Raw genomic sequence first — 113,150 nt, forward strand, 5'->3', positions numbered from 1 at the left:
TGCGCAGGATGTCGACCACGCCGGTCTCGCCGCTGCGCATGCTGACCGTCCAGCTGCTGATCAACCTGGTGGTCGCGACGGTGGCGACGGTGCTGCTGATCGCCTTCGGACCTGGCGTGCCGAAGAACGTCGCGGGGTTCGTACTGGTGTTCCTGCTCGGCTCGGCGGCGCTGATGGCGATGGGACTGGTGATCGCCGCCCTCGCGCCCAACGGCAAGAGCGCGCCGATCATCGGGTCCGCGGTGATGTTCCCGCTGATGTTCGTGGCCGGGATGTGGGTCCCCAGAGAGTTCCTGCCCGAGATCGTCAGGGTGATCGGCGACTACTCGGTGGCCGGGCCCTTCGCCCAGGCGCTGGGCGCCACCTGGGCCGGGCAGTCGCCGCAGCTGACCCACCTGCTGGTGCTGACGGCGGGGGTGGTGATCTTCGGCGGGATCGCCGTCAGGGTGTTCCGCTGGGAGTGATGCCCCTGACGTTGGTCATCAGCGCGTAGAGCGAGGTGGAGGCGGCGATGAACAGCCAGTTGCCCTTGAGCCCGCCGAAGGTCAGGTTGGCGACCTTCTCCGGGATCCGCAGCCTGCCGATGAGCGTGCCGTCGGGGTCGAAGCAGAGCACGCCGCCCTCCCCTGCGGCCCAGATGCGGCCCGCGTCGTCGAGCCTGATGCCGTCGGAGGTGCCCTCGGCCAGCACCTTCCCGCCCGACAGCGTCCCGTCGTCGTGGACGTCGAAGACGCGCAGATGCTTGCGGCGGGTGTCGACGACGTACAGCAGGCTCTCGTCGGCGGAGAAGGCCAGGCCGTTCGGCCGCTCGAAGCCGTCGGCCACCTTGCTGACCGCACCGGTGGCGGGATCGGCGCGATAGACGTGGCAGCCGTCGATCTCCTGCTCGGCCCGGTGCCCCTCGTAGTCGCTGGTGATGCCGTACGGCGGGTCGGTGAACCAGATCGACCCGTCCGACTTCACGACCACGTCGTTGGGGCTGTTGAGGCGCCTGTCCTCCCAGCGGTCGGCGATCACGGTGACGGAGCCGTCGTGCTCGGTGCGGGTGACCCTGCGGTTGCCCTGCTCGCAGGAGAGCAGGCGGCCCTGGGCGTCGCGGGTGTTGCCGTTGACGTACCCGGACGGCTGGCGGAAGGGGCCGACGTGCCCCGTCAGCTCGTCCCAGCGCAGCATCCTGTCGTTGGGGATGTCACTCCAGACCAGATAGCGGCCGGCGGGGAAGTAGCAGGGACCCTCTGCCCAGCGCGTACCGGTGTGCAGGATCTCGATCCGCTCATCGCCGCCGATACCGTTGAAGCGCTCGTCGAGGATCTCGAACTCGGCCTGAATCGTGTTCACGTGCCGATGCTAGCCCTGCCTTTAAGCTGTGAAAGATGCAGGTATACGCGCACATCAGCGATATCCACATCGGCGGCTCCGACCAGAGCGTCGAACGCACCCGCCTCGTCATGCGCCACCTCCTCTCCTTTCCAGGGCAGCTGGACGCGATCCTGGTCACCGGCGACATCGCCGACCACGCGCTCGTCGAGGAGTACGAAACGGCGCGCGACCTGCTGCGCTCCCCCATCCCGCTGATCATCTGCCCGGGCAACCACGACAGGGTTCCCGAGTTCGAGAAGATCATCGGCCCGGCCAACCAGATGCTGCGGCTCGACGGCGCGACGATCGCGCTGGCCGACTCCAGCATTCCCGGCAGGGACGACGGCCGTCTGTCCGACGAGACCATCGCCTGGCTGGACGAGGTGCTGTCGGAGCGCCCCGAGGTGCCCGCTTTCGTCGGCATGCACCACCCCGCCGTGCCGCTGGGCGTGCCGTACGTCGACGAGATCCGCCTCCAGGAGCCCGAACGGCTCGCCGCGCTGCTCGACCGGCATCCGCATGTCGTCGCCGTCTTCGCGGGCCACGCCCACACCGCCGTCGCCACCACGTTCGCGGGACGACCGCTGATCGTGGCGCCGGGCGTCATCTCCACGCTGGTGACCCCGACGGAGAGCGGCGCGACCGTGATCGTCGACTACGACCTGCCGCCCGCCTTCGCCCTGCACCTCTTCGACGCCGACGCGGGCACGCTGGTGACGCACTTCCGCCCGGTGACGCCATGAGCGCGCCGTGGAACGCGAAGGAGCTGACCGTGGGCCAGCTGTCCGAGCGCAGCGGCGTCGCGGTCTCCGCGCTGCACTTCTACGAGGCCAAGGGCCTGATCACCAGCCGTCGCACCACCGGCAACCAGCGCCGCTACAGCCGCGACACCCTCCGCAGGGTCGCGTTCGTCCGGCTGGCCCAGCGCATCGGCATCCCGCTGAAGACCATCAAGGACGCCCTGGCCGAGCTGCCGGAGGAGCGCACTCCGACGCGCGCCGACTGGGCCCGCCTGTCGGCCACGTGGCGCGCGGAGCTGGACGACCGCATCGAGCAGTTGCTACGGCTGCGCGACGACCTCACCGACTGCATCGGCTGCGGCTGTCTGTCCCTCGACAGGTGCGTGCTGGCCAACCCCCGCGACCAACTCGGCGAGGAGGGGCCGGGGGCACGGCGCATCGACACCCACCTGCGGCCCCCCTCGTGTGTCACTCGCCAGGAGGAACGATCAGCGACGGACGGCGTGCATGGTGCAGCACATGGTTGCTGACACTGCCGAGCAGCACCGAGCGCACCCCGGCGAGCCCGCGCGAACCGGTGATCACTAGTGCCGCGTCAAGCTCGTCGGCCAGGTCGACGATCGCCTGCCAGATCGAGGTCCGGTCGGCCACCGCGCGATAGGTGACGTCGGTCAACCCGGAGGCGAGCGCCAGCTCCGCGCCCTCCTTGGCGGTCGCCTCCGCCTGTGCCCGGTACTCCTCGGGCTCGTTCGGCACGATGGCCGCCGCGCCGTGCCTGGCCAGCTGCACGAGAAGCGGCTCCCATACCGTGACGATCACAGTGGGCTCCGCGGTGAGATGCTTGGCGGCGAACTCGATCGCGTGACGCGAGTCGGCTGAGCCGTCGTAGGCGATGAGGTAGGTCATGGTCCCGAATTCCCTTCGCTTTACCTATCGCGTGTAGCGCTGGGATGATCGATCCGGATTCCTGACCGCGCTGTCTGCTGCGTCACAATCATCGGAAGATCCCATACTTTCCTCGAGATGACGACCTCGCTCGACGGCTACGTCGCCGCGCCCGGCATCTCCCTCGAGCACCAAAGTCATCGAAACGCCGCAGGCCACACACTTCACCTTCCGGGTAATGTGACTGGATGACCGGATCGGTCATGAGGAGGGCCTGTGAAGCGCGCCGATCGGATCCTTGACGCGGCCGCCGAACTCCTGGTGCGGCTCGGCTACCGCAAGGTGACGATCGAGGACATCGCCCAGCGGGCCGGTGTCGGCAAGGGCACCGTCTACCTGCACTGGCGGACCAAGCAGCAACTCTTCGACGCGCTGCTCCTGCGCGAGGCCATCGCCTACCTCGAGAGCCTGCTCGCCGAACTGCGCCGCGACCCCGCCACGGTGCTGCCCCACCGCCTGCTGTCGTTCTCGTTCGTGGACGTCCAGGCCCGGCCGGTGCTGCGGGTGCTGGTCACCGGAGACACCCGGCCGATCCAGGGCATGCCGGCCGACCGGCCGCTGCGCAGCCAGGAGCTGCTGGCCACCAAGCGGATGTTCGACCTGCTGGTCAGCCACGGCCTGCTCCGCGACGACGTGCCGAACCTCCCCTACGCGATGAGCGCGCTCAACAGCGGCTTCTACCTCGTCGAGGGCCTCGACCCGCAGGCCGCCGAGCTGGAGGTGCGGGCCAAGGCCGACTCGCTGGCCTTCGTCGTCAGGCACGCGCTCGAACCCCCGTCACCGCCGGGCCCCGAGGAGCTGGCCCAGGCCGCCGCCGAGATCATCGCCGTCTTCGAGGACCTCATCCCGCCCTATCGCCAGTGGATCTACCAGGGTTGAGCGCGATCACCAGCTCCTCCAGGGAGCCGATCACCGTCACCCCCTCCTCAGGCGCGGCCGGGCCACCGGCCCTGTCGAGCCAGAACGCGCACAACCCCGCGGCCTTCGCGCCGAGCGCGTCGACGTCGTACTTGTCCCCCACGTAGGCGACCTGCTCAGGCGGCAGGCCCAGCAGCTCGCAGCCCGCCAGGAAGATCTCGGGGTGCGGCTTCGCCCTGCCGTACTCGTGGGAGCAGACGATCGCCTCGCCGAAGTGGCCGGCCAGCCCGAGCGCGGTCAGCTTGGCGCGCTGGTGCGCCAGCGAGGAGTTGGACACCACGCCCAGCCTGAAGCGCGGCGCGAGCGCCTCCAGCACGGGCCGTGCGTCGGGAAAGGCCGCCCACTCCTGGGCCACCAGGGCCGAGTAGCGCGCGAACCAGGCGTCATGGTCGGGGACCGCGCGCCCGAGGAAGCGCCTGACCCTGACGACCCGCTGCTCCTCGAAGGACAGCTCGCCCGCCAGGAACCTGGCGTACTCCTCCTCCATGATCGCGTGCCAGAGCGCCACCGCCTCCTCGGGCGAGGCGAAGCTCTCCAGCAGCCCCTCCGCCGCCAGGTGCCCGAGCAGACCGGCCCGCTCCGAGCTGGTGTAGTCGAAGAGGGTGTCGTCGATGTCGAACAGGACACCACAGATCTCGCCGGGCAACGCGCCGTCCCTTCTAGTGCTGGGCCATGTCCACGAACCGGCTGTAGTGGCCCTGGAAGGCCACGGTGACGGTGGCGGTGGGTCCGTTACGGTGCTTGGCCACAATCAGGTCCGCCTCGCCCGCCCTGGGCGACTCGCGCTCGTAGGCGTCTTCGCGGTGGAGCAGGATGACCATGTCGGCGTCCTGCTCGATCGAACCCGACTCACGCAGGTCGCTCACCGCGGGGCGCTTGTCGGTGCGCTGCTCGGGACCTCGGTTGAGCTGGGAGATCGCGATGACGGGGACCTCGAGCTCCTTGGCGAGCAGCTTGATCGAACGCGAGATCTCCGACACCTCGTTCTGCCTGGACTCGGTCTTCTTCGGCGAGCTCATCAGCTGGAGGTAGTCGATGACCACGAACCGCAGATCGTTGCGCTGCTTCAGGCGACGGCACTTGGCGCGGATCTCCATCATCGACATGTTCGGCGAGTCGTCGATGAACAGCGGCGCCTCGGCCACCTCGCTCATCCTGCGGGCCAGCCTCGTCCAGTCGTCGTCGTTCATCATGCCGGAGCGCATGGCGTGCAGCGCCACGCGCGCCTCGGCGGACAGCAGACGCATGGTGATCTCGTTGCGCGACATCTCCAGCGAGAAGATGACCGTCGTCATCCCATGCTTGATAGCCGCCGACCTGGCAAAATCCAGCCCGAGGGTGGAGTTGTGGGTGGGGATCCACGTCCGCCCGGCCAGGTACATGTGATCGGCGTTGTCCACTTCCACGCACCGCACGGGCACCGACTGCACCGGCCGGACGTCGGTGATGTTCCGGTAGGTCGTCTTGGGATGGGCGTTGGTGTTCACGCGGGCGTTCTTGCGGGGCAGCCGGAAGACCTTGTCGGAGGGCGTGAACGTGATCGCGTAGCTGGTCGAGCCGGCCTCGGTGCGTCCCTGCACCTGCTCGGATGTCCAGGTCGCCTTGTATCCCAGGCTCAGGATCAGCTCCCAGGCGCCCTCCGCCAGTCGTCGGTTCGTGACGGCAAACTGGACGGTCCCGAGATTGTTGATGTAGCCGTCGGTGTCCAGCAGCCCAGCAAGCAGTGCCCTACGCTGCGCCTCCGACGCGCGCAGGTACTCCTGGGGAATGTGCTTGTCTCCCAGGACTCCGATCGCCCTCAGGCGACTGTTCAAGCTATCCAGCTTGACCCAATCCCCACCAGAACGCATCGGCTGAGTAGACACGGCCACTCTGAACGCGTCGTTGTTGGGCTTCGGAATGCTGTGAAAGTACCCGGCCAAGGTGACCTGCTCCAGCAGGTGGGGGAGGTCATCGGCACCCACGGTGAGCCGAGCGGTTGCGCTCGCCCCGTCGCCCAGCCAGTACCCCAGGATGTAGGGGTCGATCGGCAGCTCCCTGTTGGGCATCTCCAGCGGCTTGGCGTTGACGACGGTGTGGTTGAGGCGCTTGTCTGCGGTGTTGCACCACAGAGTGGCGGCGATCTCCTCCGTCGTGCGCACCTCGGCGAACGTCCGCTGGTTCTTGGTCCGGTTGTAGCCGACCGCCGCCGCCTGAGCCGAATTGCGGGATGCGCGCGTGTCGGTGAGCCACTGGTGTTGAGCATCGGCCACGATCACTGTGCCGTCGTTGAACTCCACCTCGTAGCAGGGGCGGCCGTGCATGATGTCGGTGGCCGCCACGACACGCGTGGGCTTGCCATCGGCTCCGATCAGGTAGTCGCCGACCTGCACCTGCCCCATGCTGGTCCAGCCGGTGGGTGTGGGCAGGGGAGTGTCGAGGGCGAGGGCCTTGCCGATCGCCGGGCGGGCAGCCACCACGATCATCTGGCCGGGGTGGAGGCCGTTGGTGAGGGAGTCGAGGTCCTGGAAGCCGGTGGGGACGCCGACCATCTGGCCGCCGCGGGAGCCGATCGCCTCCAGCTCGTCAAGGGCGCCGGGCATGATGTCGGACAGCGGCGCGTAGTCTTCGGACGTGCGGCGCTCGGTGACCTTGTAGATCTCGGCCTGGGCGCGGTCGACCAGGTCGTCGACCTCTTCGTTCTGCCCGCCGTAGCCGAAGGAGACGATGCGGGTGCCCGCCTCGATGAGGCGGCGGAGGATGGCCTGCTCACGGACGATCTTGGCGTAGTAGCCGGCGTTGGCCGCGGTGGGGACGACGGCCGTCAGCGTGTGGAGGTAGGCCGCGCCGCCGACCCTGGCCATCTCGCCGCGCTTCTGCAGCTCGTCGAAGACGGTGACGGCGTCGGCAGGCTCGCCCCTGCCGTAGAGGTCGGTGATGACCTCGTAGATCATCTGGTGCGCCGGGCGGTAGAAGTCGTCGGATCTGATGATCTCGACGACGTCGGCGATGGCGTCCTTCGACAGCAGCATGCCGCCCAGAACGGACTGCTCCGCCTCGATGTTGCTGGGTGGGGTGCGCTCGAAACCGGGGCCGCCGCCCGGCTCTTGGTCATCCATGGTTACCGCGCCCCCTCGAACACACCTAGCAGGCGGTCGCACCACCCCCACTTGTAGTCGACCGGGCTGACAGTTTCGCCCGTCGTTAGACGGTACGGCAACGCGGCCTGTGGACAACCCTGGGGGCAAGCTGTGCAGGAACCGGTGGATGGTGTGGGAGTGCTGTGGACGAGCCTGGGGATAACTCGGCGGCTTGTTGTGGAAACAGGCGCTGACCTGCGGAGATATTGTCCACCGTCTGTGGAGGAAAGAAAGTTGGCGCGACACGCCGAAGCAACGGGAGGTAAGGGGCATAATGACTAAATGCCCATTACTGCCCGGGACAGGGAGATTCTCCGGCTGGCGCTCCCGGCCCTCGGCGCGCTGGTCGCCGAGCCGCTGTTCCTGATCGCCGACTACGCGATCGTGGGCCACGGTCTCGGCACCTCGGCGGTGGGCGCGCTCGGCGTGGCGGGGACCGTCCTGTCGACGCTGGTCTATCTCTGCGTGTTCCTCGCCTACGGCACCACCGCCTCGGTCGCCAGGCAGATCGGCGCGGGCAACACCGAACGGGCGATGCGCAGCGGGGTCGACGGCCTCTGGCTGGCGTTCGGGATCGGCGTCGCGTTGATCGTCGTGGGCTGGCCGCTGTCCCCAGGGATCGTCGACCTGTTCGGCGCGACCGCGACGCAGTCCGCCGACGCCGTCACCTACCTGCGGATCAGCCTGCTGGGCACGCCCGGCATGCTCGTCGTGCTGGCCGGCACCGGCGTGCTGCGCGGCATGCAGGACACCAGGACACCGCTCGTCGTCGCGGTCGGCTCCTTCGCGCTGAACGCGCTGCTCAACGCCTGGTTCGTGCTCGGCCTGCACTGGGGCATCGCGGGCTCGGCCTGGGGCACCGTCCTCGCGCAGACCCTCGGCGCGGCCGTCTACCTGTGGGTGGTCGTCGGGGGCGCCCGGCGGGCGGGCGTGCCGCTCGCGCCCGACCTCGCGGGCATCGCGCAGGCGGGTACGGCCAGCGTCGCCCTCCTGGTCAGGACCGTCTGCCTGCGCATCGTGCTGCTCGTCGCGACCGCCGTGGCGACCAGGATGGGCACCGCCGAACTGGCCGCCCACGCGATCGCCACCCAGCTGTGGACCCTGCTCGCCCTCGGCCTCGACGCCATCGCGATCGCCGGCCAGGCCATCACGGGCCGCTCGCTCGGCGCGGGCGACGCGGACGGCACCAGGGACGCCACCAGGCGCATGGTGTGGTGGGGCGTCTGGTCGGGTGTCGTGCTCGGCGTCCTGGTCGTCGCGGGACGCCCGTTCTTCCCCGGCATCTTCGACGCCGATCCCCTGGTGACCGCCGAGCTGCTCGGCGTCCTGTGGGTGGTGGCGCTGTTCCAGCCGATCTCCGGCGTCGTCTTCGTGCTCGACGGCGTGCTGATCGGCGCGGGCGACCAGCGCTACCTCGCGTGGGCGGGGGTGTGGACGACGCTCGCCTACCTGCCCGTGGCCCTCGTGGCGGGAGACCTCGTGGTCCTGTGGCTGGCGCTGGGCGTGTGGATGATCGCCAGGATGCTCACGCTCGGTATCAGGGCGTACGGCACCCGGTGGCTAGTTACCGGAGGGTGACCACTCGTCAACCGGCCCGTGCTTGCCTGGCACGGTCCACACCCTGCACGGTGGAGCCTTCCTAGTCGATTGGTCCATCGACGTGCGCCGACTTCCCCTCGCCGACGCGATCGGCCTCCGCACCGGTGCCAGACACAGCCTCCACCGGCTCTATCGCCCTGCCGACCTCGTGGTGCTCGGCCTGGGGGTGATGATCGGCGCGGGCATCTTCAGCATGGCGGGACGCCAGGCCGCCACCACCGCCGGTCCCGGCGTGATCCTCTCGTTCATGATCGGGGGCATCGCGTGCATGCTGGCGGCCCTCTGCTACGCCGAGCTGGCCTCGGCGATCCCCGCCTCCGGCGCCGCCTACGCCTACGCCTACGTCATCTTCGGCGAGGTGTGGGCGTGGGCCGTCGGCTGGGCGCTGATCCTCGAGACCCAGCTCGCGGCGGCGGTCGTGGCCAGGGTGTGGGCGATCTACGCCACCCAGACCCTCACCGACCTCGGGATCGGCCAGGCGATTCCGCAGGGTGTGCTGGCCGCGTTCGTGCTGGCCGCACTGACGACCACGGTGGCGCTCAGCGCGCGCATCGGCCTGCGGGCGCTGTGGGTGATCGTCGTGGCGAAGCTGCTGGCCATCGGCGCGGTGATCGTGGTCGGCGCGACGCACGTCGACACGGCGAACCTGGGCGACTTCATCGCGCCCGTCCAGCCGTCCACGGGGTCGCCCGACACCGTGCTCGGGCTGCTCCTGGGGCCAACGGGGAGCTTCGGGTGGTTCGGGGTGTTCGCGGCGGCTCCCGCCATCGTCTTCGCGTACGTCGGGTTCGACCTCGTGGCCACGGCTTCGGAGGAGACGGTCGAGGCGCCGCGTGCCGTACCCCTGGGGATGATCAGGAGCCTGGCGATCGCCACCGTGCTGTACATCGCGACGGCGCTGGTGATGGTGGGCATGGTGCCGTACACGCGGATCGCCAGGGAGGCGCCGCTGGCGGCGGCTTTCAAGACGGTCGGCGAGGACGTGATGGTGCACGTCATCAACATCGGCGCGGTTCTCGGGCTGACGACCGTGATCCTGGTGCTGATCGCGGGACAGACCCGGATCATGTTCGCCATGGCCCGCGACGGCCTGCTGCCCCGCCGCCTCGGCACGCTCAGCCGCCGTTTCCACACCCCTTCCACCGTGACGCTGGTGATCGGGGTGGTGGCGATCCTGCTGGCGCAGCTGGCGCCCGTGCTCATGCTGGAACAGCTGGTGGTGCTCGGGACGCTGTTCGCGTTCCTGATGGTGTCCGTCGGGGTGGTCGTGCTGCGCCACACGATGCCCACCACGCCCAGGGGCTTCACCGTGCCACTGTCCCCCTTGGTCCCCGCCCTGTCGGTGCTGGCCACGCTGTGGCTGATGATCAATCTGCGGGTGCAGACGTGGGCCGGGTTCGCGGTGTGGATGGTCGCGGGACTGCTGGTCTACCTGGCGTACGGCAGGCGGCGCAGCCCCTTCGCCGCCGAGCTCACCCGGGGAGCTCCGGGCGGCCGGGGCGGCCGTGGCGGCTTGGGGGGCCGGGGGGGCCGGGGTGGCCGCCATCGCCGCTGAGGCGCGCTCAGAGCCTTCCCGCCTCGATGACGCTGCGCAGGAAGTCGCGCGTCCTCGGGTGCTGGGGATCGGTGAAGATCTGCTCGGGAGTGCCCCGCTCCAGCAGCACGCCGCCGTCGAGGAAGCACACCGTGTCCGCGATGTCGCGGCAGAAGCCCATCTCGTGCGTGGTGAGGATCATCGTCATGCCCGACTGCTTGAGCTCCTTGATGATCCCCAGCACCTCGGTGACCAGCGCGGGGTCCAGCGCCGAGGTGACCTCGTCCAGCAGCATCAGCCTGGGCTGCGTCGCCAGCGCCCTGATGATGGCCACCCGCTGCTGCTGCCCGCCCGACAGCTGGTCGGGGTAGGCCCCGGCCTTCTCCGCCAGCCCGAACCTGGCCAACAGCGCCCTGGCCTGCTCCTCCGCCTCGCCCTTGGCCACCTTGTGCACCTGGCGGGGGGCGAGCGTGATGTTGTCGAGCACGGACATGTGCGGGAAGAGGTTGAACGCCTGGAAGACGATGCCCAGCCGCTTGCGCACGTCGTCCACGTCGACGGCGGGATCGGTGATCTCCTTGCCGTCGAGGAGGATGGCGCCGTCGTCGACGGTCTCCAGCAGGTTCACGCACCGCAGCAGCGTGGACTTCCCCGACCCCGACGCGCCGATGAGGCAGACCACCTCGTGGGTGTCGACCTCGAGGTCGATGCCCCGCAGCACGTGGTGGCCGTGGTAGTTCTTCCAGACCCCGTCAATGGTCAACACACTCACGCCACACCTGCTCTCTTGGCTGCCATCCGGCCTCTTCTCGGTGCCGTACCTTTCGGTGCCGCACGGCCGCCGTTTGGTGCCGTACCTTGCGGTGCCGTACGGCCGTCGTTTGGTGCCGTACGGCAAGCCGTCCCACGCACCTTCGTGGTCACCGCTGACCGTCCGTCCAAGGGACGCTCCTCGTGCGCCCCCGGCTGCCCGCCGCAACGGCGCACCCCCACGCGCCCACCACCGGGGTCTGAGGCAGGGTCCACTCGCCCACCACCGGCGTATGGGGTGCGGTCCGCTCGCCCACCACCGGGGTCTGAGGTGCGGTTCACTCGCCCGTCAGCGGCGCCTGCCTTGCGGTGGTCCGCTCGCACAGCACTGACGCCTGTCCTGCGGTTCGGTCGCCTGCCCTCACGCGCGTCCGTCCTACGGTGCCGACGGCAGGTCCCGTCCGAGCTCTTCTCCGCGGCGTTCACTGACCACGCCGTCTCTGCGACCTGGCCGCCAGATAGTCGGTGAACCGTGCCATCGGGATAGTCAGCAGGATGAACAGCAACGCCGCCACCAGGTAGGGCGTGTAGTTGAAGCTGCCCGCCGCGTGGATCTGCGCCTGCCGCAGCGCCTCCAGCGGCCCGATCGTGGCCACCAGCGCGGTGTCCTTCTGCAACGAGACGAAGTCGTTGAGCAGCGGCGGCACCACCCTGCGCAGCGCCTGAGGGAGCACCACGAACCTCATGGTCTTGCCATGGCTCAACCCCAGCGACCGCGCCGCCGCCACCTGGCTCGGGTGGACCGAGTCGATGCCCGACCTGATCACCTCGGCCACGTACGCGCCGTACGACAGCGTCAGCGCGATGATCCCCAGCGTGGCCAGGTCCGTCGGGACCCCCTGCAACTGCAGCGCGGGCAGTCCGAACCCGATCAGGTAGATCACCAGGATCGTCGGCACGCCGCGGAAGATGTCGGTGTACGCCGTGGCCAGCGCCCGCAGCGGGAAGAAGATCGGCGCCTTCAGCCCTCGCGCCAGCGCCACCAGCAGCCCGACGACCAGGATCAGCGGCTCGGCGATCAGGAAGATCTTGATGTTGAGCAGGAAGCCGGTGAGCACGTCGGGCACTGCGTTGACGAACTCGTCCCAGTTGAAGAACGTCTCCTTCACGCTGGCCCAGCCCGGAGAGTTCGTCACCCCCCAGACGAGGAGGACCAGGAAGACGATCGTCGAGGCCGTCGCGACGGACGCCGAACGGCGGGCCCGCGTCCTGCGGACCCGCTCCCGCTCGACCTGCCGATCGCTCTTGACCCACTCGGTCGCGGTTTGGCTCGTCATCGGCCTACTTCACCTTCGGTGTCCATGCCATCCATGCCCGGCCCCTCAACGACCCGGCCACGCCCCACCGTCGTCCCAACTCCCACACACTCCCCACCGCGCTGGAGCCCGGCCCCCCGGAACCACCAACTCCCCGGAAAACCGGGGGCTCCTCTGAAACCACCAGCTCCCGTGGGAGTACCAGTGCACCCGGAATCCCCGCAGTCCTCGAAACCCAGCCCGTTCCCCAGGGAACCAGCGGTCCGAGAACAGTCAGCCCCCGGAGCCGTCAGCTCTCGGAACCACGCGCTCTCCACCATCACCGAGTCTCGTTGACCACGAGATACCAGCTGTCCGGCGGCAGGGAGCACGCAGCGGCAGTCCCTTACTTGAGCTCAGGAGCGCCGGCCGCCGAGCCGAGCCACTGCTGCTCGATCTTCGCCAGCTCGCCCTTCGACTTCAGCGCCTCGACCGCCTTGTCCACGCACGGCTTGAGCGTGCTGCCCTTGCCCATGACCAGCCCGAACTCCTCGGGAGCGCCGGACGTAGCCGCGAACTGACCCACGATCTTGGACTTCTCCACCTGCGCGGCGGTCACGTAGAACGCCGTCGGCAGGTCCACCACCAGGGCGTCGACCTGCTTGTTCTTCAGCGCGTTCACCGCGTCGATCTGCTCGTTGTACACGTTCGGCTCAGCCGCCGGCTGGACGACCTCCTTCACGGCGGTCAGCGCCGTCGTGCCCACCTGGACGCCGATCTTCGCGTCCTTCAACGCGGCCAGGTCGGTGGCACCGGCGAACTTCGACCCCTCGACCGCCACCACGGCCTGCTTGACCGTGTAGTAGCCCTTGCTGAAGTCCACCGCCTTGGCGCGCGCCGGGGTGATGGAGACCTGGTTGATGTCGAAGTCGAACTGCTTGACGCCGGGCGCGAAGGCGGTGTCGAACTTCACCGTCGACCACTGCACCTCGTCGCGGTCGAAGCCCATCTCCCCCGCCACGGCGAAGGCGACCGCGCTCTCGAACCCCTGGCCGTTGGACGGGTCGTCGTCCTTGAACCACGGCTCGTAGGCGGGCTTGTCGGTGCCGATCGTCAGCTTGCCCGGGGTGACGAGCTTGAGCTGGTCCTTGGTGCAGGCGGTGGAGGGCGCCCCGCTCGGCGCGGAGATGCTCGCGGTGTTGTTGGCGGGCGCACACGCCACGGCGGCCGTCGCCAACGCTCCAAGCGCGAGCAGCATCGAAGGGCGGACCATGGGCGTGCCTCCACGTTTACCTAGATGAACGTGCAAATTGTACGCGCCCCAAATAGGCAACCAACTCCACCCCATATGCCCAAAACCTCCACGTTGCCCAGCCGCCGCACGGGCCACCGTCTCCCGCGTACCGACCCGAGGTCAACGTCATCCGAGATCCCACGCAGACCGAAAACTACGCCACCCGAGATCGATGGGGCTGGAGAGGCCGGTCTAGAAGCTGACGTGGGAGCGGCGGGTCCCTGGTCAGGGAGTTCGCCCCTTGTAGAGATATGGAAAGGCCCCCGCGTCCAGAGGATGCGGGGGCCTGACCGGGAAGTACCGTTAGCCGGCGACGACTTCGACGTCGACCGAGGCGGAGACCTCCGGGTGCAGCTTGACGCTGACCTTGTGGGAGCCGACGCTCTTGATCGCGTTGACGATCTCGATGCGACGACGGTCGAGGACCGGGCCACCGGCCTTCTTGACCGCGTCGGCGATGTCAGCGGTGGTGATGGAGCCGAACAGACGGCCGGACTCGCCGGCGCGGGTGGTCAGCTTCACCTTCAGAGCGCCGAGCTGGCCGGCGACTTCCTTGGCAGTGCCCAGGTCGCGGATCTCGCGGGCGTCGCGCGCCTTCTTGATCGAAGCGATCTGCTTCTCGCCGCCACGCGTCCAGAGGATCGCGTAGCCGCGGGGCACGAGGTAGTTGCGGCCGTAGCCGTCCTTGACCTCGACGATGTCGCCGGGGGCGCCGAGGCCGGAGACCTCGGTGGTGAGGATGAGCTTCATGTCGCAAGTCCTCCTTAGCGCGCGGTGCTCGTGTAGGGCAGCAGAGCCACCTCACGGGCGTTCTTGATCGCGGTCGCCACGTCGCGCTGGTGCTGGGTGCAGTTGCCCGTCACCCGGCGCGCACGGATCTTGCCGCGGTCGGAGATGAACTTCCGAAGCAGCGCCGTGTCCTTGTAGTCGACGTAGGAGATCTTGTCGTGGCAGAACAGGCAAACCTTCTTCTTGGGCTTGCGCAGTGCCGGCTTAGCCATCGTGGTGCTCCTTTCAGAGCCCCGCCGTGAAGCGGGAATGGACTCGGGCTTGTTGACAGGTGGTCAGACCTCGCGGCCTGACCGTGAGGGGCCCGCGAACGGGCCCTTCAGACTAGAAGGGAGGCTCGTCGCTGAAGTCGCCGCCGCCGCCGAAACCGCCGCCGCCCTGGGGCTGGCCGCCGAAGCCGCCACCCTGGTTGCCGCCGCCGTATCCGCCGCCACCGCCGCCGAAACCGCCGCCGCCCTGGGGCGGGGCCGGGGAGGCAGAGGCCCACGGGTCGTCGGCGGGGCCGCCGCCGAAGCCGCCACCGCCGCCACCCTGACGGGAGGTGCGGTTGACCTTGGCCGTGGCGTTGCGCAGGGACGGGCCGATCTCGTCGACCTCGACCTCATAGACCGTGCGCTTCTCGCCTTCCTTGGTCTCGTAGGACCGCTGCTTGAGCCGTCCCTGAACGATGACCCGCATGCCGCGGGTCAGCGACTCGGCGACGTTCTCGGCCGCCTGCCGCCACACGTTGCAGGTCAGGAAGAGGCTTTCGCCGTCTTTCCACTCGTTGGTCTGGCGGTCCATGAACCGCGGAGTGGACGCGACGCGGAACTGGGCCACAGCTTGCCCCGTGGGGGTGAAGCGCAGCTCAGGATCGTTGACAAGATTGCCGACGATGGTGATGACGGTGTCGCCTGCTGCCATGGCTGGGGCCCTTCCTCGACTCTTGGTTACGGCTCAGACTACGGCGCGCCCCCGACAGAAAGCCGGGAGAACGAGCCGCTCAGTGCACGTCCGGGCGGAGAACCTTGGTCCGCATGATGCCCTCGTTGAGGTTCATCTGGCGGTCGAGTTCCTTGACCGTGGCCGGCTCGGCGGACAGGTCGATGACGGCGTAAATGCCTTCCGACTTCTTCTCGATGTCGTAGGCGAGCCTGCGGCGGCCCCACACGTCGACCTTCTCCACGGTGCCACCGTCATTGCGGACGACGGCGAGGAACTGGTCGAGGGACGGCGCCACAGTGCGCTCATCGAGCGAAGGGTCCAGGATCACCATTACTTCGTAACGACGCATGATGGACTCCAACCTCCTCTGGACTTTTGCGGTCACGACACTCTGCCGTGACAGGAGGACGCTGACGTCTTCACCGAGGCGCCCCTTTCGGCGACCCGGCGGCGGGGTTGACCCAGCACAACGCAGCCTGTACAGGTTACCAGCCGCGCACGGATGGGAACTCCTTACGTCAAGAGGGGGTGGTAAGCCATGCCACATGTGCTTCGTCCCACCGAGCGCGAGCGGTTCAGGCTGACGCTCAACAGCGATGGCCGCCCGCATCCGGTCGAGAACCTGCTGTCCATCGGAACGCTGCTGTGCGGATTGATCGCCTTCACATCCACCTTCTTCCCCGGGGCCTACATGGTCTCCTCGTGGTTCGGGGCGCTGGGGTTCGGCGGCGGCCTCTACTCGCAGTACGTCTCGGCGACGACGGCCGAGCGGGCGCTCAACATCGTCGGGATCGTGGCCTCGTTCGTCGGAGTCGCGCTGGGCATCGCACGCGGCGGCTTCGTCCCGTAGCCGGACCAGGCGCAGGAGCCGAGCAAAGGCGCAGGAGCAGGGCAAAGGCGCAGGAGCAGGGCCAGGCAGAGGGGAGGCCGGCGGGGCCTCCCCTGCCAACGTCAGCGGATGGGCTTCACGTCCAGGCGGACGTTGTCGATCGCCCAGTACCAGTTGTTTCCTGCGTCGAACACGCGGAACCTCAGGGAGACCGAGGTGGCGCCGGAGGGAACCGCGATCTCCTTGGTCACCAGCCGGTTCTTGGCGTCGGCGCCCGCGTTGTCGGTGCCCGAGGCGGCGCTGCCGTACAGCAGCAGGCGGCGCTCCTCCCCCGTGCTGAAGACCGCCGTGACGCTGGCCTGCTGAGGGCTCTCCTGCCGGTAGTGCGACTCGAAGCCCAGGTGCAGGGTGGCCGTTCCCGAGGGGATCGGGACGGCGGGCGAGGCCAGCGTGGAATCGAACCTGCCCCTGGACGAGGGCGACCCCTTGTCGTCCCAGTCGTCGGGGTCGGCCACCGCGAGGATGCCGAGGCCGCGCGTGAAGTCGGCGCGTTCCTGCCCGCCCGTCGCCCACATGCGCTTGGTCATGAACGTCCAGCCCTGCAGGTCGCGTGTCCCCTGCGGCATCGCAGGCGCGTTCAGCACGCTCCAGCCGTCGGGCGCGGTCGCCGTCCAGCCGACCAGCCCCGCTGCTGCGGGGCGGTCGAGCGCGGGCCCCAGCTTGGGCTCCAGCGACTCGAAGTCCTCGCCGAGCAGGTAGCCGGTCGGCGAGATGAACACACGGGCCGACACCTCGCCCTCGGCCAGGACGTACCTGGAGGGCGTGCGTCCCCGCACGACCGCCAGCAGGCGGCGCGGGGCGGGGTCCGTCAGCGTCGCGGGGGCGGTCACCTCCCAGGTCGCCTGCACGCTCGCGCCCGCTTCCACGGTCGCGGGTACAGCCTGCGCAGGCATCGCCGTCCACCCTTCCGGCACCCGCAGGCGCACCTCGACACCCGTGACCGTCTCGGCGGCCGTCAGGGTGAGCGTCACGGTCGTCGGCCTGCCGGGCCGTACGCCCGGCTCGTCGATCGTCGCGGACGCGGGCGCGAGCGTGAGCGCGGCGGTCAGCGCGTCCGGCAGCCCCATGGCGGGGTCGGTGACACCCTGGCCCGCGCCCGGCGCCTTGCCCGCGTAGCGGCGCAGGAAGAAGGGGTCGTCCGAGACGCCGACCGCCAGGTCGTACCAGCCGTCGGCGGGCGCCTCCAGCCGGAACTTGCGCTTGGCGTGCCCCTGGACGCGCTCCTCGCGCACGCCGCCGCCGTACGCCAGGTCACCGACGATGACCGTGCGCCGCGCCTTGTCCTGGTTGCGCACCTCGATGTGCCGCGGGTCCACGAAGGTGACGTCGACGCCCTCCGAGTGTCCGCCGCGGAAGTGCCACAGCGATCCGTTGGGCGCGTGAACGCGCAGGTCGTAACCTGCGTCACCGAACTCCCACACGTCGGACAGCGACTTGCCCGGCTCGACGGTGTAGAAGCGCGGCAGCACGCCCGGCTCGGGGTAGACGTGGAAGACCGCGGCGAGCGTCCCCGAGTTGGCGAAGGTCAGCGTGATCTTCCCGTCCGCGACGGCGGGCGTCACGGCCAGCGCGTACGGCAACGGCCGCTGCGTCCGCGTCCCCCGCTGCTGCCGGGGGAAGACCTGGGGCTTGGGCACGGACGGCGAGGGCCGCTTCTCCGAGTCGATGACCTTCTGCCGGTTCCCCGAGGTGTCGGGCACCTGCGGCCACACGGGATCCCGCCCCGAGAAGTCGAACACCGACAACAGGTCTCCCGTGACGGCCCTGCGCCACGGGCTGATGTTCGGCTCGGCGACGCCGAAGCGCCGCTCGAGGAGACGCAGCGTCGAGGTGTGGTCGTAGACGGTCGAGTCGACCACCCCGCCCCTGGTCCACGGCGACACCACGATCATCGGCACCCGCACGCCGAGCCCCATCGTGTGCGGGCCGGAGATCATGCTCTCGCCGTCGGGCAGCGTGTCCGACCAGGCTCCGTTGACCTTGAAGCGGCCCTCGTGGTCGACGACCCTGAAGTAGCTCGCCGACCCCTTCGCGACGCGCATGACCAGCTCGCCGTCCGTGGAGACGGTGCTGGCTCCCCTGCCCCTGCCGGGCGGCGGCACCGGCGGCAGGCAGTGGTCGAAGAAGCCGCCGTGCTCGTCGTAGTTGAGGATGAAGACGGTCTTGGCCCACACCTCGGGGTGCTCGGCGACCGCGTTCATGAGCCTGGCGGTCAGGTGCTCGCCGTCCGGCGGCGCCCAGCTGGCGTGCTCGGACAGCGCCTCTGGGGCGACGATCCACGACACCTGCGGCAGCGCGCCCGATGCGACGTCGGCGGCGAAGGCCTGCACCAGCGCGTTGCCCATCGCGTGGCCGTCACCCGTGGTGCCGACCCTGGCCATGCCCCTGTCGTAGAGCGGCTCGCCCGGCTTGGCCTGCTGGAAGGGCGCGAACCAGGCGAGGGCGTTGTCGTCGTAGTTGTCCTTGGCCTGGTAGGTCTTCCAGCTGACGCCCGCGGCCTGCAGCCGTTCGGCGTAGGTGGTCCACTCGTAGCCGCCCGGGATGTAGCTGTTGTTGGTGACGGGCAGGTCGCGGACGGTGCCGCCGCTGGTGCCCGTCATGAAGTGGTCGCGGTTGGTGTTGGTGTTGCACTGCACCGAGGCGTGGTACTGGTCGCAGATCGTGAACAGCGTGGCGAGCGCGTTGTAGAACGGCATGTCGGCGGGCTCGTAGTAGCCCTGGCCGAGCCAGCCGCCGCTACGCCTCGTCACGTAGCCGTCCCCCAGGCCCTCGTTCCACAGCGGCAGGGTGTCGACGTAGCCGAACGCGGGCGCGCCCGACCGGTAGGCCCTGGTGTGGGCGGCGTTCATCGCGAACGGCAGCGTGTAGCCCTCTGCCTTGGTGGTGTCGGGCTGGTGGAAGATCGAGCGGCCGTTGACGCCTCTGACGGCGGCTCTGTCACCGAAGCCGCGTACGCCTTGGAGCGTTCCGAAGTAGTGGTCGAAGGCGCGGTTCTCCTGCATGAAGATCACCACGTGCTCGATGTCCTGCAACGAGCCTGGCTGGACTGGAGCGGCCAGGGCGGTGCGCATGCTCGGCGGGAGGGCCAGCAGCGCCGCGGCGCCTGCGCTGCCGCCGAGAAGGGCACGCCTGGAGATGGGGGGCGGGGTCATCGGGCTCCTCTGTCGTTCTGGACCACGACATGGATACGGGAGCCCGATGTCCGCTAGCTAGAGAGGAAACGAACGTCTTCTGAAGCTTTTTGTTGATAAGTGAGGATTATGAGCATTTATGAGCGTTTCAGCCAAGGTGGAGGTCTCCGCCGAGGAGGAGGACGAACCACAGGAAGGTGGCCAGCAGCGCCTCGGCCACGTCCTTGAGCAGGGCTGGGGTGATGTAGTCGTAGATCCAGGCGACGTAGAGGCCGACCAGGATGTAGATCAGGAACAGAAAGCTACCTAAGCGATAGCGAGTCATCTCTCGCGCTCCTATCGTCGGGGGGCTGCGCCTCGACTGCCCTTTCGAGCCCCCCGCAAACGAACTCATGGTCGCGCTCGCTACGGGGCTTCGCTGGTTACGCAAGCTGCCGCTCCCAGCCCCAGGCTCGCCGCACGCACTCATGGTCGCGCTCGCTACGGGGCTTCGCTGGTTACGCAAGCTGCCGCTCTCAGCCCCAGGCTCGCCGCACGCACTCATGGTCGCGCTCGCTACGGGGCTTCGCTGGTTACGCAAGCTGCCGCTCTCAGCCCCAGGCTCGCCGCACGCACTCATGGTCGCGCTCGCTACGGGGCTTCGCTGGTTACGCAAGCTGCCGCTCTCAGCCCCAGGCTCGCCGCTCCAAGTAACCTGGAAGGCATGGTGCGCATCGGAGCTCATGTCGACCAGGACGATCCCGCCGCCCACGCGGCCGAACGCGACGCGGAGATCGTGCAGTTCTTCCTCGGCGACCCGCAGGGCTACAAGGCCCCCGTCCTGCCGGACAAGCCCGTCGAGGGCGTCGACATCTACATCCACGCGCCCTACCTGATCAACGTGGCCACCACCAACAACCGCATCAGGATCCCCAGCCGCAAGCTGCTGGAGCAGCACCTGAAGGCGGCCGCGAGCCTCGGCGCCAAGGGCCTGATCGTCCACGGCGGCCATCTCAACAAGGACGAGGACCCGCAGATCGGCTTCGACAACTGGCGCAAGGTGTTCGAGCGGATGGAGTGTCCCATCCCCGTCCTCATCGAGAACACCGCCGGCGGCGGGAACGCCATCGCCCGCAGGCTCGACAAGATCGCCAGGCTGTGGGACGCGCTCGACGGGTTCGACGTGGGCTTCTGCCTCGACACCTGCCACGCCCACGCGGGCGGCGAGGAGCTCGTGGACGTCGTCGACCGGGTGAAGGCCATCACCGGCCGCATCGACCTGGTCCACTGCAACGACTCGCGCGACGCCTTCGACTCGGGCGCCGACCGCCACGCCAACCTGGGCCAGGGGCAGATCGACGCGGAGCTGATCCTCGAGGTGTGCCGCAGGGCGGGCGCGCCGATCATCGTCGAGACGCCATTCGAGGGTCAAGCGGAGGACATCGCCTTCCTGCGCAAGAACCTCTGACGGAAACACACAGGCTGTGGATAACTTCCATGGATTACTCCACGGCCGAAGTGGGTAAAGACTTCAGCCCGCCCAGGCGCCGGTGAGGAAGCGCATGGCGTTCAGCACCATCAGCGGGCCGAGCAGCAGGCCGTACCCGATGCTCCATCGAGCGGGCAGCCTCGCGATCAGAACCCACAGCGGGAACCACAGCAGCAGGGCGCGCGGCACCGACAGGTAGTAGGCCGAGGTGAGCAGCGCGCCCGCCTGCAGCCCGCAGTAGACGAACTCGCTCCACCTGCGCGTGGCCAGCAACCAGACCAGGACGGCCACCGCCACCACGGCCCCGGCGATCTCCATCCTGAAGGGGACCGCGGAGTCGCCCGCGCCCATCGCCGAGTTCCACGTCGTCAGCCACGCCCGCCACGGCCAGACCAGTTCCCTGCCCCAGCCCGCCTCCTGCGCGTGCTTCCACGCCAGCCAGTCGCCGGTGAGGCCGCGCAGGTACCAGGAGTAGGCGATCAGCGGCACGAACGGAATCACCAGCCACGGCAGCTCCCGCCAGCGCGGCCTGCTGAGCGCGAACTCCACGACCAGCGCGACCGCCAGGAACAGCCCGGTGATGCGCACGCTCGACGCCCCCGCCGCCAGCAGGACGGCCAGCGGCCACTGCCGCCTGCGCGCCGCCAGCCACGCGGGGATCGCGAACGCCAGGAAGAGCGACTCGCTGTAGCCGGCGGCCAGGAAGACCGCGGTGGGGAACAGCACCATCGCCAGGACGGCCCGCTCGCCGGACCCGCCCTCGAACTCGGCCAGCCGGGCCAGCGCCACCGCCGCCACCCCGCCCGCCACCAGCGAGACGAGCAGCCCGCACAGCGCCCAGTCGGTCACCACCAGGTGCACGAGCCTGAGCACGGAGGGCAGGCCGGGAAAGAAGGCGGGCAGCCCGGGATCGCGCGCCTGGGCCGGGTTCCCCCGGTAGCCGTACTCGGCGATGGTGACGAACAGGCTGGCGTCCCACTGCTTCCACCGGGAGAGGTAATCGCGCCCGCCCACCAGCCATGGCACGGCCATCACGCTGACGGCCAGGAGCCCCAGGCGGGAGGTGATCCAGACGCCCAGAGCCCTCATCAGGCGAGAGAGAACCTGTCGGGCGCCCGGTCGAACACGCCGCCCGCCTGGTCGTCGACGCCTGCCTGCCGTACGACGTCCTTGTCGGGACGGAGGATGTCGCGCACCACGAAGGCCATCATGATCAGGATCGTGATGACGCGGCCCCAGACGGCGGTGAAGTAGACGTCGTCACCGATGCCCAGATGCCTGGTGGTCTCGTCCTGGTAGAGCAGGTAGAGCCAGATTGCGAAGAAGTACCAGACCTCGGCGGCCTGCCAGAGCGCGAGCGGCTTCCAGTTGGGCCTGGCCAGCACCGCGAACGGCACCAGCCACAGCACGAACTGCGGCGACCACACCTTGTTCGTCATCATGAACGCCGCCAGCGCCAGGAAGCAGATCTGCGCGAGACGCGGCCGGCGCGGCGCGACCATCGTGAGCACCGCGATGCCCAGGCAGAGCAGCGCCAGCGAGATCATGCCGAGCAGGCTCGGGTCCATGGTGCCGAGGATCGGCCAGCCCTTGCGCTCGAAGAACAGCCACGGCGAGCCCCAGTCGATGCCGCGCTCCTGCGAGAAGACGTAGAAGCGGCGCCAGCCGTCCCATGCCAGCAGCATGAACGGCACGTTGACCACGAGCCACGTGGCCACGGCCGCGGCCATCGAGATCAGGAACGGCCGCCACTTCCAGGTGCGGAGCGTGAGCAGGAACAGCGCGCCCACGAACATCAGCGGGTAGAACTTCGTGGCGATGGCCAGGCCGAGCAGCACGCCGGCGGCCACCTGGCGGCCCCGCGCCCACGCCAGCAGAAAGCCCATGGACAGGGCGCCCGCGACGAGATCCCAGTTCACGTATGCGGCGAGGATCACCGCAGGCGCCACCGCGTACCAGAGCGCGTCCCACCGGCGGGTGGGCCCCGCGACCGCGGCCATCAGCAGCACGCCCACCACCAGGCAGATCCCGAGCAGGATCACCGTGATGTCGTAGAAGTGGACGGCCTGCGCCGCCGCGGCCTTCTCCTGCGCGGCGAGCCCCGGCCCGAGGGGAGGCGCCAGCCAGCGCGCCACCCAGGCGATGACCTGCATGACCTCGCCGAGCACGACCGGATACTCCACCTGCTTGTCGAACGGCACGTTGGCGAAGTAGGGGTTCTGGGTGGCCAGCTGCCGGTCGAAGTAGAGCGGGTAGATGTCGGTGTAGCAGAAGTTCGCATACGTCTGGATGGAGTTGTTCCATCCGCCCGTCCTGCAGGGAAGCTTCCAGACGTAGGCGAGGACCGCCCCCAGGGCCGCGAACAACCCCAGGGGCAGGTACGGCACGACCCGCGCCGTCAGTGCGGGCCGTGTCATTCGTTGTCGCGCCTGGCGGGATCGGCCATGGGGTCGGGAACCACGGCGCCGCCACCCATCGTGTCCTCATCCCTGCCGTGGCCGTTGCCGTTCCCATTGCCGTTGCCGTTGCCCACCTCGCCGAGCCGGTCGGCGTCGGTGGTGCCGTCCTCCGGCAGGCCGTCGCTGTCGCTGTCGGCGTCATCGCAGCCGAGCAGGCCGCAGTCGTTACCGCTGTCGTCACCCCATGGGTCCTCGGGGGTGCCGAACGGGTTGCTCGGGGTCGGCGTGGGCTTGGGCGTGGGCTTGGGAACGATGTTCTCGGGCTGGCCGATGCCCACCTTCGGGGGGAACTGCTCGATGGGCAGCTTCTCGTGGGCGGCGAGCATGAACGCACGCCACACGTCGGTGGGCGGACCGGCGCCCTGGAAACCCAGCGGCTTCTCGAAGGCCGTGCTGTAAGGCTTCTCCATGGTGTACTTGGAGTTCTTCTTGCCGTCGGACCACGGGCAACTGGAGTCGACCGGCGGGACCACCTTGCCCGACTTCGTCTGGCACTGCTCGCGGTAGAAACCGACTGCAGTGGAGATCTGCGGGGTGTAACCGACGAACCAGGCTTCCTTCTCGTTGTTGTTCGTGCCGGTCTTGCCGGCGGCGGGGCGGGCGCCGAGGCCCTTGCCTCCCGCGGTGCCGTTCCTGAGCACCGCCTGCATGGCGTAGGTGGCGTCGGCGGCCGCCTCAGGCGAGATGACCTTGCGGGGGGTCTTCTTCTCGTTGAAGACGGTCAGGCCCGACGGGTCGACCACCTTCTGAACCACGTGGTAGTCGACGTGCTGGCCGGCGTTGGCGAAGATCGAGTAGCCGGCCGCCTGCTCGACGGGGCTGACCAGGGCGGAGCCGATCGAGAAGCCGTAGCTGTGCTCCTTGACGTCGTGGTCCATGCGCGCCTTGCCGAGACCCGCCTCCACGGCGACGCGCTTGACGTCCTCGAGCTGGCCGGGAAGCGCGTACGCCATGGAGGCGTAGGCGGTGTTGACGGACTGGGCGGTGGCGTAGACGACGTCGATCGCGGACTTCACCGCGTGGTCGTTTTTGATACCGCCATCGGCCTGACCAGGCAGGACCTTGGGCACGGTCTGGCTGCCGGGCACATAGCTGCTGAGGCTGTAACCGGCGTCGAGCCAGGCTGCCAGCACGTACGGCTTGAACGCCGAGGCTGCCTGCTTGTAGGAGCGGAACGCCTCGTTCCACGGGTCCTTCAAGTAGTTCTTGCCTCCGTAGAAGGCGAGGACCCTACCGGTCTTGTTGTCCACGGAGGCCATGCCGACGTGGAACTCGCTCGACATGTTCTTGGTGACGCCCTCAGCGGCCTTCTTGGCCTCCAGCATCAGGTTCTTGTCGAAGGTGGACACAATCGTGTAGCCACCGCGCTCCACCTCGTTCTTGGGGATGTTGTTGGCCTTCAGCTCCTCGATGACCTGCTCGACCATGTACCCCTTCAGCCCGGCCAGCTCGTTCTTCTCGTTGTCCGGCTTCACCCTGGGGAACTTGGCGGTCTTCGGCAGATCGCCGTACTTCTGCGGGAACTGCGCGGCCATGTAGTCGATGACCGTCTTCCACCGGTGCTCCAGCCTGGGGTCGTCGACCTCCCAGTTCGGCTGCTGGATGCGGGCGGCGAGGTAGGCGGCCTGCGAGGGCGTGACGTTCAGCGCGGTCTTGCCCTTGCCGAAGTAGGCCTCGGCCGCCGCCTCGATGCCGTAGGCGCGGCCGAAGTTGACCGTGTTGAGGTAGGTCTTGAGGATCTCTTCCTTGGAGAGCTCCTTGTCGAGCTTGACCGCGACGAAGATCTCCTTGATCTTCCGCTGGATCGTCTGCTCCTGGCTGAGGCCCTGGTAGTAGTTGCGGGCCATTTGCTGGGTGATGGTGGAGGCGCCCTGGACCTGCTGGCCCGTCGCGGTGTTCCACACCGAGCGGACCATGCCGGAGAGCGAGATGCCGGAGTCCTCGTAGAACGTCTTGTTCTCGATGGCGACCGTGGCGTCCTTGACGGCGTCGCTGATCTTGGCGAAGTCGTCGACGATCCGCCGAGGCGTGCCCCTGCGGGCGATCTCGGTCTTGCCGTCGTTGTAATAGATGATGCTTTCCTGCGCGGTCGCCTCTTCCTGCGTGGCCCTGGGCAGGGGCGTGTTCGCGTAGGCGACCCAGATCATGCCGAACATCCCGGCCGCGAGCACGACCAGGCCCGCCATGACGATCTTCCAGTTCGGAATGAACCGTTTCCAGCCGCGGCTGTCCCTGCCTTCACCGCCGCCGCCACCGCCGCCGCCACCGCCGCCGCCGCCGCCACCGCGGCCCGGGCCCTCGGGACCGCGCGGGCCGCGTCCGCCACGGGAGCGGCGGGCGGCGGTGCCGCCCGCCATGGTCTCGTCCATGGACCTGCTGCGGGTGGGCGGACCGCCGGTGGGGTACTGCGCGGTCTGCTGCGGCATCTGCTGCGGGCCCGACGGCTGCCGCGTGGGCTGCGGGCCAGAAGGGCCCTGCCTGCCCGGGGAGCGCTGCGGGCCGGAGGGCGCGGGCGGCTGCGCGTCCATGGCGCCGGTCTGCTCGTAGGCGGCCTCGGGACGGCGGGCGCCGCCCCAGCCGGTTTGCTGCGGCTGCGAGGTGGGCACAGAACTCGAGCGACGGCGCCTTCCCTGGCGAGCCGTCCCTTCGGGGCGCGCTGCGCGTCCGTTCGGCTCGGAGCCATAGCTGCTGCTGTTACTCAACACGTCCTCGCATCGTCGTCGTCTTGCACGGCGGGCGCCGTCCTCGGTTCAGGTGGTGCCGACGGTGTCGGGTGGCCCGTTGCCGAGGACGGAGGAGACGGTCAGGTGGTTCCAGGAACAACCTTGACAGACCTCGACCACGTAGACCCGGAACTCCTCGTAATCATGGGCCATGTGGAGGAGCTCTGACGCGGGCTTTGCCCGACCGGCATGTCGCCCCAGCGAATCCCCGTAGACATAGGTCACGTTGGTGACGTTCTCCCTCTCGCACACCGGGCAGAGGCGTTCGGTCGGTTCACCGAAGCGCCGCGCGGTGCGAAGGAGATGGGGCTGTGCGTCACAGATCTCCCGGGTGGAGGCACGCCAGGGACGCTGCGAGCGGCGCGACGCGCGCTTCGCCGGTCCGTAGCCCACCACCCTCCTCTGTGACCACATGCGCGCCAGACTACGGCTTTTTACCGATTGCTCCCAACCTCTTGGCAAAACCCTTAATTGCAGCGATATAGCGCGGCGACGTATCCTCATGATGTATCGACTCGATACATCGACGCGAGAGGGGGCGGTTCCATTGGCCAGCGGACAGGGCAGGGTCCTGGAACTGGCCGTGCTCGGGTCGCTGCACGAGACCCCGCTTCACGGCTACGAGCTGCGCAAACGGCTCAACGCCCTGCTGGGGATGTTCCGGGCCTTCTCCTACGGCTCGCTCTACCCTTGCCTGAAGTCGCTGCTCGAACAGGGGCTCATCGCGGAGGAGCACCCCACTGCTGTGACCGGGCGATCGAAGATCGTCTACAAGCTCACAGCGGAGGGCAAGGAGCGGCTGCAGGAGCTGCTGACCCAGGCGGGCCCCTCCGCATGGGAGGACGAGAGCTTCGGCGTCCATTTCGCCTTCTTCCGCCACACAGAGGCAGAGGTACGGCTGCGCATCCTCGAAGGACGCCGCAGCCGGCTCGAAGAACGACTCGACAGCGTCCGCACCGCCCTCGCCCGCACGAGGGAACGACTCGACAGCTACACACTCGAGCTGCAGCGTCACGGTCTGGAGTCAGTCGAACGCGAGGTGCGTTGGCTGAACGAGCTGATCGCCACAGAACGCAGGGCGTCGCAAGAGCCCGCGAAAGATATGTCATCAGATGAGTAAGGAGCGAGTGCGATGGGTTCGGTACGCGTAGCCGTTGTCGGTGTCGGCAACTGCGCGGCGTCGCTGATTCAGGGCGTTCACTACTACAAGGACGCCGACCCGGACACACGAGTGCCGGGTCTGATGCACGTCAAGTTCGGTGAGTACCACGTCGGCGACGTCGAGTTCGTCGCCGCCTTCGACGTGGACGCCAAGAAGGTCGGGCGCGACCTGTCCGAGGCGATCGTGGCCAGCGAGAACAACACGATCAAGATTACGGACGTGCCGCCGACCGGTGTCATCGTCCAGCGCGGGCACACCTTCGACGGCCTCGGCGAGTACTACCGCGAGATCATCGAGGAGTCCGACGAGCAGCCGGTGGACGTGGTCCAGGTGCTGAAGGACGCGAAGGTGGACGTCCTGGTCTCCTACCTGCCGGTGGGGTCCGAGGAGGCCGACCGCTTCTACGCGCAGTGCGCGATCGACGCGAAGGTCGGCTTCGTCAACGCGCTGCCCGTCTTCATCGCCTCCGACCCCGAGTGGGCGGCCAAGTTCGAGGAGGCGGGGGTGCCGATCGTCGGCGACGACATCAAGTCGCAGGTCGGCGCCACGATCACGCACCGCGTCATGGCCAAGCTGTTCGAGGACCGCGGAGTCGAGCTGCTGCGCACCTACCAGCTCAACTTCGGCGGCAACATGGACTTCATGAACATGCTGGAGCGCAAGCGCCTCCAGTCCAAGAAGGTCTCCAAGACGCAGTCGGTCACCTCGCAGATCCCGCACGAGATGGCCAAGGCCGACGTGCACATCGGCCCCTCGGACCACGTGCCGTGGCTGGACGACCGCAAGTGGGCCTACGTCCGCCTCGAGGGCCGCTCCTTCGGCGACACCCCGCTGAACCTGGAGTACAAGCTCGAGGTCTGGGACTCGCCGAACTCGGCCGGCATCATCATCGACGCCGTGCGCGCCGCGAAGATCGCGATGGACCGCGGGATCGCGGGACCGATCCTGTCGGCTTCGTCCTACTTCATGAAGTCGCCGCCGGAGCAGTACTCCGACGACGAGGCGCGCGAGTACGTCGAGAAGTTCATCCGCGGCGAGGTGACTCGATAATTATCTTGTACGGCAAGCCGACGTAAGCGCCGACGTCTCCCGGTGGCCGAGGTCCCTCTCCGTGCGCTACTCCAGCGGCACGGGGTGCTCTCTCCAACGGCGAGACGTCGGCGTTTCTCGTGGTGTGAACCACCCAAGGGGCCCTCGTATCGCCGTGACGGGCCCCGCCACGCCGGCTCGAGGAGCGTTTCCCTGGAGGGACGCCCGCCCCGCGCCTTGGGTGGCGCCTTGGTCGGCCTGCCGTACAGGGGCTCGGAAGGAAGAACGCGCGCCAACGAACCCACAGCCGCCGGAAGAAGCCGGGTCAGCCGCGGGCGGCGGGTGGGAGGTCGGTGGCGGGGGCCGGCGGCCAGGTGAGCGGGTCGGCGCCGAGGTCGTCCAGGAGCGGGACCTGGTCGCGGCACCACGGCGAGATCGCCAGCAGCCCCGACATCACGCCCGAGGTGAACTCCTTCCACGGCATCCACAGCACCTCCCCCACCTCCTCCGGGTTCGGCCTGGCGGGCGCCGTGGTCAGCACCCGGTACACGGGGCACAGCTCGTTCTCCACGATGCCGTTGCCCATCACCGCCCGGTAGGAGAAGCGCGGCAGCACCAGGTCGGCGGACTCGACGTCCAGGCCGAGTTCGTAGGACAGCCGGCGCAGCACCGCGTCGCCGAGCCGCTCGCCCGGCAGCGGGTGGCCGCAGCAGCTGTTGGTCCACACATCGGGCCAGGTGATCTTGTGGGCCGCCCTCCTGGACAGCAGCACCCGGCCGTTCTCGTCGAAGACGTAACTGGAGAAGGCCAGGTGGAGGGGCGTGTCCGGACCGTGCACCGACGTCTTGGGCGCCGTGCCGATCGCGTTGCCCTCGCCGTCGACCAGCACCACGTGTTCCTCAGAGGTCACAGAACGTAGCGTACGTGATCATGACGGGTCCCTGGAACACTTTTAGCTACCTGTCACGCCGGCTATCTCAGGGTTGACCCCGATGTTCGGAGCCGGGGCTCGGGCTAGGCTGACGACGTGTCTTATGCCGCCGATCTCCGCACGATCCTGAAGGGGCGCGACTTCAGACGGTTGTTCTCCACCCGCCTGGTGTCGCAGTTCTCCGACGGGATCTTCCAGTTCGGCGTGGTGGGCTTCGCCTTCTTCAGTCCCGAGAAGCAGACGACCGCGCTCCAGGTGGCGATCGGCCTGGCGGTGCTGCTGCTGCCGTACAGCGTGCTCGGCCCCTTCGTCGGCGTCTTCATCGACAGGTGGTCGCGGCGGCAGATCCTGGTGGTCGCGCCGATCGTGCGCGGCGCACTGCTGCTGGTCGCGGCGACGTTCGTGGCCACCGGCCTGCCCAACGAGTTCTTCTACGCGGCCGCCCTCGGCGTGCTGGGCGTCAACAGGTTCTTCCTGGCCGCGCTCGGCGCCTCGCTCCCCCATGTCGTGCCGCGCGAGCAGCTGATGATGGCCAACGCGGTCACGCCCACCTCCGGCACGGTCGTCACCTTCGTCGGCGTGGGCTTCGGCATGCTGCTGCGCTCGGTGTTCAACGGCGAGGCGTCGGGCACCGCGCTGCTGCTGGCCGTCTCGGGCGTCGTGTTCGGGCTCAGCGCCCTCATCGCCCGCACGATGCACCGCGACCTGCTCGGCCCCACCTACGACCCCGACCGCCCGCAGGCCCGCGAGGCCCTGCGCAACGTGGTCAGCGGGCTCGCCGACGGCGCCAGGCACCTGGTCCACCACCGCGCCGCCGCGGCCGCGATGGGCGCGATGGCGACCCACCGCTTCATGTACGGCATGGCGACGGCGATGGGCCTCATCCTCTACCGCTACTACTTCACCGACGGCGACGCCGAGGCCGCGCTGTCGGGCGTCAGCATCGTGGTGGCGACCTCGGCCGTCGGCTACGGCCTCGCGGTGATCATCACTCCGTGGGCGACCGAGCGCTTCCCCATCGAGCGCTGGGTGCCGATCATGCTGGTCACGGCCGGCGTGCTGACCGCGATCCTGGTCATCCCCTTCCAGCCGTGGGGGCTGTGGATCGCCGGCTTCGTGCTCGGCGTGACCGGCCAGAGCGTCAAGATCTGCGCCGACACCAGCGTCCAGCGCGACGTCGAGGACGCCTACCTCGGCAGGGCCTTCTCCATCTACGACATGCTGTTCAACGGCATGTACGTGCTGGCGGCGGCTCTGTCGGCGGCGATCCTGCCGGCGAACGGCAAGTCGCTGCTGGCCGTCGCGATCATCTCGATCGGCTACCTGCTCGGCGCGGTGGTCTACCGGATGGTCACGCCGAATCGCGCGCCCACTCCAGCAGAGCCTCAGTAGCCGCCTCCTTGCCGATGAGGCCCTTGTCGAGGCGCAGCTCCAGCAGGAACTTGTAGGCCTTGCCGATCACCGGCCCCGGGCCGACGTCGAGGATCCGCTGGATCTCGTTGCCGTCGAGCTCGGGCCTGATCTTGGCCAGCTCCTCCTCGTCGGCGAGCCTGGCGATGCGCTCCTCGAGCTGGTCGTAGGTGCGCGAGAGCACCTGGGCCTTGCGCTTGTTGCGGGTGGTGCAGTCGGCCCTGGTCAGCTTGTGCAGCCGGTCGAGCAGCGGCCCCGCGTCACGCACGTAGCGGCGCACGGCGCTGTCGGTCCACTCGCCCGTGCCGTAGCCGTGGAAGCGCAGGTGCAGCTCGACCAGGCGGGCGACGTCGGAGACGACGTCCTTCGGGAACTTCAGCTCCGACATGCGCTTCTTGGTCATCTGCGCGCCGACCACCTCGTGGTGGTGGAAGGAGACCCTGCCGCCCTCCTCGTGGCGGCGCGTCTTCGGCTTGCCCACGTCGTGCATGAGCGCGGCCCAGCGCAGGATGCGGTCGGGCTTGCCGTCCTCCTCCTGGGCGATGGCCTGCTCCAGGACGATCAGGGTGTGATCGTAGACGTCCTTGTGGCGGTGGTGCTCGTCGATCTCGAGGCGGAGCCTGGGCAACTCGGGCAGGACATGGGCGGCCAGGCCCGTTTCGACGAGCAGGCGCAGGCCCTCGCGGGGGTTGGCGCCGCAGACCAGCTTGTCGAGCTCGTCGCGGATCCGCTCGGCCGAGACGATCTCGATGCGCTCGGCCATCGCGGTCATCGCCGCGAGCGCCTCCGGCGCGACCGTGAACCCGAGCTGCGAGGCGAACCGGGCGGCGCGCAGCATGCGCAGCGGATCGTCGTCGAAGGACTGCTCGGGCGTGCCGGGAGTGCGCAGCACCCCAGCGGCCAGGTCGCGCATGCCGCCGTAGGGGTCGACGAACTCGTGGGTGGGCAGCCGCACCGCCATCGCGTTGACCGCGAAGTCTCGGCGCTCCAGGTCGGCCTCGAGCGTCTCGCCGTACATGACCTCGGGCTTGCGCGACTTGGGGTCGTAGGACTCGCTGCGGTAGGTGGTGATCTCCAGCAGCCAGCCGCCCTTGCGCACGCCGACGGTGCCGAAGTCGATGCCGATCGTCCAGACCGAGTCGGCCCAGTCCCTGACCAGCTCCAGCACCCGCTCGGGCCTGGCGTCGGTGGTCAGGTCGAGGTCGTTGCCGATGCGGCCCAGCAGGATGTCGCGCACCGACCCGCCCACCAGGGCTAGCTCGTGGCCGCGTGCGGCGAACAGCTCGCCGAGCTCGTTCGCCACCGGCGCGATCTTGCGGGAGATCTCAATTGAGTCGGACAAGCTGCGTAGGTCCTTCTGATTGCGGAACATATCCCCCGAGCCACACAGGGTCCGGGTTACCGTCGGTCAGAGACCGTCGGGGGGCCATGGAACGAGGCTAGGAGCTCTTGTATGAAGGACGCCCTCGCGATCCACCGCTGGCTCCTAGCACACCAGGTCCATCATGAGATCGTACGCCTTCCGCGCCCCATGACGTGCGCGGAGGAGTTGCCCTCGACGATCTCGGTGGCGCCCGAGCGGTGCGTGGCCGTGACGGTGTTCGAGACGCGCGGCAGGCTGGGCCGCGAGGTGGTCGCCGTCGTCTCCACCGTGGCTCACCCGCCCACTCCCGGCCAGGTCGGCAGGCTGCTCGGGGTCAGGAGCGTACGCCCAGCGCCCGCCTTCGTGATCAACGCCGCCACCGACTACGCGGCGGGGCTGGTCTCCCCGCTGCTGCTCCCCCACGAACTGCCCCTGCTCGTCGACGACCGGATCCCGAACGACGGCGGCCCCCTTTTCACCCCCACGGGCGAGCGCCGTACCGCATTGCGTCTGCACTCACTCGACCTGCTGCGACTCCTGCCAAGCAGGCCCATCGAACTTCCCAGGGGAGTCCGTGAGGCGGTCGCGCTCCGGCACTGAGCCCGTACCATGGCGGCGTGCGTCGAACTCCTCCACGGGCAGACGCGTGATCCGTAAGGCCACGCTCCTCTCCGTCCTCATCGCCGCGTTGCTCACCCCCTCGGTCGTGACGACGGCGAGCACGGCTGCCGCCGCGCCCGTCACGGCGCAGCAGGCGAAGCTGACCATCGAGTCGATCACGCCGGACGTGCCGCGCCGGCTCACCGACGAGATCAAGGTCTCCGGCAAGGTCACCAACGCCGGCACGACGCCGATGGGCCCTCTGGTCATCAGGCTGTGGCCGTCCAAGCAGCCCTTCACCGACCGCGCAGGCATGGAGGCGTACCTCGCGGGCGGTCCTGTCGTCGAGTACGCCATGCTCAGCTCCACGATCACCATTCCCTCGGTCGCGGCGGGCGCGTCGGCGCCCTTCGATCTGGTCACGACGCCCGCGGCGCTCGCCCTGTCGCGGTTCGGGGTCTACCCGCTGAGCGTGGAGGTGCTGAACAACTGGCAACAGGTCGCCAAGGTGCGGACGTCCCTGACCTACGCGCCGCCGACCGTCCCCCCGACCCCGAAGGTCAAGCTGGCGTTCGCGCTGCCGATCATCGACCAGCCGCATCGCAGCGACGACTCCATCTTCATCGACGAGACCCTGCGCACCTCGCTGCTCGGCAACGGACGCCTCGCCGATCTGCTGCGCATCGCCAAGTCCCAGCCCAAGAACGTCACCTGGTTCGTGGATCCCGCGCTCCTCGACGACGTGAAGGCGATGACCTGGCCGTACACAGTGCATCCCAAGTCGGGCGAGAAGACCAGCCGTCCGGCCGACGCCAGCGCCGGTCAGTGGCTCGACTCCCTGCGCACCGCGCTGGCCGGTCAGAAGGTGGTCGCCACGCCGTACGCCGACCCCGACGTGACGGCGCTCGCCCACCAAGGGCTCGACCAGGCGACCGCCAAGGCGGTCTCGATCGGCGGCTCCAAGGCCAGGAGCCTGCTCAAGCAGGACGTGTCCACCACGATCGCCTGGCCCGTCTCGGGTAAGGTCGACGACGACGCGCTTGACCTGCTGACGGTCAGCGGCGTGTCCACCGTGCTGCTCAACGCCGACAGCCTGCCGCCCAACCCGCCCGTGACGTTCACGCCCGACGCCGCCGCGACGATCGACAGCGTCTCGGGGCCGGTCACCGCGCTGCTGGCCGACCCGGGGCTCAGCCGTACGCTCGAGCTCGAGCAGGGGGTGGCGGGCTCGACCACGCTGCAGAAGCAGCGGTTCGTGGCGGAGACCGCCCTGATCGCCGGCGAGCCGGGCGCGCCCCCGTCCCGGTCGCTCGTGGTGGCGCCCGCGCGGCGATGGAACCCCAACCCCACGCACGTCTCGAACCTGCTGAAGACCGCGGCGGGGCTGCCCTGGCTCACCGGCGTGCCGCTCGACTCGATCAAGCCGGGCAAGGCCGCCACGCCGCGTTCGGGGCTGGTCTACACCGACGACGACCGCAAGGCGGAGCTCGGCAAGAAGTACCTCGACGCGGTCAGGCGGGTGGCGCGCAAGGCGGAGCTGACCTCCTCGATCACCACCGAGCGCCGGCCGTCCGACTTCGACTCCGCGGTGCTGCGGCTGGCCTCCTCCGCGTGGCGCACCAAGACCGGCACCGGCAGCAGGGAGATCAAGCAGGTCGACCAGGCGGTCGAGGCCGATCTCGGGCTGGTCACCATCACCGGCGGCGCGTCCCTGGCCGGTGACGAGGGCCAGATCCCGATCAGCGTCAAGAACGAGCGCGACCAGCGGATCTCCCTGACCGTGGAGGTCACCTCCGACGACCGAGGCGTGCTGGAGATCGTCGGCGACGGCAAGCCCCAGCGGCTCGTCATCGGCGCGAAGCAGAGCGGCACGATCCAGGTCACAATGCGGTCGAAGGCGAGCGGCGACTCCACGGTGACGGTGCGCCTGGGCACCCTCGACGGCAAGACCTACGACTCCCCGCAGAAGCTCACGATCAGGACGACCGGCTACACGGGGATCGCGCTGGTGATCATCGGGGCGGCGCTGTCGGTCATGCTGGCCGCGGTGGTGATGCGCATCCTGCGGCGCAGGTCGCAGCGGCGGCTGGCGAAGACGGCGAAGGTTAGGGAGAACGAGCGCGTATGAGCCGAATGCTGCGGGCGAGCGCGATCATGGCCGCGGGCACGATGGTGTCCAGGGTCACGGGGTTCGTGCGCACGATCATCCTGGCTGCCGCGATCGGCCTCGGTCTGATGGGCGACGCCTACCAGGCCGCCTACACGATCCCCTACAGCATCCTCGACCTGCTGATCCTGGGCGTGCTCAGCAGCGTGGTGGTGCCGATGATCGTGCGGGCCCAGCAGCAGGACCCCGACGGCGGCAGGGCCTACGAGCAGCGCCTGCTCACCATCGCGACGCTCGCGCTCACGGTCGTGGCGGTGCTCTCCGTGCTGGCCGCCCCGCTGCTGATCGACCTCTACACCAACTGGCGGCCCGGTTCGCGAGAGTTCGACGTCGCGGTCTCCCTGGCCAGGTTCATCCTGCCGCAGCTGGCCTTCTTCGGGGTCGGCGCGATCGCCGGCGCCATCCTCAACACCCGCGACAGGTTCGCCGCCCCGATGTGGGCGCCGGTCCTCAACAACCTGGTCGTCATCGGCGTGCTGCTGGCCTACATCGTCGTCAGCACGGGCCGTGACGACATCTCCAAGGTCACCTCCTTCGACCTCGCGCTGCTCGGCCTCGGCACGACGGCGGGAATCGTCGCCCAGGCCCTGGTGCTCATCGTGGCGCTCAAGCGGGCGGGCTTCTCCTTCAGGCTCCGCTTCGACGTGCGCAACGCCAGGCTCGGCGAGATGGGCAGGGCGGGCGTCTGGACCATCGGCTACGTGGTCGTCACCCAGCTCGGCCTGGTGCTGACCACGAACCTGGCCACCGCGGCGAGCACGGTCGCCGAGGGGCACGGCATCACGCCGTACAACTTCGCCTTCCAGCTCTTCCAGCTGCCCTACGGCATCATCGGCGTCTCGGTCATCACCGCCATGCTGCCCAGGATGAGCAGGTCCGTCGGCGAAGGCAGGCTCGACGACGTGCGCTCCGAGTTCGGCTCCGGGGTGCGGCTGGTCGCCTCCGTCATGGTGCCGATCTCGCTGCTGCTCATGGTGCTCGGACCGGCGATCACCGTGCTGATCTTCGGCCACGGCGCCGCGTCGCCGGAGAACGCCGTCTACATCGGTAACGTGCTGCAGGTCTTCGGCCTGGCTCTGGTGCCGTTCTCGGTCTTCCAGCTGCTGCTGCGCGTCTTCTACAGCTTCGGCGACACCCGCACTCCCGTCTTCGTCGGCGCCGGCACGACGGCGGTCAACGCGGCGCTCATGCTGGTGGCCTACTACACGCTGCCCGCCGCGTACGTCGTCATGGGGCTGGCCTTCGCCTACGCGGTGGCTTACGCCCTGGGCGCAATAGTGGCGTGGACGCTGGCCAGCCGGCGGGTGCAGGGCCTCGGCGGGTGGGCCGTGGGGTCCGCGCTGACCAGGATGTACATCGCCGCGCTGCCCACCGCCGTCCTGGCGCTGGGTGCCGTCTGGGGGGTCCAGGAGCTGTTCGGAGAGCTGAGCCTGATCAACTCACTGATCATTCTGGCCGTCGGCGGCGGGCTCGGCGGGGCCCTTTATCTGGTCATCGCTCACAAGATGCGTATCCCGGAGGTCCACTCGATCGTTGGAATGGTGGCCGGGCGGGTAGGCCGGTAAGGAACCCGGCGAGAACCGGCGCGGCACTAGCATGGTGCCCGACGTGGCGAATGGAAGCAGGAGGGGCGTGGGAGGATCCACCCGGCATAGCGTGCCCGCGTGGCCTGAGGCCGCGCAGGTGATCGAAGCATGAGTGCCTCTACCGTGGAACCAGGTACCCGCCTCGCCCAGCGATTCAGGCTGGAGGACCGCGTCAACGAGTCCGAGGGCGCCACCTTGTGGAAGGCGATCGACGAGATCCTCGCGCGTCCTGTCGCGGTGCACACCTTCGACCCCGACTTCCCTCGCGTCACCGAGGTCGTGACCGCCGCCCGCGCCGCGAGCCGGCTCACCGACCCGCGCCTGACCCAGGTCTTCGACGCCGCCGAGGACGACGGGCTCGCCTACGTGGTGAGCGAGTGGGTCACCGGCGACTCCCTCGCCGACCTGCTGGCCGGCGGGCCCCTCGAGCCCGAGCGCGCCGCCGTGCTGGTGGCCGAGGCCGCCGAGGCGCTGGCACACGCGCACGAGCACGACCTCCACCACCTGTGCCTGCGCCCGAGCAAGCTCGTCTGGACCACCGGCAACACGGTCAAGGTGCTCGGGGTCGCCGTCGACGCCGCGCTCGCCGGGCTCACCACCGACGATCCCGCGCTCGAGGACGCCGAGGGCCTGGGCCGCCTGCTCTACGCCGGCCTGACCGGGCACTGGCCCGGCGACGAGGAGGAGGGCGGGCTGCCCGCCGCCCCGATGATCGACGGGCACTTCTGCACGCCGCGCCAGGTGACCGCGGGCGTGCCCGGCTACCTCGACACCATCACCTGCAGGGCGGTGCTGCCCGAGTCGCGCAGGAGCCAGAGCGCGCTGGCCAGACCCGACCAGGTGGCGGAGGCGCTCGCGGACGTGGCGCGGCCGCTGCCGATCTCCTACACGCCACCGCCCTCGCCGCCGCACGTCCCCGCCGTCTCCCGCGCCGAGGGGCTCGAGACCCAGCAGCGGACATATTCCTCGCCGCCCCCTCGCGCCAACCAGCCCAGCACCCTGAACAGGGTGCTGATGACGTTCGTGGTGCTGCTGGTGATCGCCGCGGTCGGCGTCGGCGCCTGGACGCTCGGCCGCAAGCTCGGCAACCCCGCGCCTCCCGAGGCCGCGCGGAGCCAGGCCCCTCCTTCGGCCACCGTCGAGCCGCAGATCGTCAAGCCGTCGAGCGCGACGGGCTTCGACCCTCTCGGCGACGACCGGGCCGAGCATCCCGAACTGGCCAAGGACGCCATCGACGGCGAGGGCGACACCTTCTGGCACACCACCAACTACAACAGCGCGACGCTCGGCAACCTCAAGCCCGGTGTGGGGCTGCTGCTGGACATGGGGAAGCCAACGAAGATCGCCGATGTGATCGCGACGCTGTCCACCGCCGCGGGGTCCAGCGTCGAGCTCAAGGTAGGAGACTCCCCCGACCTGTCCTCTCTCAAGACCGTGGCCAAGCAGAAAGACGTCTCGGGAAAGGTCACCCTGACGCCGGCCGAGGTCGCAACCGGTCAGTACGTTTTGATCTGGTTTACGCGTCTTCCTGCGGATGCTGGGAAGTTTCGTGGCACCATCTATGACGTAGTGGTGTATTCCCCCGGAACGGCATAAACCTTGTGAATTCCCCACCTGAGCCACTCTCCGATGCCGAGCTGCTCACCTTGCACCTCGACGGGGATCAGCATGCGTTCAGTGAGATAGTCAAGAGGCACCGGGACCGCATGTGGGCGGTCGCCCTGCGCACGCTGGGCGACCCCGACGAGGCGGCTGATGCCGTACAAGACGCATTTGTTTCCGCTTACCGGAAAGCGCACAGCTTTCGCGGCGAGGCGGCTGTCACGACCTGGCTGCACCGCATCGTGGTCAACGCCTGCCTCGACAGGATGCGCCGTAAATCCGTTCGGCCCGTCGCCGATGACGAGCTCATCGAGGCAGCCGAGCGTGACACGCCCATGCCCGACCAGACCGGCGAGCGCGAGGTCTCCATGGAGGTTTCGGCCGCGCTCAAACTGCTTCCAGCCGACCAGCGGGCCGCGCTCGTCCTCGTCGACATGATGGGCTATTCCGTCGAAGACGCAGCTCAGGTGCTGTCCGTGCCGAGCGGCACCGTGAAGAGCCGGTGCGCGAGGGGTCGCGCGAAACTTGCCCCAATTCTTTCGCATCTGCGGAACCGAACAGACCTGACTCGCGTCTCATCCGCGAAGGGAGCAGAACTTCGTGACGGGTGACACGCACTACGATCTGGAGATCTTGGCCGAGCTGGCCGAGGGTCTTCTGGACGCTGCCACGGCCGAACAGGTCCGCGAGCATCTCGCGGTTTGCGACCCCTGTGGGGAGCTCCTGGCCGACCTGGCCGCGGTTCGCGAGGTGCTCGCGGCGACTCCCACACCGGCCATGCCGATGGGTGTCGCGATGCGGATCGACCAGGCCCTTGCTCAAGAGGCCGCAGGAGGCCGTCTCGGCCTCCTCGACGGCCCTGACTGGGAGGAGCTGACCAGAGAGACCTCCGAGCCCGTACGGCTCGGCATGGTCGCCGAGGACGGCCACGCCGTCCCAGCCCATGCGGGACGCACCGCCTCGGGCTCCTGGGGGCACGGCTCCTCCGGACAGGGCTCCTCGGGCCACGGTTCCCCAGGGCATGGCGCTCCAGGGCACGGCTCGTCGGGGCGGCGCCCCGGTGCGCGGCGCTCGGCGGGGCAGCGGCCCCCGGGGCAGCGCCCCTCGGGACGGCGCCGGTGGGGCATGCCGTTGGTGGCGGCGGCCGCGGCAGCGGTCGTGGTCGGTGCCGCGGGCATATCGACCGGCTTGCTGGCGGGCGGATCCGATCCATCGCCCAGCAAGGACCTCCAGGCTCAGGCCCTGCCCTCGGTTTCGCAGCCGGCGCTGAGCTACATGGTGACCGACACCGACTACAACTGGAGCTCCCAGGACCTCAAGCAGCCGCTGAGTACCTTCCTGGGCGCGGCTCCCGGCTCCAAGGACGCCGGCGGTGTCGATCCCAAGGTGTCCGCGTGTGTCGAGCGGGTGGCCGCCCGGAGCAAGCTCAGGCCGTTCACGGTGGACCAGAGCGAGTTCAACGGCCAGGAGGCACTGATCATCGCCTCGTGGAAGAACAAGACCGCGCTGCGGGTCAGGGTCGACGTGGTCGACCCGTTCAAGTGCAAGAACATCGTCAAGCCCACACTGGGTAACTGGAAGTAGATCCCCTTTCCGACGCGAGGAGCCCGCCCTGTGCGGGCTCCTTTCGTTTGCCCCTGGCGATGTGGGTAGGGCTGGGAATCACAGCCGCCTAGGATCTGTTGACGCCACTGGCAAACAGAGAAGGAAGGCGTGGAGCGTTGAGCGACGTCCGGAATGTGATCATCATCGGTTCGGGCCCCGCGGGGTACACCTCGGCCGTCTACTCCGCCCGCGCCGAACTCAAGCCGCTGGTCTTCGAGGGCTCGGTCACCGCGGGTGGCGCCCTCATGAACACCACCGACGTGGAGAACTTCCCCGGCTTCCCGGACGGCATCATGGGCCCCGACCTCATGGACAACCTGCGCAAGCAGGCCGAGCGGTTCGGCGCCGAGCTGGTGGCCGACGACGTGGTCGAGGTCGACCTCGAGGCCAACCCCAAGGTCGTCAAGACCCACACCGACACGTACTACGCCAAGTCGGTCATCCTCGCGATGGGTTCCGGCTACCGCGAGCTCGGCCTGGTGAACGAGAAGCGCCTGTCAGGACACGGCGTCTCCTGGTGCGCGACCTGTGACGGGTTCTTCTTCCGCAACAAGGACATCGTCGTGGTCGGCGGCGGCGACACCGCCATGGAGGAGGCGACCTTCCTCACCCGCTTCGCGCGCATGGTGACGGTCGTCCACCGCCGTGACGAGCTGCGCGCCAGCAAGATCATGCAGGAGCGCGCCTTCGCCAACGAGAAGATCAGATTCGTCTGGGACACCGAGGTCGTCGACGTGCTCGGCGACGACAAGGTGACCGCGGTCCAGCTGCGCAACCTCAAGACGGGCGAGGAGTGCGAGCTGGCCGCCGACGGGCTGTTCATCGCCATCGGCCACGACCCGCGCACCGACCTGGTCAAGGGCCAGGTCGAACTCGACGACGACGGCTACATCAAGGTCGCCTCACCCACGACCGCGACGAACATCCCCGGCGTGTTCGCCGCCGGCGACGTCGTCGACCACACCTACCGGCAGGCCATCACCGCCGCGGGCACGGGATGCTCGGCGTCACTCGACTCCGAGCGCTGGCTCGCAAGCAACGAGAACTAACGAAGGAGCCCACTGTGAAGGCAGTCACCGACGCCTCGTTCGAGGCGGACGTCCTCAAGAACGACAAGCCCGTCCTTGTCGACTTCTGGGCCGAATGGTGCGGCCCGTGCCGCCAGGTCGCGCCGATCCTCGAGGAGATCTCGAAGGAGTACGGGGACAAGCTGGAGATCGTCAAGCTGAACATCGACGAGAACCCGAACGTCCCGCGCGACTACGGTGTGCTCCAGATCCCGACGATGAACGTCTACAAGGGTGGCGAGGTCGTGAAGCAGATCATCGGCGCCAAGCCGAAGGCCATGCTGCTGCGCGAGCTCGAGGGCATCATCTAGCCCACCCGCTACACCAGGCCCCGGGGGCACGCCCCTCGGGGCCTTTTGACGCCCCGGCGACCTATGAGGCGCGTCCCAGCAGTCTTTGCCGCATCCGCGAGGTACGTCACAACGGCCTTTTGGCGCTCCCGCAGATCCTAGAGGCGCGTCACAGTGGTCTGTTGGCGCCTGAAGATCGCACGAGCCGTGCCACAGTGGACTTTGGCGCTCCCGCAGACCCTGAAAGCGCGTCACAGCGGACTTCGGCGCCCCAGCGGGCCCCGCGAGGCGCGTCACAGTTGCTGCTCGAGCCAGTGGCGCATGGGAGTGAATCCCTGGGCCTGGTAGAAGGCCAGGGCCTCCTGGTTGAAGTCCCACGCCTCGGTGAGCAAGGCGGCGCATCCGGCCGCCCTGCCTGCGGCACGGACCGCGTCGACCAGGGCGGTGCCGACGCCGGTGCGGATCGCTGTGGGGGCGACGGCCAGATGTTCCAGAACGGCGAAGGTTCTCGGCTGGACGAGGGCGTCACCCGGGCGCTCGACGATGATCGCCAGGGCGTATCCGATCGGCCGGCCCGACGACCAGGCGATGAGGATCCGAATGTCGGGGCGGGCCAGATGGGCTTCGAAGAGCGGGACCAGATCGGCCTGGGCGGGGTCGGCCCGAAAGATATCCGGCCGGTTCCGCGCGTGGACCGCGTGGACGAACTCGTTCATCTGGGCCAGGAGGGCGGCGTCTGCGGAGGTGGCGGGACGGATGTCGATCGAGGGCGGGGTCATGACGGGATGGTGGCCCAGGCCCTCCTGTCGGTACCAGCGGTTTTTCCGCGGTCCGTTTCGGACCCCGGCCACGCGCGCTCGGTGACGCGTATCCCTGGACAGGCGCCGGCCCCGTGCCCTGGGTGGCGGCTGGGGTGGCGCTGCCGTACGAGATGGTGCTAAGGGTGGCGCTGCCGTACGAGATGGCCCTGGGGGTGCTGCTGCCGTACGAGATAGTCCTGGGATGGCGCTGTCCGACGGGGTTGTCCTGGTTTGCTGGGAGGCCTGGAGATCGCTCAGACGGGGCGGAGGGCGCGTTCCGGGCTCATGGATCCCAGGAGCCGCTCCAGGGCCACCTCGACGTCCTCACGCCACGACACGGCGCTCTTGAGCTCCAGCCTGAGCCGGGGGTAGCGCAGATGCGGTCGGACCGTCTTGAATCCGACCGACAGCAGGTATTCGGCGGGCACCACGCAGCTCGGCTCCTCCCACTTCAGGTCGCCGAAGGCCTCGATCGCACGCACGCCCCGCCGGGTCAGGTCCTTGGCCACCCCCTGGATGAGCATCCGCCCCAGACCGCCGCCGGAGAACTCGGGAACGATGTGCGCGGTCATCAGCAGGACTGCGTCGGCGCTCACCGGCGAGGTGGGGAAGGCCACCGAGCGGGGGGTGTAGAGCGGCGGGCTGTAGAGGACGAATCCCGCGGGCACCCCGTCGACGTACACGATCTTTCCGCAGCTCCCCCACTCGAGCAGGGTCGCCGAGATCCAGGCCTCTTTCTCCAGCCCAGGATCGCCCGTCTTGACGGCGCGCTCACCGCTGACAGGGTCGAGCTCCCAGAAGACGCACTGCCGGCATCGACGCGGCAGATCGTCCAGGTTGTCCAGAGTGATGTTGGCCAGCCGACGCGACAACTATTGCCCCAATCGTTGCTTGGCGGAAAAGCGCGCGAATACCGCGTCCCCAGCTGGCATCGTAACTCAGTGACGATGTCGGCAGTGGGCTGTCCCGGTCGTGGGCGGGTCAATGCTCTGACGTAGTCTGGTATCTCGGTCAATGCCACACCTAGGAGGTGGACCGTGACAGAAGAGACGGATCACGGTCAGACGCCCGCGACCCAAGGGTCGCGTATCGACGCCTACGTCGATCGGTACGCCGCGCGAGCTACCGGGATGGTCGCCTCCGAGATCCGAGCTCTCTTCGCCGTCGCGTCGAGGCCCGAGGTGGTCTCACTCGCCGGCGGCATGCCGTACGTCACGGCCCTTCCCCTCGATGTCGTCGGCGACCTGGTGTCCGAGCTGGTCGCCCGCCGCGGTCCCGTCGCCCTGCAGTACGGCTCGGCGCAGGGTGACCCGCACCTGCGCGAGCAGATCTGCGAGGTCATGCGCATGGAGGGCATCGACGCCAGCCCCGACGACGTCGTGGCCACCGTCGGCTCGCAGCAGGCGCTCGACCTGATCACGCGCATCTTCATCGACCCGGGCGACGTCGTGCTCGCCGAGGGTCCCTCGTACGTCGGCGCCCTCGGGACATTCGCCGCATACCAGGCCAAAGTGGTCCATATCGCTATGGACGAGCAGGGCCTCATCCCCGAGTCGCTCGCGCAGACCATCTACGCGCTGCGTGCCGCGGGCAGCCGCATCAAGTTCCTCTACACGATCCCGACGTTCCACAACCCCGGCGGCGTCACCATGAACGTCGCCCGCCGGCAGCAGGTGCTCGACATCTGCCAGCGGGCCGGGATCCTGATCATCGAGGACAACCCGTACGGCCTGCTCGGGTTCGACGGCGACCCCATGCGGGCGCTGCGCGCCGACAACGCCGACGGCGTGGTGTACCTGGGCTCGTTCTCCAAGACGCTGGCTCCGGGATTCCGCGTCGGATGGGCCCTCGCTCCCCATGCCATCCGCGACAAGCTCGTGCTCGCGATGGAGTCCGCGGTGCTGTCGCACTCGACCTTCACACAGCTGGCCGTCGGGCAGTACCTGGCGACGCAGCCGTGGCGTGAGCAGATCAAGGCCTTCCGCGAGCTCTACAGGGAGCGCAGGGATGCGATGCTCAGCTCGCTCGAGTCCCTGATGCCGCCCGATGTCACCTGGACGCGTCCGGGAGGCGGGTTCTTCGTGTGGACGTCGCTGCCCGAGGGGCTCGACTCCAAGGCGATCCTGCCGCGGGCGGTGGCGGAGCGGGTGGCGTTCGTTCCGGGCACCGGGTTCTTCTCGGACGGCAGCGGCGCTCGGCACATGCGCCTGTCGTTCTGCTACCCGGAGCCGGACCGGATCCGCGAAGGGGTGCGGCGGCTGGCGGGGGTGATCGAGCAGGAGATCCAGCTGCGCGACACGTTCGGCACCGGGTCGATCTTGGGGCATCACGGGTTGGATACGCCTGGACCTGATCTGGCGTGATTTCGCTTCGAAACGGGAGCACGGCTGCTGGTGGCCGTGCTCCCGTTTGTTGTAGGAGAGCGATTCTGCGGGACGGGCGTTCTGGGGCTGCCGGGAGAGCTGGGGCCTGAGAGACGCGGGTGGAGGAGGATTTCCTCGCTTCCGGGTACCTCGGCACTCGTGAACTGCTCGTCACAGCCAGCACCTCGCTGTGGTGTGGAACCTTCATGGGCGCCCGCCGTCAACCTTCAGCGCGCCGCCATCCACGCGCATGCATCGGCATCGCGCCGAGTCGCACGAACACCATCAGCGCTGCCTTGCGTAGCACGCATGCCATCGGCCCCGCCTCGCGTCTCATCCACGCCCTAACCTCACGCGCCATTACCGACGCGCCCTGTGCTCGCGCGACATCGGGTCGTGCGCCATAGAGTCGCGCGCTGTCGGGCCCCCTCACCTCACGCATGTCCAAGTGGGCCTGGGGTCCTGGGGTGGCTGACGGTGGTAATCCCCTGGGTGGGGCGCCGTTGCGGCGGCCCGCCGGCGGCGCACGAGGAGCGTCCCCTGGACGGACGGTCAGCGGTGACCGGCGGTGGCGCTTGGGGCGGCTTGCCGTACCGGGGAAGAATGGAGCGGACCGGAAAGCAACCGCCAGCCCGGTACGGTGGAACATCGTGCGATGAGCACGATCTACGGAGGATTTTGATGAGCGACCTGGGTCATGTGCTCGTGCTTGCCGGCGGACTGTCCTACGAGCGCGAGGTCTCGCTGCGGTCGGGGCGGCGGGTGAGCGAGGTGCTGCGCGCGGCGGGCATCGACGTCGAGACCAGGGACACCGACGCCTCCCTGATGCCCGCGGTGCTGGCCGACCCGCCTGACGCGGTGTTCGTCACGTTGCACGGTGGGGCCGGTGAGGACGGCGCGATCCGTTCGGTCCTGGAGCTCCTGGGCGTTCCTTACGTGGGTGCGGATCCCGACGCGTGCCGGGTGGCCTTCGACAAGCCGACGGCCAAGGCGGTGGTCAGGTCCGTGGGGCTCCGGACGCCTGAGTCGGTCACCCTTCCCAAGGAGACGTTCCACGATCTCGGCGCCTCCGCGGTGCTCTCCCGCATCGTGGAGCATCTCGGACTCCCCCTGTTCGTCAAGCCCGCCCGTGGCGGGTCGGCGCTCGGGGCGTCCGTCGTGCGTACCACTGAGGAGCTGCCCGCGGCCATGGTGGGGTGCTTCGCGTACGGCGACACGGCGCTCGTCGAGCGGTACATCGAGGGGGTCGAGGTGGCCATGTCCGTGGTCGACCTCGGCGACGGTCCCGTGGCGCTGCCGCCGGTCGAGATCGTTCCCGACGAGGGGGTGTACGACTACGCCGCCCGCTACACCGCGGGGCACACCGAGTTCTTCGCACCCGCGCGCCTGTCGCCTGAGGAGTCCGCCGCTTGCGCGGAGATGGCGGTGACGGCGCATAAGGCACTGGGGCTGCGGGACCTGTCGCGTACGGACCTCATCGTGGACGCCCAGGGACAGCCGTACTTCCTCGAGGTGAACGTCGCTCCGGGCATGACGGAGACTTCGCTGCTTCCCATGGCGGTGGAGGCGGCAGGTAAGGACCTGGGCACGCTGTGCAGAGGCCTCCTCGAACAAGCCGCCAACCGCTGACCTCATATCCCCAGCCGCGGAGCCAGGAGGACGTTGTTGCCAGTGGCTCATTAGCCTGGCGGTGTGCTCATCGACTCCCTGTATCCCAAGAGCTTCGCCAGCGACAACCACGCCGGCGTTCACCCAGCGATCCTCGCCGCCATCTCCACCGCCAACGAAGGTGACGCCCCTGCCTACGGCGGGGACAGCTGCACGGCCGCCTTCGAGCGACGCATCAAGGACGAGTTCGGCGACCATGCCGAGGGGTTCCCGGTCCTCAACGGCGCCGGCGCCAACATGGTGGGCCTGGCCCTCATGCTGGGCCGGTACGACGCCATCATCTGTGCGGACACCGCGCACATCGCCACGCACGAGGCGGGCGCCGCCGAGCGGCTGCTCGGCGTGAAGCTGATCACCGTGCCAACGCCGGACGGCAAGCTCACACCTCAGGACATCTCCTCCCGCCTGGGCGGTCTGGGCATTCCCCACGAGTCGCAGCCGCGTGTGGTGTCCATCTCCCAGGTGACCGAGCTCGGCACCTGCTACTCCCCCGACGAGATCGCCGCCCTCGCCGAGGCGGCGCACGACGCGGGTCTCTTCCTCCACGTGGACGGCGCCCGCCTCGCCAACGCGGCCGCCTTTCTTGGCTGTTCCCTCCGGGCGATCACAACGGATGCGGGTGTCGACGTGTTCAGCTTTGGAGGGACCAAGAACGGTGCTCTGGCCGCAGAGGCCGTGGTGGTGCTGGAGCCGTCGCTCAGCCAGGGGGTGCCGTTTCTTCGTCGGCAGTCGCTCCAGCTGGCGTCGAAGATGCGCTTCATCTCGGCGCAGCTTTCGGCGCTGCTGACGGATGAGCTGTGGCGAGCGAACGCCGCCCGTGCGAACGCCATGGCGCAGCGACTCGCTCAAGGGGTCGCCGCGCTTCCTGGAGTCGAGATCACCTATGCGGTCGAGTCCAACGCCGTCTTCGCCGCACTGCCGGAGAAGGTGACGACGGCGCTGCAGGAGCGGTATCTCTTCCACGTCTGGGATGAGCGCAGCGGCGTGGTCCGCTGGATGACCGCCTTCGACACGACGCCCGATCAGGTGGACGACTTCATCGAAGACATCAAAAGCCACCTGAGCGTCTAACGATTGCATGCCGCGACACGCCTCCGTTTCACGTGAAACCTTGGGGCGCTGCCATCTCGCTTCGTGCGGGGTTTCACGTGAAACGCTGCGTTGGCACTTTTGACCTCTCGCCGGGAGTGAGGACCCGCTGTTTCACGTGAAACCCGCGCAACTGACCCTGTGACGCGGCAGTAAGGACCGCGAGCGGTAGCGACAGGGCGACCGCCGCGAGGTTGCGGGACTGGAGGTGGGGCTGGGGCGCAGAGCTGAGGGACCGGGCGAACCCGGCGACGCGGCGGCTAGGAGAGGGAGGCCCCCGGGGATGCGTGAAGGCGATACGTCGGTGGATGGACCCTGCTGTGGTTTCACGTGAAACACGGTCTCCCCCAGCACGCGACGTTCCGTGCCTGCACGGAGGGCGTCAGGGTTTCACGTGAAACAACGCCCCTCGAGTAGGGCCTGTCGGGCGGGGAGCGGGGACTTGAGGGGCGCCCTCCAAAGAGCCAGCCCCAATTGGCAGGCAAGTCCGCTTGGCGTGCGAAGACGGCGGCGGCTAGGCCACCTCCTGGAGGGGCGCCCTCGAAGGAGCCGGCCCGATTGGCAGCCAGTCCGCTTGGCGCGCGAAGATGGTGGCGGGCTAGGCCACCTCGCCTCCTTCGCGCATGGCGTGGGCCGCCTCTGGGGCCATGGCACCGATGATGCGCTCAAGGTCGTCGATCGTGGCGAACTCCACGACGATGCGTCCCTTCCTGCGACCCAGGTCCACCTTCACCTTGGTCTCGAAGTGGTCGGAGAGGCGATCCGCCAGGTGCACGAGTCCAGGCATGGACGGGCGCTTCGCCGTACGCTCCTTGGGTGCGGCACCCGCCGCCTTGGCGCCGCCGGTCGCGACGATCTCCTCCACCGTGCGGACGGAGAGCCCCTCGGCCACGATGCGCTTGGCGAGGTACTCCTGCGCCCGCGGATCATCCAGAGCGAGCAGGGCGCGGGCGTGGCCGGCGCTGAGAACGCCCGCGGCGACCGTCAGCTGGACATCAGGCGGGAGATTGAGGAGGCGGAGCGTGTTGGAGATGTGCGGACGTGACCGTCCCACGCGCTGGGCGAGCTGTTCGTGGGTGGCGCCGAAATCGTCCAGCAGCTGCTGGTAGGCGGCGGCCTCTTCGAGCGGGTTGAGCTGCTCGCGCTGGAGGTTCTCGATCAGGGCATCGCGGAGCAGTTCGTCGTCCTGTGTGTTACGGACGATCGCGGGGACCGGGTCGAGGCCGACCAGCTGGCAGGCGCGCCAGCGGCGCTCCCCCATGATGAGCTCGTAGTTGCCGCCCCCCACGGACCGCACCACGATCGGCTGGAGGAGACCGACCTCCTTGATCGAGGCGGCAAGCTCCTCCAGGCGGTCGTCGTCGAAGAAGTCACGCGGCTGGCGAGGGTTCGGGGTGATGGCCTTGAGGGCGATCTCCCTGAAGTACGCCCCGGCGATGGGTTGCGGACCCGCGTCCTGCCCCGAACCGCCAGCTGGTGGCACCGCCCCAGTGCCGTCAACGATCGGGCCGGTCGGGATGAGCGCCCCGAGTCCCTTTCCCAGTCCCCGCCGCTGCTGACTCACTGCGTCTCCTCATCCACCCGGCCGCTTCCGGTCACATCAGGAGAGGTTACCGTCGCAGGCGCATCCGAGTGCCCGCTCGCCACACGCAGTTCGGTCGGGTTTGCCACATCCCGCCCAAGCCGTACCTGAAGGATGCGGCTACGGCGGAGGCACGGAGTGCTGATCGCCTTGGTGGCCATGCGATGCGGGCGGGCGGGGGGCCCAAGGGTACCGGGCCCAAGGAGGCCAGGCCCAAGGAGGCCAGGCTCAAGGAGGCCAGGCCCAAGGAGGCCAGGCTCAAGGAGGCCAGGCTCAAGGGAGTCGAGCGTGGGTGGAAGTCTGCGGTTGCAGAGGCCGGGAGCTCCGGCTAATGAGGGGGAAGTGTGGCGGAAGGGGAGAGCCTCACAGCGACGGCTCCCCCGCCCGCACCCCGATCAGACCGTCACCGCCCGATACGCGATCTCCCGAGCCGCATCCATATAAGCCATGGCCCCACTGGACCCCGGGTCATACGTCATAACCGACTGCCCGTAACTGGGCGCCTCCGACAACCGCACGCTCCTCGGGATGACCGTGTTCAGCACCGTGTCCCCGAAGTGCGCCCGCACCTCGTCCGCCACCTGCGACGCCAGCCTCGTCCGCCCGTCGTACATCGTCAGCACGATCGTCGACAGGTTCAGCGTCGGGTTCAGATGCGCCTTGATCAGGTCAACGTTCCGCAGCAGCTGCCCCAACCCCTCCAACGCGTAGTACTCGCACTGGATCGGGATCAACACCTCGTCCGCCGCCACGAGCGCGTTGACGGTCAGCAGCCCCAGCGACGGCGGGCAGTCGATGATGATGTAGTCGAGCTCCACCGCGTCGAACGCCGACAGCGCGCGACGAAGCCGCGCCTCACGAGCGACCAGCGAGACGAGCTCGATCTCCGCCCCCGCCAGGTCGATGGTCGCCGGAGCGCAGTAGAGGCCCGGCATGTCCGGAACCTCCTTGACGATGTCCGCCATCGGCAGGTCGTCGACGAGCACCTGGTACACGTCGGGGACGTCACCGCGGTGCTCGGTGGCCAGGGCGGTCGAGGCGTTCCCCTGGGGGTCGAGGTCGACGACGAGCACGCGCTCACCGTTCATCGACAGAGCGGCCGCGAGGTTCACGGAGGTCGTCGTCTTGCCGACGCCGCCCTTCTGGTTCGCGACAGCGATGACACGGCACTTGGAAGGACGCGGCCACGAACCGCCGCGAGGCGCGGGGGTGTCCGACGTGGGGGCTTCCGAGAGGGAGGCGTCCGGCGGAGGAGCGTCTGCCGTCTGGGTCGCAGATGTTTCACGTGAAACCACGGAACTGAGTGCCTCTCGTACCAGCGGCGAATCGCCGGGGTTAAGGGGGGTCTGGGTCACGATGGCCATCCTTTCAACCAGCGGCCGGGTGCTGCCCGCAATGCTGTGCCGCGACACGCCCATTTCCGGCCAGCCGAGACCTGACGGGCTCTCGGGGCGGGGTTTTCCCGGCCACCCGAGTCCGCTGGACGAGTCCGGCACAACCGTCACCTCTTTCGTCGGCGCCGTCCTGACGCCGGCGCGCGACCCGCGACTACTCGGACCAAAGTTGCAGGCGGCTCGACCTTACCGTGCCCGACCGAGATCAGCTCGGCCGTCTGGGCCCCACACGCCCGCAACTGTGCGTCGGCCTCGGCGAGTTCCTCTGCCGCGCGCTCCCCCTTCATGGCGATGAGCTGGCCGCCCTCGCGCAGGAGCGGCATCGACCACTTCAGGAGACGGTCGAGCGGTGCCACGGCCCGGGCGCTGGCGACGTCGAACTCCCGCTTGCCCGCCAGATCCTCGGCCCGTCCGCGCAGCACCTCGACGTTGTCGAGCTTGAGCGCGGCGACGCACTCCTCGAGAAACACGGTACGGCGGAGCAGCGGCTCCAGCAGCGTGACCGTGAGGTCCGGCCGTACGATCGCCAGGACCAGGCCGGGCAGGCCCGCGCCCGAGCCGATGTCGACCAGACGGACGTTCTCGGGGATGGCCTCGGCGACCACGGCGCAGTTGAGCAGGTGGCGGTCCCAGATCCGGGGCACCTCACGCGGGCCGAGCAACCCGCGGACGACCCCCGGACCGGCCAGCAACCGTGCGAACTCCTGCGCCCTGTCCCACGCGTCGCCGGTGAACACCTCGCGCGCTATCTGCGGTGGAGCCGTCAGCTCGTCGCTCACTGATCCGGTGGCCTTTCCTGAATGTGCGGGTACTGGGTGGTATGGCGTGGCCCCGGGCGTAGGGCCTCCAGGGACGAAGACTAGCCGCACCCGTGGCCCGCGCGACCGAGGCGCGAAGGCCCCGTAGGAGCGGGACACGGGGAGCAGGCGGATGCCAAACGAAAGGCCGCCAGCCCCAGAGGAGCCGACGGCCTGGCGGGCGCCTGCCGTACCCGACGGATGGATCAGACGGGCAGGACGACCACGAAACGGTGCGGCTCCTCGCCCTCGGACTCACTGCGCAGCCCGGCGGCGGCGACAGCGTCGTGCACGATCTTGCGCTCGAACGGGGTCATCGGGTGCAGCGACTTCGGCTCGCCGTTGCGCCTGACGGTCTCGGCGACCTCGGTGCCCAGCTTGCTCAGCTCGGCCCTGCGCTTCTCCCGGTAGCCGGAGACGTCGAGCATGAGCCTGGACCGCTCCCCCGTCTGCCGGTGGACGGCCAGGCGGGTCAGCTCCTGGAGCGCCTCGAGAACCTCGCCACCCGGGCCGACCAGGTCGGTGCCCTTGACACCGACGACGGAGACCAGCGCACGGTCCCCTTCGACATCCATGTCGATGTCGCCGTCGATGTCGGCGATGTCGAGCAGACCCTCCACGTAGTCCGCCGCGATCTCGCCTTCCTGCTCAAGCGCCGCAAGATCCGGAGCCTTCTCCTGCTCGGCCTCGGTCACGTCGGGCCTCTCTTTCGTGCTGTGGATCGACGTCGTGGTGTGGGTCAAGACTTCTTGCTGCCCGTGCGCTTGCTGCGGGGCTGCCTGCTGGGCTGCTGCCGGATGATCTTGGGTTCCGGCTTCTCCGGCGGCGCCTCCTCGGCGGCCGGCGCGTTCTTCTTCACCTTGGACAGCAGGCCGCTCTTGGGCGCGACGGGGATCACGTTGCCCTTGGCGTCGAACTCGGGCGCGGGGTTGCGGGCGTAGAACCAGTGCTGCTGGCCCAGCGTCCACAGGTTGGTCGTGACCCAGTAGAAGATCAGGCCCAGCGGGAAGTTGAGGCTGAAGAAGGCGAACAGCGGAGAGATGTACATCAGGATCTTCTGCTGCGACGCCATGGGGTTGTCGGGCATCTGCTGCATGGAGCGGGTGACGCTCTGCCTGACGGTGAGGAACGTCGTCAGCGAGCTGATCGCCACGAAGATCGCAAGCACGATCTTGGTCTGGACGACACCGGCGCCGAAGGACTCGATCTGGGTGCCGCTCATGAAGAAGTTGGCGGGCAGCGGCGCGCCGAAGATGTGGGCGGCTCGCGCGCTGTCGACGAACTGCTGCGTCATCCCGAACTTGAGTTCGCCGTGCGCCATCGCGTTCAGCACGGTGAACATCGAGATGAAGATGGGGAACTGCGCGAGAACGGGCAGGCAGCCGCCGAGGGGGTTGGCGCCCTGGCCCCGATAGAGGTTCATGACCTCTTCGTTCATGCGCTGCTTGTCGTTCTTGTAGCGCTTGCGGATCTCCTGCACCTTCGGCGCGAGCTCCTGCATCTTCTTCGACGAGCTCATCTGCTTGAGGAAGAGCGGGAAGATCAGCAGCCGCATGGCGACGGTGATCGTGATGAGGGTCAGCGCCCACGCGAGCCCGCTGTCGGGGTCGAGGAAGGTGCTGTAGCCCTGGTGAATCCAGGTGAGGACTTGGGCGATGGCCGTGTAGAGCCAGTTAAGCCAGGACAGCTCCACCGAGCTAGCTCCCTTGCGTTTCGTGGGACCGAACCGGGCGTGGGGGCACCGGGTCAAAACCTCCGGGATGGAATGGGTGGCAACGCCCGATGCGCCGGACAGTCAGCCATATGCCGCGCAAAGCACCATGTACGGCTATCGCCTCAAGCCCATAAGCACTGCATGAGGGGTAAAAACGGCAGCGTGGACCCAGCATCGGGCTGATGAACGCCCGATAGAACCTGATCGGGGCCATCAGCGCCCGAGCAGGAAGGCCAGTCTGCTCCGTCATCGTTGTTCTCGCCTTGACAAACGATCCAGCGCGGCATCGAGTTCAGCGGCAAGGCGCTCGTGTCGCGCGGACGCGGCAGGTGGATTAGCGCGTACCACAAGCAGGCTACCTCGCGGCAGCCTTGCTAGACGGTCCCGCATCAGGTGTCGGAGCCGCCGCTTGACCTTGTTGCGCACGACGGCGCCGCCCACGGCCTTGCTCACCACGAAGCCGACCAGTGGCGGTCCGTCTCCCGCGACTTTCAGATGCAGGACGAGGGTGGGGCGACCGGCCCGGGTTCCTCGCTTGACCGCGGCGGAGAAATCCTCACCCCGCCGCATGCGGGACTCTCGTGACAACACGTCAGACGCCTATCGCCCGCCGACGAGAAGCGCCGGCGGGCGACCAAGCTGGGACAGGGCGACCGTCAGGCCGACAGCTTCTCGCGGCCCTTGCGGCGACGAGCGGCGAGGATCGCGCGGCCGGCCCGGGTGCGCATACGCAGCCGGAAGCCGTGGGTCTTCGCGCGGCGACGGTTGTTCGGCTGGAAAGTACGCTTGCTCACGAGTGGGCTCCAGGCTTGAAAGTGCACCCCCGCCTTCGAGCGGGAGCGCGTGACACACATGGCTGGCCTGCCGAAGTCGAGAGGGCATGCAAAAGAGCCGTCACGCGACAAGCCGACCGTCGTACGTTACGGGCCAGGCACGCTCCAGGTCAAACCGGCCGGGTTTTCCACGTTTCCACAGGCAACTTTTCCACCGGGGTTCGCGCGTCCACAGTCTGTGCACTCAGGTGCCACTAGTCTGTGGACAACGACCTGAGCACAGGTGTGCACAACTCCCCGACCCCAGCCGTAACGAGGGGATCACTCTGTGCACAACTTGTGGATCTCCTGTGGAACACCTGGGGAGATCGCACATCGGACGGCCTGTGGATAGACGAGCGAACAGCGATCATGACTGCTTGCTCTGTGTGGATAAACAATGGAGGGGAAGCCACACCATGAACGGGGACGACCTCGGCACGGTATGGGCGCGCGCGCTGGCCAACTTCCTCAACGACAACCTGCCCATCCAGCAGCGGACCTGGCTGGCGATGGTCAGGCCGATCGCCATGGCGGGCGACACGATCGTCCTCGGCGTCCCCAACGAGTTCCTCAAGGACCTCATCGAGGGCAAGCTGCGCTCCCATGTGGGCCACGCCCTCTCCCAGGAGCTCGGCCGCCCCGTACGGCTGGCCGTGATGATCGACACGACCACCCCCGACCAGCCGATGGGCGAGTCTCATCCCCAGCCTGTGAACGGGGGTTTTCCCCAGGCGCCCGAGCCTGTGCAGAGTTATGCACAGCCCAGCTACCAGGCCCCGGAGACCACTCCCTTCTACGCTCCGCCGCCCGAGCCTCCACAGGTATCCACCGAATATCCACAGGCGCAGCCCGAGCCTCCACAGAACCGGTGGGAAGCCAAGAGCACCAAGCCGAGCGAGCCCGCCAGGCTGAACCAGAAATACACATTCGAGACATTCGTTATCGGCGCCAGCAACCGCTTCGCGCACGCGGCTGCCGTCGCGGTGGCGGAGGCGCCGGCCAAGGCCTACAACCCGCTGTTCATCTACGGCGACTCGGGCCTGGGGAAAACCCACCTGCTCCACGCGATCGGCCACTACGCCCAGTCGCTCTACGACGGCGCGCGGGTGAGGTACGTGAGCTCCGAGGAGTTCACCAACGACTTCATCAACAGCATCCGCGACCACAAGGCCGACGGTTTCCGCAGCCGGTACCGGGCGATCGACATCCTGCTTGTGGACGACATCCAGTTCCTCGAGGGCAAGGAACAGACGCAGGAGGAGTTCTTCCACACCTTCAACACCCTCCACAACGCCAACAAGCAGATCGTCATCTCCAGCGACCGGGCCCCGAAGCAGCTGATCACCCTGGAGGACCGGCTGCGCAACCGGTTCGAGTGGGGCCTGATCACCGACGTCCAGCCACCCGAGCTGGAGACGCGCATCGCGATCCTCAGGAAGAAGGCGATCCAGGAGGGGCTGGCCGCCCCGCCCGAGGTGCTGGAGTACATCGCCAGCCGGATCTCCACGAATATCCGCGAGCTCGAGGGCGCGCTGATCAGGGTCACCGCGTTCGCCAGCCTCAACAGGCAGGGTGTGGATCTCCAGCTGGCCGAGGTGGTGCTGAAGGACCTCATCACGACCGACGCGAGTTCGGAGATCACGATCGCCACGATCATGGCGAAGACCGCCGAGTACTTCGGGATCTCCATCGACGACCTGTGCGGCAGCTCGCGCAGCAGAGCGCTCGTCAACGCCCGCCAGATCGCGATGTACCTGGCCAGAGAGCTGACGGACCTCTCGCTCCCCAAGATCGGGCAGCAGTTCGGCGGCCGCGACCACACCACGGTGATGCACGCCGAACGGAAGATCCGCTCGCTCATCGCCGAACGCCGCTCCATGTACAACCAGGTCAACGAGCTGACGATGCGCATAAAGCAGACATCGAAGGCCTGACTGTACACACCCTGTGGATAACTCTGTGGACCAGCTCAGACGGCCTCTCCGGGGGCAGATGAAGATCAAAAAGCGCCGACACCGCCCACAGAGCCTGGGGATAAGGGTGGGGACATCTTGAGGACAACCTGGGGACAACTCGTGGACAACTTGTGGACGCCCTGTGAACAGGCGAAACAGGAGTTCCAGGTGACCCTCTTTTCCCCGTGGATAACCTGTTGAAACCCAGTGGATAACCGGTGGACGACGACCCCCCGATCTGGGGACGGCCTGTGGGCAACGCGGCGTCATCCCCAGGCGCCGAAGTTCTCCCCAGGCTTCGCCCACACCGGCAGTGGATGAAAACAGCCGGGATGAGCTGCGGAAACGTCGGTCATCCACAACATCCACAGCCCCTATGAAGATGACTTCCTCTATCTCTTACTAAGAAACTCAAAGACCCATAGAGGGGTTCTCCCGGAGCTCAGGTGCGGGAGAGTGAACACTGAACAAGCAGCGACGACCAAAGCAGGAGGCTGATCCCCGTGATGTTCCGGATCGAGCGCGACGTGCTCGCTGAGGCGGTCGCATGGACGGCACGCAGCCTCCCTGCGCGCCCGTCCGTGCCCGTCCTGGCCGGCATGCGCATGGAAGTCACCGACGCGGGCCAGTTGAAGCTCTCGGGCTTCGACTACGAGGTCTCCGCCGAGGTGACCCTCGAACCCCAGACCGGTGAGCCGGGCGTGGTGCTGGTCTCGGGCAAGCTGCTCGCCGAGATCACGCGCGCCCTTCCCGCACAGCCTGTGGATTTCGTCGTGGACGGCGCGAAGGCGGTCGTCACCTGTGGCAGCGCGCGGTTCACCCTGCTGACCATGCCTGTGGAGGACTACCCGTCGCTCCCCTCGATGCCGCCGGCCGCGGGCCGGGTGGGCAGCGACGTCTTCGCCTCGGCCGTCGGTCAGGTGGCCGTCGCCGCGGGCAGGGACGACACGCTGCCGATGCTCACCGGTGTGCGCATGGAGATCGAGGGCGACACCGTCACGCTCGCGGCCACCGACAGGTACCGCCTCGCCGTACGAGAGCTGAAGTGGCAGCCGGGCCAGCCCGACTTCTCGGCGATCGCGATGATCCCCGGAAAGACGCTCGCCGACACCGCCAAGGCGCTCGGATCCACCGGCGCCGAGGTCGAGATCGCGCTCAGCTCGGCCGGCGGCACGGGCGAGGGCATGATCGGCTTCTCCAGCGCGGGCCGCCGCACCACCACGCGCCTGCTCGACCCCGAGTTCCCCAAGTACCGCTCGCTGCTGCCGACGGAGTTCTCGGCCAAGGCCGATCTGTCCACAGGCCCGTTCGTCGAGGCCGTGAAGCGTGTGGCGCTGGTCGCCGAGCGCAACACCCCCGTACGGCTGGCCTTCCGCGGCGGCGAGGTCGTCCTGGAGGCGGGAAGCGGCGACGAGGCGCAGGCCGTCGAGGTGCTGCCGGTCGACTACCAGGGCGACGAGATGAACATCGCCTTCAACCACCAGTTCCTTCTCGAGGGCCTCGGCGCGATCGACTCCGACGTCGCCAGGCTGCAGATGACCACCTCGACGAAGCCCGCTATCCTCACTGGCGGCAAGCCTGTGGACGACGACGGCACTCCCGACTACCGTTACCTGATCATGCCTATCCGCTTGTCCAGCTGACACGGCCATCGGCGATGATGGAAGCCTGACAAGGGGGTTATCAACATGCAGATCGGCATGGTCGGGCTCGGGAAGATGGGCGGCAACATGGCCGAGCGGCTGCGCCGCGGCGGTCACGAGGTGGTCGGATACGACCGCGACCCGGCGGTCAGCGACGTCTCCAGCCTCAAGGAGCTCGTCGACCGGCTCCAGACGCCGCGCGCGGTGTGGGTCATGGTGCCCGCCGGCGAACCCACCCAGCTCACGGTCAACCAGCTCGGCGAGCTCCTCGACGAGGGCGACCTGGTGATCGACGGCGGCAACTCGCACTATGTGGACGACCAGCGCCACGCCGAGGAGCTCAAGGCGCACGGCATCGGCTTCGTCGACTGCGGCGTCAGCGGCGGCGTGTGGGGCCTGCAGAACGGCTACGCGCTCATGTGCGGCGGCGACAAGGCCAGCGTCGAGCGGCTGATGCCGATCTTCGAGACGCTCAAGCCCGAGGGCGAGGACGGCTTCGTCCACGCCGGCGACGTCGGCGCGGGCCACTTCGCGAAGATGGTCCACAACGGCATCGAGTACGGCATGATGCAGGCCTACGCCGAGGGCTGGGAGCTGCTCGAGGCCTCCGACATCGTCAAGGACGTCCGGGGTTCGTTCTCCAGCTGGCGCACCGGCACGGTGATCAGGTCGTGGCTGCTCGACCTGCTGGTCCGGGCGCTCGACGACGACGAGCACCTCGACGAGCTCAAGGGTTACGCACAGGACTCCGGCGAGGGCAGGTGGACCGTACAGGCCGCGGTGGACCACGCGGTCCCGCTGCCGGTGATCACCGCCGCGCTCTACGCCAGGTTCGCCTCGCGCCAGGACGACTCGCCCGCGATGAAGATGGTCGCGGCGCTGCGCAACCAGTTCGGCGGCCACGCGGTCACCTCGGCCGCGGGCGCCACCGAGAAGGGCGCGGACTCCCCCGGCGCCGACGTGACCCCGCCGCGAGAGGCGGAGTGACCCGCGGGCCATACCCGTTTTCCACAGGGGTGCACGGCGATGACCCCAGTGGTCGGTGTGGCCCACTAACCTTCGTGGGGTGCATGTCGCCCATCTCTCGCTGACCGATTTCAGGTCCTACGCCGCCGTGGAGCTCGGCCTCGAGCCTGGCGTCACGGCGTTCGTCGGGCCGAACGGCCAGGGCAAGACCAACCTGGTCGAAGCCATGGGCTATGTGGCGACGCACTCCAGCCACCGGGTCGCCAACGACGCCCCTCTCGTACGGCACGGCGCGGCCCGCGCGATCGTGCGCTGCGCCGTCCAGCGAGAGGACCGGCGCGCGCTCGTCGAGTTGGAGATCAACCCGGGCAGGGCCAACAGGGCGCGGCTCAACCGCTCCCCCGTCCCCCGCCCTCGCGACGTGATCGGCATCCTGCGCACGGTGCTGTTCGCGCCCGAAGACCTCGCTCTGGTGAAGGGCGACCCGGCCGAGCGCAGGCGCTTTCTCGACGACCTCCTGGTGGCCCGTGCGCCGCGCTTCGCGGCCGTCAGGGCCGACTACGACCGCGTGCTGAAGCAGCGCGGCGCCCTGCTGCGTACGGCCGCCCAGGCGCGCCGTGGGCGCGGCGGATCGCGCAGGGCGGAGAGCGAGGCGGCCTTCGCCGCCGCGGGCGCGGGAGACGTCCTGAGCACCCTGGAGGTGTGGGACGCCCACCTCGCCAGGCACGGCGCCGAACTCCTGCGGGCCCGGCTCGATCTCGTCGAGTCGCTGCGCCCGCTGGTCGCCGCGGCCTATGCTTCGCTGGCGCCCACGAGCGCCCCCGCGGAGCTGTCCTATCGCAGCACGTTGTCCACAGGTGGGGATGACGCGGAGGACGAACAGGCCGGTGGGAGCGGATCTCCTGATGCACAGACGTTATCCACAGACCTGGGGAAAACCCTTGAGTCGCGGTTGAGGGAGCGGCTGCTCGAGGTCCGCCAGGCGGAGCTGGAGCGGGGCGTCACGCTGGTCGGTCCACATCGCGACGACCTGATTCTCGGCCTGGGCGAGCTGCCCGCGCGGGGCTACGCCAGCCATGGCGAGTCGTGGTCGTTCGCGCTGGCGCTGAAGCTGGCCGCCTACGACCTGCTGCGCGCCGACGGCGGCGATCCCGTCCTCATCCTCGACGACGTCTTCGCCGAGCTCGACAGCCAGCGCAGGCGCCGCCTCGCCGAGATCGTCGCCCCCGCGGAGCAGGTGCTGATCACCGCCGCGGTCGCCGACGACGTGCCCACGGAGCTGATCGGCTCCCGTTTCGATGTCGCTGGGGGGAGTGTGACCCGTGTCCGATGAGGAGAACCCGGCCGCCCGCGGGGCGGCGCTGGCCAGGGAGAAGCTCGCCCAGGCCAAGGCCGACGCGGCCAGGCGCGGGCAGCTCCCCCGCCGCGAGCCGCGCAGGAAGGCGCAGCAGCGCGACGCGGGCGACCCGCAGCTGTTCGGCCGGGCGATCATGGATCTGCTCGCCACCAGGGGCTGGGAGCGCTCGGCCGCGGTCGGCGGCGTCTTCGGCAGGTGGCCCGAGATCGTGGGGCCCGACCTCGCCGCCCACACCAAGCCGGAGGCCTTCGAGGACGGCGAAGTGATCATCGCCGCCGATTCCACGGCGTGGGCGACGCAGGTGCGGCTGCTGGCCCGCACCCTCATCCGCAGGCTCAACGAGGAGCTGGGCGAGGGCACGGTCAAGAAGGTCAAGGTCAGAGGGCCGCAGAACGCGCCCAGGCCGACCGGCGGGCTGCGCGTCACGGGCAGTCGCGGACCGGGTGACACCTACGGGTAAATCCCATGCCTGGCGATCAGGCAGCCCCAGAGCGACTGAGCACCTCTCCCAGAGGGGGGATGCTTGAGTGGGGGGAAAACGAGCTACAGGGCATCACAGGCGCGTTCAATGCCACCTTCAGCCCGCGGAGCCGGTAGAATGAAAGCGGATTCCGGACACGTCCGCTTGCGTGTCACCCGCGGCATGCGAGCCGACTCCCCTGGGTGACCGCGCATCGGAGCACTCACGACGGTGACGGGCACGGCAGGGGCAACTGGCAGGTGTCGCCTCCCCCGCCGCGTGTCCGCGGCAGGAGGATTTCGCAGTTGTCCTACGACGCTAGCTCAATCACCGTACTCGAAGGGCTTGAAGCGGTCCGCAAGCGCCCGGGTATGTATATCGGATCGACCGGCGAGCGCGGTCTCCACCACCTTGTCTACGAGATTGTGGACAACTCCGTCGACGAGGCCCTCGCCGGCCACGCCGACCGCATCGACGTCACGCTGCTCGCCGACAACGGCGTGCGGGTGGTCGACAACGGCCGCGGTATCCCCACGGGCATCCACCCTGTGGAAAAGGTCTCCGCCGTCGAGGTCGTCCTGACGACGCTGCACGCGGGCGGCAAGTTCGACGGCAAGTCCTACGCGGTCTCCGGCGGCCTGCACGGCGTCGGCTCGGCGGTCGTCAACGCGCTGTCCACAGCCATGGACGTGGAGATCAAGCAGAACGGCCACGTCTGGCGCCAGCGCTTCGAGATGTCCAAGCCCGTCGCTCCCCTGTCGAAGGACGAGCCGACCGACGAGACCGGCACCTCGATCACCTTCTGGGCCGACCCGGGGATCTTCGAGACCACGCTGTGGAACTTCGAGACGCTCTCGCGCCGCTTCCAGGAGATGGCCTTCCTCAACAAGGGTCTGACGATCACGCTGACCGACGAGCGGCCCGACCACATCAACGGCGAGGTCCACCGGGTCGAGTACCACTACGAGGGCGGTCTGTCCGACTTCGTGAAGCACCTCAACTCCAAGAAGGAGCCCGCGCACGCGTCGGTCATCGACTTCGAGGCGCACGGCGAGGGCATCTCTGTCGAGATCGCCATGCAGTGGAACAACTCCTACTCGGAGTCGGTCTACACCTTCGCCAACACCATCAACACCGCCGAGGGCGGCACGCACGAGGAGGGCTTCCGCGCCGCGCTGACCTCCATCGTCAACCGCTACGCGCGCGAGCAGAAGTTCCTCAAGGAGGGCAAGGACGACAACCTCTCCGGTGAGGACGTCCGCGAGGGTCTGACCGCGATCGTCTCGGTGAAGCTGGCCGACCCCCAGTTCGAGGGCCAGACCAAGACCAAGCTGGGCAACACCGAGGCCAAGTCCTTCGTCCAGAAGGCCTGCAACGACCACGTGCGCGACTGGTTCGAGCGCAACCCCGGCGAGGCCAAGGACATCATCAACAAGTCGCTGCAGGCCGCCCGCGCCCGCCTGGCGGCTCGCCAGGCCCGCGACCTGACCAGGCGCAAGTCGCTGCTCGAGTCGGGCAGCGGCCTGCCGGGCAAGCTGGCCGACTGCCAGTGGAACGAGCCCGACAAGTGCGAGCTGTTCATCGTCGAGGGCGACTCGGCGGGCGGCTCGGCCAAGGGCGGCCGCGACTCGCGCTTCCAGGCGATCCTGCCCATCCGCGGCAAGATCCTGAACGTCGAGAAGGCCAGGATCGACAAGGTCCTGAAGAACAACGAGGTCCAGGCGCTGATCACCGCGCTCGGCACCGGCGTGCACGACGAGTTCGACATCGCCAAGCTGCGCTACCACAAGGTGATCCTGATGGCCGACGCCGACGTCGACGGCCAGCACATCAACACGCTGCTGCTGACGTTGCTGTTCCGCTTCATGCGGCCGCTGATCGAGGCGGGCCACGTCTACCTGTCCTGCCCGCCGCTCTACAAGATCAAGTGGGACCGCAAGGGCGACGACGCCTCCTACGCCTACTCCGACGCCGAGCGTGACGCGGTCATCGCCCAGGGCATCGCGGCCGGCAAGCCCGACCCCCGCCCGCGCGACAACGTCCAGCGGTTCAAGGGTCTGGGCGAGATGAACGCCGGGCAGCTGTGGGAGACCACGATGAACCCGGACACCAGGCTCCTGCGCCAGGTGACGCTCGACGACGCGGCCCAGGCCGACGACCTGTTCAGCGTGCTCATGGGCGAGGACGTGGAAGCCAGGCGCGACTTCATCATCCGTAACGCGCGCGACGTCCGGTTCCTCGACGTTTAGCGGTAGCCGTACCACAAAGAAGGATCTTCACCTGTGACGGATGTGACAACTCCACCCCCGGCTGACCGCATCGAGCCTGTGGACATTCAGTCCGAGATGCAGCGCAGCTACATGGACTACGCGATGTCGGTCATCGTGTCCCGTGCGCTGCCTGACGTCCGCGACGGTCTCAAGCCCGTGCACCGCCGGGTGCTCTACGCCATGTACGACGGTGGCTACCGTCCCGACCGCGGCTACTTCAAGTGCGCCCGCGTCGTCGGTGACGTCATGGGCACCTACCACCCCCATGGCGACACCTCCATCTACGACGCGCTCGTACGGCTGGCGCAGCCGTGGTCGCTGCGCTATCCGCTGGTCGACGGCCAGGGCAACTTCGGCTCGCCCGGCAACGACCCCGCGGCGGCGATGCGGTACACCGAGTGCAAGCTCGCGCCCATCGCCATGGAGATGCTGCGCGACATCGACAAGGACACCGTCGACTTCCGGCCCAACTACGACGGCAAGTCGCAGGAGCCCGACGTCCTGCCCGCGCGCATCCCGCAGCTGCTCGTCAACGGCTCGGGCGGCATCGCTGTCGGCATGGCGACCAACATCCCGCCGCACAACCTGCGCGAGGTCGCCTCGGCGGTCAAGTGGTGCCTCGAGAACCCCGAGGCCACCGACGAGGAGCTGCTCGAGGCGGCGATCGGCCTGGTCAAGGGGCCCGACTTCCCCACCAGGGCGCTGATCGTCGGCAGGCGCGGCATCGAGGACGCCTACCGCACGGGCCGCGGCTCGATCACCATGCGGGCCGTCGTCGAGGTCGAGGAGGACGGTAAGGGCCGGCAGTCGCTGGTCGTCACCGAGCTGCCCTACCAGGTCAACCCCGACAACCTGGCGCTGAAGATCGCCGAGCTGGTCCGCGAGGGCAAGCTCACCGGCATCGCCGACGTGCGTGACGAGAGCTCCTCCAGGGTCGGCCAGCGCCTGGTGATCGTGCTCAAGCGCGACGCCGTCGCCAAGGTCGTGCTCAACAACCTGTACAAGCACACCCAGCTGCAGGACACCTTCGGCGCCAACATGCTGGCCCTGGTCGACGGCGTGCCGCGCACGCTGCGCCTCGACCAGTTCATCAAGCACTACGTGGCGCACCAGGTCGAGGTCATCGTCCGCAGGACGCGCTACCTCCTGCGCAAGGCCGAGGAGCGCGCCCACATCCTGCGCGGCCTGCTCAAGGCGCTCGACCGGATGGACGAGGTCATCGCCCTGATCAGGCAGTCCCCCTCGGCCGCCGAGGCGCAGGGCGGCCTGATGACGCTGCTCGACATCGACGAGATCCAGGCCCAGGCCATTCTCGACATGCAGCTGCGCAAGCTCGCCGCCCTGGAGCGCCAGGCGATCCAGGACGAGTTCGACCACCTGATGACGCTGATCGCGGAGTACAACGCGATCCTGGCCAGCCCGGTCAGGCAGCGCGAGATCATCAACGAGGAGCTGGCCGAGATCGTCGCCAAGTTCGGCGACGAAAGGCGCACCGAGATCATCGCCTACGACGGTGACATGTCGATCGAGGACCTCATCGCCGAGGACGAGATCGTCGTCACCATCACCCGCGGCGGCTACGCCAAGCGCACCAAGACCGATCTTTACCGGGCGCAGAAGCGCGGCGGCAAGGGCGTGCGCGGGGCGCAGCTGCGCCAGGACGACATCGTCGACCACTTCTTCGTCACCACGACCCACCACTGGCTGCTGTTCTTCACCAACAAGGGCCGCGTCTACCGGGTCAAGGCGTACGAACTGCCCGAGTCCGGACGTGACGCGCGCGGCCTGCACCTGGCCAACCTGCTGGCCATGCAGCCGGACGAGACAGTCATGGAGGTCCTCGACCTGCGCGACTACCTCGTCGCGCCGTACCTCGTGCTGGCCACCCGCAGTGGCCTGGTCAAGAAGACCAGGCTGTCGGAGTACGACTCCCCCAGGACCGGCGGCCTGATCGCCATCAACCTCAGGGAGGACGACGAGGTCATCGCGGCTCGCCTGGTCTCCGAAGAGGACGATCTGCTGCTCGTCTCCAAGGGCGCCCAGTCCATCCGCTTCACCGCCACCGACGACGCGCTGCGTCCGATGGGACGCGCCACGAGCGGCGTCATCGGCATGAGATTCCTTGATGGAGACGAACTTCTCGCCATGAATCGGATGGCAGATGGCGAAGACGTGCTTATCGCCACGGAAGGCGGGTACGCGAAGCGCACACCCGTCGAGCAGTATCCGGTACAGGGACGTGGCGGAAAGGGCGTGCTGACTGCGAAGATTGTCACCTCTCGTGGCAAGCTGGTCGGAGCCGTCATGGTCAACCCGGAGAACGAGGTCTTCGCGATCACGTCCAACGGCGGGGTGATCCGGACGAGTGCCGGGGAGATCAAGCAGTCCGGCCGCCAGACCATGGGAGTGCGCCTGATGAATCTCGCCGAAGGCGACAGCGTCGTGGCCCTCGCTCGGAACGCCGAGTCGATGGAGACTTCGGTGGAGGCTGAGGAAGACGGGGGAGGAGAATAATCCATGAGCGCCCAGGGCGGTCCCGCCAAGACGACGCCGACTCGTGAGAACGGGCAGAAGAAGCCCGAGACCGAGGTTCTCGACATGGTCGGGAACACGACGGAGCAGGAGCAGGAGCAGGTGGAGGAGCAGCAGAACGAGACGGTCCGCATCCGTCCGTCGCTGACCTCCGAGGCTCCGCCGCCCGCTGTCGAGCTGCCGAAGAAGAAGGCCGCCGCGGCCGCACGCCTGCCGCGCAAGGCGCACCTTGTGCTGCGGCGGGTGGAGCCGTGGTCGGCGATGAAGTTCAGCTTCGTCGTCTCCCTGGTTTGCTTCGTGGTGCTCTTCGTCGCAGTCGCTGTGTTGTACGGCGTGCTGTCGGCTCTCGGGGTCTTCGACTCGATCGTCCAGACGGTCAACCAGCTGACCCAGGCCGACGGCCAGGCATCAGGCAGCTTCGATGTGTCCAGCTGGTTCGAGCCGGTGCGGATCCTGGGGTACACCGCCCTGATCGGCGCGGTGAACGTCGTGCTGATCACCGCGCTGTCGACTCTTGGCGCCGTCATCTACAACATCGCCGCCGATCTGGTCGGCGGGGTCGAGGTGACGTTCAGCGAGGCCGAGTAGGCCGACGTCCGGCCCCTGCTCTAGTTCGCGATCTGGCGGCGCGAGGAGGGGCCAGGACACGGTAAGCTTTTCTCCGTCGGAACAACCGGTTCGCCTCTCCTCGGTAGATGCGATACGGTTCGTTGTGCGCGGGGCTATAGCTCAGACGGTTAGAGCGCTTCCCTGATAAGGAAGAGGTCCCAGGTTCAAGTCCTGGTAGCCCCACCCAGCTAGAAGGCCCGTCGGGATGATCCGGACGGGCCTTTGACGGCAGTAGAGACGGCAACGCTACTCGCTCGCACCCCCGAAGAGCTCCCCCGAGATTCTTCCGATGGCTTCCCGATGCGACTCCTGATCTCCGTGCGTGTAGATCTCCATCGTGACTGAGATACGTGCGTGCCCCAAGATCTCCTTTGCGTCTCGGGGGGAGACCTTCAGGTCCTTGAGCATCGTGCCCGTTGTGTGCCGGAGGTCGTGGAGCCTGATTCGGCGTAGACCGTTGTCCTTGATCATCCGCTCAAAGGCCCGTCCAAGGTTGGTCGGTTCGATCGGCCCACCCGAGCGGGAGGCGAAGACGAGCCCAGAGTCCTGCCAGCTCTCCCCCGCCTTGCGCTTGGCCTCTGCCTGGAGCTGGCGTGTTCGATGATGGCATCTCGGACGAAAGGCACCAACGGGAGCGTTCGCCGGCCGGTATCGGTCTTTACCGGCACCCGTTCGAGCTTGCCCTTGATCCGCTGGACCTGCCCTTCCACTCGGATCGTGTTCGCTTCAAGGTCCACGTCGTCCCAGGTGATCCCCAGCACTTCACCACGCCGGAGCCCGTAGACCAGGAGGAGACCCCTTGATCCCTGTGAGACACTCGCGCACATGACCGAGTCTGAGCCGCCCAAAAGGGACGGCACGCAAGCACCAACGTCCAATATGGATCAGTTGGGGCTCGGCATCATCGCTCTCACTGTGGTGCTCGCCGTCGGCTGGTGGTTGTCCGAGCCTGTTGATCCTTTCCCTGTAAAAGGGCTCCTCGTGGTGCTCATCCTGTTGGTGGTCGGCTTCGGCATCCGTCTCGAAGGTGTCATCCGCAATAACGATCACCGGCGTTCTTGAGCAGGCACCTGACGGCAGCAGAGATGGCAACGGCCCCGAACAATGCCTGATCAACTCGTGTGCCGACACCAGCCGTTTCCCTGGCGGGAGCCGTACAGCGCGGTCAATGATCGTGCTGATAAGGAAGAGGTCCCAGGTTCAAGTCCTGGTAGCCCCACCCAGCTAGAAGGCCCTTTTCCAAGATTTTGGGGAGGGCCTTTCATTGTTTGGGACACGATCTTCAGGTGCCCGTCGGTGGCGATCAACTCGTCCAGGGTGCTCTGGCCCATCGGTTGGCCGCGAGCTCGCCCACAGCGGCCCTCCGTCCGAAGGTCTTGACGTCGCCCACCGATGCCTGTCCGTCGCCCGTAAAGCTAGTCGCGGTGGTTCTCGTCGGCGCAGTGCGGTTGGCCGTCGTTTATCCATTGGGCGAGGTTGTCCTTGGACATCCAGCCCTGCAGCGAACTGCCCTTCACTCGCGCGTAGACCCACGTCTTCCCGTAGGAGTTCCGCTGTCCCGAAATCGGGTTACTCGCGATCATCTGAAAAGGGATGCTCCGCAGGCCGTACAGGCGGGGCTGGTGACATCTCCAGCGGCCGTCGATGGCGACGGTCCTGCCCGTGCTCGTGGATGCTGGTGATCGGGCTCCAGGCCTTGAAGTCGCCCTACGCCGGCCGGCGCCTGAAGCCCAGGTGTCAGCGGTAGCTGTCGATGAGTCGGGCGAGGTGCCTTCCGGCGATTTCCAGGGGCGCCTCGCTCTGCGAGACCTGCGCGGACATCTCCGCGCCCTCCAACGTGTTGATCACCGTATGGGCCAGATCGTGCGCGACGTCCTCGCCGAAGCCCGACCTGAGAAGCTTGTCGCGGACGAGGCCACGCCAGTTCTCGAAGGCCTCCTCGGCGGCCCGCTGGATGTCGGGTTCGAGCCCCGCGCTCTCGAGCGCCGTGGTGGTGATGGGGCAGCCGTCGAGCCAGCCCGAGTCGCGTAGGCCCGCGGCGAGGTCGCGCGTGCAGGCGATGATCGCCGTACCGGGGTCGTCCACGCGGTCGAGCCACCCTCGCAGGACCTCGGCGAACTCCCTGTCGCCGTGGCGGATCGCCTCGACCGCGAGCTCCCGCTTCCCGCCTGGGAAGAAGTGATAGACCGAGCCGAGCGTGGCCTCGGCCTCCCTGGAGATCTCCTTGAGCCCGGTCGCTCCGTACCCCTGCCGCTGCATCAGCCGGGAGGTCGTCCGGATGATCCGCTCGCGGGTGCCGATCTCGTGCTTGGTCACCATGTCTCCAGAATAGTGGATAGAGCGTTCGTTCTAGACCTGTGGTAGCGTCCCCGTTCTAGATAGAGCGTTCGTTCTAGTGCTCGAGGAGACAGCCATGAATTCCGTGACCGTGATCGGCCTTGGCCCCATGGGGCAGGCGATGGCCAACGCCTACCTGGACAGCGGCTACGAGGTGACCGTGTGGAACCGCACGGCCGGCCGGGCCGACGCGCTGGTGGCCCGTGGCGCCAAGCGCGCGGAGAGCGTCGAGGCCGCGCTGACCGCCAACGAGCTGGTGGTGCTGAGCCTGATCGACTACGCGGCGATGTACGCGATCCTGGAGCAGGCGCCCTCCGCGGCGCTGTCCGGCCGTACGGTGGCCAACCTCACCTCCGACACCCCCGACCAGGCCCGCCAGGCGGCGGCGTGGATGGCCGAGCGCGGCGCCGTGCAGATCACCGGCGGTGTCCAGGTGCCGCCTCCCGGCATCGGCCAGCCGGAGGCGCAGACATACTACAGCGGCCCCGAGGACGCGATCGAGGCCCACCGGTCCGCCCTGGAGGTGCTAACGGAGATCGACTATCTCGGCGAGGATCCGGGTCTGGCGGCGCTGTTCTACCAGATCGGAATGGACATGTTCTGGACCGGCATCCTGAGCTACGTGCACGCGCAGGCCGTGGCGGAGGCCAACGGCATCTCGGCTGAGCGCTTCCTGCCCAACGCCGTGAAGACCATGGACTTCCGGTACTTCCTGGAGTTCTACGCCCCTCGCATCGCCGCCGGCAACCACGAGGGCGACGTGGACCGGCTGGCCATGGGCGTGGCCAGCATGGAGCACGTCCTGCACACCGTGGAGGCCTCCGGCGTGGACGGCTCGCTGCCCGCGGCCGTCCTGGACATCTTCCGCCGCGGCGTCGCCGCCGGACACGGCCAGGACAGCCTCACCAGCCTGATGAAGGTGCTGACGCGGTAGTTTCACGTGGAACAGGGCTGGTGAGGCTGGTTGCAGGGGGTGTGAGCGAAGAGACCGCGCCCCCTGTCCTACGACGCGCTCTCCGCGCTGCTGAGCCGCCACCCGTTCGGCGTCCTGGGCACCGGCAAACGCAGGATGCTCTACCAGTGGGACGCGGCGGCCAGGATCATCAGATTCTCGACGACCGCCGACCGGATCAAGGTGCGCCGGCTGCGGAACGACCCGCGAGCGTCCTTGCACGTGTCGAGCGAGGACCACTGGCCGTCCGCGGTGGCCGAGGGGGAGGCGTAGGTCTCCGAGGTCTCGACGGAGCCGGGCGACGTGGCCGGGCGTGAGCTGCTCGCTTTGATGTCCGCGCCCGCCTCGCCCGAGGACGAGCTGAAGATCCTCAAGCGGCTGGCCGCCGAGCGCCGGGTCGTCATCCGGCTGAACGTGAGCCGCCTGTACTGGACCGTGCTGGACATCGACGGATGAAGCCGCGACGAACACATCACCCGAGCTGGCACCAACCGTCCACCTCGGCGCGCGACTGCTGTCAGGCCGGAGAGCGGAACGCGTAGAGATCGTGTCAACGGTCGGGCTCAGGGCGTATGAAAGCCGTCAGGAACCATAAAACCGGGCAAATCTAGCGATTTGCTGTCCTCACAGCCGCCCATGCGGGCGGTGGAATTCATCCTGATGTGAGGAGTGGGGATGGCTGACGTCATCTTCGTCGCCCTGACGATCGCGGTCTTCGTGATCTTCGGGTTCGTCGTGAAGGCGGTGGAGCGGCTGTGAGCGCCGTCAACGCCGCAGGCCTCGTCGTGGTCGCCGGCCTGGTGGTCTTCATGGTCGCGGCCCTGCTCTTCCCCGAGCGGTTCTGATGTCGGCGACCACCGCGGGCGTCCTCTTCATCGCCTCGCTCCTGCTGGCCCTCGCGATCTGCTACAAGCCGCTGGGCGACCACATGTACCGGGTCTACGCCGGCACTCGGCACAGCGCCGTCGAGCGCGGGATCTACCGGCTGCTCGGCGTCAAGGCCGACACCGAGCAGAGCTGGGGCGGCTACGTCCGCGGCGTCCTGGCCTTCTCCGTGCTCTCCGTCCTGTTCCTGTACGGCCTGCAGCGTCTGCAGGAGCACCTGTTCCTGAGCCTCGGCATGGCGGCGGTCGAGCCCTCGCTGGCCTGGAACACCGCGGTCAGCTTCACCACCAACACCAACTGGCAGGCCTACTCGGGCGAGGCCGCGATGGGCCACGTGGTGCAGACCGCGGGGCTGGCCGTACAGAACTTCGTCTCCGCGGCCGTCGGCATGGCGGTCGCGATCGCCATGGTGCGCGGCTTCGCCAGGAAGAAGAGCGACACGCTCGGCAACTTCTGGGTCGACCTGGTGCGAGGGACGCTGCGGATCCTGCTGCCCCTCGCCTTCGTCGGCGCGCTCCTGCTGGTCGCCGGCGGCGCCATCCAGACCTTCGGCGACCATTTCAGCTGGAGCACGCTGGCCGGCGGCGAGCAGACCTTCACCCCCGCGGCCGCGGCCAGCCAGGAGGCCATCAAGGACCTCGGCACCAACGGCGGCGGCATCTTCAACGTCAACTCGGCCCACCCGTTCGAGAACCCCACGTCGTGGACCAACTGGCTGACGATCTTCTTGCTGACCGTCATCGCCTCGTGCATGCCGCGCACCTTCGGCCGCATGGTGGGCGACAACCGCCAGGGCTACGCGATCGTCTCGATCATGGCGGTCATCGCCGTCATCAGCATCGGCGTGACCAACTGGGCCGAACTGAGCGCGCACGGCACGGTGCCGCAGGCGATCGGTCAGGCCATGGAGGGCCGCGAGGCGCGCTTCGGCGTCTCCAACTCGGGGATGTTCGCGACCGCGACCACGCTGACCTCCACCGGGTCGGTGAACTCCTTCCACGACTCCTACACCGCCGTCGGCGGCGGCATGCTGATCTTCAACATGCTGCTCGGCGAGGTCGCGCCGGGCGGCGTCGGAGCCGGCCTGTACGGCATGCTGATCCTCGCCGTGATCACGGTCTTCGTGGCGGGCCTGATGGTCGGCCGTACGCCTGAGTACCTCGGCAAGAAGATCGGCACCCGTGAGATCAAGCTGGCCTCGATGTACTTCCTCGTCACGCCGATGCTGGTGCTGATCGGCACGGGCGTCGCGATGGCCACCGAGCAGGGCCGCTCGGCGATGTTGAACACGGGTCCGCACGGCCTGTCGGAGGTGCTCTACGCCTTCACCTCCGCCTCGAACAACAACGGGTCGGCCTTCGCCGGGCTGGGCGCGAACACCACGTTCTACAACACCGCGCTCGGCCTGTGCATGGTCTTCGGCCGGTTCCTGCCGATCGTGCTGGCGCTGGCCCTGGCGGGCTCGCTGGCCAGGCAGGTGCCGGTGCCCGTCTCGGCCGGCACGCTGCCGACCCACCGGCCGCAGTTCGTCGGCATGGTCGTGGGCGTGACGGTCGTCCTCGTCGCCCTCACCTTCCTCCCCGCCCTGGCACTGGGCCCCCTCGCGGAAGGACTGCTCTGATGCGCACGCAGCTGGCCGGCGCGCTCCCCGACGCGCTGAGGAAGCTCAACCCCGCGTCCATGTGGCGCAACCCGGTGATGCTGATCGTCGAGATCGGCGCGGTGCTGACCACCGCGCTCGCGATCGCGGAGCCGTCGTTCTTCGCCTGGGCCATCGTCGGGTGGCTCTGGCTGACGGTGATCTTCGCCAACCTGGCGGAGGCCGTCGCCGAGGGCCGCGGCAAGGCACAGGCGGCCACGTTGCGCGCGGCCAAGCAGGACACGATGGCCCGCAAGGTCTCCGGCGAGGTGGTCCCGGCCACCGAGCTGAAGCAGGGCGACAGCGTGGTCGTCGAGGCGGGGGAGATCATCCCCGGCGACGGCGACGTCGTCGAGGGCATCGCCACCGTGGACGAGTCGGCGATCACCGGTGAGTCCGCCCCCGTGATCAGGGAGTCGGGCGGCGACCGGTCCGCGGTGACGGGCGGCACGAGGGTGCTGTCCGACCGGATCGTCGTGCGGATCACCCAGGAGCCCGGCGAGAGCTTCGTGGACAGGATGATCGCCCTGGTCGAGGGCGCCAACCGGCAGAAGACCCCGAACGAGATCGCGCTGAACATCCTGCTGGCCGCGCTGACGATCATCTTCCTGGTCGCCACCGCCACCATGCAGCCGCTGGCGATCTTCTCCAAGTCGGTCAACCCGGGTGTGCCCGACTCGATCGCCCTCACCGCGGACGGTGTCACGGGCATCGTGCTGATCTCGCTGATCGTCTGCCTGATCCCGACCACGATCGGCGCCCTGCTGTCCGCCATCGGCATCGCGGGCATGGACCGCCTGGTCCAGCGCAACGTGCTGGCGATGTCCGGCCGCGCGGTGGAGGCCGCGGGCGACGTGACCACGCTGCTGCTCGACAAGACCGGCACCATCACGCTGGGCAACAGGCAGGCGGGCGCGTTCGTCCCCGTGGCGGGCGTCCCGGTCATGGAGCTGGCCAGGGCGGCGCAGTTGTCCAGCCTGGCCGACGAGACGCCGGAGGGCCGCTCGATCGTGGTCCACGCGAAGACCGCGTACGGCCTGCGCGAGCGGGAGCCGGGAGAGCTGGACAAGGCCACCTGGGTCCCGTTCACCGCGCAGACCAGGATGAGCGGCGTCGACCTCGACGGCCGCGAGGTGCGCAAGGGCGCGGCGACCGCGGTCATGAAGTGGGTGCGCGACCACGGCGGCCACCCGACCGCCGAGGTCGGCGAGATCGTGGACGGCATCTCGGCCTCGGGCGGCACCCCGCTGGTCGTCGCCGAGAAGGGCCGGGTGCTGGGCGTCATCCACCTCAAGGACGTCGTCAAGGAGGGCATGCGCGAGCGGTTCGACGAGATGCGCCGCATGGGCATCAGGACCGTGATGATCACCGGTGACAACCCGCTGACCGCCAAGGCGATCGCGGAGGAGGCGGGCGTGGACGACTTCCTCGCCGAGGCCACCCCCGAGGACAAGCTCGCCCTGATCAGGAAGGAGCAGGAGGGCGGACGCCTGGTCGCCATGACGGGTGACGGCACCAACGACGCCCCTGCCCTCGCGCAGTCGGACGTCGGCGTCGCGATGAACACGGGGACCAGCGCCGCCAAGGAGGCGGGCAACATGGTCGACCTCGACTCCAACCCGACCAAGCTCATCGAGATCGTCGAGATCGGCAAGCAGCTCCTCATCACCCGCGGCGCGCTGACGACCTTCTCGATCGCCAACGACATCGCCAAGTACTTCGCGATCATCCCCGCGATGTTCGCGGCGGTGTACCCGGGCCTGGACGCGCTCAACATCATGCGGCTGGCCGGCCCGCAGTCGGCGATCCTGTCGGCCGTCGTCTTCAACGCCCTGGTGATCGTCGCGCTCATCCCGCTCGCCCTCCGCGGCGTGCGCTACCGGCCGGCGAGCGCGTCGAAGCTGCTGAGCCGCAATCTCCGCGTGTACGGCCTGGGCGGCATCGTCGTGCCGTTCGTCGGCATCAAGATCATTGACCTCCTCATTTCGGGAATCGTGTGATGGAACGCATGCCCAGCTGGATCCGCCAGCATCTGGCCGCGCTGCGCGCGCTGCTCGTGCTCACGGCGGTGACCGGCGTCGTCTACCCCCTGGCGGTCACGGGCGTGGCCCAGGCGGTGTTCAACGGCAAGGCCAACGGCTCGCTGATCGAGAAGGACGGCAAGGTGGTGGGCAGCGCGCTGATCGGCCAGTCCTTCGAAGGGCACAGGGAGTACTTCCAGAGCCGCCCCTCGGCCGCCGGCGACGGCTACGACCCGACCGCCACCTCGGCCAGCAACCTCGGTCCCGAGGACGTCATCGACACGGCGGACAGGAAGTCGCTGCTCACCCAGGTCTGCGCCAGGTCGAGGGCCGTCGGCGAGCTGGAGGGCGTCAGCGGCGCCCGTCCGTTCTGCACGTCCGACGGGGTCGGGGCGGTGCTGAAGGTCTTCGGGGACCGGGCGGTCGCCGTCAACCAGCTCTGCCCGGCCACGCCGTTCGTCGCCGACTACCGGGGCGTGAAGGTGGAGTGCGCCAGGCAGGGTGAGAACTACGCGGCGGGCAGGACCGTCCCGGTCAGGGGAGAGGTGCGCGAGGTCGTGGTGCCCGCCGACGCGGTCGCCGCCAGCGGCTCGGGCCTCGACCCGCACATCTCGGTGGCCTACGCCGAGCTGCAGGCGCCGAGGGTGGCCAGGGCGCGTGGCGTCGACCTGGCCAGGGTCAGGCGTCTCGTCGAGGAGCACACCACCGCCCGCGCGCTCGGCTTCATGGGGGAGCCGGTGGTGAACGTGCTCGAGCTCAACCTGGCGCTCGACCGATCATGAGCATGGGCCGGCTGCGCGTCTACCTCGGGGCGGCGCCGGGGGTCGGCAAGACCTTCGCGATGCTCGGCGAGGGACGCAGGGCCCGCGAGCGGGGCAGGGACGTGGTCGTAGGCCTCGTCGAGACCCACGGCCGCCCCCGTACCGCCGAGCTGCTCCAGGGCATGGAGGTGGTGCCCCGCAGGACCCTCGTCCACCGGGGGGTGAGCTTCACCGAACTCGACGTGGCCGCGGTCGTCGAACGCGCTCCGAAGATCGCGCTGATCGACGAGCTGGCGCACACGAACGTCCCCGGGTCGAGGAACGCCAAGCGCTGGCAGGACATCGACGAGATCCTCGACGCCGGGATCGACGTCATCTCCACGGTGAACATCCAGCACCTGGAGTCCGTCAACGACGTCGTCGAGCAGATCACCGGCATCCCGCAGCGCGAGACGGTGCCCGACGAGGTGGTACGGCGGGCCGGCCAGGTCGAGCTGGTCGACATGTCACCCGAGGCGCTGCGGCGCAGAATGGCGCACGGCAACGTGTACCCGCCAGAGAAGGTCGACGCGGCACTGTCGAACTACTTCCGCGAGGGCAACCTGACCGCGCTGCGCGAACTCGCCCTGCTCTGGGTCGCGGGCAAGGTCGACGACCAGCTCGACCGCTACCGGGCCGACCACGGGATCCAGGGCACGTGGGAGGCGCGCGAGCGCGTCGTCGTCGCGCTGACCGGGGGCCCCGAAGGCGACACCCTCGTACGGCGGGCCGCCCGCATCGCCGCCAGGACCAAGGGCGCCGACCTGCTGGCCGTCCACGTCACCAGCGCCGACGGCCTGTCAGGAGGCGACCCGGTCGACCTGGCCCTCCAGCGCGACCTCGTGGAGAACCTGGGCGGCAGCTACCACCAGGTGCTCGGCGACGACATCCCCCGCGCGCTGCTCGACTTCGCCCGCGGCGTCAACGCCACCCAGCTGGTGCTGGGCGCCTCGCGCCGCGGCAGGTTCGCGCAGATCCTGTCGCGCGGGGTGGGGGTCGAGACGACGGCGCTGTCCGGGTCCATCGACGTCCACATGATCACGCACGAGGAGGCCAAGAGAGGGCGCAGGCGTCCCGAACGGGCGGCGCTCACCAGGAAGCGCAGGCTGGCGGGGTGGGCGTGCGCCGTGCTCGGCATGCCGCTGCTGACCCTGCTGCTCGCCCCGTTCCGAGACGTGCTCTCGCTGCCCAGCGAGATCCTGTTCTTCCTGTGCCTGGTCATCGGGGTGGCGCTCGTCGGCGGGAGGTGGCCCGCGATCACCGCGGCGGTCGGCGGGTCGCTGCTGCTCAACTGGTTCTTCACGCCGCCGATCGGCCACCTCACCATCGCCGATCCGGAGAACCTGTTCGCGCTGATCGTCTTCGTGGTGGTCGCGGCGGCGGTGAGCGCGATCGTGGACATGGCCGCCCGCCGTACCAGAGAGGCCGCCAGTGCCGGCGCGGACGCCGAGGTGCTCGCCACGCTGGCGGGGCACGTGCTGCGCGGCGACGCCGCGCTGCCCTCGCTGCTGGCCCGGCTGCGCGAGACCTTCGGGCTCACCACGGTGACCCTGCTGGAGCGGGACGGCGGGCCGGGCCACGACTGGCGGATCGTCGCCACGTCGGGAGGGCCGCCGTGCGCGAGCCCCGGCGTGGCGGACACCGACGTCGTGATCGACGAGAACCTGGTGCTCGCGGCGCGCGGCCGGCTGCTCGACGCCAGCGACCGCCGCGTGCTGGAGGCGTTCGCCGCCGAAGCCGCCGTCGCGCTGCGCCACGAGCGCCTGCGGGAGGCGGCCGAGCAGGCCAAGCCGCTGGCGGAGGCCGACAGGATGCGCACCGCGCTGCTCGCCGCCGTCAGCCACGACCTGCGCACGCCGCTGGCCTCGGCCAAGGCCGCGGTGGAGAGCCTGAGCAACACCGAGATCGCCTGGTCGGCCGAGGACAGGGCGGAGCTGCTGGCCACCGCCGAGGAATCGCTCGTCAGGCTGGACCGGCTGGTGGAGAACCTGCTCGACATGAGCAGGTTGCAGGCGGGCGTGCTCGGGCTCGTGCTCCAGCCCGTCGCGCTGGAGGAGATCGTGCCGCGCGCGATCGACGACCTCGGCCCGGCCAGGGACAGGATCGAGGGCGACGTCTCCGTCGAGCTGCCCGAGATCGCGGCCGATCCCGCCTTGCTCGAACGGGTGCTGGTCAACCTGATGACCAACGCCGTCCGCCACAGCCCGCAGGAGGCGAAGGTCCTGATCAGCGCCAGCCGGCACGGCGACCGCGTCGAGATCAGGGTGGTCGACAGGGGACCGGGCATTCCCGTCGAGGCGCGCGAGCGGGTGTTCCTGCCGTTCCAGCGCCTGGGCGACCGGGACAACCACGCGGGCGTCGGCCTCGGGCTCGCGCTGTCGCGAGGGCTCGCCGAGGCCATGGGCGGCACCCTCGTTCCCGACGAGACGCCAGGCGGCGGTCTCACGATGACCCTCAGCATGCCGATCCCCGCCTGACAGCAAGCATTGATCGACTATTATCGATGTTCGATGAACGAGTATGCGGAGCCTCTGGACAGGGCCGCGGCCGAGGAGTACGCGAGCTGGTTCAAGGCGCTGGCCGACGCCACGCGCATCCAGCTCGTGTCGCTGCTGGCCAGGCGCCGGCAGCCGATGACCGTGGGCGAGATCGTCGCGGCCTCGGGCGTGGGGCAGTCGACCGTGTCCCACCACCTGAAGATCCTCGCCGAGGTGCGCTTCGTCCTGGTCGACAGGCAGGGCACCTCCAGCTTCTACCGCATCAACGAGGCCTGCGTGAGCTGCTTCCCCACCGCCGCCGACGTGGTGATGGGCAACCCCGTGCCGCCCGCCCCCACCTGCGACTGAAGGAGGCCCGGGGAGCGGCGCGGAGAGATGACGACCTCTCTCGACGAGCTGGACATCTTCGCGTGGCGGTGGTGTTCGTCAACTACAGCCTCTCGCCCGAGGCCCGCTACCCGGTCGCCATCGGCGAGAACTACGCGGCGGCCCAGTGGGTGGTACGGCACGGCGCCGAGCACGGGCTCGACCCGTCGAGGATCGCGGTGGCGGGGGACTCGGTGGGCCGATCTCCTCTCTGCGGGCCGCGGCGCCGGTGCTCACCAATCCCGCCAACATCCACCGCGCCGTGCCGCTGACCTACGAGCAGTTCCGCTACGCCTTCGCCAACGCGGCCTTCGTCCAGCGCTTCGTCGGCTGACCGGCGCCGGCTACCGGGTGCCCGTCAGCCGCCGCGTCACCTCGGCGACGGTGTCGCGGGCCGTACGGCCGGCGCCGATCAGCGTGGCGGCCGCCGGACCCGTCCAGTCGCCGTATCCGAGCAGGTGAAGCCGGGGTTCGCCGAGCGCCCTGGTGCCCTCGACCGGGATCAGCCCGTCGGGGCCGCGCAGGCGCAGCGGGGCGAGGTGGTTCAGCGCGGGCCGGAAGCCCGTGCACCAGATGATGGCGTCGCACGCCTGGCTGGTGCCGTCCGGCCAGGCGACGCCCTCGGGCGTGATCCTGGAGAACATCGGCTCGGCCTTCAGCACACCTCGCTCCCTGGCCTCGCGGACAGGGGGAACGGCGACGATGTCGCCCAGGTCGCCGATGCCGGGGCCGTCGTCGCGGGCGCGGCGGGTGGCCAGGGCGAACAGGGCGCGGCCGTCCACCTCGTCGGGCAGCAGCCGGGGCGGGCGCAGGGTGACCCAGGTGGTCTGCGCCACCGTGGAGACCTCGGCGAGGATCTGGGCGGCGGAGTTGGCGCCGCCGACGATCACCACGCGCCGGTCGCGGAAGGGCGCGGGACCCCGGTAGCCGGCGGTGTGGAGCTGCTCGCCGAGGAAGCCGCGGATGCCGGGATAGTGCGGGACGTAGGGGCGCCACCACGTGCCGGTCGCGCTGATCACGGCGCGGGCGGGCCACACGCCGTCACCGGTCTCGACGAGCAGCCCGCGCTCTCCCCTGCGTACGGCCCGCACCGTGGTGGGGCGGACGATCGGCAGCTGGTATCGCCGCTCGTAGTCGGCCAGGTAGGCGACGGTGTTCGCCGCGTCGGGGTAGCCGCCGCCGGGCGGCGAGGGCATCATCCGGCCCGGCAGCGAGCTGTACTGCGCGGGGGAGAACAGCCGCAGGGACGGCCAGGCGTGCCGCCACGCGCCGCCGGGAGCCTCCTGGGCGTCGAGGATGACGAAGTCGGCGCCCGCGCGGCGCAGGTGGTAGCCGGCCGCGAGACCCGCCTGCCCGCCGCCGACGACCACGACGTCGACCGAGCGAGGGCGGACCGTCATGCGGCTCCTCCTCGCTTCGACACCTGTCCGAATGATAGGTGACGGAGGGCTCAGTCGCTCAGGGCCCGTGCTTCGCCTCCGTGGACGACGATCGCGTAGATGACCACCACGTCGAGGGCGATGACGATCAGCGACCACCACGGGTTGACGCCGATCCACGCCATCTGGGTCACCGCGTTGAGCATCACCAGGACCACCCCCGCCACCCTGGCCCAGCCCTGGCCCAGCGACAACGCGACACCGGTGACCGTCAGCACGATGCCGAGGAGGAGGTGGATCCACCCCCAGCCGCTGATGTCGAACGCCAGCAGCCGACCGGCGGCGGGGACGTAGAGGTCGTCGTCGATGATCGCGAGCAGGCCGGTCAGGACATTGAACAGTCCGGCCATGATCATGATCATGCCGGCGAACCAGATCCACCCGATCCAGCCGGTGACCCGTGCGTTGTCTGCCATACCGGGCCTGTGCCCAGCGGATATACGGTGATCACACCGTCAGGGGATACCTTGACCACCTGTGGGACCGGCGATCACGTAAGCGACGGCCGGCCGACCCGAAAGCACCGGATTCATGCATCGAATTGACCCTGCTGGGCTTTGGGGTAAATTACCGGGTCACTGATCATCCATGAGCCGTCAGGGCTGGAGGTCGAGGTCGTGAACGCGGACAGACCCGCGTGGGAACAGGCCAGCGCGGTGAGGGTCGTCTCGCCTGTCCAGCCCCGCAAACTGGCGAAGGTGCCCTTCGTCGAACTGGCGGACGGGCGACTGCAGGGCGTCGTGTCGAGCGGTTCCGACATCGAGCGGGTGTACGTCTCCTCGATCACCGCGGGGACGCTCACCATCAACTGCAGTACGAACAACAACCGCCCGTGCGGCGGGCTGAGGGGATCGGCGTGCAAGCACCTGCACGCCCTCCTCGACGAGGCGGTGCTGCAGTACGGCGTCGACAGGGTCGCGCGCTATCTCAGGGCCGAGGAGAACGCCCTCCTCAGCGGTCAGCCCGAGCCGGCGCCCGCGGCCATGGTGTTCAGCCGGTTCCTCCGGCACCTGGCCTACCTGGAGCTGCCCGAGTCCACCGTGCCCATCCCCGAGATGCATTGGTTCCGTTGATGCGAATGGACGCTCCCCCGCAGGGAGTCGAAGAGGCCCTCGAGGTCGTGGCCGGGTTCGACGAGGCGCTGACGCACGGCTTCGCGAGGCTCGCGGGCGACCAGCTGAGGGACCTGGCGGGCGCGCTGGCCGGCACGCCGATCGGGCAGCGGGCGGCCGAGGCCGCCGAGAAGATCGCCGCGGGCTCGATCGCGGAGGAGCATCTGACCGCGCTGGCCGGTGGCCGCGCGGCGCTGCTCGGCGCGGTCCACGACGCGCTGCTGTCCCAGCTCGACACCGCCATGGGCAGGCGGCGGGCCGAACACACCGCCGGCGACGGCGCCTCAGAGGCCGCCGCGGGTTGCAGGTCGTGGCTGGCCGAACTGGCGATCACCGGGTGGAAGGGCGTCGACCACGACCTCGTCTCCGCCTCGGCGCAGCCGATCGAGGCGCTGCTGTCCGGCCAGGGCACCCGCAGGCTGGCCGTCCTGCTCGACGGTCTGGCGGCCGAGCTGAGCGCGTCGTGCCCCGTCGCGACGATGGAGCGGCTGCCCCGGCGCAGATGGGCGGACCTGTGGTCGAGGGCGCTGCTGCTGTCGCAGGGCGGCTGGCCCGAGCCGGTCGTCGAAGAGGTGTCGGGGACGCTGCTGATCCTCGGCGTGGACGTTCAGGAGCACGGCACCGCCGTACAGGTGCAGGTGCACGGGGTGCTGGACGAGCGGCTGGTGCGCACGAGCGTGACCGTCGCGAAGGTCGACACCATCGTCGGACTGGCCGTGTGGCCGCTGCTGAGCGGTTATCCGAAGCTGGTCAGGGCGCTGGCCGAGCAGCGGGCCGTGGAGGTCAAGGACCTGCCGCTGCTGGGCGGCGGCGACCTCGTCTGGCACGAGGACAGGGCCACGCTCAAGGACCCCGTCGACCCGTTCGTGACGGCGAGGGTGGCGCTGGCAGGGGCCGTGGCGCCCGCCGTGCCCCCGCTGGAGCGGCACCCGGTGCGCATCGCCGAGCCGGTGCTGGTCGAAGGCGATCTGAGCGGCTATAACTTCGACCGGCTGACCGCCTCGGGCCCGATCACGGAAGACGTGCTCAAGGGCGCCTCCGCCTGTGTCGGGCTGATGAGGTGGGACGGCGGGCAGTGGACCCTGCAGCCGCTCGCGGTGCGGAAGGGCAAGAAGCAGCCGCACAACGCCGAGCTGGCGCTCAGCCCCAAGGCCGCAAAGGCCGGCGACGCGGTGACGGTGCTCAAGGAGCGGGCAGGGCGGTTGCTGCGCAAATGAGCGACGAGAACAGGCGGCAGGTCCTCTACTGGCGCCTCATGGCCCGGCTGTTCGAGCCGGAGGAGCAGCCCTCGCTCGAGGCGGCCAGCGTGGCGATCGTGGAGGACATCGGCCTGCCCGCCGCGCTCCTCGACCCCTCGGTGTCGATGGACAACCTGCTGCAACGCTTCCCCGAGATCGACCTGGAGGACCCGGACCCCGTCCGCAGGGCCGCCGTGGTCTCCAAGCTGCTGCTCAACGTCTTCAACACCGGTTCGGGGACGGTCACCGCCACCCAGCTGGCCACCTGGAAACGCGACGCCGCGTGCTTCCAGCAGGTGATGGGCGAGGGCCACGGCCTCCAGGAGATCGAGGCCGACCTGGTCAAGCGCATGCACCTGCGCGAGGTCCTGGCCGATCCGAAGCTGGCCGGACAGCTCACCCCCAGCATGTCGCTCATCGAGCAGCTGCTGCGCGACAAGGCCAACCTGTCGGGCATCGCGCTGGCCAACGCCAAGGCGCTGATCCGCAGGTTCGTCGACGAGGTCGCGCAGGTGCTGCGCACCCAGGTCGAGAAGACCAGCTCGGGCGTGATCGACAGGTCGGTGCCGCCGAAGCGGGTCTACCGCAACCTCGACCTCGAGCGGACGATCTGGAAGAACCTCACCAACTGGAGCCCGGAGGACGAGCGGCTCTACGTGGACAAGCTCTTCTACCGGCAGACGGCGAAGAGAACCACCCCGGCCAAACTCATCGTGGTCGTCGACCAGTCGGGCTCGATGGTCGACTCAATGGTCAACTGCACGATCCTGGCCTCGATCTTCGCCGGGCTGCCCAAGGTGGACGTGCACCTGATCGCCTATGACACCCGCGCCCTGGACCTCACGCCGTGGGTGCACGACCCGTTCGAGGTGCTGCTGCGCACCAACCTCGGCGGCGGCAACGACGGTCCCGTCGCGATGGCCATGGCGCGGCCGAAGATCACCGATCCGCGCAACACCGTCATGGTGTGGATCTCGGACTTCTACGAGTTCGACCGGTCGCAGCCGCTCTACGAGGGCATCGAGGCCGTCCACCGGTCGGGGGTGAAGTTCATCCCCGTAGGCTCGGTGAACAGCTCGGGCCAGCAGAGCGTCGACCCGTGGTTCCGGAAGAAACTCAAGGACCTCGGCACGCCGGTTATTTCCGGACATATCCGCAAACTCGTCTTCGAGCTCAAGAGCTTCCTCGCCTAGGAGACCCCTGTGCTGCGCGCCCCCGCTGAATCCAAGTACGCCGACGAGCTCGACTACCTGGAGTCGATCGACAAAGGACCCAAGCCGTTCTCCTGGCGGCTCAGCCCCCGCATGGTGCGGATCTTCGTGCTCGGCTCCGAGCGCGCCGACGGCCTCGACCGCGAGATCCCGCAGAAGTGGTTCGGCGACCGCAGCTTCGTCGAGCGCAGCATCGTCACGCTGGCCTCCGACCGCGGCCTGCTGCTGATCGGCGACCCCGGCACCGGTAAGAGCTGGCTCGCCGAGCTGCTCGCCGCGGCCATCAGCCGCAACTCCACCCTGGTCGTGCAGGGTACGGCCGGCACCACCGAGGACCACATCAAGTACTCGTGGAACGTCTCCATGGTCATCGCCAAGGGCCAGTCCCGCGAGTCGATGATCCCCTCGCCGATCATGACGGCGATGGAGCAGGGCGTGATCGGCCGCTTCGAGGAGCTGACCAGGTCCACCAGCGACGTGCAGGACGCGCTGATCTCCATCCTCTCGGAGAAGTACGTCTCCATCCCCGAGCTGGGGGAGAACGACGACAACATCGTCTTCGCCCAGCCCGGCTTCTCCATCATCGCCACCGCCAACAGCCGCGACAGGGGCGTCAACGACCTGTCCTCCGCGCTGAAGCGGCGCTTCAACTTCGTCCGCATCCCGGTGGTGACCAACAAGAAGAGCGAGGCGGAGATCGTCCGCTTCCGCACCACCGAGCTGCTGCGCCGCCACCAGATCGAGCTCGATGTGCCGCCCACGCTGCTCGACATCCTCCTGCAGAGCTTCGCCGACCTGCGCGCCGGCGCCGCCTCCGCCACCAGCGACGACCAGAAGCTGGAGTCCGCGCTGTCGACGGCCGAGCAGATCGGCGTGCTGGAGGACGCGATCCTGCACAGCCAGTTCTTCGGCGACAGCACGCTGCGGGCCGCGACGCTGGCCGGCTCGCTGGTCGGCTCGCTGGCCAGGCGCACCCCCGAGGACCTGGCGATCCTCAACAAGTACTGGCACGGAGTCGTCGAGCCGCGCAGCAAGAAGGAAGGCGGCGAGTGGCCCGAGTTCCTCGAGGGCGGTCGTCAGGCGATCGCCACGCTCTCATGAGCCCTTTCGACCCGCTGCGCGAGCAGCTCGCGAGCGCGGCGGCGGCCTTCGGCGCCGGCCTGGTCGACGACGTGGAGCAGGCGCTCCAGGCCGAGCTGGAGATCTTCCCCGTCTGCCACCACTCGCCCGCCTCCGCGCTCGCGATGGCCCGCAGGCTGAGGGAGAAGCAGCCCAAGGTCATCTACCTGGAGCTGTGCGAAGACCTGCGGCCCGTCCTCGACGAGCTGCGCAACTGCCGCCTGCCCGTGGCGCTGCAGGCCTTCGCCACCGAGATCGACGGCTTCCCCGCCGAATGGGCGCCGCTGAGCGTGATCGCGCCGATCACCGAGTCGTCGGCGGAGTACCAGGCCATCGCCTACGCCCTCGACACGCCCGGCGTCGAGATCGTGCTCGTGGACCGCTCGGTCGACCATGTCTTCCAGTGGTCGCCGCGCGAGCGGGGCGAGGCCGTCGGCGTCGAGATCGGCGACCTGCGCCCGCGCTTCGCCGAGCTGGAGGAGCACCTGCTCCACCACGGCAAGGTGCGTCACTGGTCGGAGTGGTGGGACCAGTACGTCGAGCAGCCCCTCGTCGGCGCCGACTACGACACCTACCGCCAGGTCATGGTGCTGATCGGCAGCCTGTTCAGGCGCCTGCGGCCCGAGGGCAACGAGATGGACGAGGACCGCGAGCGCTACATGTGGACGCGCATGCGCGAGCACCTCGCCGCCACCGGCGCCGACCCCGACACCTGCCTCTACGTGTGCGGCGCCTTCCACGCCGCCAGCCCCGTGATGGGCGAGCACCTCGACATCACCCCCCGTACGGCGACCCGCTGGCTCTACGGCCTCATTCCCTCCAGCCACTCGGCGATCGAGGAGCAGTTCGGCCTGGCGCCGGGCTCGGTCTCGATCGCCGCGGCGACCTGGAGCAAGGCGGTCAAGCGCGGCGGCGTCACGCCGTACCAGCTGGGGAGCAAGAGCAAGGGCCGCGCCCTGCCGCCGCCCGCGCCCCTCGAGAAGGACGACAGGCTGTCGGGCTTCCTGGCCCAGCCGCCCTCTCTCGACGGCTTCGACGAGGCCGAGCTGCTCGGCTGGTGCGTCGACATCGTCAGGCTGGCCCGCCGCAACGGCTACCTGGCCAGCACGGCCGACGCCATCGCGGTCTACGAGACCTCCATCCTGCTGGCGGGGATGCGGGGCAGGAAGCGGCCCACGCCGTACGACTTCCAGGACGCCGCGGTCACCTGCATCGAGAAGGACGTCGTGCCGGGCAGGCGCGACGTGCGCCGCCTGTGCGAGATCATGCTGGGCGGCGACCGGATCGGCCAGGTCGGCTACGACTCGCTGCCGCCGCTGGCCCGCGACGTGCTCGACCGCCTGGAGCCGCTCGGGCTCGACCTGCAGAAGCGCACCCTGTCCAGGGCGCTGATGAACCTCGACCTCGACCCCGAGCTGGCGCCCTGCTCCGACCTGCTGTGGATGCTGCGCTACCTGCTGCCCGACGGGGCGGTGAAGCCCATCATGGGCTCGCGCAGGCTGGGGGAGCGGTCGATCCAGGAGAGCTGGGACCTGTGGCTCGGCAAGCACCAGCGTGAGCTGATCGAGCTCGGCTACGAGGGCGTGACCATCGAGCAGGTTATGGAGCAGCGGCTGCGCCGCGCCGCGTGGGACCCGAAGGCCACGGCCGCCGTGGTGCTCGGCGCGGTGGAGGACTCCATCCTGTTCCTCGGCAGCCGCAGATTCACCGACGAGCTCGGGGCACGGGCGGTGGAGCTGCTGTCGGCCGAGCGGACCGTCGACGACGCGCCCGAGGTGCTGCGCAGGATCAGGCGGCTGCTTGCGCACTACCGGTCGGCCGGCGACGGGCTGCCGAGCTGGTGCGAGGCGTTCGTCACGGCGGGCTACGCGCACTACTGCACGCTCCTGCCGACGGCCTTCGTCGACGAGGAGACGGGCGTCCGCCAGGTGGGCGCGATGCTCGGCTTCCTGTTCACCATGGAGAGCCTGGCGATCTCGCTCGGCTGCGACCGGGCCCAGCTCGAGATCGCGGTACGGCAGTCGCATCCCGAGGCGCCCGCGAAGGTGGCGCTGGTGTGGGCGGCGCAGTTCCAGCTCGGCCTGCTGACCATGGCGGAGCTGCGGTCGCTCTGCGACGACCTGCTGAACAACCCGCTCGTCGTGCCCTCGGTGCCGCTCTACATCACCGGCTTCGTCCAGGCGCTCGAGCCGGCTCCCGTGCTGACGCCGTTCGTGGTGGAGGTCCTGTCGGGTGCCTTCGGCAGGCTGCCCGACGACGTGCTGCTGCCCTGGCTGCCGAACCTCATCACGACGCTCCGCAAGGAGGCCCCCGAGCTGGTGCCCACGCTGGTGCGCGAGGCGGGTCTGACCTTCCCCGCGAGCCTGGCCGCCGTCGACGCCTGGGTGCCGCCGTGGTCGGCCACGCGGGCAGGGAAGAGCGCGACGGCCGCGGCTCCCGTGGCGGCGGGTCCCGTCACCGACCTGCTGGCGGCCCATCCCGCGGCGACCGACGCCGTCGCGGCGCTCCTCGGCTGCGCGGGCGAGTGGCAGAGCGGCGGCGCGGAGCCCCGCGGCCCGGAGCACGTCGAGATCGCCGCCCTGCTGAAGGCGCATCCCGAGACAGCCGACGCCGTCGCGGCCCTGCTCTAGCCTGCCTGGCGCGGCCTCAGCGGGAGGTGAGGCCGCGCACCCCCGGCGACAGCAGCGCGGCCAGCCCGCAGACCACCACGATCACCGCGCAGCCGACCAGCGCGGGCCCGGGACCGATCACGACGGCGACGGGGCCCGCCACCAGCAGGCCGATCGGGCCGAACATCAGCGATCCCAGCGCGTCGTAGGAGCTGACCCGCGACAGCGACTCGGCCGGGATCTCCCGCTGCATCGTGGTCTGCCACAGCACCCCGAAGACGTCCATGCTGACGCCCATGACCACCGCGCCGAGCACCACCGTCCACAACGGCGCGCCCACCCCCAGCAGCAGGTACGGCAGCGCGGTGGGCAGCGTCAGCAGCGTCCCGAGGAAGATCGGCCGCTTGGGCCGCAGCCGCATCGCGACCACCACCCCGCCGATCATCCCGACCGCCTCTCCCGCCAGCACGGCCGACCACGCGGGCGCCCCGCCGAGGCTCTGCTTGGCCAGCAGCGGGCCGAGCACGCCGTGCGCCGCCTGCATGGCCATCACCAACACGGAGAACTGGGCGACGACCACCCACAGCCACTGACGGGAGATGAACTCCCTCCAGCCGTCGCGCAGGTCGGCCAGCACCGAATGCCGCTTCTCCGCCAGCCGTTCGTTCGGCTTCAGCCGCAGCAGCGCGATGAGCCCGGCGCCGGTGGCGAACATCACGCCGCTGACGACCAGCGCCCAGCCGCCGCCGATGAGCGCCACGGTCGCCCCGCTCAGCACCAGTCCCAGCACCCTGGCCGAGTTGGCGCCGAGGCCGAGCAGCGCGTTGCCGGTCTGCAGGCGCTCGGGCGGCACGACGTCCGGGACGATGCCGGCCAGCGCGGGCCACATGATCGCCACCGCGATGCCGCTGATCGCGGCGACGACCACCAGCGCGGGCAGTGGCGTCCAGTGGGTCAGCAGCATCGCCCCGAGAGCGGAGAAGGCCACCGCGCTCATCGCGTCCGCCGCGACCATCACCCTGTTCCTCGGCAGCCGGTCCGCGATCACACCGCCGATCAGCATGAACACCACCATCGGCACCGCCTCGGCGGTCAGCACGACCGACAGCGTCGTGGCCGTGGCGCCGGGCAGCTCGAGGATGCCGAAGGCCAGCGCGACGGGCGCGAAGGAACTGCCGAGGACCGAGACGGTCCTGGCCGAGAACAGCAACGCGAAACGCTGGTCGCGAAGCAGGCCGAGATCCCCCGCCATGATCCCCCCAGGTATCAAAGGGACAATCGTCTCACCCGGAGCGCGGGGATGAGCCGCCGCAGTCCCTCGTCGATCCGCTCCAGCGGGATGGCGCCGTAGCCTAGCACCACGCCCTGTTCGGGTGGCCCCGCGTAGTAGCTCGCCAGGCTCTCGACCGCGACCTCCGGCGCGCGAGCCGGGTCCACCTCGCCCTTCGCGCACAGGTGCAGGCCGGCCGCCGAGGGCACCAGGTCGAGGTGCTCGCGCAGGAACCCGGCGATCAGCGCGTGCCTGGCGGCGTACTGCCTGGTCGCCTTGCGCACGTGCCTGGCCAGCAACCCCTCGTCGATGAACCTGGCCAGGGCCGCCTGCGCGGTCGTCTCGCTGTGCCAGTCGGTCAGCTGCTTGGCGACGCGCAGCGCGGGCTGCAGCGAGGCGGGGGCGATGAGGAAGCCGAGGCGCAGCATCGGGGCGAGGGTCTTGGAGAAGGAGCCGACGTAGACGACCCTGCCGCTGCGGTCCAGGCTCTGCAACGGCTCCAGCGGGCGGTCCTCGAAGCGGAACTCGCTGTCGTAGTCGTCCTCGATCACCACGGCGTCCCGCTGCCGTGCCCAGGCCAGCAACGCCGTACGGCGGGCCAGCGACATCGGCGTGCCGAGGGGGAACTGGTGCGAGGGCGTGACGTAGACCAGGCGCGCCGTGCGCGGGATGGCCGTGACGTCCAGGCCCTCGGCGTCGACGGGCACCCCCGCCACGCGCGCGCCGAGCGAGCGGAACAGCCGTCGCGCGGGTGGATAGCCCGGCTCCTCCACCGCGACGCAGTCACCGGGCTCGATCAGCACCCTGCCGACCAGGTCGAGCGCCTGCTGGGCACCCTGCGTGACGATCACGTCGTCGAGCGCCGCCCTGATCGAACGCGAGAGGACGAAATAGCGGGCGATGGCGACGCGCAGCCCTTCGTGACCCTCGGGAGGGAGGTACCCGGCCGCCCGCACCCGCAGCTCGCGGCTGACCAACCGCCGCCAGGTCTCCAGCGGGAACAGGGCGAGGTCGGGCAGCCCCACTCTGAAGTCGAACGCGGGCGCGCCCCCCGACGTGATCGGCGGGATCTCGGTCCAGATCCGGCGCGGCCGCACGCCGCCCTGCGGCGCCCTGCGCCGCAGGGCGGGCCTGACCGGCGCGCTGACGAACGTGCCCGCGCCCGCCCTGCCCTCCAGGAAGCCGTCGGCCGTCAGGCGTTCGTAGGCGACGGCCACGGTGTTGCGGGCGACGTCGAGGCTGCGGGCCAGCTCGCGCGTGGGCGGCAGCCGCTCGCCCTTCCTGAGCCGTCCGTCCAGAATGGCGTCGCGAAGCTGCCGATAGATCTGCGCGGCCAGGTCAGCTCTGCCCGCGAGGCTGATGTGGAAGTCCATCTTGGCCCAATCAGATGGCTAAGAATTGGAGCTTACACTCGGCCAACCTCCGCCCCTACCCTTTCCCCATGACACTTACGCCCGAATTGTTCGAGTAAATGAACCCGCGCCGCGTTCTCACTCTGGCCCAGCTCACCAGCTCGATCGGTGACGGCGCCTACATCGTCACCTCGACTCTGTACTTCACCAGAGTCGTCGGCCTGTCGCCGTTGGAGATCGGCCTCGGCCTGACCATCGGCTGGGCCCTCGGCACCATCGCGGGGGTGCCGCTCGGAAACCTGGCCGACCGGCGGGGGCCGCGCGGCGTCGCGGTGCTGCTGGCCGTGGCGACGGGCGCAGGGGTCGGCTCGTTCCTCGTGGTGCGGTCCTTCCCGCTGTTCGTGCTGGCCGTCTGTCTCTACGCCAGCGCGCAGAGCGGGCTGGCGGCCGCCCAGCAGGCGCTGCTCGCGGGGCTGGTGCCACCCGCCGAACGCACCAGAGTGCGGGCGGTGCTGCAGTCCACGCTCAACGCGGGGATCGCGGTGGGCGCCGGGCTCGGCGCCCTGGCGCTGCACTTCGACACCCCCACGGCCTACCTCACGGTCTTCGCGGTGGACATGGCGAGCTACCTGGTCGCGGCGGGAGTGCTCGCGCTGGTGCCCGCCGTGGCGGGGGTGCCGGCGGTGAAGGGGGAGCCGCGCCTCGCGGTGCTCAGGGACCGGCCCTACGCCGTGATCACCCTGCTCAACACGGTCATGCTGCTCTACCGGCCGCTGATCAGCCTCGTGCTCCCGCTGTGGATCGTCCAGCGGACCGACGCGCCCGCCTGGACCGTCTCCGCCGTGCTGGTCCTCAACACCGTGTGCGTCGTGCTGTTCCAGGTGCGCGTCGCCCGCAGGGTCCGCGACCTCGCCTCCGCCTCCCGGTTCGTCCGGCTGTCGGGCCTGGTGCTCTTCGCCTCGTGCCTGGTCTTCTCGCAGGGGCACACCGTCTTCCTCCTGCTGGCGGCGGCGCTGCTCCTGGTGCTGGGGGAGATGATGCTCTCCTCGGGCGCCTGGGAGATCAGCTTCGGCCTGGCCCCCGCCGGCAAGCAGGGGCAGTACCAGGGCTTCTTCGGCACCGGCACGGCGATCGCCAGAATGGCGGGCCCGGTGCTGCTCACCAGCCTGGTCATCGGCTGGGGCACACCGGGCTGGGTGGTGCTTGGGGCGATGTTCGCGGCGGCCGGCGCCGCGATGGCGCCGGCCGTCCGCTGGGGCCTACTTGAAGCCGCGAAGGCGCAGGCTGTTGGTGACCACGAAGACGCTGGAGAAGGCCATCGCGGCACCGGCGATCATCGGGTTGAGCAGCCCGAGCGCGGCTAGCGGCAGCGCCGCCACGTTGTAGGCGAAGGCCCAGAACAGGTTGCCCTTGATGGTGGCCAGCGTCCTGCGGGAGAGCCTGATGGCGTCGGCGGCCACCCGCAGGTCGCCGCGGACCAGCGTCAGGTCGGAGGCCTCGATCGCCGCGTCGGTGCCCGTGCCCATCGCCAGGCCCAGGTCGGCCTGGGCGAGTGCGGCGGCGTCGTTGACGCCGTCGCCCACCATGGCGACCGACTTGCCCTCGGCCTGCAGCCGCTTGACCACGTCCACCTTGTCGGCGGGCAGGACCTCCGCGATGACCTCGTCGATGCCGACCTCGGCCGCGACCGACCTGGCCACCTTCTCGTTGTCGCCGGTGAGCAGCATGGGGGTGAGCCCCAGCGCCCTCAGCTGCTGGATCGCCTCCTTGGAGGTCGGCTTGATGACGTCGGCCACCACGAGGACGGCGCGCGCCCTGCCGTCCCAGCCGACCGCCACCGCGGTACGGCCCGCCGCCTGCTCGCTCTCCAGCGCCTCGGTCAGTTCCTCGGGCAGGTGCTGCGACCACTCGGCCAGCAGCCTCGGCCGGCCCACGAGCACCGCATGCCCGTCGACGACGCCCTGGACGCCGAGACCCTCGACGTTGGCGAAGTCCTCGACCGTCGCCTTGGAGGCTGTGTTGATGGTCGCACTCTCTTCGAACCCTCGCTGGTCACGCAAGCTGCCGCTCTCGGGTTCGGTTCGTCGCTCCGCGGCGCGAGCGATGGCCTGCGCGATCGGGTGCTCGGAGGCGTGCTCCAGCGCTCCGGCGAGGCGCAGCACCTCTTCGCGGTCCTCGCCCTCGGCCAGGTGGACGGCGGTCAGCGTCATCCTGCCCTCGGTGACCGTGCCGGTCTTGTCCAGGACGACCGTGTCGATCTTCCTGGTCGACTCGAGCACCTCAGGACCCTTGATCAGAATGCCCAGCTGGGCGCCCCTGCCGGTGCCGACCAGCAGCGCGGTCGGCGTGGCCAGGCCCAGCGCGCAGGGGCAGGCGATGATCAGCACCGCCACCGCGGCGGTGAAGGCCGCGCCGGCCCCGCCGCCGGTGCCCAGCCAGAAGCCGAGCGTGCCGATGGCCAGCGCGATCACGATCGGGACGAAGATGCCGGAGATCCGGTCGGCCAGCCGCTGGACCTCGGCCTTACCGGTCTGCGCGTCCTCCACCAGCTTGGCCATCTGGGCCAGCTGGGTGTCGGCGCCGACCCTGGTGGCGCGGACGATCAGCCTGCCGCCCGCGTTGACCGTGGCTCCGGTCACCGCGTCGCCGGGGCGGACCTCCACCGGGACCGACTCGCCGGTCAGCATCGAGGCGTCGACCGCGCTGCTGCCCTCGTCGACCACGCCGTCCGTGGCGATCTTCTCGCCCGGACGCACCACGAACCTGTCGCCGACCTTGAGCTGGTCGGTGGGGATGCGCCGGCCGTCGGCCAGCTCGACATCCTTGGCGCCCAGCTCCAGCAGGGCCCGCAGCGCGGAGCCCGCCTTGCGCTTGGACCTGGCCTCGAAGTACCGCCCCGCCAGGATGAACGCCGTCACGCCCGCCGCGGCCTCGAGGTAGATGTTGCCCGAGCCGTCGGTCCTGGCGATCGTGAACTCGAAGGGGTGCGTCATGCCGGGGGTGCCGGCCGTACCGAAGAACAGGGCCCAGAGGGACCAGGCGAAGGCGGCGATGGTGCCGATGGAGACCAGCGTGTCCATGGTCGCCGCGCCGTGGCGCAGGTTCGTCCAGGCGGCCTTGTGGAACGGCCAGCCCGCGTAGACCACGACCGGCGCGGCCAGCGTCAGCGACAGCCACTGCCAGTTGGTGAACTGCAGCGCCGGGATCATCGCCATCGCGATCACCGGCACGGCCAGCACCAGCGAGGTGACCAGCCGGTTGCGCAGCGGCCTCAGCTCGTCCGCGGGCTCCTGCGGCTCGCCCTCCGCCTGAGGCGGCTTGGGCAGCTCGGCGGTGTAGCCCGCCGACTCCACGGTGGCGATCAGCTGCTGCGGGTCGATTCCCTCGGGAAAGGTGACCCTCGCCTTCTCCGTCGCGTAGTTGACCGTCGCGGTCACGCCCTCGAGCTTGTTCAGCTTGCGCTCGATCCGGTTGGCGCAGGACGCGCAGGTCATGCCGCCGATCGATAGTTCGACGGCGCCTTGGGGCTTGTCGTCGGTGAGGGGAGACATCACCTCTCCTTTCTTACGTCGCGATCCTGCGTCAGTGGCCGTGCGGGGTGGAGTCGTGGTCGACGCCCTTGCTGCTCGACGGGCTGCTCGACGGGCTGCTCGACGGGCCGGCGGTGGACTGACCCGCGCGGGCGGTGAAGTCCGCGGTCCGGACGGTTCCGTCGTGCTGGAAGTCGAGGAACAGGCGGTAGTCGCCGGTGCTCGGCACTTCGGCGTAGAAGGTGATCTCCGGCCCCGCCTTGGTCTTGCCGTCGCCCGGAGTGCCGTCGGGGTGCACGTGGAGGTAGGCCAGGTCGCCCGCGCGCAGCGCCACCAGGTGCCCGTAGGCCCCGAGGTAGGGCTGCAGGTCGGTGACCGGCTTGCCGTCCTTGCTCACCTTGAGCGTCAGCTTGCTCGACCTGCCGGGGACGAGGTCTCCGTCGAGTGTCACAGTGTAGCCGTCGACCTCGGCGGTCCGGCTGACCTGGGGCAACGCCTTGGGCGCGAAGTCGCCGCCGGCGAACAGGTCGGTGCCGAGGGTCAGCGCGCTCGCACCGGTGGGGAAGACGTCGGCGTAGGCGCGGTAGACGCCGGCCTCGGGGAGGGTCAGCTTGACCGTCCAGGCGCCGTTGGCGCCCTCCTCGGGGTGCAGGTGCTGGAAGGACGTGAGGTCCCTGGAGACGACGATGAAGTGGACCTTCTTGTCGTGCTGGACCTGGTAGTCGGTGACCGGCTTCCCGTCGGGTGCCGTCACGCTGAAGGTGAAGTCGGTGGCCTGACCTGGCGTGAGCGTCGTGGTCAGCGGGGTGAGGGTGTAGCCGTTCTGGGACACTTGGAGCCCCCCGGGGGTATCCTGTGCTGCTGCCTGTGCGGGTGTCGTGGTGGTGGCGCCGCCCTCGTCGCCGTGGCCTGTGCTCTCTCCATGGCCTGTGCTCTCGCCGTGGCCCGTGCTCGGGGCGGTGCTCTCGCTGGGGGTGGTCGTCTTGGGCGGGGCGCCGACCTCGCCGACCGCGCTGCCCACGCCGAGGGCCGCGCCGAAGACGACGGCGAGGCCCGCGACGTAGGTGACGAGCTTGGCGGGGGTGTTCACGACTGGTTCGCCACTTCGTATCCGGCGGCCTCGACCGCGGCCACGATCTGGGCGGTCTCGACCGGGCTGCCGCTCTCGACCGTCAGCAGTCCGCTGGCCAGGTCGACCTCGACGCCGGTGACACCGGCGACCTCGCCGACCTCCTCCTTGACCGAGCTGACGCAGTGGCCGCAGGTCATGCCCTTGACGGTGTAGGTGGCGGTGCTCATGTCGTATCTCCTCGGTGCTTGGTGTTCGGTGACTCAGGAACGGACGAGCCGGGCGATCGCGTCGGTGGCTTCCTTGACCTTCGCCTCGGCCTCGGGGCCGCCCTTCAGGGTGGCCTCGGCGACGCAGTGCGCCAGGTGCTCTTCGAGCAGGGAGAGGGCGAAGGACTGGAGGGCACTCGTGGCGGCCGACACCTGGGTGAGAATGTCGATGCAGTACTTGTCGTCCTCCACCATGCGCTGAAGGCCTCTCGCCTGGCCCTCGATCCGGCGCAGCCGCCGGAGGTGGTCTTGCTTGGTGCCGGTGTATCCCGCCATGGTCCCCGCCTCTCTCTTCCTTCAGCATAACACCCTACCCCCCTAGGGTATTCCACGGGCCTGATGATTTCGCCTTCCGTGACGGGGCTCAGCCCCGTGCGCTCGCTTGCCGTATCCCTGGACGGAGGCCGGCCACGCGCCTGGGGTGGCGCTGGGGGTGGCTTGCCGTACGGGGGGATCTAGACGTGCGCGGGCTGCTCCTGCGGGACCTGCGCGGGCCGCCGCATGAGGACCAGGGTGAGCAGCGCGCCCGCCGCCGCGACGACACCGGCGCCGACGAAGGCGGCGTTGAAACCGTTCTCCTGCGAGGTGGCGATCGCGGTCATGACGGCCAGCCCCAGCGCCGACCCCACGTTGTAGGTGGTGTTGACGATGCCCGACGCCAGCCCGCTCTCCTCGGGCCTGACCCCCGACAGCGCCGACATCATCGCGGGGATGTACGCCAGCGACATCCCGACCGCCGCCACCAGGCTGGCGGGCAGGAAGGCCGAGCCGCTGAAGGCCAGACCGGCGACGCCGACGGCCAGGACGGCGAGGCCGAGCACGATGAGCGGCTTGGCGCCGAACCGGCCGAGCAGCCGCGCGGTGATCCCGATCATGAAGATCATCACCGCGATCGTCATCGGGAGCAGCGCCGCGCCGCTGGCGAAGGCGCCGTAGCCCAGGTCCTGCTGCAGGAACAGGTTGAGGAAGTACCACATCGGGATCCAGGCGGCCCCGAGCAGCGCCATGGCCAGGTTCGCGGGGGCCAGGCCGGGGGTCTTCCAGATCTTCAGCGGCATGAGCGGCTCGCGGACGCTGCGCTGCGTGAGCAGGAACGCGACGAGCAGCACGATCGCGCCGGCGGCCTCGATCAGCGTCGTGGCGAGCGACTGCTCGGGGGCCTTGACGATCGTGTAGACGGTCAGGGCGATGCCCGCCGTGACGGTGATCGCGCCGAACACGTCCACCGAGCCCCGCTTGCCCTGCGTGGCGGGCAGCAGTGCGGGGATGGCCGCGAGCGTGATCAGGCCGATCGGGATGTACACGATGAACACCCATGGCCAGCTGAGGTACTCGGTGATGACGCCGCCGAGGAACACGCCCGCCGTACCGCCCGCGGGGGCGGCCGCGCCGTACAGCGCCATGGCCTTGCCCAGCTCGCGCGGGTTGTGCCCGAACAGCATCATGAGCAGCGTCATCGCGGCGGGCGCGATGAGCGCCCCGCCGACGCCCTGGACGGCACGGCCGAGGATCTCCACCCACGCGGTGGAGGCGACGGCGGCCACGACCGAGCCCGCGGTCAGGACGACCCAGCCGGTGGTGAAGACCTTGCGGGCGCCGAACAGGTCCGACAGCCGCCCGCCGAGCAGGAGCAGCCCGCCGAAGGCGACGACGTAGGCGTTGAAGACCCACTGCAGCCCGCCCTGGCTGAACCCGAGGTCACGCTGCATCTCGGGGAGGGCGACCCCGATGATCGAGGTATCCATGATCACCATGAACTGCGCGGCGGCGAGCACGACCAGCGCCCACCACCTGTTGCGTTGCGACATGTCCACTCCTTGGCTTGTACCCCCATGGGGTATCTGCGACGGCCGTGAACGTAACATACCCCCTAGGGGTTTGCAAACCCTTCGGCGCGCCCCTGCGCGCCGTCGTATCGGATGATTGGGTAGAACTGGATAGGTCCGCACCCGGGGGAGCACGGCCAAGCCTTGCTAGGCTGCCTTGCAACCGTTGCAACCGGGCGTTGTCTCACCCCGGCAGGTGAGACCGTCGAAGAAGTGGGGTCACACCGTGAAGAAGGTGCTCGTTCTGGCGCTGCTCGCCCTCGGGGGGCTGCTCATCTGGCGCAAGGTTCAGGCCGACCGCGCCGAGCTCGACCTCTGGACCGAGGCAACCGGCAGCGAGAACTAACGATCGTGGCGTCGAGGGTATGACCGACATCGGCCCCATCAAGCTGGTCTGTCTCGACCTCGCCGGCACCACGATCGGTGACATCGCCACGGTCGAACGAGCTTTCGCCGAGGCGATCGCCACCCAGGGCATCGTCCCAGGGACCGGTGCGTACGCGCGGGCCATGGTCCACGTGCACCGGTCCCGCGGGTGCCCGAAGATCGACGTCTTCCGCGGGATCTTTCCCGGAAACGAGGCCCAGGCACAGGCCGCGAACCTGACGTTCGAACGCTCCTACGAGGGCGCCATCGAGCGGGCGGGTCTCGTTCCCATGCCCGGAGTCGTGGAAGTCTTCGACAAGCTCAGGGGCGCGGGGCTCCACGTCGCGTTAGTCACAGGCTTCAGCAGAACGACCCTGAGCAGGGTGCTGAGCGTGCTGGGCTGGCACGACAAGGTCGACCTGGCCATCTGCCCCGAAGACGCCGGACGCGGGCGTCCATGGCCCGACATGATCCTCCACGCGGTGCTCCGCCTGGGGATCGAGGACGTCAGGCAGATCGCGGTGGTGGGCGACTCCGAGAACGACATGCTGGCGGGGCGAAGGTCGGGGGCCTCGGTGGTGGCCGGCCTGATGACCGGCGTCCACAGCCGAGACCGCCTGGTGAACGGCGGTGCCACGCACCTGCTCCACTCGCTGACGGAGCTCCCCGAGGTGGTCCTCGGGGGAGAGCGCAACTATGACCCACAGATTGCGAAAGCGCGTGGTTAATCACTCTCTGTAGTCGGGTAGATCGCGTTGCGTGATCTCTCACTGATCACCACGGACTCACCTGTGAGAGGTGCCTCATGCGTCTTCCGCACGTTTCCGCTGTGCTTGTCCTCGGCACGGCCAGCCTGTTCGCCACCCCCGCCCACGCCGCTACTCCCACCTTCGGGTGCCTCGAGATCCTGCAAGAGGACGTGTCCTTCGCCATCATGGGGGTGCACTGCGAGTCCTACGAAGGAGCGCCCACCACCGGAGAGATCCTGACCGAGTTCAGGATCGTTCCGAATGACTCCGAGTCGCCCGGCTACCTCTGCCGCATCCCACCGGGGAGGACGGTGTCCGGATACGCCGGTGGGTACCCCAGCTCGGTCCTCGGCCTCTCATGCAGGGAGGAGGGAACCGGGAAGGCGCCCTCCCTCACGTTCTCGCTTGCCCCCTCGCCCTCACCCTCGCCCTCACCTTCACCCTCGCTCCGGAACCAGGAAGGCGCAGATCCCGCCTCCTCCGAATTCTTCAGGCCGTTCGAGTTGTACCTCGGCTGGGGGCCGTTGGGTCCTGTCGCCTTTCGATGACCAGGGCGCGCCTTCCCTTGGTGGGGCGGGAGATCGGGTGGCGGTACACCGTATGCTGTTGCTACGGTGTACCGTCGGAACGCATGCGACCGTGCTGATGTTTTGCAGGTCAGATGGTGTTTCGGGGCCTTAGCTCAGTTGGCAGAGCGCCTGCTTTGCAAGCAGGATGTCAGGAGTTCGAATCTCCTAGGCTCCACATACAAAAGCCCAGGTCAGGGATAATCGCCTGCCTGGGCTTTGATCGTGCTGGGAGGTTTTTGGGAGCCGTACAGCACGGAAATACAGCAACGGCTACGAATCCAGCTGGTCACCGAGCTTCTTCAGCGCCTTGCGCGTCTCCTCCGACGAGACCTCGCTGTACACGTTCATCGTGACCGAGATCTGGCTGTGGCGGAGGATCTGCATCGCCACGCGCGGGTGGACGTCGAGGGCCACGAGGAGGGATGCGCAGGTCTTGCGGGTTGCGTGGACGTGGACCCTGCGGATCTTCGCCTTGTCGCAGGCGCCCGCGAAGCTGCGCCGAAAGTTCGACGGTTCGACTGGTCGGCCGCTCGCGGTGGTGAAGACGAGGCCGGTTTCCTGCCAGGCTTCCCCTGCGGCTTCCTGGGCTTCCTCACGTGCCCGTTGACGGGCACGAAGCGCCGTCGTGACGATCCCAGGGAAGGGCAGCACGGCATCCGAGGCGTCGGTCTTGGTCCGCCGATGGTGAAGCTTGCCCGCGACCCGCTGGAGCTGCCAGCCGATGGTCATCTCGGCGTTGTTTAGGTCCACGTCTTCCCACCGGAGCCCGAGGGCCTCACCAAGACGCAGGCCCAGGACGAGGACCAGGACGTAGGCCGGGTACATCGGATCTTCGCGGGTACGGGCCGACTCCAAGAAGGTCCGCGCCTCATCGACGGACCACGGCTTGACCTTCCGCTTACGGGGAACCGACATCTTGACGTTGGCCGCCACGTTCCGGGAGAGGATTTCTTCCCGCACGGCGTTGCTCAGCGCGGCCCGCAGTGTCATGTAGGCGTCGTGGACTGTCCAGTCCGAGGGTTTGGCCTTGCAGCACTTCCCCACGGCGCAGCAGTGCTGCCGTTTCTTCGGGTCACTGTGCGTCGTGGGCCGGGCGGCGTCCTTGCCCTGGGCGCAGCACTGGCAGGAGGCCCGTACCTTGTTCACCCAGGTCTGCACGTCCCGCACGGTCAGCTTGTCGAGCCGCTTCGCGCCGAGGGCAGGCACGATGTACAGCCGGGTGAACATCTCGTAGTTCGCGGCCGTCTTGGGCGCGAGGTTCGGTTCCACGACGTTCTGAGCCAGAATGCCAGGTAGTCGGAGAGCTTGGGCGACTTGGTAACGACCGGACCCTTGCGAGCCAGCTCATGCAGCTTGATCCACTTTTCGTGGGTCTCCTCGCGGGTCTTGCCGTAGCACCACTTGCGGGTCTTCCTGCCCTCGGGAGTGGTGACCCAGACGTACCCGGCGTAGCCCGTCTTGTAGGGGAAGATCGAACCTTCGTTGTTCGCGCGCTTGCCCATCAGGCAGCCTCCTCACAGAGTCGGGTCACGTAGGCGTCGAGAGCGGATGCGGGGATACGTCGGCAGCGTTCGCCGACGAGGACTGAGGTGATCTCGCTGGAGCGGATCAGGTTGTAGAGCGTCCACCGGCTGACCTTGAGAATGGCCATCGCCTCAGGGACGGTGAGCAGTTCACAGCTCATGCGGACTCCCTTCGAGCCGGGTTCCTGTGAGAGCGGCGGCGAGGAGCTGGTCACCGGCGGACAGGCCCTTACCGGCGTACTCCCAGTGCGAGATGACGAGGACGGTGTCTTCCTCGAAGAGGGGCAGGCGGCCCGTGGTGATCTCCTCGGAGCGCATGTGTTCTTCGCGGGCGGATCGCAGGGCGCCCAAGGTGGTGGAGTAGCGGCGGGACTTGGTGGAGAAGTGGCCCCGGAAGCCGAGCATGTGAGCCCATTGCGCCAGCCGGAGCTCGGCCAGGTTGTCGAGGGCGCCCAGGCGCAGGCACTCTGCGATGAGTCGCCGGGCGTGCTCCCTGATGGGGAGCGCTGCCAGGTCGTCGAGGAGGTTGATGCGCCGGTCAAGGGTGCCGACGCATTCCGCGGCTTTCGTTGCGTACTTGGCGATGTAGGCGGCTACGGCTTGTTCGGTGAGGTCGCCGTTCATGGCGATGCGGCGGACGTCGAGTTGAGTGCCCCACCGCAAGGTGCGGCCCGCGACGTCGACCGTAACCGCGCCCGCCGCATGCTGTACGGCTTGCGCCAGGGCGTCAGGTGTTGCCCACGCAGGAGGCGGTGAGGCCGGTCCGTTGGGGCCGTCGAGGCGGATCACGGCGTGGAAGTGGACGACGCCGCGCCGCTGGTATTCGGCCACCTTGGCGAACGCGATGGTGACCTGTTCGCGCAGCGCCTTGAGGGTCAGGCCGGAGATCCTGGCAAAGCGCCGGCGGAGTGCTTCGGTGAAGCGGCGCCACAGCTCAGGGGACACGGCGTTGAACAGGACCGAGCCCTCGTAGTCGTAGCAGTCGGGGCAGAGTGGTTCGCCGAGGCGGGGATCGTCGGCCCCGTGGCGTGCCGTACAGGACATGACCCGCCCGTGCGGGCACATCGGCGCGTCGCGGCGGGCGTGGCAGGGCAGGACCTTTCCGCCCTTCTCCCGTCGTACGTGGACGGCCCCGAAGGACGGAGCGGTGAGAGTGACGAAGAGGCACGGGTGCGTGCTGACGGTTGAGGGGACGCCCTTGCCGCCGATCAGGCCCGCGCGGACGAGTTGGAAGGTGTCGGCCCGGTAGGTCTCGGCGCAGGCCGGGCACCGGGAGGCGCGCCGGGTCTTGCAGGGCACCCGCAGGACGCCGTCCGGTTCGTTGGTGGTGCTGTAGCGGTGGAGGAGTTCACCGGTGGCCTGGTCGAAGTGTTCGACCTTGCCCCGGAGGTGGATGGGCTGTCGGCAACCGCCGGTGCGCTTGATCTGGGCGGCCCAGCGGTCGAAGTTCGGATCGTGGAGCCGGGAGATCATCCCGGCTACCGCGTGTGGGTGAGGCAAAATGGGATCCGTCCTATCCGGATGTGATCTGTGGTGGGATGGCCGCTCACCTGGCGCGGAACTTGGCGGTTGTGTGGCCAGGTGAGCGGACCTCACGGCTATGCGCCGTGGTTGTCGATGCCGGTGCCGTCGCAGTCGCGGCAGGTGTCGCCGTCGCCGTCGAGACCCGTGCCGTTGCAGGTGCAGCAGCGGTAGTGGAGGGTCATCGCGGTCACCTCCTGCGCGGGGTGATCGTGACGTACAGGCGGTAGTTCCGGGGGCGTGCCCTGTCGGGGTAGGCCCGCGAGACCGAGGTGACGGTGAACGTCTCGCGCAGGTGGATCATCCCGAGCGCGATCTCAGCGCGGTTTCCTTCGAGGCGGATACGCATGGTGAGTACCTCCTAAGCGGGGTCGACGCAGCCGCGGTAACTGTCGTCGGCCTGGCGGCGAGCGCGGGCGGCGGCGAGGATGGCGGTGAACTGGTAGCGGACGGGGCCGAAGTCGAGCCCGGTGGCGTAGTGGCCATAGGGGCGGTCCTTGGGGTCGATCTCCGTGCCGAGTACGGCGGCCACCTTGTCGACCTGGGCGCACATCTCGGCGTCGGAGCCATGGGTGGGGAACTGGTGGACGGTCACCGTCCCGAGCGACACCGGGACCTCGGGGTTGGCTTCCAGGAAGGCGGCTAGGTCGAGGAGTCCGGTGATGAGGGCGGTTCGGTCGTCGCGCATGGGTGATCCCTTCAGGCTGTCCGCAGGGTGCGGAGCAGGTCGGAGGCGAGTTGGTTCGAGATGCCCAGGCGGGCGCGGAGGACATCGCGGGTGATGGGCTTGCCGTGGTTGCTCTCGTGCTCGTCGGCCACGCGGCGGGCGTAATCGACGAGGGCCGGGTCCGGTGCGGGGCCGTCGTCCTCATCGGCGGGGACGAGGGCGGGACGGTCCGGGACTTTCGCGGACGTCTCCGGGACGGGCCGGGACGCCGTCACCGTGACCGGGGACGTCTCCGGGACGTCCTGAACGGTGGCCCGCCGTTCGAGCATGGAGACAGCCACCAGGAACGCGCCCGCTGGCGTGGCAGCGGTGATCCACCCCCAGACGGTCGGTTCGGCTTGCGCCAGGTTGCCGGCCAGCGACAGGACGACGCCGCCGGAAAGGACGAGGACAGGCCAGGAGACGCAGCCCCGCCGTACCCGTCCCGTCTTCCTGTCGCGCTGACGCTCGCGGGCGGCCATGACGCAGGTGAGATCGATGCAGACGGCGACGGCCCAGGCCATCCAGCCGGTTTGGCCGTGCTCGGCGGCGGTGTCGCGGATGTGGGTGAAGGAACCCGCACCCGCGATGAGCGCCAGAACGAGAACGGGGCCGGTGTCGAGGAGGCGTCGCATCGGTGTTTCAGCCCTTCCGTGGTTCCGGGATGGTGCCGAGCAGTTCGGAGTAGTCGGCGCCGGTGATGTCCGCCCAGGACGGGGCGCGGTCGGCGTAGGTGTGGGCGGCGCTTTCGGCGGCTTGCTCGGAGACGTAGAAGGAGCGCGCCCGGTACCACTGGCCGTCCTGTGAGGCGACGATCGCGACTCCGGGAGTCTCGGCGGGGATGGCCCGCGCGGAGTCCAGGGCGGCGGGGTCGAGGTCGCCGAGGGTCATGGTCGCGGTTTCGGGATCGTTGACCCGGTGGCAGATCCGGCCCGAACACTGAGCGCGGAGAGCAGTCACGCCGGGGCCGAGGTCGGAGCCGATGCGCTGACCGCAGCAGAACAGATAGATGCCGAAGGCCCGCCCGAGCTGCGCCACCCGTAGGAGCGCCGTCGAGGTCTTCGCTACCTCGTCTTTCTCGGACTTGTCGGCCATCAGGTACAGCTCAGCCAGCTCGTCGACGAGGACCACGACGGGGACGGGCTGCCGGTCCTCGGGGAGTTGCCAGATGTTGCGGGCGCCAGCCGTACGGCACAGCGTCATCCGGTCGGCCATCAGTTCTTCCAGGTCCTCCAGCAGGCCGACACACTCCCTACGAGTCGTGGCGAGCGCGGACAGCCGCGGCGAGTAGGGCGTGAACTCCACGCCGCCCTTGAGGTCGAAACCGACCAGCGCCACGGGCTGAGGGGCCAGACCTTGCACCAGGGCATTGGCGAGGTTCGACTTGCCGGACTGCGTGGCTCCGGCGTTCATCCAGTGGGGGACGGTCCGGAAGTCGATGACCCACGGTGCGCCGGTCTCCAGACGGCCCACGGTGACCTTGAGGAGTTCAGAAGAGATCGGGAAGCGCTCGACCCTCGACAGCGGATCGCGCGTGGTCGCGGTCAGGATCACGCGGCCCGGACGTGGGGAGGAGACCCGCACCGCATGAACGCCCCACGAGTGGGCGAGGCGTTCGGCGGCGTCGGCGTAGTCGGCAGGGATCTGGCCTTCAAGCATGTGAAGGGTGACGCGCCAGCCGTACCGGGTGGGCTTGGGCAGCCACATGAACGGCTTGGTGTCGACGGACACCCGCTGGAAGCGGCGCCTGACCCGGACGACGCCGGTGGACTCGATGAGGCCGGGGACGGTGGTGAACCACCACCGCTGCCGCTTCTTGGTGAGGTTGCAGCCGAGGGCGACCTTGCGCCAGGACGCGCGAATGCTGATCGCCATCAGCGGATAGCCGATGACCAGCCAGAAGGACGGGTAGTGCCAGCGGCGCCAGGCCCACAGCCCGACCGCCGAAGCGGCCAGGACTGTGAGCACGATCAGCAGGTCAGACATGGGCGTCCTCCCCAGCGGCGGGCAGGAGCGCGGCGGCGCGGTAGGCGACGCCCCAGCGGCCGGAGATCTCCCAGACGTAGCCGAGGAGGCCGACCGGGTTGAGCTGCTGTCCGGCGGTGATCGGAGGCTCGCCCGAGGTGCCGATCTTGACGAGTTCGATCCGGCCGAACTCGTCTTCCACCGAGACGGTGACCTCGTAGACGGTGTTGCCGTTCTTGTCGGTCTTGATCTCGCCGGTGTCCTTGTTGAGCAGGCGCGGGCGGGGCGCCTTGACGCAAGTGATGACGAGCTTGCTGGTGTCCACGGGAATGGGGACGGTCCGCATGGATCGATCTCCTTTGAAGTGACTGTGCTAGCTACAAAGATACCTAGGTATCTAGCTTTGTAAACCGAGACTTCGTTACAAGTTGCCTGGAGACCTAGACATCTAGAACCGCTACTGTGGAGGTGTGGCAACCACCGACCGCCGCAGGCCGTACCTGCGCATCGCCGAGGACATCCGGCGGGACATCGCGTCCGGTCGGTACGCCCTGGGGGAGCAGCTCCCAGTAGCCCGCGAACTGGCCGAACGCTACAGCGTGGCCATGATGACCATCGGCAACGCGCTCGCCGTACTCCGCGACGAAGGACTGATCGAGACCCGCCAGGGGGCCGGAAGTTTCGTCATCCGGACCCCTGAGGACAAGGTCGCGCCAGCGCCCGCCGAGGAGCACAGCGAGGAGTTCCGCGTTCTCTCCCAGCAGTTGCGAGAGATCCGTCAACACATGGAGAAGCTGACGGTCAGGCTGGACGAACTAGACGCTCGGACTCGACCCGAGCAGTGATCTCGACCGCGCGCCGTTGAAGGTCGGACAGGTCTGCCACGATCTCCGCCAGCTCACGCATCAAGATCTGTCGTTCGATCTCACTGAGACCCACGAGCACTACCCCATTCGTTCCGGGTGCCTGATGGATGGGGGAGCCCATTGCGCGGGGAGGCTCACCGTAGTTTCGGTCAGGGCAGCCTCATCACCTTGGCGAGGTTGAGCAGTTCGCGTTGGCGAAGAAGCGGCCCGCTGCCTCTGAGGTCGCGCACGATGTTGCGGACCAAGGGGCGGTTGCGGACGTGCTGAGGTGCAATGCGATCCGCGCGTAGAAGCGCGTCCACCGCCTCGTTCTCTTTCCGATTCATGTGGTATCCCGCTGCTGTGCAGGTCCAGTAATGCGCCTGCCTCTCAGACGAGGCAATCTCGGCGATCGCTACATGTTCTGCCCGCGTGATCACATCACGAGGCCGCCCCAGCTCCATGCTGACTTCTACGGCGTGAATGGTGGTGTTGACCCGGTTGAACTGGGTCTGAAAGACGTTGCCGTCTCTCGGGAGTGCCTCCGCGACGTGCTTCGCTTCGGCAAGGTGGCTCTCGGCTTCCGTCTGGTTCCACAGCCGGGAGTAGGCGACGGCGGCCCGCAGGTGCAGCGCTCCCCACATCGCTTTGACCATGTCGTCGGCGCCCACGTACGGCTCTATCTGATCGAGCGCGGACAGGGCCGCGCTCTTCGCGGGGTCGAGCTGCGCCTCATGCAACCAGACGCCGCACAGATCCCAGCTCGCGGCGGCGACCAGGCCGGGCGCCCCGACCCTCTGGGCGGCGACGAGTTCCCGCTGTACCGCCGTCCAGCCGAGGTCATGGTGACCAAGGAGGTTGGAGGACACGCGTGCCATATGGCATGCGCGCAGCATCAGCGCCTCAGCCCGATCACGGTCTGCTTCCTGGTCGGCGGTGATCACGGTGAGGTCGGTGATGATGCTTGGGAGCACGTCACCAAGGGCGGTGAACTTGGCATCCTGCCGGAGTTGCTCGGCGAGCCGGACGTTCGCCTCCAGATCGTCGAGACTCCGCGGTTGCCTACCACCCAGGAGTGCGGCCCCGCCGGGCATGGTGGCTTGCTGGAGTGCGAGCCTGAGCCCGGGGATAGCAGAGTGGCCGGAGTCGAGTTCCTCCGTCTCGTGCCGGTACGGCTGGCCGGTGAGCTCGGAGATCTCCACTCCGAGAACTTCGGCGATGTGCCCGACCACGCTCATGCGATCGAGCGGCATCCGCCCGTTCTCCACCTTCGACAACCAGGAGACGGAACGGCCGATCTTCTCGGCGAGTGTGGCCTGATCCCAGCCTTTGCGGTGACGAGCCCGCGCGATGCGCTGGCCCGGTGTCAGATGCTCGGTTGCCACGTGTCCCGCCCCTCTCGTCGTCGCCTGCTTCGACGATAAGGCGGGTGATCTGGATCACTGGCAGAAAAACTGCCAGCGAGAGAACGCGCGAAACCGCAGGCCCGGCGTTGACCTGCGCAAACGGACTGTATTGGTGATGTGACAAAAAGTGTGTCGTCTGCCGGCTATCTCGCTCCGCCGTTGAGGATCCGCAGCCAGAGGACCTCTGCGCGTCGCTTGATCACCCATTCGCTCTCGGTGAGTATCGGACGGGGGCCGCTCCTGTCACGCCGTCGCACGAAGAACAGGCCGCCAGCCGTGCACAGCTCGTAGACGATCGGCGAGCACTCGCAGGTGTGCGCCTGGACTCGCACGCGCTCAGCGCGGGGAACGCTGGGATACCACTCCACTGGCGCGAAACGCGGCAGGCCGGAGGCTGCGTGGATGCCGTGGTACTCCCAAGCCTTAAGCACGACTCCTCCCTTCGGCGCAGGCATCGGTGAGCGAGCTGCCGCGCAGAACCGTGGACAGCGCACCCGGCAGGCCAACGATCAGTGCGCGGGGGGAGGAACCCACCCGGAGGGCCTCCATACCTTCGCTCACCGACGCCATAACGCCAGCGTAGGTCAACCTGTCTTAACCTGTCTACGCCCTTCCTAGGAATTGCTGTTCTATGTTGGTAGGTAGGGACCTACCTAGAGTCGTCTTGTGATCGATTGGGACCCCAGGCTCTACAAGTGGGAGCAGATAGCGAACGTCGTAGCCGAGCGCATCAAGGACGGCACCTACCCGCCGCTGACGCTCATCTCCGAAGTGAAGCTTCAGGAAGAGTTCGACGTCGCCAGGGTCACCGTACGGAAGGCGATGGAGGCCCTCAGGGAACAGGGCCTGATCACCACCAAGCCTGGCAAGGGCTCGATTGTCAGTCCGCAGCCGGAGGCCAGCGCCTGACGGATGAGAACTTTCTCCACGGTTTCAAGGCGTGCCGCCGCTGGCGGCCCGCCGCGCGTTCGGGCGGTCTGCTGGCCGCGCTGCGGCTCTCCGGCCGGTCGCGGCCAGCACCGCCCACGCGCAGCTCTGCAGTCGTGGATGACCTCTTGGATGATCGTTATCTGGATCTCTTCCGGCTGTGAACCGCCTGGCTAGTTGAAGCGTGTTTATATAGGACTCAGCCGACAGGAGTTTCCATGACCAGAGCGTCACGTGTTGCGGTGGCCCTAGTGCTCTCTGTATGCGCCCTGTCGTTCCCTGGAAGTGACAGGCCACAACGGCCAGACCCGACAGAGCTCATGAAAGCCTGGGAGTCGTTTCCTGAAACAATCACGCCTCGCCCAATCGTGCTGACTTCTGACCTGCCGTTACGCGAAGGCACAGGCAAGACCGCTGGGCGCGTTGATCTCGGTGTCCCGTTGTCGACCAGCGAGCCAGTGGATACCGAGGTTGCTCTGCCTGACGGCTCTGCCATGCTCGAGCAGATTTCCGCCTCCGAGGCGTACGAGGACATGCAGAAGCGTATGCGCGCGTCAACTTCACCACAAGTCAAGCTTTTCGTGACCGGCGCTAAGTTGACCACAGCAGAATACATGTCCGATCGCGGCCTGATAACCCTTCCTTCTTGGAGGTTCACGGTAATGGGCGGAGGGGTTTTGGACTGGCCGGCTGTCAGCCCTGACACGTTTTGGCACATGCGGGTGCCGCCAGCGTCCCCACGGATAATGCGCGCCCAGGCCCTGGCGACGAGCAGCGCTATTACCATATGGATCGAAGAGCCGCGGCGAGCTTGTGGCCTACAAGAAAAGATGCCGGAAATACAAGTCCTAGAAAGCGCAGACGTGGTGATAGTGGCATTGAGCGATAAGGCTGAACGGCGATCCCGATCTGGCCACGGTAGTGATTGCATCACAACCGCTGATCTGCGGCTCATGCCTGTCACGATCAACCTGAGGAGCACATTGAATAATAGAGTGCTGCTTGACGACGAAGGCTATATTGTACGTGTTGCTAGGCCGGAATAGGCTTGAGGAATCCATATAGAACTCCTCAAGCCTATACTACAGCCGAATCTCGAGTTTAGAGCCTTGGTCTAACGTTGTATATTGAGACGACTGTCGCGAAGTCCTGAAAATACAAATGGTCGCCGTCGCCAGGATAATCATTGCAGCCGCTCATTATGCCCTCGGCGATTACGTAACTGTAGTCTGCGCTAAGGCTGAACACCGGACCCCCGCTGTCACCACCTCGGCAACCGCGCTTTCCTTCCACTTGCCAGGCGCCGAACATGTCCCCGTAACATTCGTATGTGCCCCAACCATCGGTACCGCAGTACCCTAACGGGAAGTTGTTCTCCACCTGCCAGAGGCACACGGCACCGCTATAGGATCCCGACGTGCAGAGCCATTCTCCGGGAATTACGTGGCTCCAGCCTTTGATCTCTTTTGTGAATTCTGGGCTGGTGTTTTCGCCTCCTGGGACGCCTCCATCCCACATGAGACTTGATGCCCCGCCCTCATTCGGTATGACTAGGGCTAGATCTTCTGCGACGCGTTCTGCAACAAACGGCCCGATGTTGCGCGAGCCATCACCGTTGCGGACGTTCATATTCCAATAGCCGCAATGTGAAGCTGTGACGATATAGGGATATCCGGTGTCGTTCGCCACCACCGGGAACCCGAGAGTACAGCCCGCACCGCGATCATTCAGCATCCTACCACCGCCGTAATAGGAAGGAGTGTCGTTGAGGCGGCCAGCTGAACGAACTCGCGGTCGTTGAACGACCTCTATTGGAACAGTTAGACTGCTCATGGAGATATAGGATTTCAGGACCTCGGATCTGGCGTTAGCGCCCACAGTGGCATCCGTCGCCGCCAGGAGCCCCGACCCGTCTCCCTTTACAAGGAGTCCATGGATTTCTCCAGCCGGATTTCCGTAGACCTCCTTCTTGATCTTCTCTGCCTCCCAGAGCAACTTCTCGCGGGAGAACTTAGCCTCGGAGACGTCTACGCGCACGCTCGAGCGCGCTTTCTCTATAGCAGTTGAAACGGTGCGAGGCAGGGGACCCTTCCACCAAATATGGAGACGATCCTCTTCGATCTTGATTCCCGCGAACCCGTGACCGCGTGGATCTCGAGTCCCGCCCGGCAGTTGAACGAGGACTGCCTGGATTTTGTCGGCGGCGTCTTTCAGAGGTGCTTGCGCCTTCATTTTGTCGAGCGTGCCGGCCGGAAGATAGCTGAAGGGCTTTTCTTCGACCGGTGGTGTGGGTTTCGGCGTGCTCGTTGCGGTGCTCGTGAGAAGCGGCGTGGGTATCGCAGTGCTCGTGGGGGAAGCCGTAGGCGTTGGGGTGTCTGCTGCCGCTGGCATGGTAGGAAATAGTAGAAGGATAAGCGCAGTAAGTGATGCCGATAAGCGAGATAATCTTTGGGGCGTTTTGGGCATCTAATAATCTCCCTTGTACGTGAAGATTGCTCAATCGAATGCGACTCGCGCAGTCATGTCAAGATCTTGTCCTGGATCGATCTTGGAGCTAGGGTGGTTTGCTAATCGGGTCGCTGCACCCTTTTTCGGACGTCGGCGGCAGCTTGACCTAGCGCAGTCTGAGTCAGGGCGGGCGTTGAGGGCTGCCGCGCCGCTTCCGGTGCTCGGGCCTTGGCGGCCCTCCGCTCCGGGTCGGCTTGCCATCGAATGACGGGGCGGGCCGTCGGTCGGGTGGTGGTGTACAGCACCACGTACAGCAACGCAGCCTCACGCGAGCGCACGTCACCGTTCCGGATCCACTGCCTGAGCAGGGTAAGAAGTCCTCCGTGGTGGGACCGGCTCCCGTTTGCAAGCAGGATGTCAGGAGTTCGAATCTCCTAGGCTCCACCTCTCTCAACCTGCGAAAAAGCCCAGGTTAGACATGATCGTCTGCCCTGGGCTTCTGTGTGTCCGGGAGGAATTTGGGAGGCGTGCCCGTCACGTGCCCGATCGGTCCTTGAGCGCCCCTCGGGCGAGGTCGTCGAGCTTGCGCGCCACTTCGCGTTGGCGTTCGTCGGTGGAGTGCTGGTAGATCATCGCGGCGCGCGTGCTGGAGTGGCCCATGCGGGTCATCAGCTCGCGGATCGAGGCTCCGGCGTTGGCGGCGAGGTTGTTGCCGGTGTGCCGGAGGTCGTGAAAGTGGATCTTCGGTAGGCCCGCGTCCTCCAACGCCTTGGGCCAGACGCGGCGGTTGAAGTTGCTGTTGCGAATCGGGCCGTTGTCGGGCCCGGCGAAGACCAAGCCCTCGTCACCCTCCTGGGTGAAGTCCTTCAGGTGGGCGCGAAGCTCATCAATGATCAGCTCGGGGATCACCACAGTTCGTTTGCCCGCCTCCGACTTGGGGTCGGTGAACACGAGCCCTTTCCCGGTGATCTGGATCAGCTGGCGTTCCACGCGGATGGTTCCGGCGTCGAGATCGATGTCACGTCGTTGAAGGCCGGCCAGTTCGCCCCAACGCAGGCTTGCGAACGTGCCGAGCAGCACCAGAGCGCGGTACCGCTGCTCGATGACCTCGACGAGCTTGTACACCTGCGGAACCGAGAGGACTCGGCGCTCGGCCGACTTCTCCTGTCCCGCGCCCTTGATGCGGCATGGATTGCGTTTGATGAGCTGGTCATCGACCGCGGTTGTGAAGATGGCCTTGAGGAGCCGGTATGCCTTGGCCACCGTGACCTCGCTGACTCCACCGTCGAGCAGCTTCTTACGCCAGCGGCGGACGTGTGGCTCCTTGATCTCGTTCATCGCCTTCTCTCCGAAGGTCGGAACGAGATGGGTGCGCCGCAGGTAGCCGTACAGCTCGATCGTGCGAGGGCGGAGGTTCGGCCGCTCGTCGATCCAGTCTTGTGCGTACTTGCCGAGCTTGATCTTGCCTGCGTCCGGGTCGATCCAGTCACCGTCGAGGATTTCGGCCTCGATCTTGGTAAGCCAGACTTCGGCGTCGGTCTTGGTCGCGAACGTCTCGGGCGCCGGGCGGTCGATCCCGTCAGACCGGCGTAGCGCGCTTGATATCGGCCGGAGGGAAGTTGCCGGACGCGTCCGAAGCGCCGCTTGGTGGACTTCTTCTTTCGCGCTCGGCGAGGAGGCTCGTCGTCAGGAGTGGCAAGGGCAGTCCTGGTCATCACGCGGCCTTTCTGCGCGGTGTCGTGATCGGGTGGACGACGCCGTCGGCGATGAACGCTTCAAGGGCAGCTTCGGGGATACGGACCTTGCGTCCGACGTGGACGAAGGTGATGCGACGTTCCTCGATCAGGCGGCGGGGGAAACGGACGCTGGTGTTGAGCCGTTCGGCCGCCTCCTCGACGGTGAGCAACTTGCCCTGTATGAGGTCGCGAGGTGTGGTCATGCGGCCACCTCGCCCTTCATCGCAGAGAGGGTTGGAGGTGGTTCGCCTGTCGCTCTGGCTTCGAGGGCGAGGAGACTTGCGCGGAACTGTTGACGTCGGGCGATGCCTCGTAGGAGCTGTTCGGCTCTGGTCGTGCGGGTTGGGTCGCTGCCGGAGACCGGGCACCAGATGTAGCGGTGCCGGTCGTTGGCGGCGGGGTCGTCGAGGCCGAGGAGTTCCAGGGCCCAGGCGCGGCGGTCCTGCTTGTGTTCGCGGAGGGTCTTGTTGGACCACTTGCGGGAGACCAGGACGCGCCGGCCTGCGTAGCCGAGGTGTTCGGGGCGGTGTGCCTTGCCACGGCAGTGGCCGGGAGTCATTCCCCGCTTGGCGTCCTTGGGCTGGACGCCGTAGCGGAGCCAGTTGGGGCAGGTGGGCGAGCACGGCTCGTAGCGCAGGGCGTCGACCATGCGGGTGACGTGGTCGCGGCGGGCTTGGTCGCCTTCGTCGTCATGGTCGAGCGGGTCGCCGAGTGACTTGGTGAGGTACTTGGTCAGGTAGCCGAGGGCCTTGTTGGCGGCGGGGCTTCCGGCGAGGACGCCTTGCACGTCAGCCTGCTCTCCGAAGCGGACGACATGCTGCGGCTCCTCCAGGTCGTCGAGCGCCTGGTCCCAGGTAGGCAGGATCTCCCCCGTCGCCGGGTCGAGGTAGCCGTCTTCGTCGCTCCAGACGGGGAGGTTCTCGCGGTCGTACTTCACTTCGTCGGCCGGTGGCCACCAGACCTGGTGATAGGTCGCGGCGGCGATCTGCTTCATCTCGGCGCGTGGCAGGGTGCCGCGGATGGCCATGTGGAGGTGTGGGGCGAGGCGCTTTTGTGGTTCGACGCTGGCGAAGTACTGGACGTCGTAGCCGGCCACGCGGCGGAGGTTCTGCACGAAGCGGTCGACGAGCTTGGAGAAGTGCAGGGCGTCGCGGGCGGCTCGCCGGTAGTCGTAGCTGCTGGGGTCGGCGGGTACGCCCTGCCGGATCTTTCCGTATGACGGAAGGGTCAGCGTGACGAACATCGAGGGCCGGTAGACCTGGCCCTGTGGGCTGGTGAAGGCGCGGCCGAGGGTGGTCGGTCGGCGGGTCCGCTTGGGTAGGTCGGGGGCGTCCTGGCGGCGTCGGGTTGAGCGGGTTCGCTTGGCGATCTGGCGGCGGCCGAGGAGGTTGCCGCGCATGCCCGCCACGTTGATCTCCGCGTCGATGGCGACGATCGCGGCGTCCCAGTCCTCGACGTCTTCCTCCGCCTGGTCGCGCTTGGCTTGGACGTCGGCGCGGAACTCGACCAGCCAGCGTTGCTCATCGGTGGCCGCGGCTGGGTCGGCGGTCGGTTCGTGGTCGAGGTGCCAGCCCTCCCGGCACTGCGCCTTGCGGAGCTGCTGGTTGCGCTTGGCGCACGGCGGGCACTTGGCTTCCTGCGTGGTGCCGCACGGGAGATCGAAGGGCTCGATCTTGCCGGTGAGGACGTCCTGGCGGCGGACTTCGATGGGGCGGATGCACACGCCGTTGGACTTGGCGATCTCGATGGCGACATCCAGGACGAGGGGCATGGTGTCGCGGACGAGGCGGGGGAGGGTGCGGTCGGCTCCGTTGGTCACATGGCCTCCTCGAAGAGGGCCGCCATGTCGCGGATGTCCTCGTCGGAGACGTAGGCGGCGCGGGCCCTGATCGGGTCGGGTGACGACTCCAGCCGTATGTAGGCGACGCCCGCGCCCTGGTGAGGGATGGGGGAGATGTGGTCGGCCAGCGCTCCCCTGTCTCGGGCTCCATCGCCGAGCACCATGTCGACCTGTTCGGACTCGTCGAGCCGGAGCGCGATCTTGTCGGGGAACAGGTTGCGGATGGTGATCACGTCCTTGCGCGGGTCCTGGAGAGCGGCCAGAACGCCCACGCCGACCGCGCGACCTTGCGTCGTGAGGGTGGCCAGCGCGGCGGAGATGCGCTGCCGCAGTGCCCGATCGGACTGGTAGGCGGTCAGGAACGCGATCTCGTCGACCACGACCAGGACGAAGGGGTCTTGCACGGTGGGGACGTGGTCGCGCTGGACTCCGGCGAAGCGGCCGGCCCGCTCCTGCATGACCTTGACCGCCTCGTCGAGCAGGTCGGCGCAGTCGGCCGGGTCGGCGGCGTAGCGGTCGCCGAAGATGGCGCGGCCGAATGACAGCTCCATGAGCTTGGGATCCAAGGCCCAGACCTCCGCCAGCCCCGACCAGATGGCCGGGATGAGACCGCGGATCGCCGACCAGAGGATCGACCCCTTTCCCGCTCCCGTGGCGCCGGCGACCAGGACGTGTGTGCCGTGCAGCTTGAGAAGCCACGGCTTGCCGTCCTCGGTCTGTCCGATCTCGACCGGTCCGACCGTGGCTGCCTCAGGCAGCGGTACGGCGGGCAGGGGTTCGGCGAGGGGATCGTGGCGCGGGAAGGTCAGCAGGAGTCGGCCCGCTCGTTCGACGCTGACCCGGCATGAAGGGGCGCCGAAGCCGTGCGCCAGGTGCTCGATGCGGTCGGCCCAGTCCTTCGCCGCCTGCCCGTCGAGCATCTTCACCGTGACCACGTCCGCCCACGACGTGCAGGTAACACGGAGCAGGCGGGGCAGGTAGTCGCGGCCCTTGATGTGACGGCCGAGTCCGGAGACGACCATGACGGGTTGCCAGTGGCGCCGGTAGACCCAGACGAGCCGCCACCATGCGAGGAGGCGATATCCGATCCAGGGGAGGACGATTTTGGGATAGGTGATCGCCCAGGGGACGACCAGGACGATCGGGACCGCGACGACGACCAGCGCCAGGCGCCAGCCGTACAGGCTGAAGATTCGTGCTGGGGGTGACGGCCACGGCCGAGGCGATGGGGTGCCGCCCAAAGGACCGGACGAGGCCGATGATCAGGCGGGCCGCGAAGATCACGATGGTGACGATCGCGGGGGTCTGAACGATGGCGGGGCGGAAGACGACGGCGGTGTCGGGGGTGGTGGAGACCAGGCCGGAGACCGGATCGCCGGGCAGTTTCTTCAACATTAGGCTGGGGGCCTTCCTTGATGTGAGAACCCAGGGGAGAACCAGGGCCGCCGGAAGTTGGCGCTTCTGGCGGCCCGCTTGCAGATCAGGGCTGCTTGGCGGCGCTGCGAAACATGCGCTCCACCGCGACGGCGAAGGCCGCGGCTTCCTTGGCCAGCTCGCGGGCGAACGTGACGTCGGCGGGGGTGACCTGGGTGCTGTGGGACGTGGTGACCAGGACCGAGATGGCGTCGAAGTCGAGGGCGAGGACCGGGGTCCTGCGCGGGTACGGGTGGGACTTGGCGCTGGACGGGCCGCTCGACTTGAGGGTGATCACCGAGACCGGGCGAGGGCGCTTCATGCCTGGTCCTTGGGCTTGGCGTGGGTGCGAGGAGCGCGCATCCCGGTCGCGCGGATCGAGTAGGCGAGGCGTCCGGTGTTCTGGGCGACGTACGGCGTGACGGTCATCCCCTCGAACTCCACGGGGACGATCGGGAGTCCGGGCGCTGCGGGCGGGGCAACGGGCTGGGTCGGGGCGAGGATCTTCACGGCCACGGTCTTCTGGGAGATCTTGGCGGCAGGGTCGGCGTCCATGACGGCGACCTGCCAGACCAGCTCTCCCGTGACCTTGTCCTTGGCGAAGACGGTGCGGCCGTTGGCCGAGGCGTCGAAGTCCTTGACCTGCTCGACCTCGCCGACGAGGTAGCAGCCGTGAGGGAAGACCTGGTCGAAGCCGATGGGGATGGGGCCTTGAATGGCCATCGTTCTCAACCTCCTGTGTATCCCCCTAGACAGTTGCGGCCGTCCGCTCTCCTGTTGAGTGTCTAGGGGGCTATGCACTGAAGGTAAATCGACTATCTAGGGCTGTCTA

At 68.4% G+C, this 113,150-nt stretch carries 111 protein-coding genes, 2 tRNA genes and 2 pseudogenes (1 of these 115 cut by a window edge); 56 read left to right on the forward strand and 59 right to left on the reverse strand.

Features of this window, described 5'->3' with window-relative positions:
• Positions 1-464 carry the 3' portion of an ABC transporter permease gene (locus tag H4W81_RS35185; protein ID WP_192778738.1) on the forward strand. The gene continues 211 nt to the left of window position 1, outside the view, so 464 of the gene's 675 nt are visible here — the last part of the coding sequence; its start codon lies off the left edge, out of view; the stop codon is at positions 462-464.
• Here the strand turns inward: H4W81_RS35185 and H4W81_RS35190 are convergent.
• Complete coding sequence (locus tag H4W81_RS35190) at positions 442-1,338, reverse strand: SMP-30/gluconolactonase/LRE family protein (RefSeq protein WP_192778739.1); 897 nt, start codon at positions 1,336-1,338, stop codon at positions 442-444. The two genes, H4W81_RS35185 and H4W81_RS35190, sit on opposite strands and share 23 nt — an antisense overlap.
• A gap of 35 nt (positions 1,339-1,373) precedes the next feature.
• On the opposite strand from H4W81_RS35190, the gene H4W81_RS35195 reads away from it, so the two are divergent.
• Together H4W81_RS35195 and soxR are read left to right on the forward strand one after the other, a co-directional pair.
• Entirely contained in the window at positions 1,374-2,102 is a 729-nt protein-coding gene (locus H4W81_RS35195; RefSeq protein WP_192778740.1) for a metallophosphoesterase, read from the forward strand.
• A complete protein-coding gene (gene soxR / locus H4W81_RS35200; protein WP_192778741.1) occupies positions 2,099-2,629 on the forward strand; it encodes a redox-sensitive transcriptional activator SoxR in 531 nt (176 codons plus the stop codon). Before H4W81_RS35195 ends, soxR begins: the two co-directional genes overlap by 4 nt.
• Here soxR and H4W81_RS35205 read toward each other — a convergent pair.
• Positions 2,568-3,005 carry a universal stress protein gene (locus H4W81_RS35205; RefSeq protein WP_192778742.1) on the reverse strand — a complete coding sequence of 146 codons (438 nt, stop codon included), beginning with the start codon at positions 3,003-3,005 and terminating at the stop codon, positions 2,568-2,570. The two genes, soxR and H4W81_RS35205, sit on opposite strands and share 62 nt — an antisense overlap.
• A gap of 255 nt (positions 3,006-3,260) precedes the next feature.
• Here H4W81_RS35205 and H4W81_RS35210 point away from each other — a divergent pair, with 255 nt between their 5' ends.
• Complete coding sequence (locus tag H4W81_RS35210) at positions 3,261-3,923, forward strand: TetR/AcrR family transcriptional regulator (RefSeq protein WP_318782199.1); 663 nt, start codon at positions 3,261-3,263, stop codon at positions 3,921-3,923.
• Here H4W81_RS35210 and H4W81_RS35215 read toward each other — a convergent pair.
• Together H4W81_RS35215 and dnaB are read right to left on the reverse strand one after the other, a co-directional pair.
• On the reverse strand, positions 3,886-4,608 hold the full coding sequence (locus tag H4W81_RS35215; protein WP_225958946.1) for an HAD family hydrolase: 723 nt from the start codon (positions 4,606-4,608) through the stop codon (positions 3,886-3,888). The two genes, H4W81_RS35210 and H4W81_RS35215, sit on opposite strands and share 38 nt — an antisense overlap.
• Positions 4,609-4,621: 13 nt before the next feature.
• Positions 4,622-7,060, reverse strand: coding sequence for a replicative DNA helicase (gene dnaB / locus H4W81_RS35220; protein WP_192778743.1), 2,439 nt, complete (start codon positions 7,058-7,060; stop codon positions 4,622-4,624).
• Between the two features lie 303 nt (positions 7,061-7,363).
• On the opposite strand from dnaB, the gene H4W81_RS35225 reads away from it, so the two are divergent.
• Together H4W81_RS35225 and H4W81_RS35230 are read left to right on the forward strand one after the other, a co-directional pair.
• On the forward strand, positions 7,364-8,659 hold the full coding sequence (locus tag H4W81_RS35225; protein WP_192778744.1) for an MATE family efflux transporter: 1,296 nt from the start codon (positions 7,364-7,366) through the stop codon (positions 8,657-8,659).
• Positions 8,660-8,741: 82 nt separating this feature from the next.
• Positions 8,742-10,235 (forward strand): APC family permease, encoded by a 1,494-nt coding sequence (locus tag H4W81_RS35230; protein ID WP_192778745.1) that lies wholly within the window; start codon positions 8,742-8,744, stop codon positions 10,233-10,235.
• 7 nt (positions 10,236-10,242) lie between these two features.
• Here H4W81_RS35230 and H4W81_RS35235 read toward each other — a convergent pair whose 3' ends face one another.
• The 7 genes from H4W81_RS35235 to rpsF form a co-directional block, all read right to left on the reverse strand.
• Positions 10,243-10,986, reverse strand: a complete 744-nt coding sequence (locus tag H4W81_RS35235; RefSeq protein ID WP_192778746.1) for an amino acid ABC transporter ATP-binding protein — start codon at positions 10,984-10,986, stop codon at positions 10,243-10,245.
• Between the two features lie 460 nt (positions 10,987-11,446).
• Complete coding sequence (locus H4W81_RS35240) at positions 11,447-12,301, reverse strand: amino acid ABC transporter permease (protein ID WP_192778747.1); 855 nt, start codon at positions 12,299-12,301, stop codon at positions 11,447-11,449.
• A gap of 364 nt (positions 12,302-12,665) precedes the next feature.
• Positions 12,666-13,532 (reverse strand): ABC transporter substrate-binding protein, encoded by an 867-nt coding sequence (locus H4W81_RS35245; RefSeq protein WP_192778748.1) that lies wholly within the window; start codon positions 13,530-13,532, stop codon positions 12,666-12,668.
• A 324-nt stretch (positions 13,533-13,856) separates the two neighbouring features.
• A complete protein-coding gene (gene rplI, locus H4W81_RS35250) occupies positions 13,857-14,303 on the reverse strand; it encodes a 50S ribosomal protein L9 (RefSeq protein WP_192778749.1) in 447 nt (148 codons plus the stop codon).
• Positions 14,304-14,317: 14 nt separating this feature from the next.
• Positions 14,318-14,554 carry a 30S ribosomal protein S18 gene (rpsR, locus tag H4W81_RS35255; protein ID WP_020543048.1) on the reverse strand — a complete coding sequence of 79 codons (237 nt, stop codon included), beginning with the start codon at positions 14,552-14,554 and terminating at the stop codon, positions 14,318-14,320.
• Positions 14,555-14,666: 112 nt separating this feature from the next.
• Positions 14,667-15,245 (reverse strand): single-stranded DNA-binding protein, encoded by a 579-nt coding sequence (locus H4W81_RS35260; protein WP_192778750.1) that lies wholly within the window; start codon positions 15,243-15,245, stop codon positions 14,667-14,669.
• Between the two features lie 79 nt (positions 15,246-15,324).
• Entirely contained in the window at positions 15,325-15,615 is a 291-nt protein-coding gene (gene rpsF, locus H4W81_RS35265; RefSeq protein WP_183653229.1) for a 30S ribosomal protein S6, read from the reverse strand.
• A 189-nt stretch (positions 15,616-15,804) separates the two neighbouring features.
• Here rpsF and H4W81_RS35270 point away from each other — a divergent pair, with 189 nt between their 5' ends.
• Positions 15,805-16,116, forward strand: coding sequence for a hypothetical protein (locus tag H4W81_RS35270; protein ID WP_192778751.1), 312 nt, complete (start codon positions 15,805-15,807; stop codon positions 16,114-16,116).
• Between the two features lie 101 nt (positions 16,117-16,217).
• Here the strand turns inward: H4W81_RS35270 and H4W81_RS35275 are convergent, their stop codons facing one another.
• Positions 16,218-19,307 (reverse strand): phosphocholine-specific phospholipase C, encoded by a 3,090-nt coding sequence (locus tag H4W81_RS35275; protein WP_192778752.1) that lies wholly within the window; start codon positions 19,305-19,307, stop codon positions 16,218-16,220.
• Between the two features lie 127 nt (positions 19,308-19,434).
• Positions 19,435-19,611 carry a hypothetical protein gene (locus H4W81_RS35280; protein WP_192778753.1) on the reverse strand — a complete coding sequence of 59 codons (177 nt, stop codon included), beginning with the start codon at positions 19,609-19,611 and terminating at the stop codon, positions 19,435-19,437.
• A gap of 378 nt (positions 19,612-19,989) precedes the next feature.
• Between H4W81_RS35280 and H4W81_RS35285 the strand changes: the two genes are divergently transcribed.
• Positions 19,990-20,733: a deoxyribonuclease IV gene (locus tag H4W81_RS35285; RefSeq protein WP_192778754.1), complete on the forward strand. Its 744-nt coding sequence runs from the start codon at positions 19,990-19,992 to the stop codon at positions 20,731-20,733.
• Positions 20,734-20,796: 63 nt separating this feature from the next.
• Here H4W81_RS35285 and H4W81_RS35290 read toward each other — a convergent pair whose 3' ends face one another.
• From H4W81_RS35290 to H4W81_RS35305, 4 genes are all read right to left on the reverse strand, one after another.
• Positions 20,797-21,843 (reverse strand): mannosyltransferase family protein, encoded by a 1,047-nt coding sequence (locus H4W81_RS35290; protein ID WP_192778755.1) that lies wholly within the window; start codon positions 21,841-21,843, stop codon positions 20,797-20,799.
• Positions 21,843-23,171, reverse strand: coding sequence for a glycosyltransferase family 87 protein (locus H4W81_RS35295; protein ID WP_192778756.1), 1,329 nt, complete (start codon positions 23,169-23,171; stop codon positions 21,843-21,845). Before H4W81_RS35295 ends, H4W81_RS35290 begins: the two co-directional genes overlap by 1 nt.
• The gene (locus tag H4W81_RS35300; RefSeq protein ID WP_192778757.1) at positions 23,168-25,819 is read right to left on the reverse strand and encodes a transglycosylase domain-containing protein; all 2,652 of its coding nucleotides are present in this window, start codon (positions 25,817-25,819) and stop codon (positions 23,168-23,170) included. Before H4W81_RS35300 ends, H4W81_RS35295 begins: the two co-directional genes overlap by 4 nt.
• Before the next feature lie 144 nt (positions 25,820-25,963).
• Positions 25,964-26,440, reverse strand: coding sequence for a DUF5318 family protein (locus tag H4W81_RS35305; RefSeq protein ID WP_318782203.1), 477 nt, complete (start codon positions 26,438-26,440; stop codon positions 25,964-25,966).
• A 43-nt stretch (positions 26,441-26,483) separates the two neighbouring features.
• On the opposite strand from H4W81_RS35305, the gene H4W81_RS35310 reads away from it, so the two are divergent.
• Complete coding sequence (locus tag H4W81_RS35310; RefSeq protein WP_192778759.1) at positions 26,484-27,056, forward strand: PadR family transcriptional regulator; 573 nt, start codon at positions 26,484-26,486, stop codon at positions 27,054-27,056.
• A 12-nt stretch (positions 27,057-27,068) separates the two neighbouring features.
• Positions 27,069-28,148, forward strand: coding sequence for an inositol-3-phosphate synthase (locus H4W81_RS35315; RefSeq protein ID WP_192778760.1), 1,080 nt, complete (start codon positions 27,069-27,071; stop codon positions 28,146-28,148).
• A 304-nt stretch (positions 28,149-28,452) separates the two neighbouring features.
• Here the strand turns inward: H4W81_RS35315 and idi are convergent, their stop codons facing one another.
• The gene (idi, locus tag H4W81_RS35320) at positions 28,453-29,037 is read right to left on the reverse strand and encodes an isopentenyl-diphosphate Delta-isomerase (protein WP_192778761.1); all 585 of its coding nucleotides are present in this window, start codon (positions 29,035-29,037) and stop codon (positions 28,453-28,455) included.
• Between the two features lie 117 nt (positions 29,038-29,154).
• Here idi and H4W81_RS35325 point away from each other — a divergent pair, with 117 nt between their 5' ends.
• On the forward strand, positions 29,155-30,450 hold the full coding sequence (locus H4W81_RS35325; RefSeq protein WP_192778762.1) for an MFS transporter: 1,296 nt from the start codon (positions 29,155-29,157) through the stop codon (positions 30,448-30,450).
• On the opposite strand, the gene H4W81_RS35330 is transcribed toward H4W81_RS35325, so the two are convergent.
• On the reverse strand, positions 30,410-31,840 hold the full coding sequence (locus H4W81_RS35330; RefSeq protein ID WP_192778763.1) for a CCA tRNA nucleotidyltransferase: 1,431 nt from the start codon (positions 31,838-31,840) through the stop codon (positions 30,410-30,412). The two genes, H4W81_RS35325 and H4W81_RS35330, sit on opposite strands and share 41 nt — an antisense overlap.
• A gap of 81 nt (positions 31,841-31,921) precedes the next feature.
• On the opposite strand from H4W81_RS35330, the gene H4W81_RS35335 reads away from it, so the two are divergent.
• From H4W81_RS35335 to trxA, 8 genes are all read left to right on the forward strand, one after another.
• Positions 31,922-32,431: a YbaK/EbsC family protein gene (locus H4W81_RS35335; RefSeq protein ID WP_192778764.1), complete on the forward strand. Its 510-nt coding sequence runs from the start codon at positions 31,922-31,924 to the stop codon at positions 32,429-32,431.
• 46 nt (positions 32,432-32,477) lie between these two features.
• A complete protein-coding gene (locus H4W81_RS35340) occupies positions 32,478-34,559 on the forward strand; it encodes a DUF6049 family protein (RefSeq protein ID WP_192778765.1) in 2,082 nt (693 codons plus the stop codon).
• Complete coding sequence (murJ, locus tag H4W81_RS35345) at positions 34,556-36,163, forward strand: murein biosynthesis integral membrane protein MurJ (RefSeq protein ID WP_225958948.1); 1,608 nt, start codon at positions 34,556-34,558, stop codon at positions 36,161-36,163. Before H4W81_RS35340 ends, murJ begins: the two co-directional genes overlap by 4 nt.
• Positions 36,164-36,292: 129 nt before the next feature.
• A complete protein-coding gene (locus tag H4W81_RS35350) occupies positions 36,293-37,780 on the forward strand; it encodes a protein kinase family protein (RefSeq protein WP_192778766.1) in 1,488 nt (495 codons plus the stop codon).
• 5 nt (positions 37,781-37,785) lie between these two features.
• Positions 37,786-38,397, forward strand: a complete 612-nt coding sequence (gene sigM / locus H4W81_RS35355) for an RNA polymerase sigma factor SigM (protein ID WP_397127774.1) — start codon at positions 37,786-37,788, stop codon at positions 38,395-38,397.
• Positions 38,387-39,370 carry an anti-sigma factor family protein gene (locus tag H4W81_RS35360; protein WP_192778767.1) on the forward strand — a complete coding sequence of 328 codons (984 nt, stop codon included), beginning with the start codon at positions 38,387-38,389 and terminating at the stop codon, positions 39,368-39,370. The genes sigM and H4W81_RS35360 overlap by 11 nt, the downstream gene beginning before the upstream one ends.
• A gap of 137 nt (positions 39,371-39,507) precedes the next feature.
• Positions 39,508-40,440: a thioredoxin-disulfide reductase gene (trxB, locus tag H4W81_RS35365; RefSeq protein ID WP_192778768.1), complete on the forward strand. Its 933-nt coding sequence runs from the start codon at positions 39,508-39,510 to the stop codon at positions 40,438-40,440.
• A gap of 14 nt (positions 40,441-40,454) precedes the next feature.
• Entirely contained in the window at positions 40,455-40,769 is a 315-nt protein-coding gene (gene trxA / locus H4W81_RS35370; protein ID WP_318782205.1) for a thioredoxin, read from the forward strand.
• A gap of 272 nt (positions 40,770-41,041) precedes the next feature.
• On the opposite strand, the gene H4W81_RS35375 is transcribed toward trxA, so the two are convergent.
• Together H4W81_RS35375 and H4W81_RS35380 are read right to left on the reverse strand one after the other, a co-directional pair.
• Entirely contained in the window at positions 41,042-41,527 is a 486-nt protein-coding gene (locus H4W81_RS35375) for a GNAT family N-acetyltransferase (protein ID WP_192778770.1), read from the reverse strand.
• Between the two features lie 275 nt (positions 41,528-41,802).
• A complete protein-coding gene (locus H4W81_RS35380; protein ID WP_192778771.1) occupies positions 41,803-42,420 on the reverse strand; it encodes a GNAT family N-acetyltransferase in 618 nt (205 codons plus the stop codon).
• Positions 42,421-42,678: 258 nt separating this feature from the next.
• Between H4W81_RS35380 and H4W81_RS35385 the strand changes: the two genes are divergently transcribed.
• The 3 genes from H4W81_RS35385 to H4W81_RS35395 all read left to right on the forward strand — a co-directional run bounded on the left by H4W81_RS35385 (position 42,679) and on the right by H4W81_RS35395 (position 46,650).
• Positions 42,679-43,911, forward strand: coding sequence for an aminotransferase-like domain-containing protein (locus tag H4W81_RS35385; protein WP_225960533.1), 1,233 nt, complete (start codon positions 42,679-42,681; stop codon positions 43,909-43,911).
• A 681-nt stretch (positions 43,912-44,592) separates the two neighbouring features.
• On the forward strand, positions 44,593-45,540 hold the full coding sequence (locus tag H4W81_RS35390; RefSeq protein ID WP_192778773.1) for a D-alanine--D-alanine ligase family protein: 948 nt from the start codon (positions 44,593-44,595) through the stop codon (positions 45,538-45,540).
• 63 nt (positions 45,541-45,603) lie between these two features.
• Positions 45,604-46,650 (forward strand): threonine aldolase family protein, encoded by a 1,047-nt coding sequence (locus H4W81_RS35395; RefSeq protein WP_192778774.1) that lies wholly within the window; start codon positions 45,604-45,606, stop codon positions 46,648-46,650.
• Positions 46,651-47,266: 616 nt separating this feature from the next.
• On the opposite strand, the gene H4W81_RS35400 is transcribed toward H4W81_RS35395, so the two are convergent.
• Entirely contained in the window at positions 47,267-48,232 is a 966-nt protein-coding gene (locus tag H4W81_RS35400) for a ParB/RepB/Spo0J family partition protein (RefSeq protein WP_192778775.1), read from the reverse strand.
• A 182-nt stretch (positions 48,233-48,414) separates the two neighbouring features.
• Here H4W81_RS35400 and H4W81_RS48935 point away from each other — a divergent pair, with 182 nt between their 5' ends.
• Positions 48,415-48,582 (forward strand): hypothetical protein, encoded by a 168-nt coding sequence (locus H4W81_RS48935; RefSeq protein ID WP_264083207.1) that lies wholly within the window; start codon positions 48,415-48,417, stop codon positions 48,580-48,582.
• A 63-nt stretch (positions 48,583-48,645) separates the two neighbouring features.
• On the opposite strand, the gene H4W81_RS35410 is transcribed toward H4W81_RS48935, so the two are convergent.
• The 7 genes from H4W81_RS35410 to rpmH all read right to left on the reverse strand — a co-directional run bounded on the left by H4W81_RS35410 (position 48,646) and on the right by rpmH (position 52,949).
• Positions 48,646-49,614 carry a ParA family protein gene (locus tag H4W81_RS35410; RefSeq protein WP_225960536.1) on the reverse strand — a complete coding sequence of 323 codons (969 nt, stop codon included), beginning with the start codon at positions 49,612-49,614 and terminating at the stop codon, positions 48,646-48,648.
• 137 nt (positions 49,615-49,751) lie between these two features.
• The gene (rsmG, locus tag H4W81_RS35415; RefSeq protein ID WP_192778777.1) at positions 49,752-50,423 is read right to left on the reverse strand and encodes a 16S rRNA (guanine(527)-N(7))-methyltransferase RsmG; all 672 of its coding nucleotides are present in this window, start codon (positions 50,421-50,423) and stop codon (positions 49,752-49,754) included.
• Between the two features lie 224 nt (positions 50,424-50,647).
• Positions 50,648-51,136, reverse strand: coding sequence for a Jag family protein (locus tag H4W81_RS35420; protein WP_192778778.1), 489 nt, complete (start codon positions 51,134-51,136; stop codon positions 50,648-50,650).
• 44 nt (positions 51,137-51,180) lie between these two features.
• Entirely contained in the window at positions 51,181-52,134 is a 954-nt protein-coding gene (yidC, locus tag H4W81_RS35425) for a membrane protein insertase YidC (RefSeq protein WP_192778779.1), read from the reverse strand.
• Between the two features lie 4 nt (positions 52,135-52,138).
• Positions 52,139-52,405: a membrane protein insertion efficiency factor YidD gene (yidD, locus tag H4W81_RS35430; protein WP_192778780.1), complete on the reverse strand. Its 267-nt coding sequence runs from the start codon at positions 52,403-52,405 to the stop codon at positions 52,139-52,141.
• The gene (rnpA, locus tag H4W81_RS35435) at positions 52,402-52,746 is read right to left on the reverse strand and encodes a ribonuclease P protein component (RefSeq protein ID WP_192778781.1); all 345 of its coding nucleotides are present in this window, start codon (positions 52,744-52,746) and stop codon (positions 52,402-52,404) included. Before rnpA ends, yidD begins: the two co-directional genes overlap by 4 nt.
• A gap of 65 nt (positions 52,747-52,811) precedes the next feature.
• Positions 52,812-52,949: a 50S ribosomal protein L34 gene (gene rpmH, locus H4W81_RS35440; protein ID WP_043614899.1), complete on the reverse strand. Its 138-nt coding sequence runs from the start codon at positions 52,947-52,949 to the stop codon at positions 52,812-52,814.
• Positions 52,950-53,386: 437 nt separating this feature from the next.
• Here rpmH and dnaA point away from each other — a divergent pair, with 437 nt between their 5' ends.
• The 9 genes from dnaA to H4W81_RS35485 all read left to right on the forward strand — a co-directional run bounded on the left by dnaA (position 53,387) and on the right by H4W81_RS35485 (position 64,945).
• Positions 53,387-54,904: a chromosomal replication initiator protein DnaA gene (gene dnaA, locus H4W81_RS35445; protein WP_192778782.1), complete on the forward strand. Its 1,518-nt coding sequence runs from the start codon at positions 53,387-53,389 to the stop codon at positions 54,902-54,904.
• A 524-nt stretch (positions 54,905-55,428) separates the two neighbouring features.
• The gene (gene dnaN, locus H4W81_RS35450; RefSeq protein WP_192778783.1) at positions 55,429-56,568 is read left to right on the forward strand and encodes a DNA polymerase III subunit beta; all 1,140 of its coding nucleotides are present in this window, start codon (positions 55,429-55,431) and stop codon (positions 56,566-56,568) included.
• 45 nt (positions 56,569-56,613) lie between these two features.
• Positions 56,614-57,555, forward strand: coding sequence for a phosphogluconate dehydrogenase (NAD(+)-dependent, decarboxylating) (gnd, locus tag H4W81_RS35455; RefSeq protein WP_192778784.1), 942 nt, complete (start codon positions 56,614-56,616; stop codon positions 57,553-57,555).
• Positions 57,556-57,634: 79 nt separating this feature from the next.
• On the forward strand, positions 57,635-58,867 hold the full coding sequence (gene recF / locus H4W81_RS35460) for a DNA replication/repair protein RecF (protein ID WP_192778785.1): 1,233 nt from the start codon (positions 57,635-57,637) through the stop codon (positions 58,865-58,867).
• Positions 58,857-59,351 (forward strand): DciA family protein, encoded by a 495-nt coding sequence (locus H4W81_RS35465; RefSeq protein ID WP_318782206.1) that lies wholly within the window; start codon positions 58,857-58,859, stop codon positions 59,349-59,351. Before recF ends, H4W81_RS35465 begins: the two co-directional genes overlap by 11 nt.
• 326 nt (positions 59,352-59,677) lie before the next feature.
• A complete protein-coding gene (gyrB, locus tag H4W81_RS35470) occupies positions 59,678-61,600 on the forward strand; it encodes a DNA topoisomerase (ATP-hydrolyzing) subunit B (protein ID WP_397127942.1) in 1,923 nt (640 codons plus the stop codon).
• A gap of 33 nt (positions 61,601-61,633) precedes the next feature.
• Positions 61,634-64,135 (forward strand): DNA gyrase subunit A, encoded by a 2,502-nt coding sequence (gene gyrA, locus H4W81_RS35475; protein ID WP_192778787.1) that lies wholly within the window; start codon positions 61,634-61,636, stop codon positions 64,133-64,135.
• Between the two features lie 3 nt (positions 64,136-64,138).
• Complete coding sequence (locus tag H4W81_RS35480; protein WP_225958950.1) at positions 64,139-64,741, forward strand: DUF3566 domain-containing protein; 603 nt, start codon at positions 64,139-64,141, stop codon at positions 64,739-64,741.
• A gap of 130 nt (positions 64,742-64,871) precedes the next feature.
• Positions 64,872-64,945: transfer RNA gene (locus H4W81_RS35485), tRNA-Ile, on the forward strand.
• A gap of 63 nt (positions 64,946-65,008) precedes the next feature.
• On the opposite strand, the pseudogene H4W81_RS50230 reads toward H4W81_RS35485, so the two are convergent.
• Positions 65,009-65,311, reverse strand: a pseudogene (locus tag H4W81_RS50230) (tyrosine-type recombinase/integrase); the annotation flags it as partial.
• Positions 65,312-65,355: 44 nt separating this feature from the next.
• Here H4W81_RS50230 and H4W81_RS35495 point away from each other — a divergent pair.
• Both H4W81_RS35495 and H4W81_RS35500 read left to right on the forward strand, forming a co-directional pair.
• The gene (locus H4W81_RS35495) at positions 65,356-65,565 is read left to right on the forward strand and encodes a hypothetical protein (RefSeq protein WP_192778788.1); all 210 of its coding nucleotides are present in this window, start codon (positions 65,356-65,358) and stop codon (positions 65,563-65,565) included.
• Positions 65,566-65,587: 22 nt separating this feature from the next.
• Positions 65,588-65,824: a hypothetical protein gene (locus H4W81_RS35500; RefSeq protein WP_192778789.1), complete on the forward strand. Its 237-nt coding sequence runs from the start codon at positions 65,588-65,590 to the stop codon at positions 65,822-65,824.
• 353 nt (positions 65,825-66,177) lie between these two features.
• On the opposite strand, the gene H4W81_RS35505 is transcribed toward H4W81_RS35500, so the two are convergent.
• Both H4W81_RS35505 and H4W81_RS35510 read right to left on the reverse strand, forming a co-directional pair.
• Positions 66,178-66,345: a hypothetical protein gene (locus H4W81_RS35505; protein WP_192778790.1), complete on the reverse strand. Its 168-nt coding sequence runs from the start codon at positions 66,343-66,345 to the stop codon at positions 66,178-66,180.
• 154 nt (positions 66,346-66,499) lie between these two features.
• Complete coding sequence (locus tag H4W81_RS35510) at positions 66,500-67,081, reverse strand: TetR/AcrR family transcriptional regulator (RefSeq protein WP_192778791.1); 582 nt, start codon at positions 67,079-67,081, stop codon at positions 66,500-66,502.
• A gap of 94 nt (positions 67,082-67,175) precedes the next feature.
• Between H4W81_RS35510 and H4W81_RS35515 the strand changes: the two genes are divergently transcribed.
• From H4W81_RS35515 to H4W81_RS47930, 10 genes are all read left to right on the forward strand, one after another.
• Positions 67,176-68,033, forward strand: a complete 858-nt coding sequence (locus H4W81_RS35515; protein WP_192778792.1) for an NAD(P)-dependent oxidoreductase — start codon at positions 67,176-67,178, stop codon at positions 68,031-68,033.
• Positions 68,034-68,168: 135 nt separating this feature from the next.
• A complete protein-coding gene (locus tag H4W81_RS47920; RefSeq protein WP_435832300.1) occupies positions 68,169-68,324 on the forward strand; it encodes a pyridoxamine 5'-phosphate oxidase family protein in 156 nt (51 codons plus the stop codon).
• A 30-nt stretch (positions 68,325-68,354) separates the two neighbouring features.
• On the forward strand, positions 68,355-68,507 hold the full coding sequence (locus tag H4W81_RS47925) for a hypothetical protein (protein ID WP_225958951.1): 153 nt from the start codon (positions 68,355-68,357) through the stop codon (positions 68,505-68,507).
• A 299-nt stretch (positions 68,508-68,806) separates the two neighbouring features.
• Positions 68,807-68,896: a K(+)-transporting ATPase subunit F gene (kdpF, locus tag H4W81_RS49590; RefSeq protein ID WP_113705100.1), complete on the forward strand. Its 90-nt coding sequence runs from the start codon at positions 68,807-68,809 to the stop codon at positions 68,894-68,896.
• Entirely contained in the window at positions 68,896-70,557 is a 1,662-nt protein-coding gene (gene kdpA / locus H4W81_RS35535; protein WP_192778794.1) for a potassium-transporting ATPase subunit KdpA, read from the forward strand. The genes kdpF and kdpA overlap by 1 nt, the downstream gene beginning before the upstream one ends.
• Positions 70,557-72,575: a potassium-transporting ATPase subunit KdpB gene (gene kdpB / locus H4W81_RS35540; RefSeq protein WP_192778795.1), complete on the forward strand. Its 2,019-nt coding sequence runs from the start codon at positions 70,557-70,559 to the stop codon at positions 72,573-72,575. The genes kdpA and kdpB overlap by 1 nt, the downstream gene beginning before the upstream one ends.
• Positions 72,575-73,378, forward strand: coding sequence for a potassium-transporting ATPase subunit C (locus tag H4W81_RS35545; protein WP_192778796.1), 804 nt, complete (start codon positions 72,575-72,577; stop codon positions 73,376-73,378). The genes kdpB and H4W81_RS35545 overlap by 1 nt, the downstream gene beginning before the upstream one ends.
• On the forward strand, positions 73,375-75,873 hold the full coding sequence (locus H4W81_RS35550; protein ID WP_192778797.1) for a DUF4118 domain-containing protein: 2,499 nt from the start codon (positions 73,375-73,377) through the stop codon (positions 75,871-75,873). The genes H4W81_RS35545 and H4W81_RS35550 overlap by 4 nt, the downstream gene beginning before the upstream one ends.
• Before the next feature lie 33 nt (positions 75,874-75,906).
• Positions 75,907-76,242 carry an ArsR/SmtB family transcription factor gene (locus H4W81_RS35555; protein WP_192778798.1) on the forward strand — a complete coding sequence of 112 codons (336 nt, stop codon included), beginning with the start codon at positions 75,907-75,909 and terminating at the stop codon, positions 76,240-76,242.
• Positions 76,239-76,532, forward strand: a complete 294-nt coding sequence (locus tag H4W81_RS47930; RefSeq protein ID WP_420538760.1) for an alpha/beta hydrolase fold domain-containing protein — start codon at positions 76,239-76,241, stop codon at positions 76,530-76,532. The genes H4W81_RS35555 and H4W81_RS47930 overlap by 4 nt, the downstream gene beginning before the upstream one ends.
• 72 nt (positions 76,533-76,604) lie before the next feature.
• Here H4W81_RS47930 and H4W81_RS35565 read toward each other — a convergent pair whose 3' ends face one another.
• Both H4W81_RS35565 and H4W81_RS35570 read right to left on the reverse strand, forming a co-directional pair.
• Positions 76,605-77,660 (reverse strand): ArsO family NAD(P)H-dependent flavin-containing monooxygenase, encoded by a 1,056-nt coding sequence (locus H4W81_RS35565; RefSeq protein WP_192778799.1) that lies wholly within the window; start codon positions 77,658-77,660, stop codon positions 76,605-76,607.
• Positions 77,661-77,710: 50 nt separating this feature from the next.
• The gene (locus H4W81_RS35570) at positions 77,711-78,115 is read right to left on the reverse strand and encodes a DUF7144 family membrane protein (protein ID WP_192778800.1); all 405 of its coding nucleotides are present in this window, start codon (positions 78,113-78,115) and stop codon (positions 77,711-77,713) included.
• 201 nt (positions 78,116-78,316) lie between these two features.
• Between H4W81_RS35570 and H4W81_RS35575 the strand changes: the two genes are divergently transcribed.
• Genes H4W81_RS35575 through H4W81_RS35595 form a run of 5 tightly spaced genes read left to right on the forward strand, consistent with a single transcriptional unit; the run spans position 78,317 to position 85,009 of the window.
• On the forward strand, positions 78,317-78,772 hold the full coding sequence (locus H4W81_RS35575) for a hypothetical protein (protein ID WP_192778801.1): 456 nt from the start codon (positions 78,317-78,319) through the stop codon (positions 78,770-78,772).
• 5 nt (positions 78,773-78,777) lie between these two features.
• Positions 78,778-80,028 carry a hypothetical protein gene (locus H4W81_RS35580; RefSeq protein ID WP_225958952.1) on the forward strand — a complete coding sequence of 417 codons (1,251 nt, stop codon included), beginning with the start codon at positions 78,778-78,780 and terminating at the stop codon, positions 80,026-80,028.
• Positions 80,025-81,242, forward strand: coding sequence for a VWA domain-containing protein (locus H4W81_RS35585; protein ID WP_192778803.1), 1,218 nt, complete (start codon positions 80,025-80,027; stop codon positions 81,240-81,242). Before H4W81_RS35580 ends, H4W81_RS35585 begins: the two co-directional genes overlap by 4 nt.
• A gap of 9 nt (positions 81,243-81,251) precedes the next feature.
• On the forward strand, positions 81,252-82,361 hold the full coding sequence (locus tag H4W81_RS35590) for an ATP-binding protein (protein ID WP_192778804.1): 1,110 nt from the start codon (positions 81,252-81,254) through the stop codon (positions 82,359-82,361).
• Positions 82,358-85,009, forward strand: a complete 2,652-nt coding sequence (locus H4W81_RS35595) for a DUF5682 family protein (RefSeq protein WP_192778805.1) — start codon at positions 82,358-82,360, stop codon at positions 85,007-85,009. Before H4W81_RS35590 ends, H4W81_RS35595 begins: the two co-directional genes overlap by 4 nt.
• Positions 85,010-85,025: 16 nt before the next feature.
• On the opposite strand, the gene H4W81_RS35600 is transcribed toward H4W81_RS35595, so the two are convergent.
• Together H4W81_RS35600 and pdxR are read right to left on the reverse strand one after the other, a co-directional pair.
• Positions 85,026-86,240, reverse strand: a complete 1,215-nt coding sequence (locus tag H4W81_RS35600) for an MFS transporter (protein ID WP_192778806.1) — start codon at positions 86,238-86,240, stop codon at positions 85,026-85,028.
• Positions 86,241-86,254: 14 nt separating this feature from the next.
• On the reverse strand, positions 86,255-87,631 hold the full coding sequence (gene pdxR, locus H4W81_RS35605; RefSeq protein ID WP_192778807.1) for a MocR-like pyridoxine biosynthesis transcription factor PdxR: 1,377 nt from the start codon (positions 87,629-87,631) through the stop codon (positions 86,255-86,257).
• 98 nt (positions 87,632-87,729) lie between these two features.
• Here pdxR and H4W81_RS35610 point away from each other — a divergent pair, with 98 nt between their 5' ends.
• A complete protein-coding gene (locus tag H4W81_RS35610) occupies positions 87,730-88,974 on the forward strand; it encodes an MFS transporter (RefSeq protein ID WP_192778808.1) in 1,245 nt (414 codons plus the stop codon).
• Here H4W81_RS35610 and H4W81_RS35615 read toward each other — a convergent pair.
• The 5 genes from H4W81_RS35615 to H4W81_RS35635 form a co-directional block, all read right to left on the reverse strand.
• On the reverse strand, positions 88,870-91,161 hold the full coding sequence (locus H4W81_RS35615) for a heavy metal translocating P-type ATPase (RefSeq protein WP_192778809.1): 2,292 nt from the start codon (positions 91,159-91,161) through the stop codon (positions 88,870-88,872). The genes H4W81_RS35610 and H4W81_RS35615 overlap by 105 nt on opposite strands.
• 31 nt (positions 91,162-91,192) lie before the next feature.
• Positions 91,193-92,230 (reverse strand): hypothetical protein, encoded by a 1,038-nt coding sequence (locus H4W81_RS35620; protein WP_192778810.1) that lies wholly within the window; start codon positions 92,228-92,230, stop codon positions 91,193-91,195.
• Positions 92,227-92,439 carry a heavy-metal-associated domain-containing protein gene (locus H4W81_RS35625; RefSeq protein ID WP_192778811.1) on the reverse strand — a complete coding sequence of 71 codons (213 nt, stop codon included), beginning with the start codon at positions 92,437-92,439 and terminating at the stop codon, positions 92,227-92,229. The genes H4W81_RS35620 and H4W81_RS35625 overlap by 4 nt, the downstream gene beginning before the upstream one ends.
• A 33-nt stretch (positions 92,440-92,472) precedes the next feature.
• Positions 92,473-92,754, reverse strand: a complete 282-nt coding sequence (locus H4W81_RS35630) for a metal-sensitive transcriptional regulator (protein ID WP_192778812.1) — start codon at positions 92,752-92,754, stop codon at positions 92,473-92,475.
• A gap of 179 nt (positions 92,755-92,933) precedes the next feature.
• Positions 92,934-94,286 (reverse strand): MFS transporter, encoded by a 1,353-nt coding sequence (locus H4W81_RS35635; protein ID WP_192778813.1) that lies wholly within the window; start codon positions 94,284-94,286, stop codon positions 92,934-92,936.
• A 244-nt stretch (positions 94,287-94,530) separates the two neighbouring features.
• Between H4W81_RS35635 and H4W81_RS48940 the strand changes: the two genes are divergently transcribed.
• From H4W81_RS48940 to H4W81_RS35650, 3 genes are all read left to right on the forward strand, one after another.
• Positions 94,531-94,650, forward strand: coding sequence for a DLW-39 family protein (locus H4W81_RS48940; RefSeq protein WP_312895735.1), 120 nt, complete (start codon positions 94,531-94,533; stop codon positions 94,648-94,650).
• 19 nt (positions 94,651-94,669) lie between these two features.
• A complete protein-coding gene (locus tag H4W81_RS35645; protein ID WP_192778815.1) occupies positions 94,670-95,398 on the forward strand; it encodes an HAD-IA family hydrolase in 729 nt (242 codons plus the stop codon).
• Between the two features lie 692 nt (positions 95,399-96,090).
• Positions 96,091-96,163, forward strand: a tRNA-Ala gene (locus tag H4W81_RS35650).
• Positions 96,164-96,258: 95 nt separating this feature from the next.
• On the opposite strand, the gene H4W81_RS35655 is transcribed toward H4W81_RS35650, so the two are convergent.
• From H4W81_RS35655 to H4W81_RS35690, 8 genes are all read right to left on the reverse strand, one after another.
• Entirely contained in the window at positions 96,259-97,257 is a 999-nt protein-coding gene (locus H4W81_RS35655) for a tyrosine-type recombinase/integrase (RefSeq protein ID WP_318782209.1), read from the reverse strand.
• 232 nt (positions 97,258-97,489) lie between these two features.
• Entirely contained in the window at positions 97,490-97,672 is a 183-nt protein-coding gene (locus H4W81_RS35660) for a helix-turn-helix domain-containing protein (protein ID WP_192778816.1), read from the reverse strand.
• Positions 97,662-98,984 carry a replication initiator gene (locus H4W81_RS35665; protein ID WP_192778817.1) on the reverse strand — a complete coding sequence of 441 codons (1,323 nt, stop codon included), beginning with the start codon at positions 98,982-98,984 and terminating at the stop codon, positions 97,662-97,664. Before H4W81_RS35665 ends, H4W81_RS35660 begins: the two co-directional genes overlap by 11 nt.
• A gap of 238 nt (positions 98,985-99,222) precedes the next feature.
• Complete coding sequence (locus H4W81_RS35670) at positions 99,223-99,381, reverse strand: hypothetical protein (RefSeq protein WP_192778818.1); 159 nt, start codon at positions 99,379-99,381, stop codon at positions 99,223-99,225.
• Positions 99,382-99,393: 12 nt separating this feature from the next.
• Positions 99,394-99,720 carry a hypothetical protein gene (locus tag H4W81_RS35675; protein ID WP_192778819.1) on the reverse strand — a complete coding sequence of 109 codons (327 nt, stop codon included), beginning with the start codon at positions 99,718-99,720 and terminating at the stop codon, positions 99,394-99,396.
• 11 nt (positions 99,721-99,731) lie between these two features.
• Positions 99,732-100,373 carry a DUF2637 domain-containing protein gene (locus H4W81_RS35680; RefSeq protein WP_192778820.1) on the reverse strand — a complete coding sequence of 214 codons (642 nt, stop codon included), beginning with the start codon at positions 100,371-100,373 and terminating at the stop codon, positions 99,732-99,734.
• A 7-nt stretch (positions 100,374-100,380) separates the two neighbouring features.
• Positions 100,381-101,724, reverse strand: a complete 1,344-nt coding sequence (locus H4W81_RS35685) for an FtsK/SpoIIIE domain-containing protein (protein WP_192778821.1) — start codon at positions 101,722-101,724, stop codon at positions 100,381-100,383.
• The gene (locus tag H4W81_RS35690; RefSeq protein ID WP_192778822.1) at positions 101,717-102,049 is read right to left on the reverse strand and encodes an SCO3933 family regulatory protein; all 333 of its coding nucleotides are present in this window, start codon (positions 102,047-102,049) and stop codon (positions 101,717-101,719) included. The genes H4W81_RS35685 and H4W81_RS35690 overlap by 8 nt, the downstream gene beginning before the upstream one ends.
• A 124-nt stretch (positions 102,050-102,173) precedes the next feature.
• On the opposite strand from H4W81_RS35690, the gene H4W81_RS35695 reads away from it, so the two are divergent.
• A complete protein-coding gene (locus H4W81_RS35695; protein ID WP_192778823.1) occupies positions 102,174-102,548 on the forward strand; it encodes a GntR family transcriptional regulator in 375 nt (124 codons plus the stop codon).
• Positions 102,549-102,718: 170 nt separating this feature from the next.
• On the opposite strand, the gene H4W81_RS35700 is transcribed toward H4W81_RS35695, so the two are convergent.
• Positions 102,719-103,933: a helix-turn-helix domain-containing protein gene (locus tag H4W81_RS35700; RefSeq protein ID WP_192778824.1), complete on the reverse strand. Its 1,215-nt coding sequence runs from the start codon at positions 103,931-103,933 to the stop codon at positions 102,719-102,721.
• Positions 103,934-104,097: 164 nt separating this feature from the next.
• On the reverse strand, positions 104,098-104,385 hold the full coding sequence (locus H4W81_RS35705) for a hypothetical protein (RefSeq protein ID WP_192778825.1): 288 nt from the start codon (positions 104,383-104,385) through the stop codon (positions 104,098-104,100).
• A gap of 235 nt (positions 104,386-104,620) precedes the next feature.
• Between H4W81_RS35705 and H4W81_RS49595 the strand changes: the two genes are divergently transcribed.
• A complete protein-coding gene (locus H4W81_RS49595; protein ID WP_192778826.1) occupies positions 104,621-104,863 on the forward strand; it encodes a GntR family transcriptional regulator in 243 nt (80 codons plus the stop codon).
• 338 nt (positions 104,864-105,201) lie between these two features.
• Positions 105,202-105,927: a hypothetical protein gene (locus H4W81_RS35715; protein WP_192778827.1), complete on the forward strand. Its 726-nt coding sequence runs from the start codon at positions 105,202-105,204 to the stop codon at positions 105,925-105,927.
• A 55-nt stretch (positions 105,928-105,982) separates the two neighbouring features.
• Here H4W81_RS35715 and H4W81_RS35720 read toward each other — a convergent pair whose 3' ends face one another.
• The 8 genes and pseudogenes from H4W81_RS35720 to H4W81_RS35750 all read right to left on the reverse strand — a co-directional run bounded on the left by H4W81_RS35720 (position 105,983) and on the right by H4W81_RS35750 (position 113,041).
• Positions 105,983-107,272 carry a chymotrypsin family serine protease gene (locus H4W81_RS35720; protein ID WP_192778828.1) on the reverse strand — a complete coding sequence of 430 codons (1,290 nt, stop codon included), beginning with the start codon at positions 107,270-107,272 and terminating at the stop codon, positions 105,983-105,985.
• 591 nt (positions 107,273-107,863) lie between these two features.
• Positions 107,864-108,667: a tyrosine-type recombinase/integrase gene (locus H4W81_RS47945; RefSeq protein ID WP_264083210.1), complete on the reverse strand. Its 804-nt coding sequence runs from the start codon at positions 108,665-108,667 to the stop codon at positions 107,864-107,866.
• A gap of 9 nt (positions 108,668-108,676) precedes the next feature.
• Positions 108,677-109,044 (reverse strand): annotated as a pseudogene (locus H4W81_RS50235) (hypothetical protein); the annotation flags it as partial.
• The gene (locus tag H4W81_RS35730; RefSeq protein ID WP_192778829.1) at positions 109,044-109,268 is read right to left on the reverse strand and encodes a helix-turn-helix domain-containing protein; all 225 of its coding nucleotides are present in this window, start codon (positions 109,266-109,268) and stop codon (positions 109,044-109,046) included. The pseudogene H4W81_RS50235 and the gene H4W81_RS35730, both read right to left, overlap by 1 nt.
• Positions 109,265-110,836 (reverse strand): replication initiator, encoded by a 1,572-nt coding sequence (locus H4W81_RS35735; protein ID WP_225960553.1) that lies wholly within the window; start codon positions 110,834-110,836, stop codon positions 109,265-109,267. Before H4W81_RS35735 ends, H4W81_RS35730 begins: the two co-directional genes overlap by 4 nt.
• A 44-nt stretch (positions 110,837-110,880) precedes the next feature.
• Positions 110,881-112,146 carry an FtsK/SpoIIIE domain-containing protein gene (locus H4W81_RS35740; RefSeq protein ID WP_318782211.1) on the reverse strand — a complete coding sequence of 422 codons (1,266 nt, stop codon included), beginning with the start codon at positions 112,144-112,146 and terminating at the stop codon, positions 110,881-110,883.
• 239 nt (positions 112,147-112,385) lie between these two features.
• Positions 112,386-112,640: a hypothetical protein gene (locus H4W81_RS35745; protein ID WP_192778831.1), complete on the reverse strand. Its 255-nt coding sequence runs from the start codon at positions 112,638-112,640 to the stop codon at positions 112,386-112,388.
• Complete coding sequence (locus H4W81_RS35750; RefSeq protein ID WP_192778832.1) at positions 112,637-113,041, reverse strand: plasmid replication, integration and excision activator; 405 nt, start codon at positions 113,039-113,041, stop codon at positions 112,637-112,639. The genes H4W81_RS35745 and H4W81_RS35750 overlap by 4 nt, the downstream gene beginning before the upstream one ends.
• Positions 113,042-113,150: the final 109 nt, after the last annotated feature.

It is taken from the genome of Nonomuraea africana (assembly GCF_014873535.1).
GTDB lineage: Bacteria > Actinomycetota > Actinomycetes > Streptosporangiales > Streptosporangiaceae > Nonomuraea > Nonomuraea africana.

Coding starts and splice junctions, on each gene's coding strand:
- H4W81_RS35195 (WP_192778740.1), top strand. CDS start 1,374: ATGCAGGTATACGCGCACATCAGCGATATCCACATCGGCGGCTCCGAC.
- soxR (WP_192778741.1), top strand. CDS start 2,099: ATGAGCGCGCCGTGGAACGCGAAGGAGCTGACCGTGGGCCAGCTGTCC.
- H4W81_RS35205 (WP_192778742.1), bottom strand. CDS start 3,005: ATGACCTACCTCATCGCCTACGACGGCTCAGCCGACTCGCGTCACGCG.
- dnaB (WP_192778743.1), bottom strand. CDS start 7,060: ATGGATGACCAAGAGCCGGGCGGCGGCCCCGGTTTCGAGCGCACCCCA.
- H4W81_RS35225 (WP_192778744.1), top strand. CDS start 7,364: ATGCCCATTACTGCCCGGGACAGGGAGATTCTCCGGCTGGCGCTCCCG.
- H4W81_RS35240 (WP_192778747.1), bottom strand. CDS start 12,301: ATGACGAGCCAAACCGCGACCGAGTGGGTCAAGAGCGATCGGCAGGTC.
- H4W81_RS35245 (WP_192778748.1), bottom strand. CDS start 13,532: ATGGTCCGCCCTTCGATGCTGCTCGCGCTTGGAGCGTTGGCGACGGCC.
- rplI (WP_192778749.1), bottom strand. CDS start 14,303: ATGAAGCTCATCCTCACCACCGAGGTCTCCGGCCTCGGCGCCCCCGGC.
- rpsR (WP_020543048.1), bottom strand. CDS start 14,554: ATGGCTAAGCCGGCACTGCGCAAGCCCAAGAAGAAGGTTTGCCTGTTC.
- H4W81_RS35260 (WP_192778750.1), bottom strand. CDS start 15,245: ATGGCAGCAGGCGACACCGTCATCACCATCGTCGGCAATCTTGTCAAC.
- rpsF (WP_183653229.1), bottom strand. CDS start 15,615: ATGCGTCGTTACGAAGTAATGGTGATCCTGGACCCTTCGCTCGATGAG.
- H4W81_RS35270 (WP_192778751.1), top strand. CDS start 15,805: ATGCCACATGTGCTTCGTCCCACCGAGCGCGAGCGGTTCAGGCTGACG.
- H4W81_RS35275 (WP_192778752.1), bottom strand. CDS start 19,307: ATGACCCCGCCCCCCATCTCCAGGCGTGCCCTTCTCGGCGGCAGCGCA.
- H4W81_RS35280 (WP_192778753.1), bottom strand. CDS start 19,611: ATGACTCGCTATCGCTTAGGTAGCTTTCTGTTCCTGATCTACATCCTG.
- H4W81_RS35285 (WP_192778754.1), top strand. CDS start 19,990: ATGGTGCGCATCGGAGCTCATGTCGACCAGGACGATCCCGCCGCCCAC.
- H4W81_RS35290 (WP_192778755.1), bottom strand. CDS start 21,843: ATGAGGGCTCTGGGCGTCTGGATCACCTCCCGCCTGGGGCTCCTGGCC.
- H4W81_RS35295 (WP_192778756.1), bottom strand. CDS start 23,171: ATGACACGGCCCGCACTGACGGCGCGGGTCGTGCCGTACCTGCCCCTG.
- H4W81_RS35305 (WP_318782203.1), bottom strand. CDS start 26,440: ATGAGGATACGTCGCCGCGCTATATCGCTGCAATTAAGGGTTTTGCCA.
- H4W81_RS35315 (WP_192778760.1), top strand. CDS start 27,069: ATGGGTTCGGTACGCGTAGCCGTTGTCGGTGTCGGCAACTGCGCGGCG.
- H4W81_RS35330 (WP_192778763.1), bottom strand. CDS start 31,840: ATGTTCCGCAATCAGAAGGACCTACGCAGCTTGTCCGACTCAATTGAG.
- H4W81_RS35335 (WP_192778764.1), top strand. CDS start 31,922: ATGAAGGACGCCCTCGCGATCCACCGCTGGCTCCTAGCACACCAGGTC.
- murJ (WP_225958948.1), top strand. CDS start 34,556: ATGAGCCGAATGCTGCGGGCGAGCGCGATCATGGCCGCGGGCACGATG.
- H4W81_RS35350 (WP_192778766.1), top strand. CDS start 36,293: ATGAGTGCCTCTACCGTGGAACCAGGTACCCGCCTCGCCCAGCGATTC.
- H4W81_RS35375 (WP_192778770.1), bottom strand. CDS start 41,527: ATGACCCCGCCCTCGATCGACATCCGTCCCGCCACCTCCGCAGACGCC.
- H4W81_RS35385 (WP_225960533.1), top strand. CDS start 42,679: ATGGTCGCCTCCGAGATCCGAGCTCTCTTCGCCGTCGCGTCGAGGCCC.
- H4W81_RS35390 (WP_192778773.1), top strand. CDS start 44,593: ATGAGCGACCTGGGTCATGTGCTCGTGCTTGCCGGCGGACTGTCCTAC.
- H4W81_RS48935 (WP_264083207.1), top strand. CDS start 48,415: ATGCGGGCGGGCGGGGGGCCCAAGGGTACCGGGCCCAAGGAGGCCAGG.
- H4W81_RS35410 (WP_225960536.1), bottom strand. CDS start 49,614: ATGGCCATCGTGACCCAGACCCCCCTTAACCCCGGCGATTCGCCGCTG.
- yidD (WP_192778780.1), bottom strand. CDS start 52,405: ATGACGGAGCAGACTGGCCTTCCTGCTCGGGCGCTGATGGCCCCGATC.
- dnaA (WP_192778782.1), top strand. CDS start 53,387: ATGAACGGGGACGACCTCGGCACGGTATGGGCGCGCGCGCTGGCCAAC.
- gnd (WP_192778784.1), top strand. CDS start 56,614: ATGCAGATCGGCATGGTCGGGCTCGGGAAGATGGGCGGCAACATGGCC.
- H4W81_RS35480 (WP_225958950.1), top strand. CDS start 64,139: ATGAGCGCCCAGGGCGGTCCCGCCAAGACGACGCCGACTCGTGAGAAC.
- H4W81_RS35500 (WP_192778789.1), top strand. CDS start 65,588: ATGACCGAGTCTGAGCCGCCCAAAAGGGACGGCACGCAAGCACCAACG.
- H4W81_RS35505 (WP_192778790.1), bottom strand. CDS start 66,345: ATGATCGCGAGTAACCCGATTTCGGGACAGCGGAACTCCTACGGGAAG.
- H4W81_RS35510 (WP_192778791.1), bottom strand. CDS start 67,081: ATGGTGACCAAGCACGAGATCGGCACCCGCGAGCGGATCATCCGGACG.
- H4W81_RS35515 (WP_192778792.1), top strand. CDS start 67,176: ATGAATTCCGTGACCGTGATCGGCCTTGGCCCCATGGGGCAGGCGATG.
- H4W81_RS47920 (WP_435832300.1), top strand. CDS start 68,169: ATGCTCTACCAGTGGGACGCGGCGGCCAGGATCATCAGATTCTCGACG.
- kdpA (WP_192778794.1), top strand. CDS start 68,896: ATGTCGGCGACCACCGCGGGCGTCCTCTTCATCGCCTCGCTCCTGCTG.
- kdpB (WP_192778795.1), top strand. CDS start 70,557: ATGCGCACGCAGCTGGCCGGCGCGCTCCCCGACGCGCTGAGGAAGCTC.
- H4W81_RS35545 (WP_192778796.1), top strand. CDS start 72,575: ATGGAACGCATGCCCAGCTGGATCCGCCAGCATCTGGCCGCGCTGCGC.
- H4W81_RS35550 (WP_192778797.1), top strand. CDS start 73,375: ATGAGCATGGGCCGGCTGCGCGTCTACCTCGGGGCGGCGCCGGGGGTC.
- H4W81_RS35555 (WP_192778798.1), top strand. CDS start 75,907: ATGAACGAGTATGCGGAGCCTCTGGACAGGGCCGCGGCCGAGGAGTAC.
- H4W81_RS35565 (WP_192778799.1), bottom strand. CDS start 77,660: ATGACGGTCCGCCCTCGCTCGGTCGACGTCGTGGTCGTCGGCGGCGGG.
- H4W81_RS35570 (WP_192778800.1), bottom strand. CDS start 78,115: ATGGCAGACAACGCACGGGTCACCGGCTGGATCGGGTGGATCTGGTTC.
- H4W81_RS35580 (WP_225958952.1), top strand. CDS start 78,778: ATGGACGCTCCCCCGCAGGGAGTCGAAGAGGCCCTCGAGGTCGTGGCC.
- H4W81_RS35585 (WP_192778803.1), top strand. CDS start 80,025: ATGAGCGACGAGAACAGGCGGCAGGTCCTCTACTGGCGCCTCATGGCC.
- H4W81_RS35595 (WP_192778805.1), top strand. CDS start 82,358: ATGAGCCCTTTCGACCCGCTGCGCGAGCAGCTCGCGAGCGCGGCGGCG.
- H4W81_RS35600 (WP_192778806.1), bottom strand. CDS start 86,240: ATGGCGGGGGATCTCGGCCTGCTTCGCGACCAGCGTTTCGCGTTGCTG.
- pdxR (WP_192778807.1), bottom strand. CDS start 87,631: ATGGACTTCCACATCAGCCTCGCGGGCAGAGCTGACCTGGCCGCGCAG.
- H4W81_RS35610 (WP_192778808.1), top strand. CDS start 87,730: ATGAACCCGCGCCGCGTTCTCACTCTGGCCCAGCTCACCAGCTCGATC.
- H4W81_RS35615 (WP_192778809.1), bottom strand. CDS start 91,161: ATGTCTCCCCTCACCGACGACAAGCCCCAAGGCGCCGTCGAACTATCG.
- H4W81_RS35625 (WP_192778811.1), bottom strand. CDS start 92,439: ATGAGCACCGCCACCTACACCGTCAAGGGCATGACCTGCGGCCACTGC.
- H4W81_RS35630 (WP_192778812.1), bottom strand. CDS start 92,754: ATGGCGGGATACACCGGCACCAAGCAAGACCACCTCCGGCGGCTGCGC.
- H4W81_RS35635 (WP_192778813.1), bottom strand. CDS start 94,286: ATGTCGCAACGCAACAGGTGGTGGGCGCTGGTCGTGCTCGCCGCCGCG.
- H4W81_RS35645 (WP_192778815.1), top strand. CDS start 94,670: ATGACCGACATCGGCCCCATCAAGCTGGTCTGTCTCGACCTCGCCGGC.
- H4W81_RS35660 (WP_192778816.1), bottom strand. CDS start 97,672: ATGAGCTGTGAACTGCTCACCGTCCCTGAGGCGATGGCCATTCTCAAG.
- H4W81_RS35665 (WP_192778817.1), bottom strand. CDS start 98,984: ATGATCTCCCGGCTCCACGATCCGAACTTCGACCGCTGGGCCGCCCAG.
- H4W81_RS35670 (WP_192778818.1), bottom strand. CDS start 99,381: ATGCGTATCCGCCTCGAAGGAAACCGCGCTGAGATCGCGCTCGGGATG.
- H4W81_RS35675 (WP_192778819.1), bottom strand. CDS start 99,720: ATGCGCGACGACCGAACCGCCCTCATCACCGGACTCCTCGACCTAGCC.
- H4W81_RS35680 (WP_192778820.1), bottom strand. CDS start 100,373: ATGCGACGCCTCCTCGACACCGGCCCCGTTCTCGTTCTGGCGCTCATC.
- H4W81_RS35685 (WP_192778821.1), bottom strand. CDS start 101,724: ATGTCTGACCTGCTGATCGTGCTCACAGTCCTGGCCGCTTCGGCGGTC.
- H4W81_RS35690 (WP_192778822.1), bottom strand. CDS start 102,049: ATGCGGACCGTCCCCATTCCCGTGGACACCAGCAAGCTCGTCATCACT.
- H4W81_RS35715 (WP_192778827.1), top strand. CDS start 105,202: ATGAAAGCCTGGGAGTCGTTTCCTGAAACAATCACGCCTCGCCCAATC.
- H4W81_RS35720 (WP_192778828.1), bottom strand. CDS start 107,272: ATGCCAGCGGCAGCAGACACCCCAACGCCTACGGCTTCCCCCACGAGC.
- H4W81_RS47945 (WP_264083210.1), bottom strand. CDS start 108,667: ATGAACGAGATCAAGGAGCCACACGTCCGCCGCTGGCGTAAGAAGCTG.
- H4W81_RS35730 (WP_192778829.1), bottom strand. CDS start 109,268: ATGACCACACCTCGCGACCTCATACAGGGCAAGTTGCTCACCGTCGAG.
- H4W81_RS35735 (WP_225960553.1), bottom strand. CDS start 110,836: ATGCCCCTCGTCCTGGATGTCGCCATCGAGATCGCCAAGTCCAACGGC.
- H4W81_RS35745 (WP_192778831.1), bottom strand. CDS start 112,640: ATGAAGCGCCCTCGCCCGGTCTCGGTGATCACCCTCAAGTCGAGCGGC.
- H4W81_RS35750 (WP_192778832.1), bottom strand. CDS start 113,041: ATGGCCATTCAAGGCCCCATCCCCATCGGCTTCGACCAGGTCTTCCCT.